This is a genomic window from Bilifractor sp. LCP19S3_H10, assembly GCF_052119185.1.
In the GTDB taxonomy this organism is placed as follows: domain Bacteria; phylum Bacillota; class Clostridia; order Lachnospirales; family Lachnospiraceae; genus Bilifractor.
This window is the reverse complement of sequence record NZ_JBQKFT010000003.1, coordinates 1-115,343: the sequence shown is the minus strand read 5'-3', so window position 1 is coordinate 115,343 and position 115,343 is coordinate 1. Positions and strand designations below refer to the sequence as shown.

The following is a 115,343-nucleotide window of genomic DNA, read 5'->3' as shown; positions in this document are numbered from 1 at the left end:
TTTGAGGAGGCGAGGATTACCGACGAAAAACCGGAATTTCACACGCTTCCGGGCTCATTGTTCGGAAGCCGGGAGGGGCAGGAGCAGAAGTGTACGGAGAATTTCTGCGGGGAGCGCTATTCCCATCTGATTCTGACGCTGAAGGATGCATCATACGATCTGCGTCTTGAGCTTCACTACTATGTATTTGAAGACTGCGATGTCATTACGAGGTCGAGCCGGCTCGTTAACGACAGCGATGAGGCAGTGGTCCTGAATCGTCTGATGAGCATGCAGCTTGATTTTGAAGACAGCGGATATATCATGAGCACCTTCCACGGCGCCTGGGCGAGGGAGATGTACCGGTCGGACGTTCCGATTGTCTCCGGAAAAATTGTAAATTCTTCCAATGCCGGTTCTTCTTCCAACCGCAGCAATCCGTTCGTGATGCTCCACAGAGAAGACACAACAGAATCCTCAGGGCTGTGCTACGGGCTGAATCTGATATACAGCGGCAATCATTATGAAGCTGCGGAAGTAAACTCCTTTGGAAAGACCCGGTTTGTGTCGGGAATCAATCCGCAGAATTTTTCGTTCATCCTCTCACCGGGAGATGAGTTCGAGGCGCCTGAGGCGGTGATGACCTGTTCGGACGAGGGATATACAGGCATGAGTCTTTCCATGCATCATTTTGTCCGCGAACATATCAGCCGCGGAGTTTGGAAGCATAAGGCGAGACCGGTTCTCCTGAACAGCTGGGAGGCTTCCTACTTCAAGATCAATGAGAACCGTCTGCTTCGTCTGGCAAAGGCTGGCAAGGACGTCGGGATCGAGCTTTTTGTCATGGATGACGGCTGGTTTGGAGAAAGGAACGGAGATGACTGCTCTCTTGGAGACTGGGACGTGAACAGATCCAAGCTTCCGGGAGGCCTGAAGCAGATATCGGAAAAAATGGAGGAGCTCGGGCTTCGGTTCGGAATCTGGGTGGAGCCGGAGATGATCAGCCGCAGAAGCCGGCTCTACGAGGCACATCCGGACTGGGCGATGCAGATACCGGGAAAGCCGCATTCGGAGGGGAGAAATCAGATGATTCTTGATCTGGCGAATCCTGAGGTGGTCGATTATCTGATTGCAAAGATGAGCGAGGTATTCTCTTCCGGCAAGATATCCTATGTGAAGTGGGACATGAACCGCATCATGTCTGACGTCTATTCACCCGCTCTTCCGCCGGAGCGTCAGGGAGAGACCGCTCACCGGTATATCTGCGGATTTTACCGTCTGGCAAAGGCTCTCACGGAGAAATTTCCGGAGATTCTCTTCGAGGGCTGCGCCGCGGGAGGATGCCGGTTTGATCTCGGCGCACTCTGTTACTTCCCGCAGATCTGGGCGAGCGACGACACGGATCCAGTCATGCGGACGAGGATTCAGCAGGGCTACAGCTATGGCTATCCGGCTTCCGTGATGACTGCACATGTTTCCGCAAGTCCGAATCATCAGACACTGCGCGAGACTCCGCTTGACACCAGGTTCAACGTCGCCGCCTTCGGTACACTCGGATATGAGCTCAACCTGAATGACCTGGGGAAGAAGGAACTGGATGAAATCCGGAAACAGATCGCGCTTTATAAGGAATGGCGCGAAGTCTTTCAGTTCGGCGATTTTTACCGCGGACGGTTTGACAATATCGTTGAGTGGACGGTCGTCTCTGCAGACCGGAAACGGGGCGTCGGCATGATGCTTCAGAAACTGACAGAGGCTAATCATCCGTTTGAGATGTACCGGGCGAGAGGGCTGAACGAAGGAAGCCGGTATCATTTCTACAATATCGCGAAACGTCATGATATCCGGGATTTCGGAGATCTGATCAATACTGCGGCACCGGTGCATGTTCGTCAGGGATCTATTCTTCAGAACATGATCGCCCGATTTGTCACTATGCCCGGCGAGCAGGAGGAGATCGAGACGAACGGCGCCGTGCTGATGAAGGCCGGTGTGAAGCTTCAGGGCGCCTACTGTGGAACCGGATACAACGAGAATACAAGATATTTTGCCGACTTTAACTCCAGAATGTATTTCATGGAAGAGGAAAAAACTTCCAGGTAATAGAAAAGACCGGAAGGAATATGCAGAACGAGATAAAACACGCTGTGCGAGTTTTATCTCGCTATCGCGACGCTCGCCGCACACGAATACTTCGCATTCGGCTGCGGCTCACTGTTCGCGTAAATCAAAGTTTCAGGCAGCAGATGCCTGTACACGCAAAAGATGATCGGAACAGCAGGAAATGCCTGCAGAACGGAGGAAGATATGAGTGATGTTGACAATGCAATAACGCGGTTGGCAGGATATGGATTATACACCGGCCTGATTGAAGAGGATGATATCATTTATACGGTGAATCAGATTCTGATGAACCTCGAAAGGGACAGCTATGAGGGCAGCCGGGAAGAGGTGATCGCCTACGCGTCGACTCTGAACGAAGAACGGATCGCAGCGGGAACAGAGCTCGAGGAGACGCTGAAGGAGCTGACCGACGACGCGGTGTCGAGGGGACTTACCGGAGGGGACAGCACCGTCTACCGTGATCTTTTTGATACCCGTCTGATGGGATGCCTGACGCCGAGACCTTCTGAGGTGATCCGCAGATTCCGGAAGCTGTATGAGGATTCCCCGGTCAAGGCAACAGACTGGTACTATGATTTTTCCAGAAACACGGATTACATTCGCAGATATCGTATCGCGAAGGATATGAAGTGGAAGGTTCCAACGGAGTACGGAGATCTGGATATTACGATCAACCTCTCCAAACCGGAAAAAGATCCGAAGGCGATTGCGGCGGCGAAAAACGCTAAGCAGTCAGGCTATCCGAAATGCCAGCTCTGCAGGGAGAACGAGGGATACGCCGGAAGACCGGATCATCCCGCAAGAGAAAATCACAGGGTCATTCCGGTAACCATACAGAATTCGGACTGGTGCTTCCAGTATTCCCCGTATGTGTATTATAATGAACACTGTATTGTGTTTAACTCCCGGCATATTCCGATGAAGATCGAGCATGCGACCTTCTGCAAGCTCTTCGATTTTGTGAAGATGTTCCCGCACTACTTTGTCGGCTCGAATGCAGATCTCCCGATCGTAGGAGGATCCATTCTGAGTCATGATCATTTTCAGGGCGGCCATTATGAATTCGCGATGGCGAAGGCACCCGTAGAACGAAGCTTTTCCGTGGCCGGATTTGAGGATGTGAAGTCGGGAATTGTAAAATGGCCGATGTCCTGTATCCGGCTCTCCGGTCCGGACACCGAACGCATCATTGCGCTCGCGGACAGAATCCTGACCGCATGGAGAGGATATACGGATGAAAAAGTCTTTATCTATGCAGAGACAGACGGGACGCCTCACAACACGATCACGCCGATTGCGAGGAAACGGGGAGAGGATTACGAACTGGATCTGGTTCTCCGGAACAACATCACCACAAAGGAGCACCCGCTCGGCGTCTTCCACCCGCATGCGGAGCTTCATCATATCAAGAAGGAAAATATCGGCCTGATCGAGGTTATGGGTCTTGCTGTGCTTCCCGCAAGATTGAAGAAGGAGATGGCAGATCTCAGGAAAGCAATACTTGAAGGAAGAAATATCCGCGCAGATGAGGAGCTGTCAAAGCATGCAGACTGGGCGGAACAGATCATGAAGCGTCACAGCACGGTCAATGAGACGAATATTGACGATATTCTGAAGGAAGAAATCGGAAAGGTGTTCATGCTTGTTCTGGAAGATGCCGGCGTATTCAAGCGCACAGCGGAAGGACAGGAGGCATTTGACCGGTTTATTCAGGCACTGTAAGAGGCCGGGACGCAGACGGTTCCAAGACGATCCGAGAAGCTGTTTCCGCGACGTTTGTGCTTGGTGCGCGGCGGAAACGGTTATAATTTACGCGAGCGTCGCGATAGCGAGATAAAACTCGCGCAGCGTGTTTTATCCCGTTTCCGCGTTCGCATCCAGGAGGGTTTGGCTGGGGTGCGTCCCTTCGAGAATCCGGTAGAGGATAAGAGGCATCTGTACAGGATAGAAGCATCTGTAAAGGTTAAGAGGTATCTGTCATGAGTGAAAAAATTGTATTTGAAAAGCCCGGCAATTTTCTATATCCGGTGCCTGCAGTCATGATCAGCGTTGCTGGTGAGGTGCCGGGAGAGACAGACCGGCAATACCGGGAGAAATCAGACACAGCCTCTTATAATGCGGCGGGAATTCCAAATATCATAACCGTAGCCTGGGCAGGAACCGTGTGCTCCGACCCGCCGATGCTGTCGATCTCGGTACGGCGCAGCCGGTACTCCTGGCATCTTCTGAAGGAACACGGCGAGTTTGTCGTAAATCTGACCACAGACCGGCTGGTAAGGGCGGCTGATTTCTGCGGCGTCAGATCCGGGAGAGATCTGAATAAGTTCGAAGCCTGCAACCTTACTGCGGGCAGAGGAATCCGGGTACAGGCACCAGTCATTGAGGAATCTCCGGTCAATATCGAGTGCCGGGTAAAACAGGTTCTGGAGCTTGGAACCCATGATATGTTCCTCGCTGAAGTTGTCTGTATCCAGGCAGACAGCCGGTATATGGATGAAAAAGGCAGTTTCCATCTGGAGAAAACCGGACTCACCGCATACTCCCACGGGAAATACTACGAGCTTGGGAGAGAGCTGGGAAGTTTCGGGTACTCGGTCAGGAAGAAGACCGGGAAAAAGCGCAAAAGCGGAAAAACAGAAAAACGGAAAAAATTTTAAAATATAGTTGACAATCACAAAAAGGTCTGATAAGATAAACATCGTTGTGAGCGACAGAAAACGCACACGACATTGAATATCAGCAGATGCAGGAATGGCGGAATTGGCAGACGCGCAGGCTTCAGGTGCCTGTGGTAGCAATACTGTGCGGGTTCAAGTCCCGCTTCCTGCACTTTCTTTTTGCCCGAAAACAGGAAATGAAAGATGAGGCCGGTCATAAATTGATGCCAGTTACTTTGATCACAGAAGAATGAACAGAAGAGCCACAGGAGCACATATTCGTGTTCCCGTGGCTTTTCTTTTGCAGAAATCCCTGCGGTTTGTTTTTTTGAGATTGGAGGAATGTCATGTGTCCGGGACCATGCGTCCGGTACGACCGATCAAGATGAATGTCAGACGTCCATGAATTTCTCAATTTCGTAATTTTAAGAGGAAAGATATGGAAACCTGTGCTATAATCGGGCAGAAGAACTATGCAGCGAGACAACAGGCGTTATGCCGGTGATCTCTCGTATCGCTGCGCTCGCCGCAAAAGGCCGCAGTGCGGCCATCGGCGGCAGGCTGTCCGCGTAAGGAAAAGGCTTATGCCCCGCAGGCGGAGCGTTACATACTGTAGAGGCTACGGATTGAACAAGGAGCACGCAAATGAAAGCTTATTTGATTCTAGAAGATGGGCATGTATTTACAGGGAAAAGTATAGGATCCAGAAAGACTGTCATAAGCGAGATCGTCTTCAATACATCTATGACCGGTTATGAAGAGGTTCTGACTGACCCGTCTTACTCGGGACAGGCTGTCTGCATGACATATCCGCTGATCGGAAATTACGGGATCTGCTACCGGGATCAGGAGTCTCTGAGACCCTATATGGACGGATTTATCGTTCATGAATTATCAAGGGTTCCCAGCAATTTCCGGGAGGAAGACACCATTCAGGCATTTCTGAAGCGCTACAACGTCCCCGGGATCGAAGGCATTGATACCCGTGCTCTGACGAAGATCCTTCGTGAGTCCGGTACGATGAATGGAATGATCACCACAGATCCCGATGTTGTTCCGGAGGAGGTTCTTCCGCAGATCCGGGCATACAGAACCGGAAATGAGGTGGAAGAGGTTACCTGTACAGAAAAGGAGTTCTGGCCGGCGACGGATACCGTTGTTGGAGGAATTACCGGCCCTGCCTATAAGGACGCGGATCCAGAAGCTCCGGTAAGCGGAAAACGCACCGGACACACCTATAAGGTTGCGCTGATGGATTTCGGTGTGAAGTACAATATCATTCGTTCTCTGAATCAGAGAGGCTGTGATGTCACGGTGTATCCTGCCTGGACTAAGGCGGAAGAGGTTCTGGCCGGTCATCCGGACGGAATTATGCTGACAAACGGTCCCGGAGATCCCAAGGACTGTCCGGATGAGATCCGTGAGGTCCGGAAGCTTTACGAGTCGGATGTGCCGATCTACGCGATCTGCATGGGCCATCAGCTGATGGCGCTTGCTGCCGGCTTCAACACAAAGAAGATGAAATACGGACACAGGGGAGGAAATCACCCCGTGAAGGATCTGGAAACCGGGCGGGTCTATATTACCTCGCAGAACCACGGCTATGTCGTCGATACGGACACGGTGGATCCGGAGATCGCGGAGCCGGCTTATGTGAATGTAAATGACAGGACGAATGAGGGCCTTCGCTACAAGGGCAAGAACATTTTCACAACGCAGTTCCATCCTGAGGCGTGTCCAGGCCCGCAGGATTCCGCGTATCTGTTTGACAAGTTTATCAGAATGATGGGAGGTGACCAGTAATGTCCAGGGATATGAGTATAAAGAAGGTACTGGTAATTGGTTCCGGTCCTATCGTTATCGGACAGGCTGCGGAGTTCGACTATGCGGGTACACAGTGCTGCCGTTCTCTGAAGGAGGAGGGTGTCGAGGTTGTGCTTCTGAACTCCAACCCGGCAACCATCATGACGGACGGAGATATCGCGGACAAGGTGTACATTGAGCCGCTGACCGTTGAGGTAGTGGAACAGCTGATCCTGAAGGAAAAACCGGACAGTGTTCTTCCGACCATGGGAGGCCAGGCAGGACTGAACCTTGCCATGGAGCTGGAAGATCGTGGCTTTCTGAAGGAAAACCATGTCCGTCTGATCGGTACCACCTCTCTGACGATCAAGAAGGCGGAAGACCGTCAGATGTTTAAGGACACCATGGAAAAAATCGGCGAGCCGGTAGCGGCCTCAGAGGTCGTTCACAGCCTGGAGCATGGCATCCGGTTTGCGGAGAAAATCGGTTATCCTGTAGTGCTGCGTCCCGCGTATACGCTCGGAGGATCGGGCGGCGGAATTGCTCATGATGAGAATGAGCTGCGTGAGATTCTGGCTAACGGACTCCGGCTGTCCCGCGTGCACGAGGTACTTGTTGAGCGCTACATCGGCGGATGGAAGGAAATCGAATATGAGGTGATGCGCGATTCCGCGGGAAACGTCATCACGGTCTGCAACATGGAGAACATTGATCCTGTCGGCGTTCACACCGGCGATTCCATTGTCGTTGCTCCGTCGCAGACGCTTGGCGACAAGGAGTATCAGATGCTCCGGACCTCTGCACTGAACATCATTACCGAGCTCGGAATCACCGGAGGCTGCAACGTGCAGTATGCCCTGAACCCGGACAGCTTTGAGTATTGCGTCATCGAGGTAAATCCGCGTGTGAGCCGTTCCTCCGCGCTGGCCTCCAAGGCGACCGGGTATCCGATCGCGAAGGTAGCAGCGAAGATCGCCCTCGGCTATACTCTGGATGAGATTCCGAACGCAATCACGAAGAAAACTTTCGCAAGCTTCGAACCGATGCTGGACTACTGTGTTGTCAAGATCCCGCGGCTTCCGTTTGACAAGTTCATCACGGCAAAGCGTACACTTACGACACAGATGAAGGCAACCGGCGAGGTCATGAGTATCTGCACGAATTTCGAGGGAGCACTGATGAAGGCAATCCGTTCCCTTGAACAGCATGTGGATTCTCTCATGAGTTACGATTTCACCGGCCTTTCGGAGGATCAGCTGATCCACGATCTGTCGATCATCGATGATATGCGGATCTGGAGAATCGCGGAGGCAGTAAGGCGGGGCGTGCCGTATGACCGCATTCACTCCATTACGAAGATCGATATCTGGTTTATTGACAAGATTGCCAGACTCGTAGAAATGGAAAATATTTTGAAGAGCGGCAGGCTGGACGTGGAGACCCTGCGTGAGGCAAAGCGGATGGAGTTCCCGGATTACCTGATCGCGAAGCTGAACGGATCTGTTTCCGAAGCAGAGGTTAAGGAGATGCGCAAAAAGGCGGGAATTACCGCCGCATACAAAATGGTTGATACCTGCGCCGCGGAATTCTCCGCGGAGACTCCTTACTTCTACTCCGTCTACGGCGGTGAGAATGAGGCGGTTTCCACCGGAGACAGAAAGAAGGTTCTCGTACTCGGTTCCGGACCGATCCGAATCGGCCAGGGAATTGAGTTCGATTTCTGTTCTGTCCACGCCACCTGGGCGTTTGAAAAGGAAGGATACGAAACCATCATCATCAACAACAACCCGGAGACCGTTTCCACTGACTTCGACATCGCGGACAAGCTCTATTTTGAGCCGCTTACGCCTGAGGATGTGGAAAACGTTGTAAATGTCGAGCATCCGGACGGAGCCGTCGTGCAGTTCGGCGGTCAGACGGCGATCAAGCTGACGGAGGCACTGATGAAGATGGGAGTTCCGATTCTCGGCACCTCCGCCTCTGATGTAGATGCGGCGGAAGACAGGGAGCGGTTTGATCAGATCCTTCGTCAGACCGGCATTCCGAGAGCTTCGGGAGGCACAGTATTTACTGCGGAAGAAGGAGTCAAGGTCGCCAACGAGCTCGGCTATCCGGTTCTGGTGCGCCCGTCCTATGTACTGGGAGGACAGGGCATGCAGATCGCGATAAGCGATGACGACATCCGGGAGTACATTGGCGTTATCAACCGTTATACACAGGAGCATCCGATTCTGGTCGATAAATATCTGGCGGGAACTGAAATTGAGGTCGACGCGGTCTGTGACGGCGAAGACATCCTGATTCCGGGCATCATGCAGCATATCGAGCGGGCAGGCATACACTCCGGAGACAGTATCTCTGTGTATCCGGCAAAGGATCTCTCGGCAGAAATCAAGAAGAAAATTGAAACCGACACCCGGAAGCTCGCGAATGCCCTTCACGTTCTCGGAATGATCAACATCCAGTTTATTGTTTACAAGAACGAGGTATATGTGATTGAGGTAAATCCGAGATCCTCCCGCACGGTTCCTTATATCAGCAAGGTCACAGGTATTCCGATCGTACCGCTCGCGGCGCAGGTGATTCTCGGCCACAAGATCCGGGAGCTCGGATATGAGCCTGGTCTTCAGCCGGAGGCGGATTATATGGCAATCAAGATGCCTGTCTTCTCCTTCGAAAAGATCCGGGACGCGGATATCAGCCTCGGACCGGAGATGAAATCCACAGGAGAATGTCTGGGCATCGCGAAGTCCTTCAACGAAGCGCTTTACAAGGCCTTCATCGGAGCAGGCGTCCGTCTGCCGAAATACAAGAACATGATCGTCACTGTCCGTGACAGCGAGAAGGAGGAGATCACTCCGATCATCAAGAGATTTGAAAATCTCGGATATAAGATTTTCTCAACCCGGGGAACTGCGAAATACCTGACAGAACATGGAGTTCATGCAGTTCCGGTTAATAAAATCGAACAGCCGAGTCCGAACCTCATGGATCTGATTCTCGGACATAAGATTGATCTGGTCATCGATATACCGGAACAGGGCGCGGAGCACTCCAGAGACGGATTTGTCATCCGCAGAAATGCCATCGAAACCGGCGTAAATGTCATCACCGCAGTAGATACGGCAAGAGCGCTGGCGACATCTCTGGAAAATACGGATATCAAGACGCTCGATCTGATCGATATCGCAAAGATTTTGAAACGAGGAAACAGAAACAAATAAGAGTCAGAGGACAATCCGGTTTTTACTGAAGATGTAAAGACCGGATTCCTTTGTTTACGCGAACAGTGAGCCGCAGCCGAATGCGAAGTATTCGTGTGCGGCGAGCGTCGCGATAGCGAGATAAAACTCGCGCAGCGTGTTTTATCTCGTTCACAGCAGCGTCTGCGTTTTCGAAGAGTTTAAACGATAAGAGTAAGGAAAAAGAAAAAATGTTTATTACACTGTTAAAAACGATTATACTGGGTATTGTGGAGGGAATTACCGAGTGGCTCCCGATCAGCAGTACCGGTCATCTGATTATCTTCCAGAAGATTCTGAATCTCGGAATGAGCAAGTCCTTTGTCAGCATGTTCGATGTCGTCATTCAGCTTGGCGCGATCATGGCTGTCGTCGTGATCTATTTCAGAAAGCTGTGGCCCTTCCACACATCGAAGAATGCTCCGTCGAAGACGCAGTTCTCCAATCCGCAGACAGAAGGCGCTGCCGGAAGCTTCCAGAAATTTGCGGACCGGTATATCTACATGGACAGGATCGTGCTCTGGCTGAAGATTATTGTCTCGGTAATACCCGCGATTATCATCGGGTTCCCTCTGAATGACTGGATGGATGAGCATCTGTACAACCCGCAGGTGGTGTCCGCGATGCTGATTATCTATGGTATTCTGTTCATCCTCATCGAAAACCGGAACAAAAACAAGGATCCAAGAGTATCGAAAATCAGCCGGATTTCTTTCAAGGATGCCCTGTTTATCGGGATCTTTCAGTGCCTGGCTATGGTACCCGGGACTTCCCGCTCCGGTGCCACGATCATCGGCGGCATTCTGATCGGACTGTCCAGAACGACAGCGGCGGAATACACCTTCTATCTGGCCATTCCGACGATGCTTGGCGCTTCCGTGCTGAAGCTCGCGAAGTTCGGACTCGCCTTTACGGCATTGGAAGCTGCAGTGCTTCTGCTAGGCTCTGTCGTTTCCTTTGTGGTATCGATTTTTGTCATCAAATTCCTGATGAATTATATCCGCAGACATGACTTCAAGGTATTTGGCTGGTACCGGATTGTACTGGGTGTCATAGTGATTCTTCTTGGAATCGCTGGTGCCATCTGATGTCCGGAAGGATTTGATGAGACATGGATAGTTATGCGGGTCCGTGGGAAAAACCGCAGATTTCATACGTATCCGTGAAAAAGAGACAAAGAAGATCATACAGAAAGATTATGCGTTCAGGAGAAAGCAATGTTTCGAAAATATCTCGTTACTTTTATCATCTCAATGGTTCCGATCGTTGAACTCAGAGGAGCAATCCCTGTCGCCGCAAAGATGGGCGTTCCGCTCCTTCACGCGTATATCATCGCGGTTATCGGAAATATGGTTCCGGTTCCATTCATTTATTTCTTTGCAAGGAAGATTCTGGAATGGGGCGCGGATAAGAAATACATCGGTAAATTTTTTACCTTTTGCCTGGAGAAAGGGAAAAAAGGCGGTGAAAAGCTGAAGGAAAAAGCAGGAAAGGGTCTGTTCGCCGCGCTTTTTATCTTCGTTGGCATTCCGCTTCCGGGAACCGGTGCGTGGACCGGCACACTGGCTGCGAGCCTTCTGGACATGGGATTCAAGGAGAGCGTTGTGGCCGTAATGCTCGGTGTTCTGCTTGCCGGAATCATCATGGGGCTGGCGTCGGCAGGTGTTCTCGGAGCGGCAGGACTTATTGCGGGATGAATTGAGCCCGGAATAACTCTTGCGGAGTGGCCGGACGTGCTCGGAGCAGCAGGCCTGATCACGGGATGAATGAGCCGGAAGGCAGGACAAGGTTATCTCTGACGTGTCAGATGTGAAGGAATGGGAACGATGTGTAATTGTCTGTCGTTCTTCCGGATTGGCATCATTCCTGCAGCGGACGAACGGGAACAGTGAAACAACCAGGGTTAAATTGCGTCACAAATTGGATATGCTTCGGATTGCCTGTGCTGTGCACTTTCGCAATCCCGGATTTTTGAGGGAATACAGATGAAATGTCCATATTGTAATCAGGATAACACAAGAGTCATTGATTCCAGACCGGTGGAGGAGGATAATTCCATCCGGCGCAGAAGGGTCTGCGATCATTGCGGCAAGCGGTTTACCACCTATGAAAAAATCGAAAACATACCGGTCATGGTGATCAAGAAGGACATGACGCGGGAACGTTACGACCGGAACAAGCTGTACAACGGTATCATGCTCGCCTGCAGAAAACGGATGGTCTCTGTCAAGCAGATGAATGACATTGTAGATCAGGTAGAAAATGAGATTTACAGCCGCGAGGACAAGGAAATCTCAAGCCACGAGATCGGAACCATGGTCATGGAAAGACTGAAGAATCTGGATCCTGTGGCATATGTAAGGTTTGCGTCCGTATATCGTGAATTCAAGGATGTGAACACCTTTATGGAAGAGCTCAAGAAACTGCTGAAGTAAAACGCAGGAACAGTTCTGGACCTGTTTCTCTGCGATCGAAAACGAAAGGCCCGAAGACATGGCATTTGTACAAAATACATATCAGCAGCTCTCGTTTGTCGATTCCCTGAATCATCTGAGTGAGCGGGAGAGGAAGCTGCTGGATCGTTCCTGGGCAAAACCGTTCGGGGATGATATTTTTCCGAAAATTGATGAACGAAAATTCGCGGATTTCTACAGTGACAGGAGTCCGAGACCGAATACACCGGTCAATATTGTGCTGGGAGGCATGCTGCTGGAAGAACTGCTGGACATGACAGACGATGAGATGATCGAGACGCTGAATTTTGATGTGAGATTTCAGTACGCCCTTCACACGACGGTTTATGACAGCCAGCCGTTCAGCACCAATACATTCCGGCGGTTCCGGGCCAGAAATGAGGCAAACACGGAAAAAACAGGAGAGGATCTTCTCGGCACATATATGAAGGAACTGATCTCGCTTGTGATGAACAGTGCGGACCCGAGGCTTAATCCACTTTTGAGACGGATCCGGGAAAAGAAACGGGCAGCAGGCGGAGCACCACAACGTGTATAAGGTGCGCGTTGCAAGAATTGAGTGTAAATGTTACAATATATTCTGATTGAAATTGAAAATGACGGGAATTAGCGCCACAATATATAGAATGACATGAGATATATAAAGACAGTTGCTCCGTTGCTTCACAACCCGTGCAGCTGCTGCATGTGACCGGCTTTGCCGGTCTGTCGCGGCGTTTGCCCCACCGTTTCATACTATGTATGAGCGGATGTGGCTGACTGCCCGTACATATTCATCTGGGGAGGTACAGTTATGAGACAGTTCAATAAATCATCAAAGCTGGATAATGTGTTATATGATGTCCGCGGCCCGGTTGTTGCAGAGGCGGCTCGCATGGAGGAGGACGGAAAGAAGATCCTGAAGCTGAATATCGGCAACCCGGCGACCTTCGGCTTTACAGCTCCGGATGAGGTGATCCACGATATGATGAGCAACCTCGCAGACTGTGAGGGATATTCTGACTCAAGAGGCCTTTTTTCCGCGAGAAAAGCGATCATGCAGTACTGTCAGCTGAAGAAAATTCCGAACGTTGAAATCAAGAACATTTACACCGGCAACGGTGTCAGCGAACTGATCAATCTGGCTCTTCAGGCACTTCTGGAGGATGGAGATGAGATTCTGATTCCGGCTCCGGATTATCCGCTGTGGACAGCCTGCGCGACGCTTGCGGGAGGCAAAGTCGTCCATTACATCTGTGACGAGCAGTCAGAATGGTATCCGGACATTGAGGATATCGAGAAAAAAGTTACCGACAAGACCAAGGCGATTGTCATCATTAACCCGAATAACCCAACGGGAGCCGTTTATCCGAAGGAGGTCCTGGAGGAGATTGTCAGAGTCGCGCGTGAGCATCAGCTCATCATTTTCTGTGATGAAATCTATGACCGACTCGTCATGGACGGCATCGGCCACACTTCCATCGCTTCACTGGCGCCGGATCTTTTTTGTGTGACCTTCTCTGGCCTTTCGAAATCCCATATGATTGCGGGTTTCCGCGTCGGCTGGATGGTTTTCTCGGGGAATCTTGAGATGGGAAAAGATTATCTGGAAGGCATTAATATGCTGTCCAATATGCGGCTCTGTTCTAATGTCCCGGCGCAGTCGATCGTCCAGACCGCCCTTGGAGGATATCAGAGCGTCGAGGAATATCTGGTTCCCGGAGGACGAATTTACGAACAGAGAGAGTGTGTGTACAATCTGCTGAAGGAAATTCCCGGTATCAGCGTTGTAAAGCCAAAGGCTGCGTTCTACATCTTTCCGAAGATTGACACAGAGAAATTCAACATCACCGATGACATGAAGTTTGCCTATGATTTCCTCTATCAGAAGCAGGTGCTGATCGTTCAGGGAACCGGATTCAACTGGATCGCGCCGGATCACTTCCGGATTGTATATCTGCCGCACAGAAGGACGCTGCGGTCTGCGTGTGCGAAGCTTGAGGAATTCCTTCAGTATTATCATCAGTAACAAACCCGGACAGCAGTGTAGTTCTGCGGGGACCGGAATTGCAGAAAGCGGGTAAACGGTTTGCGGGAAAGTTTTCCATGAATCGATGACAACAGAGAACAGGAGTAAAAAGGATGAGTTTTCAGACGAAGGTTACGCCGGAGATTGTGGAACTTGCAGAGGAATGCAAGGAGAATACAGGAATCGCAAAAGGACTTTACGCAGAGTATGATGTTAAGAAAGGACTGCGTGATGTAAACGGTCAGGGCGTACGCGCGGGACTGACCAATATTTCAAATATTGTATCCTTTAAAAATATTGACGGTAACCGGGTTCCCTGTCCCGGAGAATTATATTACCGGGGAATCAACATCCATGATCTTACGGAGGGCTTCCTCCGTGAAAACCGCTTCGGGTTCGAGGAGGCGGCGTATCTCCTGCTTTTCGGAAGACTTCCGAAAAAAGAGGAGCTGGATGATTTCTGCGTTCTCCTTGCCAATCAGCGCTCACTTCCGAAGAATTTTGTCCGGGATGTCATCATGAAGGCGCCTGCAAAGGACATGATGAACACACTCTCGAGAAGTGTCCTGACGCTTTATTATTACGACAAGAACGCGGACGATATTTCACTCCCGAACGTTCTGCGTCAGTGCCTGAATCTGATTGCTGTCTTCCCAATGCTTTCGGTATATGGCTATCATGCATATAATCACTATATCAAGGGGAAAAGCTTCTATATTCACAATCCGTCGCCGAAGCTGTCGACGGCGGAGAATATCCTTCTGATGCTTCGTCCGGACACAAAATATTCTGAGCTGGAGGCAAAGGTTCTGGATCTTGCCCTGGTTCTTCATATGGAGCATGGCGGCGGAAATAACTCCACCTTTACGACTCATGTAGTGACTTCTTCTGGTACAGACACGTATTCGACCATCGCGGCGGCTCTGGGGTCATTGAAGGGACCAAAGCACGGAGGCGCCAATATCAAGGTCGTGAAGATGTTTGCGGATCTGAAGAAGAATGTCAGAGATGTGACCGATGAGGATCAGATCAGGGAATACCTGAAGAAACTCCTTCATAAGGAAGCGTTTGACAAAAAGGGTCTGATTTACGGAATGGGACATGCGGTGTATTCGGTCTCCGATCCCCGTGCGCAGATTCTGAAATCTTTTGTAGAGAAGCTTGCGGATCAGAAGGGCAGACACAAGGATTATTTGATGTATTCCATGGTTGAGAAACTTGCTCCGGAGGTCATCGCGGAGGAACGCCATATCTACAAGGGCGTCAGCGCAAATGTCGATTTCTACAGTGGTTTCGTCTACAGCATGCTGGACCTGCCGCTTGAGCTGTATACACCGATTTTCGCCTGCGCGAGAATTGTCGGATGGAGTGCGCACCGCCTGGAGGAGCTGATCAATGTAGATAAGATCATCCGTCCGGCTTATATGAACATCTGTCCGAACGGCGAATACATTCCTCTCGATGAGAGAAAATAAGAAAATGCAGGGAAAGAGAGAAGGGTACGCACGCAGAATGAAAAACCATGGATTTTTGAAGAAATTTTATCCGGATGAATGGCTGGATTCCGCGTATCATATCAATTTTGCCTCCTGGTATGAAAAAGGATACCGGGGAGTGACCTTCGATATTGACAATACCCTTGTCCCGCACGGCGCGCCTGCTGACAGAAGGGCAATCGATCTGTTTCGCAGGCTTCATGAGATGGGATTCCGGACCTGCCTGATCTCAAACAACCGCAAATCAAGAGTTGCTCCCTTTGCGGCTGACGTGGAGTCGGATTATCTCTGCATGGCGAACAAGCCTTCCGTGAAGGGATACTGCAGGGCCTGCGAAATCATTCAGGTTCCGACCGACAAGACGATCTTCATCGGAGACCAGCTCTTTACAGATGTCTGGGGAGCCAGACGAGCGGGGATGTACTGCATTCTTGTCAATCCGATCGATCCGAAGGAGGAGATCCAGATCGTGCTGAAGCGGTTTTTGGAAAAGCCTGTCCTGAAGGCATACGTGCGTGACAGGGGAACAGACGGCGGCCAAAAAAATTGTTGAAAATCAGGTAAAAATTATATATAATAAATCACGGTCTATTGCAAAAAATGACACGCAGGTAAATAAGGAGGTAACATCACATGGCAGATGTAGCAGCTGGTGAGTTTAGAAATGGTATGACCCTTGAAATCGAAGGAAAAGTTTGCCAGGTAATTGAGTTTCAGCATGTAAAACCGGGCAAGGGAGCAGCCTTCGTCAGAACAAAACTGAAAGATGTGATCAATGGCGGCGTTGTGGAGAAGACATTCCGTCCGACCGAGAAATTCCCGGCAGCGAGAATTGACCGTCATGACATGCAGTATCTTTACAATGATGGAGATCTGTATTACTTCATGGATCCCGAGACCTTTGATCAGATTGCAGTAAACAGCGAGACGGTTGGTGATTCTCTGAAGTTTGTAAAAGAGAATGAGGTTGTAAAGCTGAATTCCTACAATGGAAATGTATTTGCAGTGGAGGCACCGCTCTTTGTCGAGCTTGAGATCACAGAGACAGAGCCCGGATTTGCCGGTAACACTGCTCAGGGCGCTACAAAGCCCGCCACTGTTGAGACCGGAGCACAGATCAATGTACCGCTGTTTGTAAATCAGGGCGATAAAGTCCAGATCGATACCAGAACCGGCGAATACCTCAAACGTGTCTGAATCAGATAAATAGATTCCGCAGCTGCCCCGACGACAGCCGGAGTCGTGTCCGTGCAGGCAGAGACACTGTCTGCGCGGAACTTATCTATGTTCCTGATTTTATTTCTTCTTTTTGATCTGATTCTCGATTTTCAGATTCCCTGTATTCTTATTTCCATTCTTTTTTCCGCCTCTTACCCGGTTTCTTTGCCTTTTTCATCTTATTGTTTTTTTGTTTTTGTCATCTGACTTCAGGTTTCACACTTCCCATTCGGAACATTTCAGATATTTCTTCCGAGCATCATCAACATTTGATCTTTTATTTCCCTTATCTTGAATTTCCTTTTATTTTTCCGAATTTCTTTTCCTTTTTATTCCTTTATCATTCCTTTCACAGCTGCCTGCCTCAGACGCATAGATCATTTTCGGCAAATCGCCATTTATCTCTTCTCTGTATACATTCGTTTTACAACCAGACAGTTGAATGTATCGTATCAGGATTTTATTAGAAATCTATCCGTTCTATTTCATAAATTCAAATAATAATGAAATATTCCATACACAATTTTTTTTAAGGAGGAATTCTTATGAGCTACAATGAGTTTGAACAGCTTCTGTTGCACGAGATGAAGGAGGACGCTGCTGACAGTATGGATGTCAGAGTCTGTGAAATTCGCAAAAACAATGGCGTCAGGCGCAGGGCGATTGTTCTGCGGGACAATACGGACTGCCCTCAGCCAATGCAGTACCTGGAAGATTATTACGACATGTGGGAAACCGGAGTTTCCATCCATCATATCGTGAATCTCATTCTTCAGGAACGTGAAAAAATGAGCGGTGTATACCGAAAGCTGCCCTCGGGTTTCTTTCAAAATTATGAGATGGTGCGGAAGAATCTCCGGTGTCATCTGATCAGTGAAAAGAAAAACCGGGAGCTTCTGCGCGAGGTGCCACATCTTAGATGGATGGATCTCGCAATAACCTGTGTATATGATCTGAGCGAGCCTGACTACCCGGATTGCATGATTCAGATCCGGAATGACCATCTGCAGATCTGGGGAGTCAGCGCGGATCAGATCATGAAGGATGCTATGGCTGCGACGGCAGAACACAGTGAGATACTTTTTCAGCCACTGGTAAGAATCCTGGAAGAGGATCTGAGATGCAGCGAAAGTGAGATTCCGGATACACCGCTGTATCTTTTGACCAATCAGTCCAGGATGTACGGAGCGGTGTGTATCGCACTCCCGGATGTGAAGGAGCATATCGCTCAAAGACTGGACAGCGACTATTTCATCATTCCGAGCAGCATTCATGAATGTCTGATCCTGCCGGATGACGGGATTTATCGGACATCAGAGCTTAACCGGATGGTCTGCGACATCAATCAGACGAATGTCGAAGATCAGGATGTATTGTCTGATCATGTGTATCTGTATAAGCAACCTGAAGCGAGAATGTATCGGGCGTGACGGAAATGTGCTCTCCGTAAGAGTCAAAAATACCTGTTGTCGTCTCTAATGTTCTTGTCCACTGGTGAGCAAGCTCCCCGTGGGACAAGAACATTGCGACTGGACTTATACAGTAGTTTGACATTTGCAGTGCTATGTGCTAAAATTCTTTTGTTGCGGGAATTTGAAATGCGTTTGTAGCTCAGGGGATAGAGCAACGGTTTCCGGTACCGTGTGGCGGGGGTTCGAATCCCTCCAGACGCGCGAAGGAACTGCCGGATAGATGTCTTGACATTTACCCGGCTTTTCTTATACCTGTAACTGAGATAACTGATATGCAGTCTGCTGCGCGGTTTTAAAGAGCTTATGGAACTAGCGGGGTTATAAAACGGCACCATAGTTCTGTAAATGTTTTACAGGCTGTACAGGCTTTGGATCGCTCTGTACTGCGCACTCCCGCAATTCACAGAAGGAGTACTGTTTTATGTCAGAAAATAACAGAAACAGAAAACCAAAACGTAAATATAATCCTGTTCTGGAATGGATTTCCGACCGTCTGAGATATATCGAACTGATTGCAGCGATCGTCGTAGTCATCCTCGTGCTTGTTTTTCTCGTACGAGGGATTCTTAAGAGAAACGAGCAGCCGCAGAATGCCACAGGCCAGGCAGTTCAGTCTGTCTCATCGACCGCGTCCGGCGTGGATTCATCCTCTGAGAACAACAGCGTAACACCGGCCGTCAGCTCGGGATCAGCTTCTGTAAGTTCTTCTTCTTCCGGTACGGACACACTTAAGAAGGATTCCGGAGATGTAAACGCCGCAGTTCAGACATATTTCGGTGATCTGATCTCCAGCGGAAACAGCGGAGCAATTGAGTCGTATTCGAACATTACGACGTATTCGTATCCGGGTCCTTCTGAGGGCACTTACATTGCTTTTGTGGAATACACGTACAAGTACAAGGACTACGCGGACACGATTCCTGGCCTTTCCGAATTCTATGTGGCACCTGATGACAGCGGCAAGCTTGTGATCTCGGATGATTCCTCAGAGGAGATTCAGAAGGCAATGAGTGACGCTGCATCCACAGAATCCGCAAAGGCGCTGATCGCCGATGTGCAGAGCAAGTATGATGCAGTTGTCAACGCGAATGAAGACCTCAAGAACTATATCTCAACGCTCGGCTCCAGTGCGTCTGACAGCAGTTCAGATGCGGGTACTGCCTCTGCGGATGACAGCTCCGGGAATAATGACAATGGCACGGATTCCACAGGAGACAGCGGCACGACAGATGAGACTGCGGGTGGCACAGCGGATACAGCCGCTGACACTGCGGCAGATGCGCAGTAAACGGCCATGCCCCGCAAGCGGGGTGCCACATACTGTATAAACCAACTGCTCCGTTGCGCCGCAATTTTTCGCAGCTGTCGCATACGGTATCTGTTATAGCTTTGCGGCATATTTCAGGCAGATTGTATAAGGCGGGAGCTGCTCTGCGCTGTGACTGTGGAGCATAAGTATATGTATTCATACAGCCGGTTCCGGATTTTTTGCTAGTTTTCTCCGGACCGGCTGTATTTGGAGAAATTCATGAGAATCAATAAATATCTGAGTGAGTGCGGAATATGTTCGCGCCGTGAAGCAGACCGGCTTGTGGAAGCCGGTCATGTTTCTATCAATGGGAAAAAAGCTGCACCGGGGTCACAGGTGGAAGAGGGAGATAAAGTTCTGGTCGATGGAAAAAGAGCTGTTCCGCCGATGGACAAGATCTATCTGAAGCTCTACAAACCCACCGGGATTGTATGTACCTTCGAATCCAGAGAAAAGAACAACCTGGGGGATTATCTGAAGTATCCGCGGCGTGTTACCTATGCCGGAAGGCTGGACAAGAATTCCGAGGGACTTCTGATTCTGACGGATGACGGCGACCTGATTCAGCAAATGATGACGGCGCGGAATTTTCATGAAAAGGAATACGAAGTAACAGTCAGCCGTGATCTTACGGAAGATTTTCTGGACAGAATGCGCGGGGGCATCTATCTCTCGGAACTTGGCGTAACGACAAGACCGTGTCGGGTAGAACAGACAGGGAGGCGCAGTTTTCGGATCATTCTGACACAGGGGCTGAACCGGCAGATCCGGCGCATGTGCAGGTACTGCGGATACGGTGTTCAAAGCCTGAAGCGTATCCGGGTCGTCAATGTGCAGATCGGTGATATGAAGCCGGGCGATCTGGCGGAGATGACGCCGGAGGAGATTTGCGGGCTGAAAGCGAGACTGAAAGGAACTCTGCCGGAGAGACAGGCAGGAGCGGCAGACAAGGGCTGTAATTTTACCGAAGAAGCAGGAAGATTCGACAGGTATGGACAGGGATTATCCCGGAGGAACAGGTGAGAAATGAATTTTGATGCGTATAATGAACTGAAGAAGACGATCCTGCATCACATGGATCTGTATTACAACCGCAATGAACCGGAGATCACGGATTATGAATATGATCAGCTGATGCAGAGATTAAAGGCGGCCGAAGAAGAACATCCGGAATGGATTACCCCCGATTCTCCGTCTCAGATTATCGGCGGAGTCGCAAAAAGGGAAGCCGGTGTAAAGATCGTCCACAATGTTCCTATGCTCTCGATCGAAGATGTCTTTCACTACGAGGATGTCACAGAGTGGGTGAAGAAGGTCCTTTCTATGCATCCGGATGCTCAGTTTTCCGTTGAACAGAAAATTGACGGCCTGTCAATGACGCTTCGTTACCGGGGCAGCGGCTCGGGAACCATGCTTCTGGAGACGGCGGAGACCCGTGGCGACGGATTCACCGGAGAGGATGTGACGGCAAATGCCATGGTGATCCCGAGCGTACAGAGAACCATCCGTGCGCCGTATGACTATCTTGAGCTGCGCGGAGAGGTCTATATGACCCATGAGGATTTTGAACGCTATAATGATGAGCAGGAGAAGAACGGCAGAAAGACGGCGGCGAATCCACGAAATCTGGCAGCGGGAACCCTTCGGCAGCTCGATCCTTCCATTACGAAGAAGCGTGGTCTTCGCATGTTTATTTTTAATGTGCAGGATGGCCCGGCAGAACTGATGGAGCGTCACGACAGAGCGCTGGACTGGCTCTCGGAGAGAAAGATAGAAACCGTCAGTCACACGCTATGCAGCAGCCCGGAAGAAGTGCTTCAGGCGATCACCCGCATCGGTGAGATGCGGGACGAGCTTCCCTATGATATTGACGGCGCGGTTGTTAAAATTGATCAGATCGCATACCGGTCGGATTTTCCGGCTGGGAGCAAGTACTCTGCCGGACACATCGCCTACAAATATCCGCCGGAAGAGCGGCCCGTTGTGATGGAATCCATCGAGGAAACGGTTGGAAGAACCGGAAAGATCGGATTCATCGGCCATGTATATGATAAGGAAACAGGAAAGCCGGCAAGGCTGTGCGGTACCAGCGTCTCACGTGTGACGCTGCACAATCAGGATTATATCCGTGATATGAAAATCGGAATCGGAGGCGTCTACAGGATACGTAAGAGCGGAGACATTATTCCGAAACTGACGGGATGCATCACAGAACCGGAACAGGTCTATCAGGCCTCCCGCTTCTGTCCGATCTGCGGACAGCCGCTGATCCGTGAAGAGGACACGGCTGATATCCGATGCGTGAATCCCTCCTGCCCCGCGCAGCTGACGCGCACGATTTCATATTTTACCTCGAGAAACTGCATGGATATTACAGGTCTCGGGGAGACACTGGTCGATGAGCTGGTGAAGGAGAGCTATCTCAGAAATTACGCGGACATCTATTGCCTGAAGGAGCATCGGGACGAGCTGATCGAAAAAGGAATTATCGGCAAGGAAAAAAATACGGATAAAGTTCTGGCAGCCATCGAGAAATCCAAATCCAACAGTCCCGTCAGGCTTCTGACCGCACTCGGAATCCGCAATGTAGGCGGGTCAACAGCGCGCGAACTGATGAAGCATTACCGGAGCATCCGGGAACTGGAGGCAGCAGGAGAAGATGATCTTGTACAGATTCCGGATATCGGCGAAACGACAGCGCGAGATATCGTGAGCTTCTTCTCAAACGAAGAGAATCAGAAGATCCTGAACAGACTCTCGGACTATGGCGTAAAAATGGAAATGGAGAAAGAAGATACCACGGATAAGCTTGCAGGACTCACCATTGTAGTGACCGGAACACTTCCAACCCTCGGAAGGGCAGAGGCAAAGGCCCTGATTGAGAAAAACGGCGGAAAATGCACAGGTTCCGTATCCAGGAAGACGAGCTATCTGGTAGCCGGCGAAGCCGCGGGAAGCAAATTGGAGAAGGCACAGGCGCTCGGCGTTCCTGTCATCGATGAGGCGGGACTGCTCGCGATGCTGTCTTGAACGTCAGTTGGGGAAAGCGTATAATATACGCATATGACTGCCAGAAAATGTAATCGCTATAGCCCTGCGGACGCAGGATGCAGCACTTTTATATACGAAAAGAGGATTCCATATGCCTATTAAGATTCAGAATGATATTCCCGTCAAGGAGGTTCTTGAAAAAGAGAATATATTTGTCATGGATGAGGACCGCGCAATACACCAGGACATCCGTCCGCTGCAGATCCTGATTCTGAATCTGATGCCGCTGAAGGAAGATACGGAGCTTCAGCTTCTCCGCTGTCTGTCAAATTCACCGCTTCAGATTGATATTACCTTCATGGTTCCTGCCTCTCATCACGTGAAGAATACTTCGATCAGTCATATTCAGAAGTTTTATGTGACGTTTGAAGATATCTGCAGAGAATATTATGACGGGATGATTGTGACCGGCGCGCCGGTTGAACTGATGGAGTTTGAAGAGGTGGATTACTGGGATGAACTCTGTGAGATCATGGACTGGTCGGAAAAGCATGTGACTTCAACCATGTATCAGTGCTGGGGCGCACAGGCGGCGATGTATCATTTCTACGGGATTCAGAAAAGGCTTCTCGACCACAAGATGTTCGGCCTCTTCGAGCATCAGATTCATAAGCGCAAGATTCCGCTGGTCAGAGGCTTTGACGACGTATTCCTCTGTCCGCATTCCCGTCACACCGAAATTCCGATGGATGAGCTTCTGCATCACCCGGAGATTACGGTTCTCACGGATTCGGATGAGGCCGGTTTTTTCCTTGGAATGGCAGACGACGGAAGGAAGGTCTTCGTACAGGGCCATCCGGAGTATGACCGCATGACCCTTGACCGGGAGTATAAACGGGATCTGGCAAAAGGGATGGATATCGCTATGCCGGAGAACTATTATCCGGACGATGACCCGGAGAAGAAGCCGCTGCTGACCTGGAGGGCGACGTCTGCGGCTCTTTACGCGAACTGGATCAATTATTATGTATATCAGGTAACACCGTACGATATGTACGGCACCCCGGATTTCAGATGACGGAGGAGCACGGGAATGCAGTGATTGCTATTGCTGCATCATTTCCCGTGCTTTTCTGTGTATAGAAGAACGAGTCGCTGTTTTTCATGACAAAGTACATGAGACAGGATCAGATGTACACAGCATCACGCAGACAGGAGGAAGGGAATGAACATCTTTGATATTATAGGGCCCGTGATGGTCGGACCTTCCAGCTCTCATACCGCAGGCGCCGTGAAGATCGGAAATGTCTGCCGGAAGCTGACCGGAGAGAAAATCACCGATGCGGAGATTCTGCTGCACGGATCATTTCTGGCGACAGGCAGGGGGCATGGAACCGATAAGGCGCTGGTCGCCGGCCTGATGGGCTTCGCGGTGGATGACAGCCGGATTCCGGACAGCTTCCGTATTGCAGAAGAGGAAGGACTGAGATACCGTTTCGGCGCGATCGATCTGGGAGAAGACGCACATCCGAATTCGGTCCGTATGAATCTGACTTCGGAGTCCGGACGAAAGCTGGAGGTTCAGGCTTCTTCGATCGGCGGGGGAAGGATCATGATTAACCGGATCGACGGACTGGAGGCAAACTTCAGCGGAGATCTTCCGACGCTGATCGTTCACAATCTGGATCAGCCCGGTCATGTGGCAGAGGTGACCAGTATGCTGGAGCATAAATCTGTGAATATCGCGACGATGCAGCTCTATCGCTCGGGAAGAGGCGGCCATGCGGTGATGGTCATTGAATGTGACCAGGAAATTCCGCGTGAGTCGCTGAAATGGCTGGAACATCTGGAGGGGATCGAGAAGGTGACTTATTACAGCCTGCAGGAGGAAACTTAAAAGCAGTGTTCCATCTCCGGATGGAGAACAGAAAATGTTCAGGCGCGGCGCTCCGGACAGTCAGAAAATTTCGCAGACATATGTACAGACAGGGAACAGAAAATGTTCAGGCGCGGCGCTCCGGACAGTCAGAAAATTTCATAGACATATCTACAGACAGGGAACAGAAAAATTCAGGCAAAGGGCAGTAGATTCGTGCATAAGCGTGGGAGGAGAAGCTTGTATCATTCACTAGAAGAAATTGTGAAGGTTTGCAGTGAACAGCAGATTCCATTCTGGAAGGCAGTCATTCTGGACGATTGCAGAGAGGAAGGAATTTCAGAAGAGGAATCCATGAGCAAAATGGAGGAAATCTACACCGCTATGCGGGATTCGGATATCAACTATGATCCGGATCTGTATTCCGCGAGCGGCCTGGTCGGAACTGATGCACAGAAGCTGCGCCGGTATCATGAGGGTGTGAAAGGCATTGTCGGAGATTTCTGCGGAAAGGTCATGGAGCGGGCGCTGAGAGTGGCAGAGTCAAATGCCTGTATGAAGCGGATTGTAGCGGCACCGACGGCGGGATCATGCGGTGTTGTTCCGGCAGTCCTGATATCCATGCAGGAAAAATACCACTTTCCGGATCGGAAAATGGCAGAATCTCTGTATGTAGCCTCAGGAATCGGAGGTGTCATCGCGCTGAGAGCCTGCCTTGCCGGTGCGGAAGGAGGCTGTCAGGCGGAGATAGGCTCTGCTTCGGCGATGGCCTCCGGCGCGGCTGTCTATCTGCTCGAAGGCTCGTCAGAGGCAATTATTCATGGAAGCGCAATTGCTCTGAGCTCACTTCTCGGGCTTGTCTGTGATCCGGTCGCCGGGCTGGTAGAGGTGCCGTGCGTGAAGCGGAATGTCATCGGAGCGTTGAATGCTGTTTCATCTGCCGAGCTCGCTATGGCGGGGATCCGAAGCCGTATACCGCCGGACGAGGTGATCGACGCGATGAAGAGTATCGGCAGAAGCCTTCCATCCGAGCTCAAGGAGACCGGAAGAGGCGGTCTTGCCGCAACTCCGGAGGGGCAGAAGATCAGAGAACGTCTTCATGGTATCTGAGGTATGCGCGCATGTGACGGGAGGCCTTCACGGGAACAGATGAAACAACATCCGGCGAGGACTGCTGCTTACCGCCATGGCTGGGCGTCAGGCCTTTACGGGAACAGATTGAGCATCATCGCTGCCCGGTCTGCGGTGACCGCCTCAGTATTGTTGAGGAAGATGACATCCTGTATCTGATGATCCGATACAAACTGCGTCAGATTGCCGTTATAGTAGCGGTAATCGATCACATACAGATTCTGATAATGATCAACCAGCCATGGCACGAAGCAGTTTCCAAAGGATTCCTTCAGAATGAGACAGGAGGAACCGTCTGTAATTGCCGGATTATGAATCTCTTCATAGGGCTGATCACCCGCAATAAAGGCGAGATATTTATTTTCTGATGAAAAGGTGCTCGCATCCGCCACAATCGGATACGAATATGAGTTTCCGTTTTGATCAGTGTAGGTCATCTCGTTTGTTCCGTTCGGAATCCAAGCCTGTACAGTGTCAGGGTTATTTCCAAGAGCGGAGGACTGGTTGCTCAGAGAATAGTAAGTGCCGATGAAGCCGGGGAAATCCTTCTCCTGAAGATCACTGGTGGTGTGAGCAGTGATGCCCTTCGCCTTGCAGAATTCCTGATACGCATAGTATGCGCCGAGGGAGGTCCAGTGGTGGTCAGTCCGGAAATACAGATACTCGGAGTTGTGGCTGACAAGGGTATCAAATACGGAGACCTTTTTTACGGAAGGATCCATCCTGTCGTAGGCATAACGGATGGCCTCCTTCTGACTGGATCCTCCGAGGGATTTCTGAACGTCTTCACTGAGATCCACGCCGAATCCGGTCGGAATGATCATATCGTAAAGGTTCATCTGCTGACCGACGCGGGATTTTACCGTATTGATCATCGAGGCGTACGCATCTGCATTTTCCTGATTAAAATAGTAAATATCAAATCCGCGGTCTCCGGTGATGTAGACCTGACCGACCGCGTCCGGAACCTCGTGAATGGTTCCGTCCTTCTCCGTGGATTGTGCCGCCGTGGAAGAGGCGTCAGATGCACTGGATGATCCGGCGTCTGCGGAAGATGCGGAAGAGGAGCGGTTTTCCGTTGACGACAGGGAGTCGGAGGAAGAAACGGCTTGTCCGTCGGTGATGCTCTCCGCAGTCGAGCTTTGATCCACGACCGGTGCGAGACTGACTGAGGAGGTATCCGGGATCGCATCTGCGGCTGACTCTGATGCGGTTCCGTACAGAGCAGTGCCGCGGATTCCGTACCAGTTCTCAATCTCCGAGTCCACGGTCAGCATGGCGTCACGTGTCGGATAGGTGTCGGAATACCAGGTCACGAGTTCATCGAAAAAATCTCCGTTCCAGATGCCGGAGATAGAAACCTGCGGAAGCTTTGCAAGGGTTCTTTTTTCCAGAAGAGAGATTTTCGGGCGAAGATCCATATTGAGACCGAGAATGCCGAAGACGCCGAAGCCGACGCAGAACGCGGCGCAGTACAGCTTCTGCCAGCGCCTGAGACAGCGGACGTTCTTTTTGAGATAGTTATGTATATCTTTTTCTTTTCCTTTTTTCTTTTGATTTTTCATGAATGCAAGCCTCTCAGATGATAGGTCATGAATGCGGGCCTTTCAGATGATATAAGTCATAAATGCAGGCTTCTCGGATGATATAAGTCATGAATGCAGGCTTCTCAGATGATAAGCCGTGAATGCGAGCCGCTCAGAACTGGTTATACAGGAACGGATGATAAGTTGCTCCCGCAAGTGCGCAGATCGCCAGCACAAAACAGATACCGGCGAAGGCGAGCCGCAGAGCATAGAAACCGTTTTTGGACACACGTTTTTCCTGCATGTTAATCTCTGCACGGTGGGAGAGAGCGGGAAACAGCGGGGTTGATACCAGAACACAAAGTATCAGGATGAACAGGTTGTTCTTCACCGTTAGAAGGATGGAGACATCCTGCCAGCCGGAGGACCAGTTCAGGAAATAAGAGAGTGCTGTTTTCAACTGCCTGAAATCCGTGAACCGGAAAATCACCCATCCGAAATTGAACACCAGAATCGTATACAGATGTCCGAGGATTCTGGCGGGAACCGACGACGCGTCATGCCCGGTGCTGCCGCTGCCTGCTTTTCTCCCCTTTCGGATACGGCCGACGAGGTTTTCGAGAAAAATAAACACAAAATAATACAGTCCCCACAGGATGAAGTTCCAGTCCGCGCCGTGCCACAGGCCGGTGAGAAGCCAGACGGCCAGAAGGTTTAACGTCTGTCTTGCAAAGCCCCTGCGGTTTCCTCCCAGCGGGATATAGATGTAGTCCCGGAAAAAGGAAGACAGGGATATATGCCAGCGACGCCAGAAATCCTTTACAGACGTAGCAATATAGGGATAGTTAAAGTTTTCCTTATAGTGGAATCCGACAGCCCTGCCGAGGCCGATCGCCATGTCCGAGTAGGCGGAGAAGTCCAGATACATCTGAAGCGTGAAGCATATTGAGCCGAGGATGGCAGAAGCGGGGGAGACTGCTGCGATTCCACGGGAAGCCGGAAAAAGCTGATCGGCGAGTGTCCCCATATGATCTGCCAGGATGGTTTTTTTGGCAAGGCCAAGAGAAAACCGGTACATACCCTCAGAAAAGGTGCGTCGGTCCATGATGCGGTGATCAAGCTCCCTGCGCATATCCGTGTAACGGACAATCGGTCCCTGCAATATGGTATGAAAACAGATCACGTAAGTGAGAAATACCGGAAAGCTTTTCTGAGCGGATACCTTTTCGTGATACACATCCGCAGTGTAGGAAATCAGCTTGAACGTATAAAAGGAAATGCCAAGCGGAAGCACGGCAGAGGGCACGGTCAGTTTGGTCCCGAGCGCCTGGTTGAGATTTGAGAATACAAAACCCGTGTATTTGAAACCTCCGAGGATCACTAGAAAAATCAGAACCGATATCGCCAGAAGACTTTTTTGCAGTCTCTTCTTTCCCGCGGATTTCTCGATCCTGAGACCGAAAAACCATCCGAGAAAAGCCTCCGCAGTCAGAAGAATCAGGAAACGAAGGCCGCCGAACAGATAGAAGAGCATAGAAAAAAGAAGCAGTATGACGTTTCTACTTGACTGCTTCGGGAATATCTTATAAATTAGAAAAAATGCCGGCAGAAAGCCGAGGATAAAAAACATACTGGAAAATGTCATAAATCACCTGATCATATATGTTTTTATGTTTTGTGTTAAATAGGTTTATGTGTTTTCATCGGCGGTTTTTCCGCATTGCTAGTTTATGATGGAAACAGATATGTGTCAAGTAGACAACGGAGGAGATCATGCTGCTGGATGTACTGAAAGATACACTGACGGATACACTGAAACTGATTCCATTCCTGTATATTACATATCTCCTGATGGAATGGTTGGAGGAGAAGGCACAGGAGAAAACGATTTCGATGCTTCAGCGCGCGCGTCGTCTCGGACCGATCGTCGGAGCGGCAACCGGAGTGATCCCGCAGTGCGGATTTTCCGCGGCCGCGGCAAGCATGTACTCCGGCGGGGTGATCACGGTTGGAACGCTGCTCGCCGTTTTTCTCTCAACCTCTGATGAAATGCTTCCCATCTTCATCTCGGAGCAGGTAAATATCAAGACAATTGTATCTGTGATCGGGACAAAGATTATTCTGGGCGCGATTTCCGGCCTGATTGTCGATGCATTTCTTCGGGTCTACCGGAAAAAACACCCACGGAAGGATCGTCACATTCACGACCTCTGTGAGCAGGACAACTGTCACTGCGAGGAGGGAAATATTTTTCTCTCCGCCTTTCGCCATACGATAGAAATTACGATCTTCATCCTGATCATCACCTTTCTTGCAGGACTTGCGATTGAGGGGATTGGAGAGGAAAGGGTCGGTGCCTTTCTGTCCGGGGAGCCATTGCTGGGTGTAGCGCTTTCCGGGCTGATCGGCCTGATTCCGAACTGCGGGGCTTCCGTCACAATTACCGAGCTCTATCTGAAGGGAATCCTGACCTCGGGTCAGATGATGACCGGCCTGTTGATCGGTGCCGGCGTCGGGCTGCTGATTCTGTTCCGCTCGGATCGCAGGTATTTGAAGGATAATATCAAAATTACAATTGCGCTCTATCTCATCGGCGTATTCTGGGGGCTTGTGATCGACCGGCTCGGGATCGTCTTCTGAGACGCGAACAGGCTGCCGTTTGAGAAGCGTCAGTAGTACTAAGAAAGAAGTTGCCATGAAGAATCAGAAAACAAACAAGAAAGACCGGAATCCAGAACATCAGAAGTCATATCTGAGAGATCAGAAGGCGGCTGCAAAGATGAATCAAAAAGATGCAGAACCGCAAACAGATGAAGCGGATTTTCTGAAATGTCCGGTTTTCAGGAAATGCGGAGGCTGCGAATTCCGGAATATTACGTATGAAGAGCAGCTGAAGGTAAAGGAGAACCGGGTGAGAAAAGAACTGGAGGGACTCGCGCGGACAGAGAAGATTGCCGGCATGTCCTATCCTTATTTTTACAGAAATAAGGTTAATGCCGCATTTCAGAGAAAGAAGGACGGGAGCATCGTATCCGGAGTTTATGAGGCGGGAACACATCGTGTCGTTCCGGTCGAGAGATGCCTGATCGAAGACCAGAGAGCCGACCGCATCATCGGGACGATCCGGAGACTGGTTCCTTCTTTCCGGATCACCATCTACAATGAGAATTCCGGATATGGACTGCTCCGCCATGTAATGGTGCGGGTCGGACATAAGACCGGTCAGATCCTCGTGACTCTGGTAGTGACATCTCCGATTTTTCCCTCGAAGAATAATTTTGTAAAGGCTCTCCGGAAGGAGCACCCGGAGATTACATCAATCGTGCTGAATCTCAATGAAAAAAATACGAGCATGGTTCTCGGGGAGAGGAATATTGTCCTCTATGGAAAGGGATATATCGAGGACATCCTCTGCGGGAAGAAATTCCGGATCTCTCCGTCTTCCTTCTATCAGATCAATTCGATTCAGACAGAGGTGCTCTACAGGAAGGCAATTGAGCTGGCTGCTTTGACTGGAAGGGAGAAGGTTTTTGACGCCTACTCCGGGATCGGGACGATCGGAATCGCGGCGTCGGGCAGCGCGAGCGAAGTTACGTGCGTGGAGCTGAATGAGGATGCTGTGCGAGACGCCAGGTATAACGCCCGGATAAACGGAGTGCGGAATATTCGTTTCTATCAGGATGATGCCGGAAGATTTCTGGAGAGGATGGCAGCGGCAGGGGAGAAGGTGGATGTGCTGTTCATGGATCCTCCCAGATCGGGCAGTACCGAGACCTTCATAGATTCCGTGTCCTCCATGAAGCCGGAACGGATCGTGTATATCTCGTGCAACCCGGAGACGCTTGCCAGAGATCTGCGGTATTTCAGAAAACGCGGTTACCGTGCAGGTAAGGCATATCCGGTGGATATGTTTGCGTGGAGCGGATCAATAGAGACAGTGGTGGCACTGCAGCAGTAAAACACCATGCTGAAAACGACGCCGTATCCTGTAAGGGCTGAGGGCAGCTCTGTGCTTCGCATTCCCGCAGTTCTAAGGTATTGGCAACTCTCGCAGATGCCACAGGTGACCGACATTTAAAATAATGATGTCTGCCCGACATTTAAAATAATCATGTCTGCCCTTGAATTTATAAATTAATATGTTACAATTATGTTACATATAATATTTTTGGTTATTTGTTCAGGGTGATGGGCATGAATCTGTACGAAGCAATATTTGTAAGAAAATCCGTTCATAAATATATATTTGAGCCGCTGCAGGAGAGTTTGCTCAATGAAATCCGTTCTCACTATGCGGAATTGCCCAATCTGCTTGGAGATTTTGAGACAGATATCCTGATCTGTGAAAACATCAGAAAATCCTTTCATATCCGTCAGCTTCACCGGGTAAAGGCGCCTTACTATATGCTCTTTTATTCGAGGGATACGGCGCGCTGCCAGATGAATATGGGATACCTCATGGAACAGATGAATCTGTATCTGTGCTGTAAAGGACTGGGTGCATGCTTCGTCGGAAGTACAGCGGTTCCGGGCAGTCTGCAGCAAAAAGGCAGCATGAAACTGATCGGAATTCTTGCCTTCGGAAAAAGCAAGGAATCTCCGGTAAGAAGCAGGGGAGAGGCAAAAAGGCTGCCTCTGGACGAGCTGTGCGTGTTCAAGGAAGTTCCCCGCTCGTGGATGAAGCAGCTGCTTGAAGCGGCGAGATATGCTCCCTCCTCGATGAATATTCAGCCCTGGAGATTTGTGGTTTTCGACGACAGGATCCACGTTTTTACGAAGAAACACAAGGCGGACAATCTGGAGAAGTACCGGTGGGAGGAGGTAAACTTCGGAATCATGTTTGCCAACATCATGATTACCGCAGAAGAACTCTGGCTGGATGTAGATCTGATCCGACTGGAGAACATCACACAGAAGAGCTTCCCGAACAATCAATATGTTCTGAGTGCCATCATGAGATCCTGAAGAAAAAATAAATTATCTATTGACAAATGGATACAGTTATTGTATCCTCAATATCGTCAGTTTTGAAGAAACGAGCTGATATGTAAATAAGTAAGTGCGCGAGTGGCTCAGGGGTGGAGTACAACCTTGCCAAGGTTGGGGTCGCGGGTTCGAATCCCGTCTCGCGCTGCTCAAAAGCTCCGGATGCCTTTCATACAGGTCTTCGGAGCTCTTTTACTGTATAAGTCCAGTCGCAATGTTCTTAGCCCACGGGGAGCTTGCTCACCAGTGGGCAAGAACATTAGCGACGACAACAGGTATGAGCACGAAGTGACGCGTAAGCGGCACGGAAGTGCGAATATGCGCGGGCAGTGAGCCTCATCCGCTCACACAAAGTGTGAAGCGGTGGGGCGAACGCCGCGACAGACCGACGAAGTCGGTCACCTGTTAGCGGCACGGAAGCTGCGAAGCAGCGAAGTGACGCGGGGACTTATACAGTATGTGGCCCAATAAATTTCGGAAACGCAGACAGGCCGCCTGTCGCGAAGCGTGTGTAAGAGACTGTATGCGATTTCAAGTCCAGTCGCAATTTCCTTGCCCACGGGGAGCTTACTCACCAGTGGGCGAAGAACATCAGCGACGACAGCAGGTATGAGCATGGAGCGGTGAGAAGCAACGCAGGAATGCGGATAACGAAATCGTCTATGCGCGCCTTCTTTTTTATGCTATTATTAAAAAGAATAGCGACAGAGTACCCGCTGATCATGAGCGTTGCGCATCTGCCAGTTTTACATCGATTCTATTCAATAAAGTTCATCGTGGTGCGGGGACTTATACAGATTGTGTCGCACCGCTTGCGGGGCATGGACGTTTACTTTACAATCCAGAGATTGAGAGGAGAATATTATGTATGACGTTACAGCGATGGGTGAATTACTGATTGATTTTACGCCTTGCGGCACCAGTGAGGCAGGCAGGACACTGTTTGAGCAGAATCCGGGAGGAGCTCCGGCTAACGTTCTGGTTGCGGCTTCCAGGCTTGGCATGAAAACCGCCTTTATCGGAAAAGTCGGAGATGATATGCACGGACGTCTCCTCAAAAAGACGCTGGACGAGAATCATGTCAATACGGAGGGACTGAGAATTGATCCTGATTATTTCACAACGCTTGCCTTCGTGACGCTTCATGACGGCGACCGTGAATTTTCGTTTGCCAGAAAGCCCGGAGCTGACACCATGATCCGCTCGGACGAGGTCAATATGGACATTATCAACCAGACACGGATCTTCCATTTCGGGTCCCTGTCACTCACCGATGAACCGGCAAGGAGCGCTACAATTTTTGCCGTAGAACAGGCAAAGAAGGCAGGAGCGATCATTTCCTACGATCCGAATTACCGCGCGCCGCTGTGGAAAAGTGAGGAAGAGGCCAAGACGCAGATGCGCTCCGTTGTCAAGTATGTGGATATTATGAAGCTGTCTGATGAGGAGACAAAGCTTCTGACGGATATCGAGGATCCGTATGATGCTGCCGGAGCACTTCTGGATGAAGGAGTGAAGTGCGTCGTGGTAACTCTCGGTAAGGACGGAGCGATGCTCCGCACGAAGAATTTTGTGGTAAAGGCACCTTCTCAGACCAGAAAGGTTGTCGATACGACAGGCGCGGGAGATTCCTTCTGGGGAGGCCTTCTCTCAAGATTTGCCGAGTTCAAGATCAGACCGGAGGATCTCGATCAGGAGCAGGCGGCAGAGTTCATAAGATTTGCGAACATTGTAGCCGGTCTCTGCGTGGAAAAGCGCGGCGCGATTCCCGCAATGCCCGAAAAGAAAGATGTTTTGCAGATCTTTAACCTGAAGCTGGATAAATTCTGATGCGGCTGCCTTTTCATCTGATGCAGACAATTACATTTCATTTTCAGAAGACTGCGTGTGCGAATGAGTAGAAAAACCGAACATAAGAAAACAGACAGAAGGGAAAGGATGGAGCGGAAACGCCGGCTGATTGCCGGCGTGATCGCCATCATTCTGGCACTTCTGATGATTGTCACACTTGTTCTCCCGGCGATGGCTGCGGAGAATACAGACAATACAGGGGAGACGGGAGCGGACACCTTAAATGCGGTGGCCGTTTCTTCGTCTTCGGCTGAAAATCTGCAGGGAACAGAGGCGGTGACAGCTTCCTCCCCGGGAACAGCAATCCGGTCCGTTTCTTCCGGAAATGACAATTCCGGAAATGGCAATCAGAAGAAATACGGAATCTATATCGACAACATCAATGTGACAAATATGACGCGAAGTCAGATGGAAAAGGCTGTCGAGACAAGGCTCAAAGAGCTCTCGGATGATGTCATTGTTCTGCACGCAGGAGACAATCAGGTGCGGACAACGGCCGGAGCGCTCGGGCTTACATATACGAATAAAGATGTCGTCGATGAGGCATTGTCGATCGGTAAAAAGGGCAACATCTTCAAACGTTTTCTGGCGGAGAGGCAGCTTGAAAAGGACGGACCGATTGTTCTCGACCTGGATTTTGCGGTGTCCCGGTCTGATGTCAGCACGGTGCTCGCGAAAAATGCCAATGCACTGAACTGCAGCCCGCAGTCAAACGGCGTTGTCTTAAACGATGACAACACCTTTACGCTCACACCCGGGAAGGCCGGAGTAGCACTGAACAATAAGGCATCGGTTCAGAAAATCATGGACTATTTTGCCAGCGACTGGCACGGCGGTGAGGGAGGCATTACACTGGAGTACAGCACAACCGAATATGCGGACAAGTCCACAGAGCTTTCGAAGATTACAGATCTTCTGGGAAGCGCTACGACCGGTTATCAGACCGGGGATACGAACCATGATACCAATGTGAGGCTTGCTGCGGAGCATATCAACGGAACGGTATTGTATCCGGGCGAAGAGTTTTCCGCGGAGAAGGTCATCGGTCCTACCACAAAGGAATATGGATTCCTGCCGGGTGACACCTATGAAAACGGCAAAGTTGTAGAGTCTTATGGAGGAGGAGTGTGTCAGACAACGACGACGCTCTACGACGCGGTTCTGGCAGCTGAGCTCAAAGTGACGGAACGGCACAACCACTCCTATCTGGTATCATATGTCGAACCAGGATTGGATGCGTCGATTTCCGAGGGACTGATGGACTTCCGCTTTGAGAATAATACATCCGCGCCGATCTATATACAGGCGGTGACAAAAAACGGCTATCTGACCTTCAATATTTACGGTCAGGAGACAAGAGATGCTGACCGGACGATATCTTTCGAGAGCAGGACGATCAGCACGACGGATGTGGAGTCGGAATACGAGACCGACAGCTCCGAACCGTACGGAAGCATTACGGTATCCGGAGGTATACAGGGCGTCGAGGCCGAGCTCTACAAGGAAATCTACATCAACGGGCAGCTTGATTCGGAAGAACTGGTAAATCGCAGCAGCTATTCGATGATGCCGCTCACCTATACAATCGGTACAGAAAACGCTGACAGTGAGACGCTGCAGGCTATTCAGGCAGCCATCGCGACAGGTGATCTGGCAACGATACAGTCAGCGGTCGGCAATGGTTCGATTGTTGAGAGTGATGTGATCGAGAATTGAACAATGTACCTTCATTCCTACAGTATCCGGTGCAGTGCCAGAGGCCGGACTGTGGAAGTGTCAGAAATGGCCGGTCAGACTCGTTACAGGAATCGAAAGCATCGGGTACAGAAATTTTGAGGCGATAATATGAGAGTTGGAAAAATTTCAGAAGCGGTACTCAACCGGTCTGTTCTCAAGGAGATCCGCCACAGCGGATCTGATCTGACAGCCGGACCGTATGAGGGAGGAGACGCCGCCATCCTGAGAACGGGTGAGAGTACAGTGATCTCGTCATCGGTTTCTCTTGATCTTGATGCGGATCCGGTGATCCGGACAATCCTTGCGATCCATGCGGCGATAAACAATCTCGCCGCTGCGGGAGCGGCGGGCCGTGCGGTGATTCTGGACCTCATTCTCACAGAAGATACCGGGGAAGCTGTCCTGAAGAAAATCCTGCGGGCGGCGGAACAGACGGCTGAAAATCTTGGCGTAAGTATCGCCGGCGGTCATACAACGGTCAGTCGGTCCGTGAGAAGCGAGATCATTGCCGTGACGGGAATCGGTGTGCCTTCGGACAGGGAGAGCTGCTCTGTGGCTCAGTGCGCATCGTCCGCCAGGAGAGACAGCGTTGCTGCACATACAAAAGCGGATTGGTCTGCTGCGAAGGAGAGATGTTCGGAGAAATCCTGTAATGAGAAGCGCAGCTTCGACATCGTTATGACAAAATCAGCAGGAATCGCGGCATCCATGCTGCTTGCCTCAGAACAAGAGAAGATACTTTCCGGAAGATTTACCGGAGATATCATCGAGACCGCGAAAAAATTCAGAGAGGATCTCTCTGTCGTCCCGGAGGCTGAAATTGCAGGGGCAGACTGCGAGACGGTACGGATGCATGATATATCGGAGGGAGGAGTGTTCGGCGCACTCTGGGAGCTTGCGGAAGCAGAGGGCGCAGGACTGGAGATCAATCTGCGGGAGATACCGATCCGGCAGGAAAGTGTGGAAATCTGTGAGTTTTTTAATCTGAATCCATACCAGATTTATTCGGAAGGTTCTCTTCTGGTTCTTACCGGGAGGGGAGACGCATTGACGGAAGAACTTGTAAATGCCGGAATTCCAGCAAAAGTCATCGGAAGAACCACATCGGGAAGAGACAGAATCCTGCACAACCAGGGAGAAATCCGTTATCTGGACAAGCCGCAGCAGGATGAGATATACAAATTGTGGCGGGGGAAAGACTGCTGATCAAAGAAAGCTACAGCAGGATGAGATATACAAATTGTGGCGAGGGAAAGACTGCTGATCAAAGATAATCAGAGATAATCAGAAAAAACGGAGAAACCTATGGCACATTTCAATATTGTACTTCATGAACCGGAGATTCCATCGAACACCGGAAACATCGGCCGCACCTGTGCCGCCACGGGGGCAAGCCTTCACCTGATAGAGCCGCTGGGGTTCCACTTGTCGGAGAAATCTGTGAAAAGGGCGGGAATGGATTACTGGAGCAGTCTGGATGTCACCAGATACCTTGATTATGAGGACTTCATCGGACAGCATCCCGGTGCAAAAATCTACTACGCTTCCACGAAGGGACCGCGCTGCTATACAGATGTATCCTTTGAAGACGAGTGCTACATAATGTTCGGGAAGGAAAGCGCCGGCATCCCGGAGGAGATCCTGTACGATAATCAGGCAACGACAATCCGTATTCCGATGCTGGACACGATCCGTTCTCTGAATCTCGCGAACTCTGTGTCAATCGTTCTCTACGAGGCTCTCCGTCAGCACAACTTTGAGGGAATGCTGGAAGAGGGACAGCTGCGGAACTATACCTGGAGAGTCTGATGTGGCAGATCCGCCCGACTATCTGCGGACCGAAGAGGCCGGTTGCATGCAGCAGATGCGAGCGTGGTGAAGCGGAGAGGCAGCGGGCTTTAATTTCAGATGCTTTGCTGACTATATTTACAGACACTTATGCCCGCAAACGGGGCACCACAAACGCAGGCAGGGCACCACAAACCGTATAATGGCGGTTTGCTGAGTGAACCGAAGACTGTCGCGGAATCCCGGGCAATTTTTCGGAAACCGGATCAGAATTCATCGTGCTGCTGTGACGCCTGCGTGATGGTCGATGGCTCCGTCAGATCTTCAGGAGCCGGCTTCAGTGAGAAAATAAATTCTGTCCCGACTCCCTCTGTGCTGATCACGGTAATCGTCTGTTTGTGTTGATTGATAATTTCCTTTACGATCGACAGACCGAGTCCGTTTCCCTTTCTCTCGCGTCCTCTTGACGCGTCACTCTTGTAAAAACGATCCCATATCTTGTTCAGGGATGCTCTTGGTATGCCGGCGCCGTGGTCACGGACCGTGCAGAACACCTTGTCGTGCCGGATATCACTTTCCAGTTCGATGACAGAGCCGTCCCGGCTGAATTTTATCGCATTGTCAATCAGGTTGTAGAGAACCTGCTGGATTTTCTCCTGATCCGCCAGAACGGGAAGCCTTTCTCCGGTCAGTGTGATCTGGAAGGAAATCTGCCTTGGCGTGCAGATTCCCTCAAAAGAAGCAGCTGTATTTCGTATCACTTCATTGAGATCAAAAACGCTGATGTGAAGCAGATTTTTTTTCTGGTCCATGCTGTTCAGTGTCAGGATGCCGTTTGTAAGCTTTGTCAGGCGTTCGGTCTCATTCAGAACGATGCGCAGATAGCGCTCCTGCATCTCTGCGGGAATGGTGCCATCCAGGATCGCCTCGACGAATCCCTTGATCGAAGTAAGAGGAGAACGAAAATCGTGGGATACATTCGCAATGAACTGCTTCTCATATTCATCGCTTTTGCTGATTTCATCGGACATCACATTCAGAGATGCTGCGAGATGGCCCATTTCATCCTGCGCTTTCACCCGGATATTGTACTTCATATCACCTTCCGCAAATTTTTCCGTGCCGATGGTGATCTTCTTGAGCGGAAGAAGTACGGAAAAATAGAGGAGCACAAGTACAGACAGAAAGGCACAGTAGATGACTCCTGTCATAACATGCACTCTTGCGAGAATACCTTCCTTCAAGGCAACAATTTTCTTCATATCCATATGAACAGCGACATATCCGCGGATATTCAGATCAGAGGTGATCGGAATCATCACACTGAGATGGTCGGTGTCAAAATAGTGGAAGAAGGTTCCGATGCTGTAGTAGTTTGAGCCGAGCGCAACCGGATCAAATCCGTCCAGTGTCACGGGAACATAGGTATTCAGAGGTTCACTTGTATTCATGTAGACCTTGCCCTTCGGGCTGATCAGCCAGATCTGACAGCCCTGATAGAGCGAGAGTCTGGAAAGGCTGTCATAGAGAGTCTGCGTCTCGGTATTGGACGAGGGTTCGGAGATTTCATCTGTTGCAGAACGGGAGTAAGTGAGAATCGAACGGTCCTCAGCAATATTGGACGCTTCTTCATACAGATTCAGGCTTTCTTCATTCAGCACCTTTTTCTGAATCATCTCCGAGCCCGCCGTGGAGAGGAAGATAAAGATCGCAAGGCCGATGACAAGATAGAGGAAGATGAATTTGTGGATGATTTTGTGACTGCGCATGATTCCTTTTCGATTTTTTTCAATCGTTACTTTTTCAGCACTTCAAACTTGTATCCGATTCCCCAGACGGTAGAGATCGTCCAGTTCGGGTTCCCGTTGATTTTCTCCCGAAGCCTCTTGATATGGACGTCGACCGTTCTCGTATCACCGATGTATTCATAGCCCCAGATATTGTCGAGAAGCTGTTCTCTGGTGAATACCTGATTCGGTGAGGAGGCAAGAAAATACAGAAGCTCCAGTTCCTTCGGCGGCATCTCAATGTTTTCTCCGCGATACGTCACGGAGTAGTTGGTCAGGTTGATAATGAGATCCGGATATTCCACCGCCTTTGCCGGCTGCGCGACGGTTTCCGGTTCTTCCTTCGGGAGGACGGCAGTATTCTGAAAACGACGGAGAACGGCCTTTACCCGCGCGACAAGCTCCTTGGAATCAAACGGCTTGATGATATAATCATCCGCCCCGAGCTCAAGACCGAGAACCTTATCGAAAACCTCACCCTTGGCGGAGAGCATGATGATCGGTACCTTCGATTTGTGGCGGATCTCCCGGCAGACCTCATATCCGTCCATCCCGGGGAGCATCAGATCCAGAAGAATCAGGTCGGGACGGAATCTCGGAAAAGCCTTCAGGGCTGCTTCTCCATCATTTACAATTTTGCACTCAAAACATTCCTTTGTCAGATACAGGGAAATCAGTTCCGCTATATTATTATCATCATCAACGATGAGAATTTTCTGCTTTGCCGCCATGACCGGCCTCCTTCCGGATTCTTTATTTCTTGAAATTTACAATGGTAACACCGGCATCACCTTCTCCGTACTCGGCAAGGTGATAGCTTTCCACATGCTTTTGTCTGCGGAGGTAATCGTGAATGCCCTTTCTGAGCTTTCCGGTACCCTTCCCGTGGATAATCCTTACGCTGTTCAGATGCGCGATGTAAGCGTCATCCAGATACTTATCGAGCTCCGCGACCGCTTCATCAACAGTTTTTCCAAGAACATTGATTTCCGGCGAAACTGTCATGGCCTTCGACATTCTTACTTTTCCGGTGCTGGTGCGTGAAAGCTGCTTCGAAGTGATGACCGGCTCATCCACGAGCTCAAGATCGCTGATATGAACCTTTGTGCGGATGATGCCGCAGCGGACGAAGAGGTATCCCTTGCTGTCCGGATGAGAACTGACCGTTCCGTTCAGGTTCAGACTGAGAACGTGAACAGAATCTCCCAGCTGCAGATCCGATGGCTTCAGCTCTTTCTTCGGACGTTCCGCGGGTTTCAACGCAAGCTTGCTTTCCGTCTTGTTCATCTGTTTTCGGAGAGCATTTCGTTTCCGTTCCATCTCTCCGGAATTGATAGCGTTCTTGCCGAATCTGCGGAAATCCTTCATTGTCTGGTCGGCGTAGTCCTTCGCTTCCTGAAGAATACTGTGCGCGTCCTCGTTCGCCTTCCGGATGATTTTTTCCTTCTGCTGCTCAAGGTTCCGGACTCTGTTCTCGAGCTCTTTTTCCCTTTTGGCCAGCTGTTCCTTTTCGTACTGAATGGCACGCCGGTCATTCTCCATCTGGATACGATTCTGTTCCAAAGAAGTGAGAACATCCTCAAAGGATTCATCCTGTTCACTGATCTGCTGCTTTGCACTGTCAATGATGTAGTCAGGAAGACCGAGCTTCCGGGAAATCGCAAAGGCGTTTGATTTACCCGGAACACCGATCAGGAGGCGATAGGTCGGCCGGAGTGTTTCCACATTGAATTCGCAGGAAGCATTCTCAACACCCGGTGTGCTGAGCGCAAAGATCTTCAGCTCGCTGTAATGCGTCGTCGCCATGGTTCGGATCCCCTTGCCGTGAAGATAGGAGAGGATCGCGATCGCAAGCGCCGCTCCCTCGGTCGGATCTGTACCTGCACCGAGCTCGTCGAACAGCACGAGTGAATTCCGGTCCGCCTTGTCCAGAAAGCTCACGATATTTGTCATGTGAGAACTGAAGGTTGACAGAGACTGCTCAATGCTCTGCTCATCACCGATATCCGCATAGACCTCGGAAAAAACAGCAAGCTCGGAGCGGTCCAGGGCTGGTATGTGCAGACCGGACTGTCCCATCAGGGTAAGCAGCCCCACTGTTTTCAGCGATACAGTCTTTCCTCCTGTGTTTGGACCAGTCACGATCAGAAGATCAAAGTCAGTGCCGAGACGAATATCGATCGGAACGACGCGGTGCTTCTCGATCAAAGGATGTCTCGCCTTGCGCAGGGAAATCCTTCCCTCCGTGTTCAGAAGAGGCTGAGAGGCGTTCATTTCCAGAGAAAGTGCGCCTCTTGCGAAAATAAAGTCAAGCTCGGTCATGTTCTGCATGTCATACTCGAGATCCTCGATATGCCCGGCGGCCTCATTGCTCAGATTTGCCAGAATAACCTCGATTTCCTTCTTCTCTTTGATCTCAAGTTCACGAATATCATTGTTGAGCTTGACGACAGCCATCGGCTCTATGAAGAGCGTCGCGCCGGTGGAAGACTGATCATGGACCATTCCCGGGACATTTCCGCGGTTCTCGGCTTTAACCGGGAGACAGTATCTCCCGTCACGCATCGTGATCACGGCGTCCTGGAGTGAGGTCCTGAGAGGTCCGTTCATCATCTGATTCAGGGTGGAGTGGATTCTGTCACCGCAGACCTGAATCTGGCGGCGGATGTTTTTCAAGGCGGGGCTTGCGTCATCCGCAACCTCATCCTCGGAGAGAATGCATCTGCGGATCTCAGTGGAGAGCGGAGTCAGGGGTTCAAGAAGATCGAAAATCGCATCCAGAGAATCTCCTTCTGTCTCATTATTCTCATGCCGCCCGTAGGCCTTTACCCTGGCGGCATTTTCCAGAAGACCCGCTATATTTAAAAGCTCCGTCATCGAGAGCGCACTCCCGACCTCGAGACGCTTCAGAGAAGGACCGATATTTTTGGTATTTCCGAAGGAAATGCTCCCCTTGCGGAACAGACGGCTCACTGCATCCGTGGTTTCCTGCTGCATCCGTTTGATTTCATTGATGTCCGGGGACGGCTCCAGCTCCATGCATTTCCTGCGTCCGGGTCCGCTTGTGGCGTGAGAAGCCAGCTTCGTTCGTATTTTATCGTATTCCAGTACTCGTAGTGCTCGTTCGTTCATCGATCTTGTATCCTTGTATCTTAATAAATCCTTATATATTTTGTCTGATGTATGCCATTATCTGAGACAGGCAAAGCCATACCATTACTTATCATACTCTAAAAATCAGATTTTCGAAACCGTCTGAGTCAAAAATACCGTCAGAAACCGCAGGACATTCATAAAATGTTCATATGTCTTTGCTATAGTTACATCGTTATATCGAGATTCCAATGGCCGCTGACCGCAGAGGAAGCTGACACCCGGGCAGCGGATAACCGTTTTTCTTATGAGCGCACGGCGGAAGAATGCCCGCGCCCTATGGAGAAATCTTATGAAGGACAATACATTCAAGACAAATCCGGAATCGGCCGAAGAAAGGGAAAAATCCGATTCCGCTGAAATGCGCGGCCCGTCTTCTGCTGAGACTTCCGCAGAGAAAACCGATGCAGAAACGAAGAATACCTACCAGTTCATCAATCAGGTGATCCGCGAAAAACCCAGAAGCCATAAAGCACAGGTCATGCGTGTTCTCTCCGTGATCGGAATCGGAGTGGCAATCGGCGCAATTTCTGCTTTTGTACACGCTGGCATATACCCCGCGGCAAGACGAGCCTTCGGGGCAGACAAGGAGAAAATAACCATACCGGAGGATTCCGCCCCGGAAGCTCTGGCGTCTGTTTCATCGTCATCGGAGAATACTGCGCTCTCATCCTCTTCCGAAACCACCACATCTGGACCAGAAGGAACGTCGCAGTATCTCTCCCCGACAGATTCTGTCTCCACCTCGGCCGCGACAGTTTCTGTATCCGAAAATGAGTCTGCTTCAGAATCCGGTTCCGGACAGGCGGCTGTGGAGGATTCGTACGCAAACGGGACAGAGAGTGCGGCCGGATCAAATGGGATCACGCTGGAAGAATATCAGCAGCTCTATCAGGACATGCTGAAGACTGCAGATGAGGCAAAAAGATCTCTTGTAGAAGTCATCAGTGTCAACAGTCAGCTCGATTATTTCAATGAAGACTATCAGACACAGCAGCAGGTAGCCGGCATACTGATCGCCGAGACAGAGGACAACGATTACATCCTGACAGAGAGCAGTGCGGTAGAAGGCTCTGAGAATATCATGGTCAAATTCAGCGACAACTCAATGGTTCAGGCTGCACTCAGAAAGTCGGATTCCGATACGGGTCTGGCCGTACTGACAGTCGCTCCGTCTGACATAAGCGAGACCGCGAAAAGCGAGCTCGCGGCTGCTCCTCTCGGAAATTCCTATTCCGTTCACCAGGGCGATCCGGTACTTGCGCTTGGAAACCTGATGGGCTATAGTGATATCGTTGCAAACGGGATAGTAACCTCAGTCTCAAACAAGATATCTGCCGTGGATTCCGAATACAGCATCCTGACGACAGATATGGAAGGAAGCAGCTCCACGAGCGGAATCCTTGTGAATATGAAAGGTGAAATCATCGGATTGATCCCACAGAACATCGGTGACGAAGGCACTACGATCACCGCCTATGCCATCTCCGGGATCAAGGCTCTGATTCAGAGACTGTCGAACAATGAGACGACCGCGTATCTGGGCATCAAAGGAAGAGAGGTAACCGAAAGTCTGTCGCAGACCACGGGGATCCCGGTCGGTCTTCTGGTTACTGAGGTAACACAGGATTCACCGGCGATGCTTGCGGGCTTCAAGGAATATGATGTCATCACAGATATATCCGGGAAAAAGATCCGGACAGTTCAGGATCTGGAGAACGTTCTGCTAAAGCTGAAGGCAGATAACGTCATTACAGTCACTGCCATGAGACAAGGGGCTGAAGGATACGCGCAAGTTACGTTCAGCGTCACACTGGGAGAGAAATAACGGGAAGGACAGGCTTTTATGCTATATATTCAGGAACTGAATGAAGGAATGAAAATCAGCGGAATCTATCTGGTAAAATCCAGGACCTCCGCGACAACGAAAAACGGCAAAAACTATGACAACGTGATACTGATGGACAAGACCGGAACGGTTGACTGTAAGATCTGGGACCCGGATTCACCGGGCATCGATGATTTTAACGCGCTTGATTATGTGGACATCATCGGCGATGTATCGAGATACAACGGATCCCTTCAGGTTTCCCTGAAAAGAGTGCGCGTCGCGAAGGAAGGGGAGTACAAGCCGTCCGATTATCTTCCAACGAGCGACAAGAATATCGATGAGATGTTCGGCGCGCTCCTGAACTTCATCAACAAGGTAAAGAATCCCTATCTGCATCAGCTTCTGAATCATTACTTTGTCGACGATCCGGAATTCATCAGACGCTTCAAGAGCGCGTCTGCGGCGAAGACAATTCATCACGCCTTTGTCGGCGGACTTTTGCAGCACACGCTGTACGTCACAAACATGTGCTACTTCTTCACCAAATATTATCCGATCCTGAACTCCGATCTGCTGCTCACGGCCGCAATCTGTCACGATATCGGAAAAACGGTGGAGATTTCCTCGTTCCCGCAGAATGACTACACCGATGACGGTCAGCTTCTCGGACATATCATGATCGGAGCGGAGATGATTCACGACACGGCCAGAACAATTCCGGGATTCCCCGCGAAGCTGGAGTCGGATCTGAAGCACTGCATCCTGGCTCATCACGGAGAGTATGAGTATGGCTCTCCGAAAAAACCTGCACTTGCTGAGGCGCTTGCGCTGAACCTGGCAGATAACGCGGATGCAAGACTGGAGACCATGACCGAGCTCTTCAAGTCCAATGCCCAGAAGCCGATGGATGAGTGGTTCGGGTACAACCGTGTATTCGAATCCAATATCCGCAGGACAGGAGATCTGGACGAGCTGAAATAAGAGGCAGAACAGGAGCTGCAGACGGGCTGACATCCGGGAAGAGTCAGTGACCCGGGCAGGTTGACATCTGGGAAGAATCATTGACCCGGGCAGGTTGACATCCGGGAAGAGTCATTGACCCGGGCAGGCTGACATCCGGACAGGGTCGAAGACCCTGGTGAGCTGAAAGAAGAACGGGTCGGGAGATACATGTGGGATTACATCAGAAATCGGAAGGAAGTATGGGATACAGGAAAAATGAAACCGTAACGGCGGATATCATCGACATCGGGCAGGACGGTGCAGGAATCGGGCGGACAGAGGACGGGTATACCCTGTTTGTCAAGGACACTGTACCGGGAGACAGGGCGGAAGTCAGAATCATCAAGGCAAAAAAGTCTTACGGTTACGGCAGGCTTGAACATGTGCTGAAGGCCTCTCCCGACAGAGTTGAGCCTCCGTGCCCTGCAGCGCTTCGATGCGGGGGATGTCAGCTGCAGATGATGTCATATCCGGCACAGCTGGCAATGAAAGAGAATAAGGTACGGAATGATCTGAAAAGAATCGGTGGCTTTGAAAACCTCGAAATCCAGAAAATCATAGCAATGGAATCTCCGTTCCGCTATCGGAACAAGGCACAGTTTCCGGTCGGCACAGACCGCGACGGCAAACCGATAGCGGGTTTTTTTGCCGGAAGAACCCATACCATCATTCCAAATCCGGACTGTCTGCTGGGCTGTTCAGAGAACCGGGAGATTCTGAACGCGATCCTCAGCTGGATGAAGGATAACCGCATTCCGGCATATGACGAAGAAACCGGAAAGGGACTGATTCGGCATATCCTGATCCGGAAGGGATTCGCGACCGGCGAAATCATTGTGTGCCTGATGATCAATGGTGAAAAGATAACAGCCAGTCAAGATCTTGTAGAACGTCTGGAAAGAATCCCCGGAATGACCGGACTGACCTTCAGCAGCAACACGAAAAGGACAAATGTCATCATGAACGGTCCGGTGAAGCCGGTCTGGGGCCAGGAATATATCACAGATATTCTGAAATCGGGGAAATTCGGAATAAGCGTACGGTATCAGATCTCTCCCGCGTCTTTCTACCAGGTGAATCCGGTTCAGACACAGCGCATCTATGAGAAGGTGCTGGAGCTGGCAGACCTTCATGGAAATGAAACAGTCATGGATCTGTACTGCGGAATCGGAACCATATCTCTCTTTCTAGCCCGGAATGCCAGACAGGTTATCGGAGTGGAAATCGTGCCGAGAGCGATTGAGGACGCAAAAAGAAATGCTCTGCTCAACGGGATAGAGAACGCCGAATTCTATGTCGGTAAGGCGGAAGAGGTTGTGCCCAGGCTCGAAAACCAGGGAATCCGTGCGGATGTCGCAGTAGTAGATCCGCCGAGGAAGGGCTGCGATGAAAAACTCCTGGAGACGCTTGTGCGCATGAAACCGGATCGGGTTGTATATGTAAGCTGTGATCCGGCAACACTTGCAAGGGATTTGAAATTTCTGTCGGAGAACGGATTTCGGATAGAATACGTGCAGCCGTATGATCAGTTCAGCGAGACTGTTCATGTTGAGACCGTGGCTCTGCTAACAAGAACAAAATAAGAGAGGGCCGAAAAAGCCCGTGTTTAAGCCATTTCTGCGGCATCCGTCTTTCTGAGAAGAGAGGCTGGTGCCGCTTTTTCTTATAGAAAAAATGTGAAAGTTGGTCTGGCGTGACTGTGGGAAGGCTATTTTGATGAATTTTTAACTGGCGAGACTGTGGCTTTGCTATTTTCAGGGGTTGTGACTGTGGAAAGGCTATTTGAGCAGAAATAGAAAAAAGGCGATGCAGAATCATCATCTGCACCGCCTCCCATCGTGTTAATCCTCTTTGAAGAATTCACTTTCAAGCTTCTTTATCCGCTTCCGATCGGAATAGATTGTGTTGCTGGGAAGATCCAGTATTTCATGAATTTCATTCACACTATAACCTTCATCCTCGAGAAGCTTGATTTGAGCCAGTTTTTTCTGATGCTTCGCAAGAAAGTCGATAAACTCGTTGTGTAAAATATGTTCCATAGCTTCAGTGCTCGTGATGTCCTCTGTGGCAGGTTCCCAGTTACTGTTCTTCTTCAGGTCTTCGATATAGGATGTCTGATTTGTCTCCATATCCTTCCCGGCATTTGGACAGCCGGTGCAGGATGCCCTGCGGCAGATGATCGGTGTTCCATGAGCACCTTCAACACGGCACTTATGGGAACGAAGGTTACGCTTATCCTCAGACCAGTCAGGCCGCATCATCGCATTGAACAGTTCCTCAAGGACGGGTACCATGTAGCATTTGTACCGACGACTGCCTTTCCACCACATGCGGATAAGTTCTGGTACAAAACTGTGTGCTGAGGTGTCAGCAGTCTCAATATCCATCGGATACATCCGGTATCCGTCAGGAGGTACGATTTCAATGCGTCCATCCTCATAGGTCTTAACTTCTACTGTTGCATAAATTCTGTCGTTGTCATAAAAATCTACTCGTTTGACTTCGATAGCCATCTTGGCGTCCTCGTTTCTTTCCGAAACGGGGAGCCGGTGATGACAGATTCAATTTTTTCTTCATTTAGGCCACCTAAGCGGGTTACCCCGTTTCTAATTGGCGGCCAGCCGTGCATGAAGCTGAACCAAATTTGTCTTGCTGCCTGCTCCATCCGGAGATGCACTCGTCTATCCGCGGTAGGGCGCACCGAGTGGAGCAGGGAATTCCCTTGCCTTGGCCTGATCGTTAGCTGGACGATAGGACCGAAGGACTTTCGTAATCAGTTGTCGTTCTCGATATACGCATAAAGCTCTGAGAACACCTCTTCGTAGTCACCCGGATTCAGGTCGTAGATGCTTCTTGCACCATGTTCCCTGAGAATGAAGAGAACAACTTCTCTTCCGCAGATACCGGCAACCTCGTCTGCTGTGTTTTCCAGATTGATAATCCAGTCTTCGTTTGACATGCTTTTGTCTCCTTTTGTCATGGAGGCTTGCTTACCCTATGAACAATGTCCTCGTTTGCAGGTGCATCACCAAACGTTCGGGTCAGCCTTGATCAGGGGCTGTTGCTTGGCGGTATCTTTATCAGTCAAGGAAGCCTGGTTTATATTGCGTTGCTTCCTTACAATTTGAAGTTTAACGGATTGCTTACGCATAAAAAAACGAGCGTTTTTAATGCGACTATTTGGCAATAAAAACTGCTATATTTTGGGAAAATACAACATGTGTAAAGTGAAAATGCTCATTAGTGATATAATGTATTTATTCGTAACACGCATAGTTCATTCGGTATGTGCATAATAAGTAGGCATTGAAATTAAAAATGAGGATAATTGAGATGACAGCGATGGGAGCCTTCGGCAAGCACGCTGAAAAAGTGAATACTTGCTGTGCTCTAATCTATGATTGGAATCAACTCACGGGGGTTTCTGGGCTCAAGGAGAAGACCACAAAATTATCCACAGGAAGCGGTATTTATGGATTAATAAAACGGAAGAATGCTGGGTTTTATTCCTACAGATTTATAAAGCGAGGTGGCAAGTGATGACTTTATCAGAGATTGTCAGCTCGCGTTTAAAGGACCTATTTAAGGATGAAACGCAGACTGATGTTGCTGAAAAATTGAATATGACACAGGGAAATATTAGCCGGTTGGTTAATGGAGAACAGGATCCTAAATTAGATACTCTTATAAAAATTAGTCGAATTTACCATGTGTCTATTGATTGGATCCTTGGTCTTAAAAATGATAGAAATATTGATTCTATTAATACAGAGAGCATGGATTATAGCCAAGTATTCCTGATATTGGCCAAATTACAAGAAACTAAGACGATCACACCTGCACAGCCTACAGATACTGTAGTTGAAGATTTTGGGGATGAAGATGCCGATGAAGCAAGTGATTCAATAACCACTGAAGGCGCAAATTACGATTTATTAAGAATAAACGATCCTACTATTTCATTTCTTCTTCGTCGACGGATGAAATTAATCGATGTTGACCAAAGCATTTATGAGGATTGGAAAGAAAAGCATTTACCAGAGTATCAGGGCATAGGACTTCTTCACTGCGATGAAGCTTTGAAAAAATACATGATTGAAGAACGGACTGGAAATGCCGATGGTGATTGGAGTAGCAGCTTAGCTGAATATAGTAAAAAGATTAAAAATGAAGGTGGAGAACAATGAGCAATACTAATACAGCGGATGTAGGATTTGAAAAGCAATTATGGGATGCAGCGTGCATTCTTCGAGGAAACATTAATCCTTCAGAATATGAAAATGTTATCCTTGGCCTTATTTTTCTAAAATATATTTCGGATAGTTTTGAAGAGAAGTATAAAGCCTTAGTAAATGAAGGCGAAGGTTTTGAAGAAGACAGGGATGAATATACGGCGGACAATATTTTCTTTGTTCCAAAAGGCGCAAGATGGGAGGATATTGCTACTGCAGCGCATACGCCAGAGATTGGAAAAGTTATTGATGATGCGATGGTGGCAATTGAAAAAGAGAATAAATCTTTGAAGGGTATACTGCCTAAGAACTTTGCTAGACCAGAATTGGATAAACGTCGTCTTGGCGATGTAGTTGATCTCTTCACCAATATTAAGATGAGCGATCAAAGCAATGAAAAAGACTTATTAGGAAGAACGTATGAGTATTGTCTACGTAATTTTGCAGAGCAGGAAGGTAAGAATGCTGGACAATTTTATACACCATCATGCGTTGTTAGAACGATTGTTGAAATCCTTCAGCCCTTCAATGGACGTGTATATGATCCTTGCTGCGGTGCGGGCGGAATGTTTGTGCAGTCTGCAAAGTTTGTGGAAAACCATCAGGGCAATATCAATAACATCTCGGTGTTTGGACAGGAGAGTAATCCAACTACATGGAAGATGGCAAAGATGAATCTTGCTATCAGAGGAATTGATGCGAATCTCGGTGAAATTCCAGAAGATACATTTCTCAGCGACCAGCATCCAACATTAAAAGCAGATTTTATCATGGCAAATCCTCCATTTAATCTTTCGCCATGGGGAGCTGATAAGCTGACGGATGACCAGCGATGGAAGTATGGTATGCCTCCTGCGGGTAATGCAAACTATGCTTGGATGGAGCATATGATCTGGCACTTGGCACCAGGAGGCCGAATTGGTCTTGTACTGGCAAATGGAGCTCTTTCAACCACCACCTCGGGAGAAGGAGAAATCAGGAAGAAGATCATCGAGGCAGATCTAGTGGATTGTATTATTGCAATGCCAAGCCAATTGTTTTATACAACGCAGATACCTGTTTCTCTTTGGTTCTTATGTGCACCAGGCGCAAAGAAACAGAAAGGAAAAACACTGTTCATCGATGCAAGGAACATGGGAACCATGGTATCTCGTAAATTAAGAGAACTTACCGATGATGATAATTCGGACAGTCCAGAGCATGATGGCATAGGTGATATTCAGAAACTTGCAAATACTTATAAAGATTATGTTGCAGGAAAATTAGAGGATGAAAAAGGTTATTGCGCCGTTGTAACCACTGAAGATATTGCCAAACAGGATTATATCCTGACACCGGGACGCTATGTTGGTATTGAGGAACAGAAAGAAGATGAGGAACCATTCGAGGAGAAGATGGATCGCCTGACATCGGAGCTTTCCGAAATGTTCAAGAAATCTCATGAACTTGAAGATGAGATCAGGAAGAAGCTGGGGGCAATAGGATATGAAATATAAGCATTACTATATGGAAGATGCTCTTGAAGATATTATTGATTATCGCGGAAAAACGCCCCATAAAGCTACTTCAGGTATCCAGACATTAAGCGCTAAATCTGTGAAGGATGGATACATTGATTATTCAAATTGTTATTTCATCTCTTTAGAGGAATATAACCGCTTTATGGTAAGAGGGATACCAAAGACAGGAGATGTATTATTAACAACAGAGGCCCCCTTAGGAAATGTCGCAAGACTTGATAGAGAAGATGTAGCTTTAGCTCAAAGATTGTTAACTTTGAGGGGAAAGCAAGGTGTTCTTGACACTGGATTCTTATATTACTATCTACGATCTCCAATAGGACAAGCTAAGTTGAGAGAGAAGGAAACGGGAACTACAGTTACTGGAATTAAACAGTCTGAATTCAGAAGAATAGAAATTGACATTCCTAGCTATTCAGTTCAGAAAAAGATAGTCGACATACTTTGTCACTTAGATCAAAAAATGGAGTTGAATAGAAAAATAAACAAGAATTTAGAGGCCCAAGCACAAGCCTATTTCATTGATCAGTTTGTTGTAAATGCCGATCCTACTTGGCCGCAGGGGACGCTTTCTGATCTCGGAACTGTAGTCGGCGGGGGAACTCCCTCAAAGAAACATCCGGAATACTATTGTGAACATGGAATTCCGTGGATTACGCCAAAGGATTTATCTGTTGATAAGTCAAAGTTTATCTCACATGGAGAGAATGATATTTCTGACCTTGGCTTTTCAAACAGCAGTGCAACCAAAATGCCAGAAGGAACTATCCTGTTCAGTTCCAGGGCGCCAATTGGATATATAGCCATCGCATCAAACACCGTAACGACCAATCAGGGCTTCAAATCAGTCATTCCCAACACCAATATTGGCACCGCTTTTGTATATTACTTCCTTAAACAAGCGTTGCCGACCATTGAGGGTATGGCTTCAGGATCAACATTCAAGGAGATTTCTGGCTCAGGTATGAAATCTGTCCATGCCGTTATCCCTGATAATGAAACTCTGCATAAGTTTAGTGAATTCTGTAAGCCACTTTTCAAACAGCAGGCTGTTATGGAAGCTGAAAACAGAAGACTTTCTGGCATTCGAGATGCTTTACTTCCTAAGCTTATGTCCGGCGAGATCGACGTCTCCGACATCGATCTCTAAGCCACATATAAAAAATTCTTGTTTATATCTCCCACCAACGGCGGGAGAAACAAACCAACGGAACTGCCGTTGCTGTCGTTCTCTGGAAAATCAATGGAAGGAGAAACGACAACATGAAAGAAGCTATTAAAAAGGAAGTACTGCAGCGGATGCTGCCGCTTCTGGACAACGCGCAGGCAAAGACGCTGGAACAGGTGCTTGAAGCTGTGATTGGCAAGTATATAGAGGATAAACCGGATAAGGACGAAATTAGCAGTCAGGAACTGTTGCAGAAGTTTCTGGAGGCAAAACGGATCGAGGGATGTTCTGAGAAAACACTTACCTACTACCAGAACACGATCAACCGCATGCTGACACAGATTGGAAAAGAGGTGATGCACATTATGACGGAAGACTTGCGATCATATTTGACGGAGTATCAGAAACAAAATGATCTCAGCCGGGTTACGATCGACAATGTGCGTCGGATCCTGTCAAGTTTCTTCTCGTGGCTTGAAGACGAGGAGTATCTCATCAAGAGTCCGATCCGTCGAATTCACAAGGTGAAGACGACAAACAGCATCAAAGGCACATATTCCGATGAGGACTTGGAGAAGATGCGCGACAGTTGCGAAGAGAAGAGGGATCTCGCGCTTATTGATATGCTGGCTTCAACGGGAATGCGTGTCGGTGAGCTGGTACTGCTGAACCAGTCAGACATTGATTTCAATGAACGGGAATGCAAGGTCCTCGGCAAAGGCAATAAGGAGCGGATCGTGTATTTCGACGCTCGGACGAAAATACACTTGCAGGAGTACCTGAACAGTCGGAATGATGATTGCGAGGCGTTGTTCGTCACACTGAGGGCGCCACACTCTCGGCTGACTATCGGAGGTGTGGAGTCCCGGGTGCGAGAAATCGGAAATCGTTTAAATATAGATAAGGCGCATCCGCATAAATTTCGTCGGACACTTGCCACAAAGGCAATTGATAAGGGAATGCCGATTGAGCAGCTTCAGCATCTTCTCGGACATAAACGAATAGACACGACGCTTCAGTATGCGATGGTAAAGCAGAGTAACGTGAAGCAGGCGCATAAGAAATATATAGGATAACGATAGTCATGAAGATTAAAGAATTACTTTTAAAGATAATTGATAATAGGGGAAAAACACCGCCAACAACCGAAGAGGGCTATGATCTTATTGAAATTAACAGTATTGCAGGGGTATCGAAATATCCTGATTACTCACTTATAAAAAAACATGTTTCAAAAGAAACCTATTTGAATTGGTTTCGAGCTGGGCATCCACAAATCGGAGATATTCTTATACCTACTGTAGGAACATTAAATGCAATTGGGTATATGGATCGCAACGATTGTTGCATTGCGCAAAATCTCATAGCATTGCGTGTTGACCCTGAGATATGTGATTCCCAGTATTTGTATTATCTTTTATGCTGGAATAATGTACGACAAAGATTGTTGAATTTGGACATTGGGGCTGTTCAACCGAGTATAAAAGTTCCTCACTTGAAAAATCTGGAAGTTAAAGTGCCGGATTTGCGTACTCAGAAAAAGATCGGTACCTTATTGAATGTATTTGATGAGAAAATAAAGAAAAATGACGAGATAAACAAGAATTTATACGCGGCTTAGAGATCGATGTCGGAGACGTCGATCTCGCCGGACATAAGCCTTGGCAGTAGAGTGTCTCGAAGGGTTGCTAACCTATTGTTTTCGGCCCTCAGATTTCTAATTTGAGCAAAAAATGGCTGGATCACTGAATCGAAAGATTTGAGCTCAATTATATCCGGTATCAGTACCGGAACCTTGTTTAGGTTAGCTTGACTGATCTTAGGCTGTACTGCTCCTGTGACAATGAATTTTACATTGGTCAAACTGAAGAGAAGATACAGAAGCTCTACCGTAAAGCCACACTTACCGGTGATGATATGTGCGTGATTATTAACCCAGAATTTGCCTTCAACATATTGGAGGATAGGGAACCCTTTATCGTCTATGACTGTTCCGTCTTCGCCAAGAAGAAGGTAGATGCCGTCAAAAAGGTAACGATCAACATAGTCCATCACTGAGGTGGCCCCATAATAAGGATAGATCTTGTCGAGTTTTTCACGCTCACGGCTTGATAGCGGGATGCGTTTTGAATCATGAAGCTCAATTATTTCCGAAACGGTGCCAATATGCCAACCGTCAGGAATCTTTCCATAAAAAGGCGAAAGATCAATATATCTATCTTTGTAAAGAGCTTGCGCTTGCTCAAGTAAATTCTTGTTTATAATTATAGTGAACGTAACAGAGAGGTGTGTGAAATCACATGGATGAATCATTTAAAGAAGCCAATTATGAAAACTCAATAATCGAGCTTTTTGAGGGGATGGGTTATACCCATGTTTATGGCCCTGATGTGGAGCGTGATTTTCATGAGCCTCTCATGCTTGATCAATTGAGATCTGCATTGCAGACGATTAACAGTTCATTGCCCGATGTAGCACTCGAGGAAGCTCTCTACAAGCTCAGAAACTATGAAGCTGGTTCACTTGTTTCCAAGAATGAAACGTTCATGGACTATCTGCAAAATGGTATAGAAGTATCCTATCAGCAGGATGGAGAAACAAAATCTACTATTGTATATCTTGTTGACTATGCTCGTCCTTCTGTGAACAGTTTTATTGTTGCAAATCAGTGGTCTATTGAAGAATTTGAGTTGAAGCGGCCGGATATTATAATTTTTCTTAATGGTATCCCAGTTGTCGTAATGGAATTGAAATCTCCGAAAGCAGACGAGGTTACGATTCAAAACGCGTACAATCAGCTTCAAAATTATCAGAAATCTATTGAGAGCCTTTTCATTTATAACGCTTTCTGTGTTATAAGCGATCAAACCGAGACAAGGGCAGGAACCATCACTGCTGATTTTGAACGGTTCATGGAGTGGAAGACAGTAGATGGAAATTATGAGAACACCAGATACGCTGATTTCACAACGCTCTTCAATGGCATGTTTGAGAAACGACGCTTCCTAGATATCCTGCAGAACTTTATTTGCTTTTCAAAAGACAATGGAAAAGACGCAAAGATTCTTGCTGCTTACCACCAGTACTTTGCTGTAAGAAAGGCAGTCGAGTCCACGCTTAAAGCAAGTGAAAAGGGCGGAGATGGACGTGGTGGTGTCTTCTGGCATACCCAGGGAAGCGGAAAATCTTTGTCTATGGTTTTCTATGCACATTTACTGCAACAAGTGATGAATAGTCCGACGCTGGTTGTAATTACAGACCGAAACGATCTGGATGACCAGCTCTATTCTCAATTTGCTAAGTGCAAAGATTTCTTACGCCAGACACCGGTACATGCCGATAAGAGAAAGCTGTCTCAGGATGAACTCAATCGTGGAACGAGGTTGATCGGTTTAATGAATTGGCTGGATGGTCGGGAGGCCAATGGAATTATTTTCTCAACGATGCAAAAGTTTGAGGAATCTGATGAACCGCTTTCCAAGCGTCATAACATTGTCGTAATGGCTGATGAAGCACATCGCAGTCAGTATGGACTTGGTGATAAGTTAACGAAAGAAGGAAAGCTTACAATTGGAAATGCTCGTCGTGTAAGAGATGCTCTTCCGAATGCGACGTACATTGGTTTTACTGGGACACCTATTGCTTTGGACGACCGGAATACAGTAGAGGTGTTCGGAAACTATATTGATATTTATGATATGACACAGGCAGTCGAGGATGGCGCTACGGTTCCGATCTATTATGAGAGTCGCGTCATCAAATTGAATCTTGATCAGAATGTGTTGGATTTGATCGATAAAAAGTATGGAGAACTTGCGGAAGAAGCTGAACCGGGGGCAATTGAAAAGAGTAAGCATGAACTTAGTAAACTTGAGGTACTACTAGATAGACCTGAGGTCATTCATTCACTTGTATCTGATATCATCGACCATTATGAAAATAATCGTCAATATATCCAGACAGGCAAGGCGATGATTGTTGGTCTTTCTCGGAAGATTGCTATCGATATTTATTATGAGATTCTGAAAGAAAGACCATCATGGGATAAGAAAATTGCTGTCATCATGACTGGAAGTAATCAGGATCCTCCAGAGTGGAAGGATCTAATCGGCAACAAACAGCATAAAGAGGATCTGGCCAGAGAGTTTAAAGATAATAATAGTGAACTGAAAATAGCCATTGTCGTGGATATGTGGTTGACCGGTTTTGATGTGCCTTCTATGTCAACGATGTACGTGTTCAAACCGATGAAGGGACATAATTTGATGCAGGCAATTGCCCGGGTCAATCGAGTTTATAAGGACAAGGCAGGCGGTCTGATCGTTGATTATATTGGAATTGCATCTGCACTGAAAAAAGCGATGCATGATTATACAAAGCGGGACCAGAAGAATTATGGCGACATGGATGTAGCCACGACCGCATATAAGAAGTTTCAGGAGAAACTGATTGTTTGCAAGGAGCAGCTGTATGGATTCGATTTCAATGAGTTCCTAACAACGGAAAGCGACCTGACAAGAGCAAAGCTTATCAGAGATGGCGTTAACTTCCTCCTGGATCCTTCACGAGAAGAGAAGAAGAAAAATTTTCTGACTGAATCTTATTTGATGCGACAGGCGTTCTCCCTTTCTAAGAGCCTTGCAACAGTAGACGAGCGTAAAGAAGAAGCATTTTTTGATACGATTCGTTCAGTGATCAATAAGATCGGTGGTAAAGGTAAACTCAGAGTTTCAGATATTAATAAACAGATCAGCGAGCTTTTACAGCAGACTGTACACAGTGATGGAGTCATCAATCTGTTCTCTGATGTTGATAAAGAATTCAATATTTTTGATACAGCATTCATGTCTGAAATATCGAAAATGCCAGAGAAAAATACAGCGGTTGAATTGCTGAAGAAATTGATCGCAGAACAGGTTCACATTTATCAGCGTACCAATCTCGTGAAATCTCAACAGTATTCTGATCTCTTGAGCAGAACTATGAATTCTTATCTGAACGGCATGCTCACAAATGAGGAAGTGATTGATGAGCTGTTAAAGATGGCCAAAGATATGGCCAATGCAAATAGCGAAAAGAATGATCTCGGACTTAGCGATGAGGAGATGGCATTCTATGATGCGCTCACTAAACCTGAGGCAGTAAAGGATTTCTATACGAACGATCAGTTGGTTGGCATTACAAAAGAGTTGACTGAACAGTTGAGAAAGTCGAGAACCATTGATTGGGAAAAGAAAGAATCAGCAAGAGCCGGAATGCGGAGAATGATTAAACGTCTGCTTAAAAAGTATAAATATCCGCCAGATGGATATGATGAAGCGCTCCAGACAGTTCTGAAGCAGTGTGAGATGTGGACAGACAATTATGAGGAAAGTGAAGGATATTAATTTTTATGGACGCCGGTAAGGGAAACATATACACAATTATGAATGGGTCAAAGCAGTTCATTATTCCGGTTTATCAACGGCTGTATAGCTGGGATATTGATCAGTGCTCTACACTTTGGAACGATATCGTTTCTTTGGAAAAAGAAGGGAAGAAAGCACACTTTGTAGGATCCATTGTCAATATTGCCGAGACAGCAATGCCTACCGGTGTCCAGCGTTTTATGATCATCGATGGTCAGCAGAGATTAACTACTCTGACTCTGATGATGATTGCTCTCCGGAATTATGTGGAAAAACATCCGGACGAGACGAATTTAAAAGCAAGTAAGATTGTTCATGTATTTCTGAAGAACGAAGATGAGTCTGGTGAGGATCAGTATAAGTTACTTCTTACTCAAGCCGATAAAGAAACGCTTATCTCACTTATTGAAAATAAGCCGATGCCAGAAAAGCATTCGATCCGTATTAAGGAGAACTACGATTATTTCGTTCATCAGATAGAATCATTGTTGATCAAACCAGATCAGGTCTATGATTCCATTGGCAGGCTTCAGATCGTCAACATTACACTCGATCGAGATGCCGATGATCCGCAGGCTATTTTTGAAAGTTTAAATTCAACTGGGAAGGAACTTTCGCAATCAGATCTGATACGAAATAATGTCTTAATGGGACTGGATGCTAAGACGCAGAATGCTGTGTATTCAAACATCTGGAGACCTATGGAGCTGCTTTTTACATCTGATAGCCAAGCGACCATGGATGGTTTCTTCAGAGATTACCTTACCATGAAAGAACTGCGTATTCCGCGCATGCGGAATGTGTATGACGAGTTCAAGATCTATCGTCGTGATAATGCAGATGGCTTCAATTCTACACAGGAGCTTTGTAGGGATCTATATAAATATGCTCGTTACTATACTGACTTAGTTTACGGGAAGTCAGATGACAGCGAAATTCAGGCGCTTTATTGTGATGCAAAAGAAATGAGAATGGATGTTGCATATCCATTTTTGCTTCGTGCTCATAATTACTGGGATAGCGGAATTATTACTCGTGATGACTATGTTGAAATTCTGAGAATATGTATTACCTATGTTCTAAGAAGAAATATTTGCAACATACCAACAAATTCATTAAATAAAACGTTTGCTACCACGCTGCCAAATTCACTGAAATCGGATGATCTTATGAATTCCATCCGAGCGTTCTTTGTTCTCTCGGATTCTTACAAGAGAATGCCGACGGATGAAGAATTCAGGCGGGAATTCAAAACGCGTGATATTTACCACATGCATGTTCGCAATTATATATTCCGGAGCCTTGAGGATTACAACAATAAGGCTCCGATTTCGATGAAGAATTATTCGATTGAGCACATAATGCCGCAGAACGAGAATCTTTCACCAGAGTGGCGAGCTGATCTAGGCACAAACTGGAAAGAAGTACATGAGAAATATCTGCATACAATCGGAAACCTTACACTTACAGCCTACAATCCGGAAATGAGTGACAACTCCTTCATGTATAAGATGAATCTTGAAGGCGGATTTAAGCAAAGTGCTCTGCGACTTAATTCTTATGTTGTGCAGCAAACAACATGGAATGAAGACAAGATCCGGGAGCGGGCAGAAAAGCTGGCAAATTTGGCGGTTGAAATCTGGAAGTATCCCCAGATATCTGGTGATGCCCTTGCGCCTTATAAAGCTCCTCAGAAAAAAGCGGCGATATATACGATTTCCAATTATGATCTGAATGCTTTTAACCAGATGTTGTATGAGCAGCTTAACAGGCAGATTCTAAATATTTCCGCTGATGTTTCTCGAGAATTTAAAAAGATGTACATTGCATATAAGCTCGATACTAATTTCGTCGACGTAGTTGTCGGAAAGAGCTATTTGCAGTTGTATATTAACCTCAACTTTGATGAAGTGAATGATCCAAAAGAACAATGTGAAAACGTGACTCAGACCGGCCATCATGGAAATGGTAATGTAGCGCTTCGTATAGATCATGTCGATGAGATCGACTATGCCATGAATATTATTCAGCAGGCTTATGATAAACAGGCAAATTCATAGTACATCGGAGTAATTAGTGAATGGATATATTAGAAATTGCCAAGAACGTTTTTAAAATTGCGCAGGCTTCGGATAATATTGAACTACAGAGGCAGATACTGGAAATTCAGGAGCAGGCAATGTTGTTGCAACAGAAAAACTATGAACTGCAAAATGAGCTGAATATTCTCAAACATCAGCAGGAAATTGAGGAAAAAATCGAACGCCACCCTGATCCATATATTACGCTCAAAGATGATCCACAGCATATTGCATACTGTGCAACATGCTGGGCGACAAAGCATCAGTTGATCCAGATGTGGCACAATGGAAAAGGAATTTTAAATTGTCCTTCATGCAAAAGTGGATTTTCCACAGATTATCGAGAAAAGGTTGATCATCTGTCACCGAGGGGGAAAATAGGGTAATACAAAAAGCTCCAACAGAGATTTAGCATCTCTGATGGAGCTTTTTTCAGTCTTTCTGATAAAACATGCATTCATACCCGTCTGCCCGCAGTAGCAGGCCCGGCATCCAATCCGGCGTCTGCCCCATGATATCGCAGATCTCCTGCATGTTTGTTTCCTTTGGAACTTCGATGATGAGCTCATCATGGACATGACCGACGATGAAGCGATCCCGGAGGTTCTTCATGGCAAAGCACAGAATGTCCCGGGCTACACCCTGAACGATGTTCTCGACGAACTTCGGACCGTAGCTTTCAATCCTGGACCAATGCTGCTGATTGATTCCCATGTAGGTGACACAGTCATTCCCGAACTGATTCTGGCCGATCCGGGGCTGCACGTAAGAGAGCCGCCTTCCAGACGGCAGCTTGATAAACAGCATCCCGGATTGGTAGTAGATATAGACAGATCCGACCTGAGATGGAAGATGAAGTCTCACTGCCTTCATGACTGCTGCATCGACATTCCACCAGTATTTCACGATGTGTGGATTTGCTTCCCGCCATGCTGTGACGATCGGTTGCAACTCTTCTTCTTTCAGGCCCATGTCAAGAGCGCCCATCGCTTTGAGAGCACCGACGCTGCCGCCATATCCACAGGCCAGCGTCGCGATCTTACCCTTTTGTCGGAGCTCGCCATTGATGCCGTGTTTTACGACCGGCTTATGAAACATGGCGGATGCCGTTGCACAGTACAGGTCTTCGCCCCTGGCAAAGGACTCGATCGTATGCTTCTCCCCGGCAAGGTAGGCAAGGACCCGGGCCTCGATGGAAGAGTAGTCGGAAACGACAAACTTCATCCCCGGCTTTGGAATGAAAGCAGTGCGGATCAGCTCGGAGAGAACCTGCGGCACATTGTCATAGAGCGTTTCAAGTGCAGCATAGTTATTCTGCCTAACAAGGTTTCTGGCCTGTTCCAGATCCGGCAGATGGTTCTGGGGGAGGTTTTGCAATTGCACGATCCGCCCGGCAAACCGGCCAGAGCGATTTGCACCATAGAACTGGAACATTCCGCGGCAGCGGTGATCAAGGCACATGGCATTTTGCATCGCCTGATACTTTTTCACGGAGCTCTTTGCCAGCATCTGGCGGAACCGAAGAACCCGCTTCACATAATCTGGGATATCCTTTTGTAGCAATGCGGACACTTCCTTTTTACCAAGAGAGTCTATATGGACACCATTCTTTGCAAGCCAATCTTTCATCTGGGCGACAGAGTTCGGGTTCTCAAGACCGGTCAGCCGCTGGAGCTTTTTCATCAGATCGGTTTTTGTCAGCGCATCGATCTTGATGGCGTTCTCGACGACCGCAATATCACAAAGGATGCCTCGGTCATTGATCGTCTGATCAATGTGGTATTCATCCCATACAGAGTCTGGAACCGGATAGTTCCGGAGGCGGTGCTGGATCTGCATTTCCACTTCAACATCACGCTGGTTGTATTTCTTGAAAAGAGCCCATTTGTCAGGTGCATCAGAAGGCAGGTTTCTGGTCCTGCCTCCATTTACTTTTGTCGGCTTACAAGGAGAGCAGAAGTAGCGAATGAGATCTTTGCCTTCCTTCATCTTCTGCTGTTCAAATCCAAGGACTGTGCCGATCATCTCAAGAGAGAGGGGCAGGCCATTGTAGGCCCCCCAGATCCGGGAGCACTTCCAGCCGGTTGGATCCAGGTATCCCTTGACGGAATCGTCTGGCGCTCCGTAGCCTTTGAAGAATCCCGGGTGATGCCTGCGCAACCAGACCGATAAACAGACGCGCTCAAAGGAAGCATTGTACGCCCACTTTTCCACGCTGTTATCCGTCAATGCTTCGAGGATCTCATCCGGCGGTTCCTCGTCAGAGGCGATGTCGTAGACCGTTACCGGACCGTCATTTACAGAAACGCCAAACAGCAGGATCGCAAATTCCGGGCTTTCCGAGTAACGATATACACCACATTTCTTCAGATCCTCGGGACTATATGTTTCAAGATCAATTGAGAGCTTCCTAATATTGTCCATGTTTGATCTCCTTATTCTGAAAGGAGCCCCGGTGGGGTACCGAGGCTCAAACTTGTTGTCAATCATTTACTCTTTGTTTGATTTGTCATTAGGACAGGAAGTCATCATCTCCATCATCGTCCAGTCCGGCGAATTCGGTCTCTGCATTGACATGTCCACCAAGCGGATCACCGTCGCGAAGCTTCTGCAAAGCGTTCAGACCGCAGGCAATTCCCTTGTTGCCATTCGAGTTGAAGGCGTAGAAATTGATGGATGCTCTTCCATAGATCCCAGAGTAGAGTTCTGAAGTATCAAGGATGATATTGTTGTTCGAATCCACAACGCCAGGTTTATTGGAGCTGTTGGCGTTCACAAAGTAGGCATTCGCATAGGCTTCATCATCCGGACGTTCCTTGTCACCGTCACGCAGCGGAATCTTCAGGGTATCAAGAGCTGGTACGGACTTGCCGTTGCCACGGAGCTTTGCCTGACCATCCTCATAGGCTGCCTTGATTGCTGCTTTAATCTTCTGGATGGTGATGGTATCGGACTTCGGGATGATGAGAGATACCGAGTATTTCGCAGCACCTCCGTTGATTGACTTCGGCTCGTTTACATTGAGATAGCTGAAACGAGTGTTCTTGCCAGTAATGACTTTCATGGGATTCTTCATAGACATAATATTTTTTCCTCCATTTATTCGTTGTCTTTGAAATCATTAATCGCAGTATGGTATTCGGGACGCTTATCACTGTCACAGACCAATACCGGTTTTCCGGGCGGCTTGTAGATCAGACTGCTCAGAAGTTCGTTGAACTTTTTCTTCCCAAGCTCAGAGGTCATCGCTGTGATGCCTTTGAGCTTCTTTTCATAAGGATCGAAGCCAGCAGCCTCCACGACTTCGGCAACCTTGCCTTCATCGCTGTACTTTCTCGTGCTTCGACCCTCCACGACCTTGTATCCGTCGTAGTGTTTTCCTGCCAGCGCCTGCTCCAGTGCGTAGTCCTTCACGTCGCCTGCCCATGAGACGAGATGGTCAGCTTTTGCCAGGATCTCGGCGATCTCTTCATCTGAGAGAAGATCCGGATCGCTGAACTCGAACTTTGCAAGCTCCATGTTGTAGGAAGCACGCTCCCGGCAGGTTGCCTTTACCTTGCAGAACTGACAATGCGGCCCTGCGTGGAAGTCTCCTTCGCCGGTGTAGGCAAGTTTGGCTGCCGGAACCAGCACGGTGTCGGCCCAGGTCAAGAGATCCGAGAGAGACATCTCATAGGTTTCAACGTGCTCGCGTCTTGGCTGATAGATGGAGAGTTTCACGGTCTGGATGTCATACAGATCACCGAAGGCATCGTAGGCACCAAGCGCATAGCACATGAGCTGTGTGTTTTTCTCTGCGCTCACAACCACGCCGACGCCATACTTGAAATCACAGATATGAATCAGTCCATCTGCGACGATGACACAGTCACCGGTACCGAAGCCCTCCGGCACCCAGCGGGAGAAGTTGAGCCGCTGCTCGACCGCCACAAAGGGATCCGGGCAGAGCTTTTTGGCTTCTTCGACCTGTTCCATGATGAAGTCCCGGTAGCCTTCTGCTGCGGACTGCATCTCGGCATCGTAGAAGGTGAGATCTTCTGTGGGATCCCGCGTCTTTCTGCCGAGTGCTTTTAATAAGAGGTGCTCACAGAGACTGTGTGCATCGGTTCCCTGCTCTGCATAGGGACTGGACTCATTCGGCATCCTTGCACAAAGCTCAGCGGAAGGAGTGCAGGCAATCCAGCGTGCACTTGAGGAAGCAGAGAGGTATGCGTGCTTAGCCATCCAGTGCCTCCGCTTCCTTTACGACAGCGGCATACTCGCTCTCCGGAAGGGCACTGAGCTTTTTAACTCCATGTGCCTCGAGGATTGCTTTTACCTTGTCGGTGTATCCCTTGCGGGACTTGTCAGCGAGGATCTTACGGACGTCCGACATCTCATATACTGGTGCAGCCGGTTCTGCAGGAGCTTCTTTCGTAGTAGGAACATCCTGAACCGGTTCCTGCTTCGGAGCTTCCTCAGAAATGGATTCTTTGGTCGTTTCTGCTGAAATAGCAGGTTTCACTTCATCATTAACAGAAGGTTTATCTTCCAGTTCATCCGCGAGAGCAGTGAAGTCGCTGCCGATTCTGCGGAGCCCTTCAATCAGAAGAGCCATGTCTTTCTTCTTTGCCATATGCTTTGTTCCTTTCTTGTCATTTGGTTCAATTCTTACCCGGTGAGCCCGGGCCTCGCTCTTGCTCTGTGCATGCCCACCCTCCTTGTCAGCTTTTGGCTATTTCCTTCAGTCCGATACGGACACGAGCCAGGGCTTTTTGTGTTCCGTTCAGAAAATTTTTTTTGAAGTTCTAACCACGCTTGCCCTTGCAATCTGTAACGGACACAAGGAAGGCGATTTTGTGTTCAGAAAAGAAAAAAAGTTCCGGGTTGCTTTCCACACATGAATAAGGAAGCAATCCGGATTTTTTTAATTTTTTCTGTTGAGTCACACAAAAAAAGCCTCGTCGTGTCCGTAGAGGGGTAGAGGGCAGAAAGCCTGATTTTGAATGAAGGTGAGGTGGTGACGTATGAATGAGATGAGAAATGCGGAAGGCTATAAAGACCCGACAGCCGGGGAAGCAATCCGCAGGGCATCAAAAAGCAGATACAGACCGATGGTCTATGTCTGCTCACCATATTCCGGGGACATCGAGGGCAACACAGAGAGGGCAAGGAGATACAGCCGCTACGCTGTGGACCAAGGGATGATTCCCATTGCTCCGCATCTTTTGCTTCCGCAGTATATGACGGAGGACGAGAGAGATCTTGCGCTGTTCATGGACATTGCGATCCTCTCCAAGTGCGCAGAGCTCTGGGTCTTTGGAGACAGAATCACAGAAGGGATGGAAAAAGAAATCAGCTACGCCCGGTCAAAGGGCATGAAGACGCGTTATATCGCAGAGGAGAAATTGATATGTACGAAGTAAAGGAAGATATTCTGACAGCAACCAGCAAGAAGACGGATCGCACGCATCTGATTCCGCTCTACAGCAGAGAGGTGATGGACGGTGACTCGCTCTATACGGTGTCTGCCGGAACCAGTGGAACGATAGTTGGCGAGGACGACGATACGAGAACCATCATTGAACTCTGCAATCCGGTAGGCTACGGACTCTTCCGTCTCCACAAAGACGAGGATGGAGATGGCTGCGGCGTCTCGATCACAGCCATTGGTGATGATGATCTGCGCTGCCTCATTAAGGCCCTGAAGTTTGCCACCAAGGTTCTGGAAGAGGAGGCCCTTGAGATCAATGACTAAGATGCATCTTTACACCGCAGCCTGCACGGGCAATGCGAAAAATTGCAGGTATCCCAATGAAGTGGCTGTAAGCTCGGAGGAATCCCTCCGGGCGGCGGTCTCCAAGGACCATGTCTGCGCCAAGTACAAGAACAGCTATCGCAGCAATGACAACTTCCTCTTAGCGGACTGCATCGTGATGGACTGTGATAATGACCACTCTGATGATTCGAAGGATTGGATCACACCGGGGGCTTTGGCAGAGGAACTCTCAGATGTGGATTTTGGTATCACCGAGAGCCGTCACAATAACCTGCCGAAGGATGGAAAGAGTGCGCGGCCCAGGTTTCACATTTATATGCGGACCCGGGAGTACAAAGACCCACAGGTCTATACCGCTCTAAAACATGCGGTGCAGGAACGCTACCCGTTCTTTGACGACAATGCGCTCGATGCTGGGAGATTTGTTTTTGGATCCAATTCTCCCAAGGTCATCTGGCATGAAGGTGGTAAGACAATCGAGGAATTTATGGAAGCAGAGGACTCTATGGCAAGAGCCGCTGACGAGATTCCTGCTGGCAAGCGAAATGCGACCATGAGCCGGTTTGCCGGGAAGGTGGTAAAGCGGTACGGGCACAGTGACGCAGCGCACGCGATCTTTTTGGAAGAGGCAGCCAAGTGCAATCCTCCGCTTTCGGATGAGGAGCTTGGCAAGATCTGGAATTCTGCAAAGAAGTGGGAGAAGAAGGTGGCAAGTCAGCCGGGATATATCCCTCCGGAGAAGTACAACTCTGCGTTACCCAAAGGACCTGCAGGAAGTCTTAAGCCGGAGGACTACTCAGACATCGGGCAGGCGAAGGTGCTCTCCAATGAGTACGGTGATGTTCTCCGGTTCTGCGAGCAGACAGGATTTCTCTGCTACGACGGAACGGTCTGGGAAACATCGGTTTCTGCGGCGGTTGGAGCCACGGAAGAATTCCTGGACCTTCAGCTTGCCGATGCAGAGCTTTTAATGTTCCAGACAAAGCAGGCTCTTTTGAATGCTGGTGTTTCGGGAGATTTGATCGGTAATACCAAGAAGGCGGCTAAGGACCTGAGTGGAAATCTGCTGGAACTTTTGAATGCCCATATACGTGCACAGAACTACCACACTTTTGTGATGCAGCGGAGAAACATGCGGTACGTCAACTCTGCCATGCAGGCGGCTCAGCCCATGGTGCATGTGAAATATGAGGACTTGGATCATGATCCCTATCTTCTGAACACACCGGGAGCCACCTATGATCTGCGTCATGGCCTTGCCGGACGTCGTGAACACAAAGCTGGCGATTACCTGACAAAGGTGACGCTTTGCGATCCGGGAGAGAAAGGAAAAGATCTCTGGGAGGATACCCTGCAGAAGACCTTTCTCGGTGATCAGGAACTGATCGACTATGTGCAGATGGTCATGGGGCTTGCTGCAATTGGACACGTATATATCGAAGCACTCTACATTGCCGTTGGTGGTGGAAAGAATGGAAAAAGTACGTTCTTCAACAGCATCGCGCATGTCCTTGGAAGTTATGCCGGGTCCATCTCTGCGGACACTCTGACCGTTGGCGTACGTCGGAACACGAAGTGGGAGATTACAGAACTGAAAGGCAAGCGGCTGGCAATTGCGGCAGAGCTGGAAGAAGGACAGAGACTTTCTACTTCTATTCTGAAGCAGATCACATCGACCGATCCGATTCAGGGCGAGAAGAAGTTCAAGGACCCGGGAGAGTTTATTCCCTCTCATACAGTGGTTCTTTATACCAATCACCTGCCAAGAGTCGGGGCAACCGATGATGGAACCTGGCGGAGACTCATTGTGCTGCCTTTCCATGCCAAGTTTACGGGCAAGAGTGATGTAAAGAATTATGCCGATGTGCTTGTTAAAAACGCCGGGCCCGCGATTCTTTCCTGGGTAATTGAAGGTGCCGAGAAGGTGATCGCTGCCGGTTTCCACCTGAAGCGACCAGGTGTTGTTCAGAAGGCTATTGATGACTACAAGGCAGAGAACGACTGGATGTCTCATTTCATGGATGAATGCTGTGAACTTGGTGATGCCTTCACAGAAAAATCCGGAGAATTGTATGACACGTATCGGACGTACTGTGACCGCGTCGGAGAGTTCATCCGGAACAAAGCTGAGTTTTATGCAGAGCTGAAGAACCGTGGCATCACGAGTAAGCGTACCAAGAAGGGCGTGCTGATTCGTGGAATTCGTCTGAAAACGGACTTCATGGACTGAAAAAGGTGTAGGTCGGTGCAGTGCGGTGTAGATTGGCAAATTGACCAGAGGGTCTGGAAATGCTGATAAACACTGGGCTTCTGGCAAAGGGTGTAGATGGTGCAGATACCTAACCCACTATGACGTAATAGCAAAAAAAATAATTGATATTAGAAAAGGGTATATAGGGTATCTTCACAATCTACACCCTCTGATTTTTTTTGCCAGACATCATTCGTGATGGATAAGCAGGAGAAGAAATGGAAGGAGAAACAGTATGACATTTTACACATACATGGTTCGGAAGCACATCAAAGAGGATTCACCAATGGGTGATCTCGCCAAGGACATGAGGGAAGACAGGGATCGGTTTCCAAGAAACAGCACAGTCAAACTTAGCGGTTGGCATGATTCGATTCTGAATTATCTTTACGACTGCGGTGCCTGCAGCGGATGCATTGATGCCTTTGAAGAGGCGTGGAAGGAGTATGCCAAATGGCTGAAAAGCAAATCGAGCAAAGTCTTGTCACAGCCGTAAGAGAAGCAGGCGGATGGTGTCCGAAGTTTATCTCACCGGGACTCAATGGGATGCCAGATCGGATCGTTCTGATGCCCGGAGGACGCATCGCTTTTGTTGAGGTGAAGGCACCCGGAAAGAAACCGAGAAAGCTGCAGATCCGAAGACACATACGCCTTCGGAATCTTGGCTTTCAGGTTTTCGTTCTAGATGATCCAAAGGAGATACCGGACATCATGACTGCGATACAGGAAGGAGACAGATGATGGAAGAGGCAACGATGGAATTAAAAAGATCCGACTTACATGACTATCAAGATTACTGTGTGGAGTTTGTTGAGAACCATCCGGAGGCGATGCTGATCCTTCAGATGGGCCTCGGAAAAACGATCATCAGTCTTACTGCCATTTGGGATTTGATGTTTGATTCCTTCGATGTTCATAAAACGCTGGTGATTGCACCTCTTCGCGTTGCCCGGGATGTCTGGCCGGAAGAAAAAGACCTCTGGACTCACACAAAGGATATACAGATGTCGGTCATTATTGGCAGCTGCAAAGAGCGAGTAAGGGCACTTCGAGCAGATGCTGACGTTTATGTGGTCAACCGGGAAAATGTGAAATGGCTATCTGACTGGTTGGAACAGCACAAGATCCCATGGCCCTTTGACTGTGTCGTGGTGGATGAACTTAGCTCTTTCAAGAATTATAAGAGCCAGCGCTATAAGGCACTCCGGAAAGCACGTCCCCACATCAAGCGGATCTGGGGCTTAACCGGAACGCCTGCAAGTAATGGCCTTCTGGACCTTTGGGGAGAGGTTGCCATTATTGATCAGGGCAAGCGCCTCGGAAGGTTCATCGGAAGATACCGGGAATCGTTCTTCCGGCCCGGCGGTATGAATCCTTACACCGGAGTGGTTTATAACTATGTGCCGCTGCCCGGCGCAGAGGAAGCCATTTACAAGAAGATCGGAGATATCTCTGTTTCCATGAAAGCAAAAGACTTTCTGCCGGATCTGCCAAAATGCCTGACAGTCAACCATACGGTTGAGATGAGCCCGGAAGAAAAGAAACTCTACGATGAATTGAAGAAAGAGCTGGTTCTTACAATTGATGGGAATGAAGTGGACGCTGCCAATGCGGCGGTTCTTTCCGGAAGACTTCTGGAGATGGCAAACGGAGCTGTCTACAACGAGAATCATGAGGTGATCCGGATCCATGACCGAAAGCTCGAGATGCTGTCGGATCTGATCGAAGAAGCAGTCGGGCAGAACGTTTTGATTGCCTATTGGTATCAGCATGATCGTAGTCGGATCATCGAATACCTGAAGGAGAAGGAGATCACGGTACGAGATCTGAAAACCTCGGAGGATGTCTCCGATTGGAATGCCGGAAAGATTCCGGTCGCTCTGATTTCTCCAGCATCTGCCGGACACGGACTCAACCTCCAGCATGGCGGTCATATCCTGATCTGGTTCTCCCTTTGCTGGTCTTTGGAGATGCGGCAGCAAACAGACGCGAGACTCAACCGTCAAGGCCAGACCGAGGTTGTAACCATTCATAACATCGTGACGAAGGACACGATTGATGAAGACGTGCTAAAAGCGCTGGAAGATAAGAACTCCACACAGGAGAACCTGATCCGGGCGGTACAGGCTCGTCTGAAATAAGCCAATCAGAGTCAACAACAGAAAATCAATGACAAACATATGCCAATCCGAGGAACAGAAATGAAGCATTTCAAGGAGACTGCATATGAACAAAAATTTTGGTTCCGATCCGTATCAGAATCTTGCCAATGCCATCGTGGCACAGGCGGCACAGGACTATTTGTCGGCACTTAAGAGACTGAAGAAGAATTCAAGAAACAGGACGGCTATGGATGAAGCCATGCAGCTGGAGAAGTTCTTCCATTCTGGCTGGTATGAAATTCTGACTGACGTTGATCCAGATTATCTGATCCGTAAGCTGAGAGAGAAGGTGGCAGCATGACACCAAAGGCATATCTCAATCAGGCATACCGGTTGGAGCAGCGGATCCGGTTGCATCAGGAAGAACTGGAGAATTTAAGGATGCTGGCTTCTTCTGTTGGCAGTCCCGGATTTGAGGAGCATTACAATCCCAACCGTCCAAACGATGCACCATTCGTAAAAACGCTGGATCGAATCTGGGAAAAGGAGAAGAAAGTGAATGAAGAGCTTTGTCTTCTCCTGCAGCTGAAAGACGAGATCCAGTCTGTGATCGATCAGGTCGACAACATGGATGAGCGGCTGATTCTTACCTATCGGTATTTGAAGAACTATACCTGGATGCGGATTGGTGATGAGCTTTCTGCCGATGAACGCACGATCCGCAGATGGCACAGCAGAGCATTGTCCCATGTGAAGGTGCCAAAAAATCCTACGATGATTTAAATGCGCCGAAAATGTCCGCAAATGTCCGGGTGCCATATGTGATATGGTATAGTCAGCGAAGAAAGATAAAATGAAGCCTCGAAGGATAAAACCTCCGGGGCTTTTTACGTGGGAGAAATCAGGAGCGGAGGTGACGGACATGCCATACAAACCGAAGGTTCCCTGCAGGCATCCCGGCTGTCCGAATCTCGTGCCCGCCGGACAAAAGTACTGCGAGGAACACAAGAGGATGCACCCGGAAGAGAATCGGACTGCTGCAGCGCGAGGATACAACAGCCGCTGGAGACGGGAGAGCAAGAAGTTCTTAGCGCTCCACCCTCTTTGTGAGGAGTGTTTTCGACATGGCATCGCAACGCCTGCGACGGTTGTGGACCATATCGTTCCACACCGAGGAGACCCGAAGCTCTTCTGGGACAGATCGAACTGGCAGGCACTGTGTAAGAAGTGCCACGATAAAAAGACCGGAAGAGAGGACAGCAATCCGACGTATCGGTACTGAAAGCGTGGAGGCGGGGGAGGTCATAATCCTGAAAACGAGAGGCACAGAAGACCGGCGCCCCCTCTTGCGTTGATTTCCGCGAAATTGATACCCCGGGGTCGGAGGCTTTGGGCGACATCCCCAGAAACGTACATATCGTGTGAAAAAGCCGCATAGAATGCGGATTTGTTTGAAAAACTGATAACTTTTACAGGCAGTGTTGGAGCTAGATCCACCACTGCTTTTTTCATGCCCGGAAGTCCTTTGTTTTTAAGGCCTCGGGCATTTTTGCGGACAGGAGAACAGTATGGAAGACATCGAAAGCAAGCAGGATCTTTCCTTGTTCGTCGTGTCCTGCGCGAAGCGGTTCTGTCCGGAGTGTGGGAAGCCGATCGAAGGAAATCGGCGAGGCAGGCCCAGGTGCTTCTGCAGCAACCGCTGCCGCTGGGCATTCAACAAGAGGATGGAACGGGAAAGGAGAAGAGAACGTGAAGACAGCAACGCTAAAAACAATACCGGTGACGGAACTGAAACCGGCGGCTTACAACCCGAGAAAGAAACTGAAGCCGGGCGATAAGGAATATGAGAAGATCAAGAACTCCATTCAGGAATTTGGCTTTGCGGATCCTTTGGTTGTGAATGCCGATATGACAATCATCGGAGGACATCAGCGTTTGACGGTAGCAAAGGATCTCGGTTACACAGAGGTCCCCTGCGCAGTCGTTGACATCGATAAGACCAGAGAGAAGGCACTGAATATTGCGCTCAACAAGATCACGGGCGCATGGGATGACAACATGCTCGCAGAACTCCTGAAAGATCTTGAAGCAGCGGACTTCAACACGGCGCTCACCGGATTTGAGCCTCCGGAGATGGAGCAGCTTTTCAATAAGGTCTGTGATAAAGAGGTGGAAGAAGATAGCTTTGATGTGGATGAGGAACTTAAGAAGCCGACCATGAGTAAGCCCGGTGATATGTGGTTTCTTGGAAAGCACAAAGTCTTCTGTGGGGATTCCACCAATGAAGAGAACTATGTTGCTTTGATGGATGGTCAGAAGGCAAATCTGGTGCTGACCGATCCTCCGTATAACGTAGACGTTGAAGAAACAGCAGGCAAGATCCTGAATGACAACATGGCCGACGAGGATTTCTACAAGTTTCTGCTTTCTGCTTATACTTGCATGCATGATAACCTCGCCGATGACGGCTCCATCTACGTATTCCATGCAGATACGGAGGGGCTGAACTTCCGCAGGGCATTTGTGGATGCAGGCTTCTACCTTTCCGGCTGCTGCATCTGGAAAAAGAATGCACTGGTTCTGGGACGCTCTCCCTACCAGTGGCAGCATGAACCGTGCCTATTTGGCTGGAAGAAGGGTGGAAGGCATGAGTGGTACTCGGACCGGAAGCAGACCACCATCTGGGAGTACGACCGTCCGAAAGCTTCCAAGGATCATCCGACGATGAAGCCGGTGCAGCTGATGGCGTATCCGATCCGGAACTCTTCGATGACAAACGGAATCGTTCTGGATCCCTTCCTCGGATCCGGATCCACTCTGATCGCCTGCTGCGAAACAGATCGGATTTGCAGAGGCATCGAGCTGGACCCGAAGTATGTCGACGTTATCGTGAAAAGATATATCGAACACGAAGATGGAAAAACGCAAGATGTATATGTGGTGCGTGATGGTCAGAAGCTCACATTTGAAGAGGCTGCTGCGGATGTCGGACAGGACGAATCCTGATGAAGACCAAAGATTGCCTGCTGGACTCGTCTGTTTCCTTCAATGTTGAGACCTGATTTTTGTTCAGATTTATCTGTCAAATTGAGTTGCTATTCCAGCCCGTCAGAGTGATGTATGTGTTACCGGAATGAACCGGAGCATCGAAAAGGAGGCAAGAAAATGCTGAGATTTGAAAAAAGTACATCGGAACGAAAAGAGCTGGTGACGCGTTTAGGGGAGCTGACCGGGGAGAAACCGCATTATACGGCAGCACCGCGGATGGCATACGAAATCGGTGACTGGACGGTCGAGCGGGATGGAACCCTCACGGTAGAGGATGACAAAGCCGATGAAGCGACTCTTCAGACGCTTGATGCAGAAGGCCTGATCCAGTTGCCGAATACGGAAGACGAACCGGAGCAACTGAAAGTGGAGATCGCCTTGCCGCTGAAAGGACACAACGGATGTACCCTTCGAAATTTGATTAATCTCATCTATCAGAGAGCAAGCCTGATCAACAAAGCGACTGGCGGGCACTTCTATGTAGACATCGATCTTGTGAATGCACTGAAAGGAGCGGACGACCTAACGCTGGAGAAGGCGCTCGAGATTCTCTCGGATCATCGGGATGAGATGATTGGTATTAAGGTAGAAGATGAGAAGATTTCCTTTACCGGGTTCCCAGAGCTTGCGGATTCTGAAACGATCCATGCATACATAGAACTTTCTTCCTTCATGAATAAACAGGCCTTGGAACAGAAGAGAATTTATCCGAAGTATGTCGATGAAGAGAGTGAAAAATATGCTTTCCGCATTTGGCTGACACGCCTTGGGATGAATGGAGCAGAGTTCAAGACGACACGAAAAATATTGATGAAGAACCTTTCCGGATACGCTGCCTTTCCGAATGAGGAGGCGGCCAGAAAGTTTTACCAGAGGCAGAAAGCTAAACGTGAAGTAGAAAAGGAAGCACAGGCCGGATCTTCCGTCGAATCCGAAACGAGCAATCCAGAAGGAAAGGAAGCAGAACATGAGATTTCCAAATGATGAGGTACTAAAAAGACTGCGTGAATGTTATCCTGCAGGATCTCGGGTGGAACTTTTGGAGATGGACGACATCCAGGCACCGCCAATCGGCACAAAAGGAACTGTCTATGGTGTCGATGACACGGGATCCTTGCTCGTCCACTGGGATAACGGTTCAGGACTAAGCGTGATCTATGGCGAGGACATCGTGCGGAAGGTGGTGGACTGATATGGATGAGAAGATCAAGAAACAGATTATTGCGATTCGAGACAGCGGCCTTACGAACATGTTCGACCTGCCCTACGTGCAGCGCCTCGCCTTCGACCGGAATTACTACGATCTGGTGCTCTTTATTGAGGAGCACCGGGACGAATACGTCCGCTTTATTCTCCATGGAGATGTCAGATAAGCACAGGATTTTCGGTACATTTTTGTGCAGGTTATGAGGCTCATTTCCTTGCTATATATCGCCTGCAGAGTGATATATGTACATGCCAAAGGAAAAGGCAAACAAGCACAAAGCAAGGAGGACAAAGCCATGACGAACATTTTTGAAGAAACCTACAACACCATCGCAGAAGCAAAGAAAGCCTACAAGGCAGCCACCACAGCAGAGGAGAGGGACGCCGCAAGGGATACGGCGAAGGCAGCCGAGGACAGGATCGACGAGCTAGGCGACATTGCATGGAAGATCTGGAGAGCCTACGAGAAATCAAGGGACAACGAGAACAAGATCCTCGACTTCGACGACATCATCTGGGACAGGGATGTGGAAGCCCTCACCGCCTGCATGAAGGAGAACGGCATCAAGGCCTTCACCTACTCCTGCAGGGCAACGGATGCAATCGAAACCTTATGGCTTTTTAAAGAGGCAGGCTGCACGATCGGCGAGATGGTTGAGGTCAACCTCCGGAAGGACTTTTTCGGCAAAGGCTACGAAAAGGGCCACGCCTTCAAGATGATCCTGAATTAAGGGAATTGGGAGGGCCCTGAAGAGGGGCCTTCCACTTCTGGAACACGAAAAGGAGACGAAGGCCATGACAAGACAGAAAAAGGAAATCCTGAAGAAGATTGACGAAATCGAAACATTTATTGCCGTCGATGATGAGCTTGGATGCGGAATGGCGCCTCCCGGTGCTTACGATTCTTTGTACGAGGAAGAGAACCGGCTCTGGGAAGAACTAGCGCACTTAAGCCATTACCCGGATGCCATATCGATGCAGATGGATCCGAGAGGCATCGCCGGAGCGGAGGTGCCATTCAAGTAAAAAGAATCGGGAACGGAGCCCTTATGAAAGGCCCTGTTCCTCGTACAAATACACACAATTTCTTCCGCTGATCTTTGTCACATATATGCGTTGGTTCTCCTTGCTTTATATCCGGCGCAGAGTGATATATGTACATGCCAAAGGAAAAGGGCACACAAAAGAAACGGAGGAAAAAGACCATGTGGAAAAAAGGAAGCATTAAGATCGAGAACCAGATATTCACCTACTGCGCAAAGGTATACGGAGAGCCTAGCGAGGACTACGGCATCGAAGGCGGCAAGATCAGCAAGCTTGAGATTCGCCTCGGAGACTTCCCGGTTGCAAGATACGACAGAGGCTGGGACATCGAGCCGGAGACAGAAAACGCGCAGCTTGCGCTTCTTATCATCCTGTACGATCTAAACTGACAAGAAGGCGCTGAACAGAAAGCAAATAAGTTAAATCCGGGAGGAGAGCCACACGGCTCTTTCTCTCGTTCGCATATACCGCATTACACATACACCACATGGGACAGGATCGCTTCGGCGGTCCTTTTTTGATGGACAGAAAGGAGGTGTTTCCTATGGCAACCAGAGGAAGAAAGCCAACTCCGACGGCAATCAAGGAGCTGGAAGGAAATCCCGGGAAAAGAAAACTGAATGAGAATGAGCCAAAGCCAGAGCGGAAAGCACCTGCCTGTCCGAAGTGGCTCGATAAGGATGCCAGAAAGGAATGGCACAGGCTGGCAAAGAAGATGGAAGCCATTGGTGTTCTTACGGAGGTTGATATGGCTGCCTTTGCTGCATACTGCCAGTCCTATGCGAGATGGAAGGAAGCCGAGGAGTTTATCACCGAGCACGGCACTCTTGTCCGGACACCTTCTGGCTACTGGCAACAGGTCCCGCAGGTCTCCATCGCGCAGACCTACATGAAGCAGATGGGAAAGTTCGCGACCGAGTTCGGTCTGACTCCGGCATCAAGGTCAAGGTTGATCGCGGATGCCGGGAAGGCAACGCCGGAAGATGAGATGGAGGAACTCTTGGGAGGTGATCCTTGATGGAGGAGAGACCCAAGGAAATGCCAAAGCTGACCGATTATCAGCCGACAAAGTTTATGCTTCCAACATCTCACTATGATGCGGCGAAAGCGGACCGGGCGGTGAAGTTCATCGAGATGCTTCGTCACACCAAAGGCAAGTGGGCCGGAAAACGTTTCTGGCTTCTGCCTTGGCAGGAGAAAATTATCCGGGATCTCTTTGGAATCGTAAAGCCCGACGGAAACCGGCAGTTCCGGACAGCCTATATCGAGATTGGCAAGAAGAATGGAAAGTCAGAGCTTGCCGCCGCAGTTGCCCTGTACCTGCTGTATGCGGACAACGAACCATCCGCAGAAGTCTATGGCGCTGCCGCGGATCGTCAGCAGGCATCGATCGTTTTTGATGTCGCCCACCAGATGGTGAACATGACACCAGCGCTTTTAAAGCGCTCCAAGATCATGGCGGCCAGCAAGCGAATTGTAAATTACAGTAACGCCGGATTCTACCAGGTGCTTTCTGCAGAGGTGGGAACAAAACATGGACTGAATGTTTCTGGTCTTGTGCTAGACGAGGTTCATGCGCAACCGACACGAAAGCTGTATGACGTTCTAACCCAAGGCTCCGGTGATGCGAGAGAGCAGCCGCTATATTTCCTGATTACTACCGCCGGAACCGATAAGAATTCGATCTGCTACGAGCTGCACCAGAAGGCAAAAGACATCCTCTCTGGGCAGCGTGTGGATCATACGTTTTATCCAGTCGTCTACGGATTGGAAGAAGATGAGGATTGGCACGATGAGAAGAACTGGTACAAAGCAAATCCAAGTCTCGGGCAGACGATTGACATTGAACGTGTCCGGGAGCATTACCACGAGGCAATGGAAAATCCGGCGGAGGAGGCGGTGTTTAAGCAGCTACGACTGAACATGTGGGTATCTTCAACGACCGCCTTCATTCCGGAGCAGGTTTTTGATCAGGGCAATGAGCCGATTGATCTGGACAGTCTCCGGGGAAGGGAATGTTACGGTGGACTCGATCTTTCGAGCACCGGCGACATCACAGCTCTGGTTCTGATGTTCCCGCCGAGAGATGAAACGGAGAAGTACATCTGCCTGCCATTCTTCTGGGTTCCGGAGGACACCATCCCGATCCGGGTACGAAGGGCCTCTGTTCCCTACGATATCTGGGTAAAGCAGGGATATATGAAGGCGACGGAAGGAAATGTGATCGACTACAACTTCATCGAGAAGTTCATCCTGGATCTCTACAAGATCTACAACATCAAGGAAATCGCGGTTGACCGATGGAATGCGACTCAGCTCATCATCAATCTTCAGGATGACGGCTTGACGATGGTGCCCTTTGGACAGGGCTTCAAAGATATGTCCGCCCCGACCAAGGAGTTCTACAAGCTGATGATGGAAGGAAAGATCATCCACGGTGGTAATCCGGTCCTTCGGTGGATGGCCCTGAACGTGGTAGTAGATCGGGACGCTGCCGATAACATCAAACCGACGAAGGCGAAATCACCCGAAAAGATCGACGGTATCGTTGCATCGATTATGGCGCTGGATCGCTGTATCCGGCAGGAACAAGCAGAGAGTGTTTACGACAGCCGAGGGCTGATCACATTTTGATGGAGGAAGGATCGATGGGATTTAAGGATTTATTTCACAGAAGGAAGGCAAGAGCGGATCCGAAGGATGCAACATCCGGCAGTGCCTACCGGGCCTACTACGGGCACACCTCATCCGGCAAAACCGTGACAGAGCGAAGCTCCATGCAGGTGACTGCCGTGTATGCCTGTGTCCGGGTTCTGGCGGAGGCCGTGGCAAGCCTGCCCTTACACCTCTACAAAGAGGAGGACGGCAGCAAGGTAAAGGCTGTCGATCATCCCTTGTACTTTCTTCTTCACAGTGAGCCGAATGAGGAGATGACGGCCTACACCTTTTGGGAGACGCTTCTCACACACCTTCTCCTGTGGGGGAATGCCTATGTGCAGATTATCCGGAATGGAAAGGGCGAGATCACCGCGCTGTATCCTCTGATGCCAAACCGCATGACGGTGGACCGGGATGAGAACGGACACATCTATTATCAGTATCTCTGGTCCAAGGGATCCGATGCGCCAACCATGAAAGAAACGATCGTCAAGCTCTCTCCTCACGAGGTGATGCAGATTCCGGGGCTTGGATTTGACGGCCTTGTGGGATACAGCCCGATTGCGATGGCAAAGAACAGCATCGGTCTTTCGATGGCCTGTGAGGAATATGGCTCTAAGTTCTTTGAGAATGGAGCCGCGCCATCCGGTGTTCTCGAGCATCCCGGTATCCTGAAGGATCCGGAGAAAGTGAGAGATAGCTGGCAGGCTGCCTTTGGCGGGAGCCAGAACGCCGGGAAGGTTGCGGTGTTGGAAGAGGGCATGAAGTATTCGCCGATCTCCATCAATCCGCAGGAGGCGCAGTTTCTGGATACTCGAAAGTTCCAGATCGATGAGATCGCAAGGATCTTCCGGGTGCCGCCGCATATGATTGGAGATCTTGAGCACGCGACTTTTTCTAACATTGAAGAACAGTCGCTGGAATTTGTGACCTACAGTCTGCAGCCGTGGCTTGCCAGAATCGAGTCTGCGATCTCTCGGTCGCTCCTTACCCCGGAGGAGAAGAAGATCTATTATGCGCGTTTCAACGTGGACGGTCTTCTTCGCGGCAACTATGAGAGCCGCATGCAGGGATACGCGACTGGCATCAGTAACGGATTTTTGTGTGTGAACGATGTCCGGCGCTTAGAGAACATGGACCTCGTGCCCGACGAAGAGGGCGGGAACCTGTTTCTTGTAAACGGAACCATGACGCCTCTTCGGAGTGCTGGCGCAGCCTACCAGAGCGGTTCTGGAGGTAGTGATCCTCCGGAGCAGGATGAGCCCGATGAAGAACCTAAGGAAGATACCGAAAACAAAAAGCCCCACAGAAGGGGAAGGAGGAACACATGAACAAGTTTTGGAAGTGGGTGCGGAACAAGGCACCGGATGGAGAAGATCCTGACCTTTCAGCACGCACGCTGTTTTTAAACGGAACCATTGCTTCGGAGAGTTGGTTTGACGATGACGTCACGCCAGCTCTTTTTAAGTCTGACCTTGATTCCGGGAAAGGACCGATCACGGTCTGGATCAACTCTCCAGGTGGCGATGTCTGGGCGGCGGCACAGATCTACAACATGCTCTTATCTTATTCCGGGAAGGTCACTGTGAAGATCGACGGCCTTGCAGCATCGGCAGCATCGGTCATTGCGATGGCAGGAGACGAGGTTCTTGTCTCTCCGGTGTCGATGCTGATGATCCACAACCCATCCACGATGGCAATGGGGGATAAGGATGATCTTGCGCAGGCCATCTCGATGCTCGATTCCGTCAAGGATTCGATCCTGAATGCCTACGTCAAGAAGACCGGGCTCTCCAAGAACAAGCTCAGTAAGCTTATGGACGATGAGACCTGGATGGATGCGAGCAAGGCCGTGGAGCTTGGCTTTGCAGACCGTGTGATGGAGCGACCGGATCTCTATCACAGTGAGCAGGAAGAGGACAATTCGGCCAAGGAAAATCCGGAGGAATCTGAAGACAAGCCCGGGCAAGCACCAAATGATCCTGAGAAGAACGAGGATCTGCTTGCTGCGGGCTTTCTTTATTCCAGTCGTCAAATGGCGGCTGCATTTACCAACAAGGTGAAGGAACACTACAAAGTTAGAAACAAGGCATCGGAAGCACCGATCGCTAAGGATACTGCAGACAAGGGCCGGAGCGTGGATGCTCTGATGGATCGCCTGAATCTGCTGCACAAAGTGATGTGAGGAGGAGAACACAATGAACGTACAGGATTTGATTGCAAAGAGAGCAAGAGCGTGGGAGGCAGCAAAGGCCTTCCTCGAAGCACACAGAGGAGAGAACGGCGTCCTTTCTGCCGCCGATGGAGAAACCTATGACCGCATGGAAAAGGAGATCACAGATCTCACCAAGGAGATCGACCGTCTGAATCGTCAGGCTGCTATTGAGGCACAGCTGAGTCAGCCGACTTCTTCTCCTCTTTCCAACATGCCTTCCGCAGGCAGTGAGAAGCCGAAGAAGCAGGGACGCGCTTCCGATCAGTATGCAAAAGATATGCTGACCGCCATGCGCACGAACTTCCATCAGGTTTCCGACATCCTGCAGGAGGGTGTGGATGCCGATGGCGGATACCTCGTTCCGGAGGAGTGGGACAACCGCCTCATCGATGTCCTGAATGAAGAGAACATCATGCGGGGCCTTGCAACCCACATCACGACTTCCGGCGAGCACAAGATCAACATCGCGGGAGCCAAGCCGACCGCGGCATGGATCGAAGAGGGTGGCGCGCTTCAGTTCACAGACGCGAAGTTTGGACAGAAGATTATGGACGCCCATAAGCTCCATGTGGCGGTGAAGGTTACCGAGGAGCTTCTGTATGACTCCATGTTTGACCTTGCAAGCTACATCACCACTCAGTTTGGAATCGCCATTGCCAATGCCGAGGAGGATGCTTTCCTGAACGGCGATGGGAAGGGGAAGCCCACCGGTCTCTTTGATGAGACCAATGGCGGCACGGTCGCAAAGACCCTCACCGGCACCAAGCTTGGCACCGATGATGTGCTGGATCTGGTCTACGCCCTGAAGCGTCCGTACCGGAAGAAGGCATCGTTCATCATGAACGACCAGACCCTTGCAACTCTCCGGAAGCTTAAGGACAACAACGGCGCCTACATCTGGCAGCCGTCCTATCAGGCAGGGGAGCCGGACAGACTTCTTGGCTATGCGGTTCACACCAGCGCCTTTGCACCGGAGCTTGCGGCAGGAAAGCCTGTGATGGCCTTTGGTGACTACAGCTACTACAACATCGGCGATCGCGGCAGTCGTTCCATGCAGGAGCTTCGTGAGCTCTTTGCGGGAAACGGCATGATCGGGTATGTTGCCAAGGAGCGTGTCGATGGCCTTCTGGTTCTTCCGGAGGCCGTGCAGATCATGAAGGCTGGCGGTACGGATGCGAAGCCTTGATAAAAGGAGGTTGTAAGTCATGCTGACACTGGACGAGGTGAAACAGTATTTAAGGGTGGATAGCTCCGAAGAGGACGCGCTGATTGAGGGTCTCATAAAGACCGCTGACTCCCTCGTCCGGGATGTCGGCAGGATGAGTCAGCCTGACATTCCGGATGCTTCAAAACCTGTGATGATGGCTGCGGAGCTTTATACGGTTGCTTATCTTTACGAGCACAGGGAGGAGGCAGACCATCACGGTCTGATCCTTACCCTCCGTGCTCTTTTGTTTGGAATCAGGGAGGAGAGGTTCTGATGCGGATTGCAGACTTAAATCTCCGGATTACTTTCCAGAAAATGTCTGTTGTAACGGATAAATACGGCAACCACACAAATGCCTACAAGGATTACTTTTCCTGCTATGCGACAGCGTCCGGATCCGGAAACGAGGCCAGCGAAGCAGGCGTTACCACGCCGAAGGAGACGATCGACTTTACCGTCCGCTGGTGCAAGGTACTGGATCCGGTCACATCGGACGGATGGAGGATCACGGCAGGAAACAAGACCTACAACATCCTCTACGTAAACCCGATGGGAAACCACAGGAAGTGCATGAAATTCCACTGCGAAAGGATGCGCAAATGAATGACAAGATCAAACCGGAACAGCTCTCTGACGCCATCATGGAAGGACTCGAGGAATATAAAAGCCTCTCCACAGATGCCATGAAGGAGGCTGTGAAGAAGACGGCAAAAGATGTAAAGAAAGAGATCCAGAGCAAAGCCCCTGTGAGAACCGGAAAGTATAAGAAATCATGGAAGGTGACCAAGACCGAGGAGAATGCCGAGAAGCTCGTGATGACTGTTCATGCCGGGCGCTATCAGCTGACCCATCTTCTGGAGCATGGTCATGCCAAACGTGGTGGAGGCAGGGTTGCGGCGATCCCGCATATCGCTGTCGCGGAAGCGGACGGGGTAAAAGAACTCGAGGATGAGATCACGGACTCTTTAGAGAAGGGAGGAGGTTCATGACCTACGATGAGATTGTAACAATGCTTGAGGAAGCAAATCTCCCTCTCGCTTATGACCACTTCGCTGAGGGCGAGTCACCGGATCCGCCCTTTCTTATTTTCTTAAGTCCATCGGAGGAGATCTTCGGCGCGGACAACATTTCCTACGCTGCGTTCCCGGAAATCAACGTAGAACTCTATACAGACAGGAAAGATCCAAAACTGGAACAGCGGCTTGAGGATATCTTCACCCGGCATGATGTCTTTTATCTAAAGTCCGAGACTTGGATCGAATCCGAGAGATTCTTTGAAACACTTTATCAAATCACACCTTAAGGAGGCATATCTATGGGTAACAGAAACAAGGTGAGGTACGGCCTGAAAAACGTCCACTACGCCCTGCTTTCTTCTGCGGAGGACGGGACGGTTAGTTACGGCAAGCCGGTTGTCTGGCCCGGTGCCGTGTCGATCAAGTTTTCGGCACAGGGAAGCCAGGAACCGTTCTACGCAGATGACATCAAGTATTACGTGACAAGTTCCAACACCGGCTATAACGGCGATCTGGAAACAGCCCTTGTCCCGGAGGATTTCAAGACAGATGTCCTCGGCGAGATCAAGGACGCAAACGGCGTGTTCGTGGAGAATGCGGACGCACAGCCTGTTCCCTTCGCCCTGCTATTTGAGTTTGTCGGCGATGCCAGAGCCATCCGCCATGTGCTTTATAACTGCACGGCAAGCCGTCCGGATATCGAAGCGCAGACCAAGGAGGATAAGGTATCCGTCAAGACCGAGAGCCTTACGATCGACGCATCCTCGATCTACAACAAGGACCTCGACGCAAACATCGTAAAGGCTGACACATCCTCCGAGACGGACGAAGCCACCTACAAGAGCTGGTATGATTCCGTCCACCTTCCGGCGAAGAAGGCCGCAAGCGGATCTACTGCTTCAGGAGGGACGAGTAGCACTTCCAGCACTTCAACGTCAGGAAAGTAAGGGGGTAAACCATGAGAAAAGAAATCGAAATGACTCTGGAGAACGGCAGCATAAAGCCGTTCTCCTTTGAAGCAAACGGTGCGACCGCTATTCTCTACCGGATGGTTTTCCATGAGGATCTGATGGTTACGATGAACAATCTCTCTAGCGCAAACCTTGATACCTTAGTCGGCGCGAAGCTCGCCTACATCATGCATGCGCAGGCAGAAAGCACGCCCACCTCTCAGCTTTCTCTCGATGACTTCATTCACTGGGCGGCAGGCTTTGACGGCATGAGCTTAATCGAGGGGCTGGATTCCTTCGTGGCAGTCTACCTCGGAAACCGCACCGCTACCACAGAGCCAAAAAAAGAGGACGCCCAACTGACAGAGAAATAAACACAGCGGTCTACTTACTCCGCTGTAAGCAGTTGGGCTTTACCCTTCCGGAGCTTTCTTTGATCGAGGAAGGCATGGTATTTGATGTACTCTCTGAATCTGATAACGATGAGAACGGTGACTACTGCGAGGTGGCGACACAGGAGGATATGGATAACTGGTGAATAGTATCATGAACTGCAGTTCAGATTGTAAGCATATAGTATGTCTGTTAAAATCAAACATATGATATTGGGTTTTATATATGATGGAGGCAGACAATTGAAACAAGATAAAAAAGGGGATAATGATACAAAGATTGTATGCGATATAAAAGACGGCAAAATAAAGGTTGGGAAAAAATATTATTCTGCTGGTCAACTAAAGGTATTCTCAGTTATTTTTTATATTCTTGGAGTTCTTTGGATTCTGATGGGCTTACCTGTTATGCCCTTAGGAGTGATTTTTCTTCTGTTTGGAATTTTTTGCCTATGGATGGGAAGATCTTATTCCCGCCTCCGAAAAATACTGATGAATTCACAATCAAAAAGTGCTATAGAACAATCGCGGAGTGATGTATCAGAAACGGCTGCTAATTCAACTGATCATTCTACGCCAGCAGAGATGCTAGAGTCGAGCGTTAAACAATCTCACTCCACTTATCCATTTAAAGACGATGATGGTCGGATTTTACGTTACAGTTATTATGATGTTGAGGTAAAAGGATTCGATCATCAAAATTTTGACATTAAAAAGCTTGAGTTGGAAAAATTTGTTACCTTTGATTTTGAACCAGATAATCAGTATGATCCAAACGCAATTGCTATTTTTTATGATGATCAAAAAATAGGTTATGTTCCACAGAACTCTTTACAGAGTATGGTGAAAAAATACTCTGATGGAAAAGAGCATCAAATCTGTGGTTTTATTTCTTGTATCAATGAAGATCTTAATGAAGTTCAGATTGCATTAGGCTTCTACTCCAAAGTAAATAATGACCTAGACGTATTTAAATGCAGGTTGTGTAAAACCCGTGCAAAAGATTCTATGGGTGATTCCAGGCAAGAAAATCTTGAACTAGTAGAAACTGGGTGCCCTGTTGATCTGGAGTACAATGATGAAAGTGAAACGTATCTGGTATGTGATGATACAGGAGAAGAATTGGGAGAAATATCCAAAAAACAGTCTGCTCAAATATATGATATCATAGGTGATACAGAACCGTTTCATGCTGAAGTCAGTGAACTTGATACTGATGATGACGATAAAATCATTTGTACTATCGAGGTATGGATTAAGTAAATTAATAGGATTAACAACAAGTGTCACTCATATAGTTTAGTGATGATCGACCGGAACACCCCATCGTGGTGCTCCGGTTTTTTGATGCCATTTTTCAGGAAGGAGGACAGCTATGGCTGACCGTATCAAAGGAATCACAGTAGAAATCGGCGGTGATACGACTAAGCTGTCCGATGCCTTAAAGGGCGTAAATAAGTCGATCCGTGAGACGCAGGATCAGCTTCGGGATGTAAATAAGCTCTTGAAGCTTGATCCCGGTAACGCTGACCTTCTCGTCCAGAAACAAAAATATCTCTCTGAGGCGATCTCCGACACAAAGGAGAAACTTGCGCAGGAACAGGATGCCTTAAAACAGCTGCAGCAAGGGCCGCAGACTGAGGAGACCATCAAGCAGCAAGAAGCCCTGACCCGTGAGATCGAGAACACCAAGCAGTCTCTTGAGAAGCTGAAATCTGAGTTCAAGGATGTCGGATCTGTGGCAGGTGTCCAGCTCCAGCAGGCCGGGCAAAAGATGAAGGACGTCGGTGACAAGATCACAGGTGTCGGCACTTCACTTTCCACCCATGTGACCGCTCCGATTGCCGCTGTCGGCGCGGCCTCTCTTGCCGCTTTTAAGGAAGTGGATGAGGGAGCTGATATCGTAACGCAAAAGACCGGAGCAAGCGGCAAGGCATTAAAGGAAATGCAGGATGCGGCAAACGATATTGCGACATCCATTCCTACCGACTTTGCTACGGCAGGTTCCGCGATCGGCGAAGTAAATACCAGATTCGGCCTTACCGGGGAGAAACTTAAGAATCTCTCCCAGCAGTTTGTAGAGTTTGCTTCTTTAAATGACACGGACGTATCGACCTCCATCGATAACGTCTCCTCGGTACTTAACGCCTTCGGAATGGATGCCTCCGAGGCGGGCGGTATGCTTGATGTCTTAAACTCTGTCGGTCAGGCTACCGGTCTTTCGATGGATACTCTCTCGCAGGATCTCTCGCAGAACGCCGCACAACTCCAGTCAATGGGGCTTAACGCCACTCAGTCTGCCCAGTTTCTCGGGAATGTCGAGATGTCCGGACTGGATGTAGGAGTCGCGATGGCAGGTATGAAGAAAGCCATGAAGGAAGCCGCCGGGAACGGGCAGACCCTTGACCAGGCCTTAAAAGACTTCTCGAATACCATGCACTCGAACAAGAGCGATACAGAGAAGCTTCAGGCCGCCTACGATCTGTTCGGATCCAAGGCCGGCGCTTCCATCTACAACGCCATGCAAACCGGAAAGCTCTCCCTTGACGGTTTCTCCTCCGATATGAGTTCCTTCTCCGGAAACGTATCAAAGACATTCGATGATACCCTAGACCCGATTGATAAGTTCCAGACCACGCTTAATCAGCTTAAAATTACGGGAGCTGAGATCGGAAACTCCCTCTCCGCTGTCCTTGCTCCGATGCTTCAGCAGGCGGCAGCCGCCTTAAAGCAGTTCGCAGGCTTCTGGGAAAAGCTGCCTGCGCCAATGCAGCAGTTTATCATAAAGGCAGCCCTTGTTGCTGCAGCCGTAGGGCCTGTCCTGGTAGGCATTGGCAAAGTGACAAGCTCGATCGGCACGATTACCTCAGGCATTGGTAAGGTCATGACGCATCTCGGAGGACTCTCCGGCGCAATGACAGCATTCAGCTCTGTGGGCTTACTTCCGATGATCGGCATCATCGCCGCCGTAGTTGCTGCCGTGGTGGCTGTCATTGCGATCATAAAGAACTGGGGAGCAATATCCAACTGGTTTAAGGGAGTCTGGGAAGGCGTCTGTAACGGCGTAAAGGCGGTAGGAACAGACCTCGGAAACTTCTTCACCGGGCTCTGGAATGGAATAAAGACTGTGACAACCACAGCGTGGAACGGAATAAAGACCGGCGTATCGACTGTCTGGAACGGCATGAAAACAGGCGCATCCAGCGTATTCAACGGGATAAAGACAAATATCTCGAATGCATGGAATACTGTAAAGACCAATACTACTACGGCATGGAGCGCGATAAAGTCAAGCGTTGCCCAGCACGGAGGCGGCATCAAGGGTGTGATCAGCACGGCGATGGAAGGCTACAAGTCCATCTGGAAAGCGGGCTTTGATGTAATGAATCAGGTAACCGGAGGAAGGCTGGGCATTATTCTCTCCGCTATTCAGGGCAAGATGTCAGGAGTAAAATCTGCTTTTTCAGGGGCTATGGATCACGCAAAGTCCGTGGTAAGCGGAGGACTTGATCGGATCAAGAACTTCTTTGCCGGATGCCATCTGAGTTTTCCGAAGATCAAGCTCCCGCATTTTTCCATCAGCGGACAGCTCTCACTTAAGCCGCCTTCCGTTCCCCATCTCTCTGTCTGCTGGTATAAAAAAGCTATGGACGAGCCTTATATCCTCCAAAGTCCTACAATCTTCGGAGCAGCCGGAGGAAGTCTCTTAGGCGGCGGTGAAGCCGGTGAGGAAGCAATCGTGGGAACGGACCGTCTCTCGTCCCTTGTGACGAACGCTGTCCTCGCTGCTGGCGGAGGCAGTGCTCAGACCATCGTAATCCCCGTCTATATCGGGCAGGAACGCATTGACGAGCTGGTGGTGAAGGCCACCCAAAGGACAAACTACAGGTCGGGAGGCAGATGATGTTAAAGAAGGATTTTCCAATCTACTTTGATGATACGAAGCTCTTCTGGCCAGTGAAATGGGACGAGAGCTACGAGGTCGTGGAAAGCAAGAATACCACAGAGGCGGGAACGGATCAGATCATCGTGACAAGATACGATAAGCTGACTGTCTCTGCCTCTTTTCAGTGTTCTGACAAGTGGGCGGCTGCCTTTGCCGCCTTTCGTGATAAAGACAGCATCGCGGTAAGGCTCTATGACTTAAAGACACAGGACTACAAAACAAGGACGATGCGGATTAGAAACTTTAAGACCGGACCGGAAAAAAACAGTGAAAAGCTGTCCGTGACGAACGGACTCTATACCGTGAGTTTTGACCTGCTGGAATTTTAAGGAAGGAGGCGCTTCATGTACGCCGTAAGCGATAAATACAAGGCTGCCATGAAGCAGCCGGTACAGAGATTTCGGATGACTGGAAAAGTCGGGAGGGCATCCTTTACGGATGACAACATTCTTTCCGGATCCTTCTCCATCACGAACCAGTGCTCGGATGACTCTTCACTCCAGATCGGACAGGTCTACATCGGGGAACTGGATGTGACGCTCATGAACCTGAAGATCCCTAGGTACAGTTGGAAGGACCAGGAGATCGCACCGGTTTTCGGAATGCGGCTTGCAGACGGAAGCTTCGAGGATGTGCCGCTTGGCGTGTTCACCATAGACTCTGCAAAGCATACCGCTTCCGGTGTGGTGATCAAGGCATATGATCACATGGCAAAGTTCGATAAGAACTGCTCCGTCACGTCCATCAACGGTACCGCCTACAACCTGATGCTGACAGCTTGTACAGCCTGCGGGCTTTCTCTTGGAACTACCAGTGAAGCGTTCGCAGCAATGGCAAACGGCTCTGATGAGCTTTCCCTTTACAGGGAATCCGATATCGAAACCTGGCGGGACTTTGTTTCGTGGGTTGCTGCCTCGATTGCCGCGAATGTCTATGCCGGACGGGATGGAAAGATCTATGTCAAATCTTATGGTCAAACTGTGGTTGATGAGATCGACACCGAACATCGGTTTACCGGATGTGAGTTCTCCGATTTCTCAACCAGATACACCGGTCTCTCCGTTGTGAATATCGATGCAAAGAGCACATCCTACTATGCCCTCGATACGGATGACGGCCTTACCTACAACATCGGATCGGATCCCTTCCTCCAGTATGGTGTGGAGGAGAAGAAGGACGCACAGAGAAGGGCAATCCTCACCGCACTTTCGAAGGTTGACTACGTGCCGTTTAAGGCGGAGCTGATCGGGAATCCCGCCTATGATCTCATGGACGTGTTTCGCTTTACCGATGGGCTTGCCGACAAGGACAAGCTCTTCTGCATGACGAAGTACGCGTTCAACTACAACAAGTCCTTCACGATGCAGGGCGTGGGGCAGGACCCGGCGCTGGCATCGGCAAAGTCCAAGACGGACAAGAACCTGCAGGGCATCTTGTCCTCCAATGAGAATCAGGACTATATCCGCTACTTCGATTACCAGAACGCTGCTGATTTCGACATCGCGGATACAGCAAAAGCCAAGATCATTGATATCCGCTATGTCACGGTGAAGGATACCCACATCGACTTCCACGCGGAGATCAAGCTGACGCTCGACACGACAGAGACAGAAGCGGAAGAAATAATATCGGATACCGACGCGGTGATGGTCGTTACGTACTACCTGAACGGGGAGGAGGTCAAGGATTATGTTCCGGTGGAAATGCTGCCGGATGGGACGCACCTTCTGCATCTTCTCTTCACCTGGAACAGCACGGCAAACCTTACGGGGAACTTTGAAGTTTGGCTCTCAATGGCCGGTGGCAGCTGCCACATCGCACGTGGAGATGCAAGAGCTTACATGGCAGGACAGGGACTGGCAGGAAACGGTGCTTGGGATGGAACGGTCACAGTTTACGATACGCTTCCGGGCATGAACCTGTTTCCGGTGTGCCGGGGCGTTGATACTTCGGTGGACTTCAGCCTCTTTTCCCCGGGGACATATGGCTATTCCGACATCGTTCCTTCAATGTCTCTTACGAGTGTGCTGCAGCCGATCGCTGGCACCATCGGTCCGGTGAAGTTCCTGCACCGGTTTGATACGGAGCACCTTGACGCGGTCACCTACAACACGGATGAGATTGAAGTGAAGGATGGCGTATGGAAGCTGAAGGATGGAGTGACGATCGCGGAACTTGTGACAAAGGATTGTGAAGTGGAACAGGTTCTCAATGCCGCATCGAACTGTGACAGCAACAACGTGAACTTCCTTGCCTCCTTCGATCATGGCGGCACCTGGTGGGAATACGCCAACGGATGGATCACACCGGATACCAAGAAGGAGTCTTATGGCATGTTCGCCCCGGCAATGAAGGAGATAACAAAGGAACAGTGGGCCGTAAAGCTCACCGGTTCCATTCAATTGAAGACGATCATCCATGAGAAGGGGACACTTACGGATATCCAGATCTTTACGAAAGAGGTGGAAGAATGATCAAAGGACATACCAAAATCGAGCTCTTTAATGCCAAGACAGGAGAGCGTGAGTTCGAATATGAAAAGGACAACCTCGTTACGAACGCAGTGCAGGAGCTGATTGCTTTCCAAACCATGATCGGAAGACCGATGAACAATAATGTCTTTCCCATTGCGAAGAATGCTCTCGGCGGTATCCTGCTTTTTGACGGGAAGCTCACTGAGGATGTGAACAATACAAACTTCCCAACAGAGGCGAAGCTGGTCGGCTATGCTTCCCGGGATACCAACACCGATGACGCCATGCGAGGATCCTTAAATGCGATCGAGACACATAAAACAGATACCGGCTATGTCTCCGTCTGGGACTTCGGTACGGCGCAGGCAAACGGAACCATTCAGTCGGTTGCCCTGACGAGTGCCTATGCCGGAGTGAATCCCTTCCAGAGACAGGTTTGCGGGGACTTCTTCTGTGATATGGATACCATCGAAAATAAGGAACATAACGGGAGGCCATTCCTCGTAAAGGATGGGTTTGTTTATTGGCTGAATGCGGATGGTGTCACAGTTCAGCGCGGAAGGTTTGATCCCTATGCGGTGAAGGTGGCCGATCTGACTTATGGTTCTTTTACCCTTCCGTATGAGAACGTAACGACGCTGGAGCTTCCAGATTATAAGAATTTTAGCAATATTGGTCCGGCAAAATACTGGATGCCCGGTACGGATGGCTACCTCTATCTCATCACGCAAAACAACCGGGTCAGCAGTTATACCTCTTACGGCAACACCTACTACAACTATTATTACGATGAGGGAAATGAAAAGGACGACGCAAAGCTCTACATCACGAAGTACAAGATGTCAGATCTATCTTTTGAGAAGCAGCCGGAGGAGGTGGTCACGCTTGCCGGGGTGTACCTGGCTTCGAGAAATGAGTATTCGATCGTCATCAACAAGGGGTACCTCTACGCCAAATCTTATGATGCACATAGTATCTACGTTGTGAACCTGTCCAACACGGTGGACATTAAGACCTTTACCTTTGATAACAACGGAACATTCGACGGGATGACGCCGATGTTCTATAACGGCGGCGTTCAGTACCAGTATCAGTATCAGAAGGACGGGAACAATTATTACAGGACAGGCTTCCTGTATCCGGACGCTTCTCATTCCGAGGAGGCGGTTGACGGAGCTGCGATTGCAATTTTGCCGATCCTATATTCCGATGGGAAGATCCTCGCAACCTACCATTATGATGGCTATTACGATAATGACCGGATCCGGACAGCGCTCAGGTGTGCCTACCTCGGAACGATCAATAACCTGTCGTCCCCGGTAACAAAGAACGCTTCGCAGACCATGAAGATTACATATACACTGACGGACAAGGAGGATGCATGAATAAGCAGTATGAAGTTCCCTACAACTTTTCCTATGACTTTGTGCCGAAGCTCTCCCGTAGACGAGAGCTTTTTCCATATATCCGCTGCATTTACCTTCCAGCATGGAGGGAGGATGCCACCAGTACGAGAAAGGACATCGAGAAAAGGGAGGAATACCCAAAATCCTATGACGAATATGTTCTGCGACTGAAATGTCTGCAGCAGCTCGGGCTTCCGCTCTGTGTGCTGATGCAGAGGAATGCGACATTAGATGCGCTGGAGAGATATTACGACCTTGGTATCCGGATGTTTACAATCAGCGACGACTCACTTGCGATAGCGTCAAAGAGCAGACACCCGGATATCTCGGTCACGCTCTCTATTACCAGTGCTTTGACAGAATCGGATATCAAGAGCCGGGACCTCTCCATGTATGATCATATCGTGCTGTTTTTCTGGTTCTCCCGTCACCTCGATACAGTGAAGACTCTGCCAAAGAAGTATCGCTACATCCTGATTCCAAACACGGACTGCTATTGGAACTGCAGGTGGCACGATGCGCATTGGTTTGCCACAAACTGGGAAGCGGAGAGAGTAGCTACGAGCCAGTGCCGGAAATGCATTCATGATATGCAGGATACCTCGTATGTCGAGCCAGAGAACCTTTCGCACTTTGATCCGTACATCGACTCTTATAAGCTGGTAGACCGTCTCAATACAACCGACCAGATCCTCTCAGACCTTGCGAGGTACACATCCCGAAACGAGGGAGCTCAGAAGCGGGAGGAGGCGTACTTCAATGTCGATTAAGAAGATCCAGTACGGAGGCGCTCACAAAGTGATCCGGCGGCTCTGTGAGGCAGTGAATCAGCTGATCACAGCAGAAGATGTGCTCTCGAAATTTGATGCGGATGGTGACGGGGTTGTCGACAATGCCGCCAAGGTGAATGGCCATACTGTGGGAAGTGATGTCCCGGCGGATGCAGTCTTTACCGATACGGCCTATGACGACTCTGAAATGAAAGCGGCGGTCAAGGCGAACACAGACGCTCTTGGAGGACATACGGTGAAAACTGATGTTCCAGAAGGTGCTGCCTTCACCGATACCACCTACACGTTTGAGCTGAAGGATGGAAAGCTTACCATCCGGTCCTCATCGGGAACCAAGCAGGTGCTGACTCTGCCAACATCCAGCTCTGGCGGATCCAGCGGAGATGTCACAGAAGTGACAAAGCCCTCGTTTGACCACATCAAAAACGTCGCTGCCGTGACGAAGCTGGCTCTGGATGTCGATGATGGGAATGGATTCGTCACGTATAAGGCAAACAGCGCTGTTCACCTGAAGCGGTCTTCACTCACCAAGAGTGACCCGGATCTTCGTCTGAAAGTTGTCGAAGTGCAGCTTTCGGACGGAACCCTGTCGACCGACATGGACACCTATAACGGGTTCCGGTTTTATGCGACAACAGGAAAGTGCATCGTGGATAACGGAGACAATGGTACGACGTCTTACCCGGATGCAGACCAAATCGGGCATTTCAAGTTTGCCGCTGGTGTTGCCAACGATGAGACGACTCTGATGGCGTACAATCAGGCAACGCTCAAGTATAAGTACCTCATGGTGTATGTCGAAGATTAAGGGAGGTGATACCATTGATAGACTTTATCCTACGATACTGGATTCAGGAGCTGTTTGTCCTGATCATTGCTATCATCACATGGCTTTGGCGGGCGCTGCTCCGGCGAAAACGGGAGAATGACGAAATCAAAGAAGGAATGATGGCATTGCTGCACGACCGTATTTATCAGGCCTGCAGCTTTTTTATTGCCCGGGGATGGTGCTCTCCGGAAGACCGGAGCAACCTCGAGTACCTGTACAAGCCGTACAAGGCGCTTGGCGGTAATGGCACCGGAGAGTCCTTGTATAAGAAGTGTCTGGAACTGCCGCTTACGGCAGACAGAAATAACGAGAAGGAGGATTGAAGCTATGGATTTTGGAATTGCAAGTGTGGCGGCAATCACGGTGATTGCGTATCTGGTCGGCATCGGCTGTAAGGCAGCTGGATCCGTGAAGGATGAGCTGATCCCGGTGATCTGTGGATGCGTTGGTGCGGTGCTCGGCATTGCGGGGCTGTACCTGATGCCGGATTTCCCGGCAAAGGATGTCATCAACGCTCTAGCTGTTGGTATCGTATCTGGTCTAGCGGCAACTGGCGTGAACCAGATCTATAAGCAGCTGACCAAAACGAATCAGTGAGAGGAGGTGATCCTCGTATCCCGGTAGTCCCATCCGTTAATGGGATGCTGTTTCATGGCTCTTCGGGCTTCAAAACCCGGAGGGATTTTCTTGTTGGAATGAAGGAGGAGAAACACATGAGTGAATTCAGAGGAATTGACGTCAGCCATTGGCAGGGAGCTATTGACTGGGCGAAGGTCAGAGCGGCAGGCATCCAGTTCGCCATCATCAAGGCAGGCGGATCGGATGCGGGATTCTATACCGATCCAAGATGGGAAGAAAACTACAGAGGAGCAAAGGCAAATGGGATTGCTGTTGGAGCGTATTATTTTGTCGGTCCTGCCTGCACATCGGCAGAGGATGGAAAGGCCGATGCTGAGCGCTTCCTTGTACAGTTGAAGGGTAAGCAGTTCGAATACCCGGTATATATCGATGTCGAGGCAACAGCTCCGGCAACAAAGGCCGGGGCTACGGCGGCAGCAATTGCCTTTTGCAGAGCGCTAGAATCTGCCGGATACTTTGCCGGAATCTACAGCTCTACATATTCTGGGTTCCGTGAGCGACTGGACGATTCGAAGCTTACGCCATTTACCCATTGGGTAGCACAGTACGCTCCGAGATGTACTTATAGCGGAGCATACGGAATCTGGCAGTATTCATCTTCCGGACGGGTAAATGGCATCAATGGTAACGTGGATTTGGATATCTCGTATCAGGATTATCCGTCCATCATCAAGGCGGGCAGATTCAATGGCTATTCTAAGGTCGGCGCAGCGCAGCCGTTAACACCGGTACAGCCACACAAGTCGGTTGATGAACTTGCCCGGGAGGTGCTTGCCGGTAGGTGGGGCAACGGTGATGATCGGAAGAATCGCATCACAACTGCTGGCTATGATTACGCAGCCGTTCAGGCGAAGGTGAATGAGATGCTTGGTGCAAATCAGGCTGTCTACTACACGGTAAAAAGCGGAGATACGCTCTCTGCAATTGCCGTGAAATATGGAACGAGCGTATCTGCGATCCAGAGACTCAATCCTTCCGTGATCAGGAACGTCAACCTTATCCAGGTGGGATGGAAAATCAGGGTAAAATGAAAGAATGCCTGTGGGCTACTCATGATGATGGGTGGCTCACAGGTTTTTTTTGACTTTTTATTAGGTCAGTTTACAAGGAACTACACGCAGACCGTGAAACGGGCTGCTGACAACAAACGGCGCTATGCTCCCGGCTGGGTGCATAGCACCTGTTTGTTGCGGGGGTTTCCAAAGGGGGCAGCGCCCCATTTGGCACACGACTTTGCGGAGCAAAGTGTAGTGTGTTATACGCTCTGTCGGCGTTGCCCTGAAAATACCGTTGCCGCCGGGGAGGGCAAGGGCATTTGACGCGGCAGGAAAGCAGGGCTTTGTTTGGGGCTGGTAAGCCGGAAACAAAGGGCTGATTTCAGCAGCAGACAGGGCGTATTATGAAAGCTCCCGTCCCTCGTCCTCCGCCCCCGGCCTATGGGACAAAAAGTCCCAAAGCTCTGGACACCGTGACCAGATGTGTGGCCACACTCCGGGAAAAGTAGCAGGACGGCAGGAAACCGTCAAGGCTGAAATGAATGGGCTGACGCCCGGCCTTGACCGTTCCCCGCCGCCCCGCTGGATGGGTGGACAAGGTGGCCAATCCCTAAAAGTGTTTGGCCGCACTCGTTCATTTTGGGGCCTTTCTTCTCCCAAAATTGAAATGGGCGGGAAAGCCCTAAAATGGCTTTGCTACTGCCCGTAAGAGATGGAAAAACAAGATGGAAAACAAGGTTAAAAATGGTTGACAAGTCTATCGGATGTGTGTTATACTGTGCGACAGTTTGAGATTGGAAGGAGGCTTACGTGTGTTAATTTGTGTACGCTAATAAGCAATAAAAAGTAGAAGTACCTTTCCACATGATGGTGGGCTTTTTTTGCGTGCGTATGCAAAGGAACACGTAGGTTTGACACGAGCAGTCTTTGAACTGTATCGTGGTGTTTTTTCGTGCTTTGTTGTTATGCAGGCGTCTGCTCTCTCTGTGGGACAACGCCTGCTTTTTATTGCAGAAACAAAGGAACAATGCAATAAAAAAGGAGGTTCGCATTATGACCCAAAACAACAATTCATGGAGAAAAACTTATTTTACACTTCTTGCCGGACAAGCAATATCCTTTATTAGCAGCGCTATTTTGCAAATGGCCATTATCTTTTATTTGGTTGCGAAAACTAATTCTGCAATCATATTGACGGCGGCAACACTGATTGGATTTTTGCCGCAAGCCTGTTTAGGCCCGTTTGCAGGTGCTTTTGTTGACCGGCACAGCCGTAAAAGCGTAATGATTGGTGCGGATTTGATAATTGCCGCCGCTGGCGGTATTCTGGCGCTGGTGGCGTTTTACATGGAATTGCCCGTATGGTCTATTATGGTTGTCCTGTTAATCCGAAGTGCGGGAACTGCTTTTCATTCTCCAGCATTCAGCGCAGCAACACCTATGATTGTGCCAAAAGAGGAACTTACAAAATGCGCTGGTTACACGCAGACCATGCAAGCAGTAAGTGCGATTATCAGTCCAGCTGCCGCAGCGTTTTTATATGCTGTTTGGCCTCTTAATGCAATTATATTGTTAGATATTGTGGGTGCAATCCTTGCCTGTGTGACTGTTGCGATTTCGTCCATACCAACGCCTGAACTATGTCCAGAAACGAAAAGACAACAGTTTTTACAGGATATGAAAGAGGGGTATGTGGTATTAAAGCAAAACAGGGGCCTCTTTGCTCTGCTCTGGATTGGTGTAATTTATATGTTCTTTTATATGCCAATCGATACGCTTTTTCCTCTCATCTGTATGTCATACTTCAAAGGAACACCGGCCCATGCCTCTGCCGCTGAAATTGCTTTTGCGGTTGGTATGCTGCTTGGCGGAGTCATTCTGAGCATTTGGGGCGGTTTTAAGAAACGGCGGTACACCATCGGTCTTTCCGTTCTCCTGATGGGCGTTAGCAATATGCTCTCCGGGCTTTTGCCGCCAGACGCATTTCTTGTCTTTGTTGTGTGCTGTACTGTTATGGGAATTTCCGCTCCATTTTACGGTGTGCAAAATGCGATTTTTCAAGAAACGGTCAAACCAGAATATCTGGGGAGAGTTTTTTCTCTACTGACAAGCGCCGCTTCCCTCGCCATGCCGTTTGGCCTTGTCATTTCCGGGCCTCTGGCGGAGCGGCTGGGAGTTGAGAAATGGTTTTTCATTTGCGGAATTGGCATTATCATCGTTGCGCTTGCCGTATTTTTACTACCCGGTTTGAGAGAGATTGACAATACGCAATAATCAACTGCACCTTTTTCTATTACTAAACAAAATGCCTGGATGGTGGTTCTGAAAAACCAGAACCGCCGTTCAGGCATTTTTTATCTTCGTCCTCTCTGCGGTTTTGGATTCTTCAGCAAGTCGGATTTTTCCGCAATCTTTTTCAGCCACTTCCGTTCTTCTACTGACAGCTTCCTAAAATTCAGCTTGAGCCGTTTGCAGATAAACGCCAAGTACGCTTGTTCCGTGTCGCTGTCCTGGCTGACGATTTCACCAGCAGTTTAATGAATGTTAAACCACATGTTTTTCCATAATGTGGCTTCGACTTCACGGATTAGATCGATACTCTTCTGGTCTCCCAAATCAGCAAGTCTCTCAACGTTGTCCCAGTACATGTCATCCAGCATGTCGATGAGGAAGAGGATAGTCGCGTTCTGGTGATAAAGTTCTTCGATTGTGTAACTAGTCATATTCTTATGACCTCCTTCTACTTCTATATATGCGGAAAGACATGAGTTCCCCTAAAAATTTATAAAAAATATTTAATCTGATTGAAAGGTGATTGGGCTAATGGCAGCAATGCCGCTAGCCTTTATTTTTTTGCCCATTTTTGATTCTTCTTGAAAATTGCTATGCCTCCAAACACAAAAACACTGCCTTTGTGTCCGTATCTGACTGCAGGGGCAGTCCTGCCACAGCTACGAGGAGGACCGAGGCAGTATGGAAAACAATAAGAATGAAAAGAATCAGGTTGTCGAGCTTGAATGCGGGCGCCTCCCGATTGATATGACTCCGCCGGACAGAACGCTCGATGATTATCGGGCTGATTATAGCTATCACTTAGCGGTGAAGCTTCTCGATGAGCTCCGTGAAAACGGGGATATTACTGACAAGGAATACGCAAAATGTGAGCTCCATTTTCGTGAAAAATATGCTCCGTTTCTGGCGGAGATAATGCCTGAAATTCGTTGATAACATCGGGTTCCAGAGCGAATATGTCACGTACAGAAAGGAGGCCGAGACGGTGGCAACGATAACTACGATCGATCCTTCGAAGAAGGATGACAAGAAGAAACTGAAGGTAGCTGCTTACTGCAGAGTTTCAACGGGATCCGCTGAGCAGGAAGAAAGCCTGACGGCACAGAGAGAGCACTACGAGGATTACATAAAAAGTAATCCCGACTGGGAGTTTGCAGGGCTTTACTACGACGAGGCAGTCAGCGGTACCTCGACGGAGAGAAGAGAGGCGCTGGCAAAGATGCTCGAAGATGCGAAGCAGGGCAAGATCGATTTTATTCTGACAAAAAGCATTTCAAGATTCAGTCGGAACAAGATCGACTGTCTGAATATGACTCGGGAGCTTTCTGCCTGCGGTGTAGGGATCTACTTTGAGAAGGAGAACATCAACACACTGACGATGGGAAGCGAGTTCCTGCTGGCAGTCATGAGCAGCCTTGCAGAAAGTGAATCGAGAAGCATTTCTACCAATGAAAAGTGGGGCATCAAGGTCCGAATGAAGAGTGGAACCTATAAGCAGGGGACACCTCCTTATGGGTACGACATCGATGACGGGAAGCTGGTCGTCAATAAGGAGCAGGCAGAGATAGTAAGGATGGTCTTTTCCATGGCTCTTGATGGAATGGGGTCCTATAAAATTGCCAATAAGCTGAATGAACTCGGAATCAAGACCCCTAGAAACGGGAAAATGTGGAGTGCATCAAACATACGAGGCATGCTTCACAATGAGCGGTATATCGGAGACACGCTCTACATGAAGACTTTCACTGATGAAGAATACAATCATCATTACAATCACGGTGAAGTAGACCAGTATTATCTGAAGAATACGCACGAGCCTATCATTACCCAGGAGGATTTTGAAAAAGTACAGCACCTGATTGGACAAAGGAAGAAGGAAAGAAAAATTCGGGATGGAGATGGCACCTATCAAACCAATCACCTCTTCACTGGGAAAATGGTTTGTCAGCAGTGCGGGGCTCACTTGAAGCATGTTGTACGCAGCGGCAGAAAGAGTGGGTTTTATGATGCATGGGCATGTCCTACCCACATTCGTGATAAAGACAAGTGTCCACTTAAGGTGCTTGAGGATAGCAAGATTCGAGCAGCGTTTACGACCATGATGAACAAGCTCATCTTTGCACGGCGTCAGGTGCTGGAGCCATATATTAGAAACCTTGAAAGCCTAGATACAGAGACAGCGGATAAGGAAATCGGCGAGATTGACGAGAAGTATTCGGCCCTTCTGAAACAGCAGGCCGCGATCATGCAGCTTGCAGCTGATGGGGTGCTCGACCCTTCAACATGCCAGAAAGAGCTTGCCGACCTGAACGATAAGAAGAACGACCTCGGATCGAAAAAGGCATCGCTGACGATGGCCATTTCAAATAACTACAAATTCACTACCGAGGCGGGACGACTTCTCAGATACCTGAGAGACCACAACATCACGAGAGAGATGGACGAGAATGCATTTCTGGAGTTCGTTGATGAGATCGCCGTGTATTCGAGAAATATGATCGGGTTCCGGTTGAGCTGCGGACTCGAGCTGAAGGAGGAATTGAAATGAGATCAGTGCTTTATGGCTATCGGATCGAAAATGGAGAGCCGGTCATTGAGCCCAGAGAGGCCGATCGGGTGAGGGCTGCTTTTGCTTCATTCGCAAAGAATGGCAATTTAGCACAGGCACTTAGGGATTCGGGAATTCAAAAGAATCATCCATTCATGTCTCTTATGCTCAAGAATCCCAGATACAAAGGCGATGACTTCTATCCGGAAATCATTGATGGAAAGACCTTTGATGAGGTTCAGGCAAAACGGAAGAAGAAAAAGAGACCTGCAATCAGGACCACGGAGATTATGCCCGGGACCAAGTTTCGCTTTCTGGATTACAAGGACGATGAACTTCCGAAGGATCCAGTTGCGAGAGCAGCTTATGTATATGAAAGAATTGAGGTGAAGGAATAATGGCAAACGCACCAGAGGTTATCATCATTCCGGCCAGAAAGAAAATCGGGAACCGGGTGGTAAAGGAAAATGAGAAGAAGATTCACGTAGCAGCATACTGCCGGGTTTCCACGGATTCTGACGAACAGGAAGAAAGCTACGATGCCCAGGTTAAGCACTTTAAAGAGGAATTACAGAAGAATCCGGCATGGGTGTCGGCTGGGATTTATGCCGACGATGGGATCAGCGCCACAAACACCAAGAAGCGTGATCAGTTCAATCAGATGATTGATGACGCGATGGCTGGGAAGATTGATATGATCCGCACGAAATCGATCAGCCGATTCGCCAGAAATACGGTTGATTGCCTGCAGACGGTGCGGAAGCTCAGAACAAAGAACATCGGTATTTATTTCGAGAAGGAAGGTATCAATACTCTCGACGCAAATGGAGAGGTCCTTCTGACGATCCTTTCATCGCTGGCGCAGCAGGAGAGTGAATCCTTATCGCAGAACGTAAAGCTGGGATACCAGTACAGATTTCAACGGGGCAAAGTAAATGTGAACTACAATAGATTTCTAGGATATACAAAAGGTGAGGATGGAAAGCTGGAGATCGTACCTGAAGAGGCGGAAGTAGTGAAAAGAATTTATCGTGAGTATCTTGAGGGCGGAAGCACCATCAGCATTGCAAAAGGGCTCGAGCATGATGGTATTAAAACCGGGGACGGGAAAACAAAATGGTACGGAACAACTGTACAGAAAATCCTTTCCAACGAGAAGTACATAGGAGATGCGCTGCTCCAGAAAACCGTCACAATTGATACGCTGCAGAAGAAAAGAGTAAAGAACGTCGACCACTTGCCACAGTACTATGTCAAAGACGATCATCCCGCGATAATACCGAAGGAGCTGTTCTTCGAAGTCCAGGCTGAAATGACACGACGTTCTGAACTCCGCCGAGAAGGAAAGCTGAATGAGAAATATTGTAGCCATATTGCTATGAGTGGCAAGGTGATCTGCGGTGAATGCGGTGCGTCATTTCAGCGAACACACTGGATCCTGAAAGGGGAGAAAGTACTTGTGTGGAGATGCAGATCACGCCTGCAAAAGGGCAAAAAAAGCGGCTGTCATTCCAGAACGATAAGAGAAGCCGATCTTCAGAAAGCTGTCGTCAAAGCGGTACAGGATCTGATCCTTGATGAGGACAGAATATACAACGACATATGCTTGGATGTGCAGGAATTGACCACAGGAAACACGGATATTGTACTTGCCGACATCAATTCCAAACTGGCCGAGCTTCAGCAGCAGGTTCTTTCCCGGGTCAAGGCCGGAAAGAATACAACGGAGCTTGCTGAACAGATCCAGCAGCTCAGAGAAAGAAAAAACGAGATTGAGACCACAAAGTCGGAACGGAAGCGCGACGAAGAACGGGTTGCTGCTTTGCGGGAATCCGTCGAGAAAGCAAAGGATAAGGTGCTCGCCTATGATGAGCAGCTGGTGCGAAACTTCATAGAGGAGATCAGGGTCTTCCCTGCCAAGCTCACCATCATGGTGAAGGGTGGAGCAAAAGAGGACATCATAATTTAAGGATGAAAATATTTCATGCCGTCTCGGGATTCCGGGGCGGCTTTTCCTGTTGGCAAGATAATGCTACCATATTAAACTAACATTGGGCCTAAATGAGTCTATAGAAAATATCAGATGGTTATATTTGATAAACTTCCATGCAAAGAAGTGGGTCGGTAGTGAAAATCGGAATTGACCGAGCCCTTTAGAGCGAGGGATGCTTCTTGTCTGAAGGATAAGAAGATGGAGTCGCTAAAGAGTTTAACAAATCAGAATTTTACGGTCAGTAAGGAATGCGTAAAGTTATATGATTGTATTATAAGCGATTTGTTAAATTTTTATAACCACTTGTATTTGCCTGCGATTTATGGTATAATATTTTGAAATTTAGAAAGAGGTGGGAAGATGATTAACTTTTCTTGCAAATAAAATCAAAATATGCGGTAGTGCTATACTTTGGCATTATTGTGTCTATTGCAAGAAAGTTATATGTCTATCTTACTCAATATAGTGCTGTTGCCACTTTTGCTTAGTGGTGTTATTTTATGCTATGACGAGCTGCAAGGATAAACTTTCTTGTGGCTCTTATTTTGTTTTGGAGGTGCTTTATGAATAGTGCAGAACAGATAGTTACACATGATTCACTCCGTATAGTGTCGGTTCCTTTTGGTGAAATCTATACGTAGTAAACATTCACCGAACCGACTTTGTATCGTATGACATGCAAAGGAGGATAATATTTATGTCAATGATTAAAATTGAAAACCTTACGTTTTCATATCCGACAAGTTATGATAATGTTTTTGAAAATGTCAGTTTCCAGGTTGATACCGATTGGAAGCTTGGTTTTGTGGGCAGAAACGGACGAGGTAAAACAACCTTTCTGAATCTTCTGCTTGGGAAATATGAGTATAGTGGAAAAATCCTATCATCCGTACAGTTTGATTATTTTCCTTATCCCGTTTCAGATAAGAATCGTATTACAGAGGATATATTGCAGGAGATTTGCCCACTTGCGGAAGAATGGGAACTTATGCGAGAACTTTCTTATCTTGATGTTGATGTCGATGTGCTTTGGCGACCTTTTGAAACACTTTCCAACGGAGAGCAGACAAAGGTTTTGATTGCCGCTCTTTTTCTTAATGAAGGGCATTTCCTACTGATTGATGAACCTACCAACCATTTGGATGCCAAAGCGAGAAAAAGTGTGGCGGCATATCTGAAAAAGAAAAAGGGATTCATCTTAGTTTCTCACGATCGTCGCTTTCTTGACGATTGTGTTGACTATATTCTATCGATTAACCGAGCGAATATCGAAGTGCAAAGAGGAAACTTTTCATCATGGATGTCAAATTTTGAGCGACAGCAAGAATTTGAACTGGCTCAGAACGAACGTTTGCAAAAGGACATCAGACGATTACAGCAGTCGGCAAAACGCGCTGCAGTATGGTCTGAACGTGTAGAAGCTTCCAAAATTGGGGCAGCAGATAAAGGTTATGTCGGTCATAAAGCCGCCAAAATGATGAAGCGTTCAAAATCTATAGAAGCGAGACAACAACAGACAATCGAACAAAAATCAGCATTGCTGAAAAATATGGAAACCGCAGAAGCCCTCAAGATACAACCGCTTAATTACCATACAGATTTGCTTGCATCATTATCGAATGTAGTAGTTTATTATGATGGCATTTCAGTTTGTGAACCCGTTTCGTTTGAAATAAGACAGGGAGAACGCATTGTGCTTGATGGAAAGAACGGCAGTGGCAAAAGTAGCCTGTTAAAGTTGGTAGTCGGGCAGTCCATAGATTATACGGGTACAGTAACACTTGGCTCTGGGCTTGTAATTTCTTATGTGCCACAGGATACATCGTATTTATGTGGAACCCTTTCCGAGTTTGCAGAAGAAAACAACCTTGATGAAAGTTTGTTCAAGGCAATTCTTAGGAAAATGGACTTTGAGCGTGTACAGTTTGAAAAGGATATTAAAGACTTTTCTGGCGGGCAAAAGAAGAAAGTCCTAATTGCGAAAAGCCTTTGTGAAAAGGCACACTTGTATGTATGGGATGAACCGCTCAACTTTATTGATGTGTACTCACGTATGCAGATTGAACAACTCATAACGGAGTTTGCCCCGACCATGCTCCTGGTAGAACATGACAGTGTTTTTCGAGATACTGTGGCAAGTAAAATTGTGAATATCTAAATTGGTTCTTCCGCAATTTTACGTTTTTCGCTTTAATAAAAATGGAGAATGCTGATTTACACTGGCATTCCAGTATTGAAAAATTACAAAATACGGATAATTGCGTAAGAACCTCTAAATTAAAATAATTGTATGGGTTAATTCCAGCTTTACAGAGACTCAAATTCCAGTTTGTCGCCTTGATTCCTTTAGATATGTTTCCTCATTTGATGCCTGAGTTTTAGATATGTTTCCGCAAACAGAGGCGAATTATTGACATGTTCCCGCAAACAGTCAGGCAGCGTGATTATATTTTCAACTGTCTCGGGGCATGTTGAGACAGTGGCTCTGCTAACAAGAACAAATTGAAAGAGGGCTGGAAAAGCCCGTGTTTAAGCCATTTTTGCGGCATCCGTCTTTCTGAGAAGAGAGGCGGGTGCCACTTTTTCTTTTAGAAAAAATGTGAAAGTTGGTCTGGCGTGACTGTGGGAAGGCTTTTCTGTTTTTCACGAATTCCAAACATGATATACTAAGTAACGAAATTGTGCTGATGAGAAATGGATATAATTGCCACTGATTTCAAAGCCACTTGGAAGAAGACAAGATATATATTCCAAGATATAAATCGGAAGTTGGAGGGATAGATTTCTATGATTATCAGATATGCAGAAGAGAAAAATTTTATAGAATTGCGACAGTTTTATGACGGTATGTGTAAAGTTTTGAGCGGAAAAGATTTTCTGCCGGAGGGAGATAAAGGTGGTTTCCCTCCAGATGAAATGATCAAAGATGCAATCAAAGAGAGAAATCAGTTTATCGGTATTGAAGATGGTCGAATTGTTGCAGCGTATATTATGAATCATGATCGTGATGAGGCGTATCACGCAGTTAAATGGCTTATTGATGCAAATGATAACGAGACAGTAGTTCTTCATGCCTTGCGTGTCCTTCCGGAATATGGAGGTCATGGATACTCGAAGCAGTTAGTTCAACACGCAATTGACACAGCAAGGGAAAGAAACCTTAAATCAATTCGTCTTGATTGCATAGAGGGAAATGATATTCCACAGAAAATGTATATGTCGTTTGGATTTAAGTATGTGGATAAGGTTGAAATCACATATGTTGATATTGGAGTACCGAGGAAGTTCCTCTTATATGAGTTTGTACTCTAATCAAGACATAATAACAGTTATATCTTGAACATTGTACAAACAAATTCCCGTTTGTCGGGATGACGCAAAATCGGGATTTTTTTTGGGGCAGACTGTCCGAAAACTAGCGGATTGAGTACCTGATGAATTGGTTGTTACGGATTCCACCATGAACCCGTTTCACATATACATTTGCACCTTGAAAACTGAATAAAGTACGCATTATTCCTGGGTCTGAAATACGAAATATAGTATAATTGTTATAGAACATATACGATATTTTACGATTTCAGGAGTCAAGAATGCCATACGTTAAAACCTGTGACAGAAATCAAATGATGTTTTGCTCGATGGATTCGTTTGTTGATCCCGAGAGTACAGCACGTCTCATAGATGCTTTTGTTAACAGTCTTGATCTTCAGAAATACGGAGTCAAGGAAGCTGCCACAGAAGGGCGGCCCACTTATGATCCGAAAGGGCTGTTGAAACTGTATATATATGGATGCCGGAACGAGATCCGTTCTTCCAGAAAGCTTCAACGGCCTGCGAAGTTAACATTGAAGTGATCTGGCTGATGGGCGGAGCAAAACCAGATTTTCGGACGATATCTGATTTCCGCAAGGACAACATTGATGTTCTGAAGAAACTGTTTCATGAGTTCAATCGAAGACTTGCCGGAGCGGTCGAGTGGGGGTTTTCTTCAATAGATGGCAGTAAGTTTCAGGCAAACAATTCCAAGAATAACAACTTTACTAAGAACAAGCTTGATGACAGGATCAAATGGCTTGATGGACATACGGACGAATACCTTCGTATTCTGAAAGAAATGGATGAAGAGAAAGATTTGGATGAGGATGTTGAACTTACACGTGGACTGGTTGAACAGAAGCTGAAAGAAGCACAGGAACGTCTGGAGAGATACAGAGGATACCAGAAGATAATGGAAGAAACTGGTGCTTCGCAGCTTTCTCTGACTGACGCTGATGCCCGGTTGATGAAGAATAAGAACGGTTTTGCTGTATCTTATAATCCCCAGACAGCGGTGGATTCAGAGACGCATCTGATCCGGAACTTTGAGATGACAAACCAGGTTACTGACCATGGATTGATTGGCCCAACGATGGATCAGATCAGAAAGGATTCTCCAAATCAGGTTTTGGAAGCTGTGGCAGATAAGGGATATGAAGACACAAATGATATGGCAGAATGTCTTGACAACGGAATTATCCCCCACGTGATCACAGATGATGGAAAAGATGGATATGAAATCGAGATTCCGTATGAAGAAGCCGAGGCAGATATTACCAGCACGAAGCCTAACGAGCTGAAGAAAGCACTTCATTCCGGACAGATACCTGAAGCTTACAAAGATGTGATCAGCGATATTAAGGTTGAAAATGTCCGCAGGAAGGTAAGCAATGATACATCCGAAGAAATAAAATCACCATATGGGACACCGGAAGCTATGAAAGAGCGGGCGATGCAAGGCTACTTCGTCAGAGATCCGGAACGCAATCTTGTGTATTGTCCGGCGGGTGAAATCCTTCGGCAGAAATGTATCAAGAAGGGCGGACAGATCCGGTATGCAAATAAGAATGCCTGCCGTCATTGTCCGAACCGTAATAAGTGTTACCACGGGAAGAACGAGTGGAAGGAAGTTGATTTCTCGAAGGACAAGCTTGAAAAACCGTGTATCGATTGGCTGAAGAGCGAAGGTAGGGTGCCGGATTCATGTGGCGTGGATAAAAAAGGAAAATCTCATTATGAGATGGTTAAAATTGTGAGATTTTTCCTGAAGCCAGATATCGCGAAGACATCCAAAAGGATGTGCCTTTCGGAGCATCCCTTTGGAACAATAAAAAGGTCACTCGGATTCACTTACTTTCTCCTGAATGGGATAAAGAAGGTGACAGGAGAGTTTGCGCTCTTTTGTCTTGGATATAACATCGAACGGGCAAAAAAGTTGCTTGGGTTCGACAAAATGATGGAGCTGATGACTGCAACATAAACCTTTTGTCTTCTGAAACTGTGTACTTTATTCAGCTTTCAATGTGCATGAAAAATGGGCATATTTTATGCCAGAATTGGTTGTCAGGCCACAGAAAATCAAGGTTTTCGGACGGCCTGGGGGGTACAAATGGGAATCGTTTATAAAAAGCTAACTACCTCTGATCTGGAAGTATATATTCAAATGCGGATAGAGCAGTTGAGAGAAGAAGGGGCTAAAGAGGATATCGATTTGGCGCCGGCTCTGATGGATTATTACAGCAGACATATGGCAGACGGAACTTTTGTCTCATGGTTAGCATTTGATGGAGATACAATCATTGGAACCAGCGGTATGTCGTTTGTGGAAAAGCCTCCGTATTTTGGATGTCCTTCTGGCAGAATAGGGTTATTGTCAAGTATGTTTACGAATCCGGCATACAGACGGCGGGGTATTGCGAAAGAACTCCTTGATAGAGTTGTAAATGAGGCAAAATCATATGGCTGCGGCACAGTTCAGATTACAGCTTCTGAAATGGGTGTGAAGTTGTATACCGCATATGGCTTTGTGCATAATGATAACTTTATGCAGTATAAGCTGTAAACGGGAAGCTATATGCAAATTCCAGTTTGGAGAATTGAGAAAAATGGAATTTACCTAGTAAGACATAGAAACTGTTGATAATAAAGCTCCTATATAGTATATTTTTAATAAACTACTATATAGGAGCTTTTGCATGGACATGAATGGAGGATTTCTTGTCACCAAAATAAAACAACTTGGAGACCGGATTTTCGAGAAGATTCTCAGTGAAAAGAACATTGATGCGTTTAATGGAGCCCAGGGACGTATTCTTTATGTGCTGTGGCAGGAGGATGGTATCTCTATCAGGGCACTCTCGACTAAATGCGGATTAGCGATAACATCTCTTACTACGATGCTGGAAAGAATGGAAAATCAAGGGCTGATAAGCCGTGTTCAGTCTGAAACGGACAAAAGAAAAACACTCCTGTTTCTGACTGAGAAAGCACATGCCTTAAAGGGCGAGTACGATTCTGTATCTGATGAGATGGGCAGTATTTACTACAAAGGTTTTTCAGAGGAAGAAATTACCCAGTTTGAGGAATACCTCGACCGCATCAGAAAGAATCTTGAGGAGTGGCAGAAGTCATGAGTATTTGTATCAAAGATCAGATTCAGAACATGAATATCGTCATTGGCTGCAAAGTGGGATGTACATATTGCTATGCCCGCAACAATGTGAAACGCTGGCATATGATTGATGACTTCTCTGATCCTGAGTTCTTTCCAGGCAAGCTCAGGATGATGGAAAAGAAACGTCCGCAGAACTTTCTTCTCACCGGCATGAGCGATCTCTCTGGATGGAAGCCGGAATGGAGAGACGATGTGTTTGCAAAGATCCGTGAAAATCCACAACATCAGTTCCTGTTCCTTACCAAGAGACCTGATTTGCTGGATTTTGATACCGATCTGGAAAACGCATGGTTTGGCGTTACGGTGACGAGGAAAGCAGAACTGTGGCGTATCGACGCCATTCGGAAAAATGTCAGAGCAAAACATTACCATGTTACCTTTGAGCCGTTATTCGACGATCCCGGCACAGTTGACCTTTCCAGAATCAATTGGATCGTTGTGGGCACCATGACCGGAGCTCAGAGCAGGAAGATTCATACGGAGCCGGAATGGGCATGGTCTCTGGCGGACCAGGCACATAAGCTCGGCATTCCGGTGTTTATGAAGGAAGACCTTGTCCCTATCATAGGGGATGAAAATATGATTCAGGAGATGCCGGAAGAATTTAATAAAGTGTTAGAGGTACAGAAATCATGGAAGAAGTAATAAATGGAATCCTCATTCGTGAGGTGGAAACAAAAAACATCATGACTAAGTCCAGTCTGCCGGTAGGCGGTTACTCGGTCAATCCCTATGTGGGCTGTACACATGCCTGCAATTATTGCTATGCTTCTTTTATGAAGCGCTTTACCGGGCACAAGGAGGAATGGGGCGCTTTCCTTGATGTGAAGCATTGGCCGGAAATTAAAAATCCGAAGAAATATGCCGGACAGCGGGTAGTCATCGGTTCTGTGACAGATGGCTACAATCCACAGGAGGAGCAATTCGGGAATACCAGAAAACTTCTGAAGCAGCTGATCGGCAGTGACGCAGATATTCTGATCTGCACAAAGTCGGATCTTGTGGTACGGGATATTGATCTGCTGAAGAAGCTTGGACGTGTAACCGTTTCATGGTCGATCAACACACTGGATGAAAATTTCAAGAACGATATGGACTCTGCTTCGAGCATTGAGCGCCGTATCTCTGCTATGAAGCAGGTATATGAAGCAGGTATCCGTACAGTCTGTTTCGTATCCCCGGTATTCCCCGGTATCACGGATTTTGAAGCAATCTTTGATCGGGTAAAGGATCAGTGCGATCTGTTCTGGCTCGAAAATCTCAATCTTCGAGGCGGTTTCAAAAAAACAATTATGGATTATATCGCCGGAAAATATCCTGATCTTGTACCACTTTACGACGAGATCTATAACAAGCATAACCGCAGCTACTTTGAAGCACTTGAAGTAAAAGCTGAGGAAATGGCCAAGAAATATGATTGTGCCTTTGTGGATAATGAAATGCCTTATGGCAGAGTCCCGCAGGGGCATCCGGTGATCGTAGATTATTTCTATCATGAGGAAATCCGTGGGACAGAGAATACCGGAAAAAGAAATCGCTAACTTCCAGTTCAATGTGTTTTGCAATGTCGCTGATATATTGAAGGTAATGGAGCAACATCATATTTCTGACAAATTCCCGAACAGCATGTCCCTACCTTGACCAATTTCCAGACAGCATGAACCAGAATGATTATTTTTTTTACGGTCTCGGGGCACGTCGAGACCGTTGTCCTCTTGAGCAACAAAAATGCGAAGCCGAAGGACTGTGTTGAGATTAGCGTTGATGCTGAGGATTATTACAGGATCAAGAGTTCAGAGAAAGACATTTGACAGACTACTAAAGTTTGAAGAGTATGTGAAAAAACCTGTGGAATGAACCGTGATATGGGATTTCCACAGGTTTTCCTTTTGCTGAAATTGCATTGCTCTGATATAATAAACATGACATACTGATGTCGTGTTATATGCGTTAGTATATAAATGGAGCGTAAGAGAACATGAAGATAGACAGGCTGATAGGAATATTGTCAATCTTATTGCAGGAAGACAAGACAACAGCTCCGGAACTGGCAGAAAGGTTTGAAGTGTCTCGCAGAACGATTAACCGAGATATTGAGGACCTTTGCAAGGCCGGTATTCCTGTTCGTACAGTTCAGGGCACTGGCGGCGGGATCAGTATTATGGACGGATACCGGATGGACAGGACGATCCTGACATCAAGGGACATGCAGATGATCCTTGCAGGACTGAGAAGCCTGGACAGCGTGAGCGGGAGCAGTTATTACGGTCAGCTGATGGAAAAAATACAGGCGGGATCTTCTGAGTTCATCAGCGGACGGGATTCCATTTTGATCGATCTGTCATCGTGGTATCGGGATTCGCTGGCGCCGAAGATAGAAACGATACAGGATGCGATCGGAGACAGGCACATGGTCCGGTTTCGGTATTATGCTCCGTCCGGTGACAGCGAGCGGACGGTTGAACCTTATTATCTGGTATTTCGATGGTCAAGCTGGTACCTTTGGGGCTGGTGTATGGATCGTAAGGATTACAGATTGTTTAAGCTGAATCGCATGGATCGCGTTACAGAAACGGATAAAGAATTTGTCTGTCGAGATGCACCTATGCCGGATCTTTCAGCTGAAAAAATATTTCCGGGTGAGATTAAGGTTAAGGCGTTATTTTCACCGGATATGAAATGGCGCCTGATCGAAGACTTCGGACCTGATTGCTTTACAGAAGCGGATGATGGAAGACTGCTCTTTACAGCGGACTACACGGATATGGAAAACCTTGTGACCTGGCTCATGACTTTCGGAGCGAAGGCTGAAGTGCTGGAGCCGGCAGAAGCGCGGGATATTATCTGCAGGAATGCAGAGGAGACATTACAGCTTTATGAGGAGGATTAACATTTATGGCATTTGATTTCAAAAAAGAATACCAAGAATTCTATATGCCGAAAGGAACACCTTCAATAGTAACTGTGCCGGAAATGAATTTTATCGCGGTACGCGGCAGCGGGGATCCCAATGATGAGGAAGGCGAGTACAAACAGGCGATAGGTCTTCTGTACGGTATTGCTTTTACGATCAAGATGAGTAAGAAAGGCAGCTATCAGATCGATGGATATTTTGATTATGTGGTGCCGCCTTTGGAAGGATTCTGGTGGCAGGATGGAGTGATCGGTGTCGATTATACCCATAAGGATTCTTTCCGGTGGATCTCCGTCATCCGTCTGCCGGATTTTGTGACGAAAGATGATTTTGACTGGGCTGTCAAAGAAGCTGCGGCAAAAAAGAAACAGGATTTTTCGAAAGTTGAGTTTTTTACCTATGATGAAGGGCTGTGTGTTCAGTGTATGCATATCGGGGCTTATGATGATGAGCCTGCCACGGTAGCGGCGATGCACAGATTTATGGAAGAGCAGGGATATGCTCTTGATATTACGGACGAACGCATGCACCATGAGATTTATCTGAGCGATGCGCGGAAAGCAGCACCGGAGAAGCTGAGGACCGTGATCCGTCATCCGATAAAAGTGAAGGAGAATTGATCCGATGGAGTACATCAGAGTTACAAAGGAAAATCTGGAAAAGGAGCATATCTGCTGTGCCATTTCCAATAATAAGGATGTTCAGGTGTCATCGAAGAAGGCGTGGCTGGCCGACAGGTTTGAAGAGGGGCTTGTCTTTCTGAAGAGTGTGGAGCGGGGAAAGTGCTTTATAGAATATATCCCGGCTGAGAACGCGTGGGTTCCAATCCAGGCTGACGGCTATATGTATATCGATTGCCTGTGGGTGTCCGGTTCCTTCAAAGGTCATGGCTATTCTGCAGAATTGCTGAACGCCTGTATTGAGGACAGTAAAGAAAAGGGGAAGAAAGGGCTGTGTATATTAGCAGCAGCTAAGAAGAAGCCGTTCCTTGTCGACCCTAAGTTTCTGAAATATAAGGGCTTTACCGTATGCGACGAGGCGGACAATGGCATTCAGTTGTGGTACTTGCCATTTGTGACGGATGCAGACAAGCCTCATTTCAGGGAATGTGCAAAGCATCCGCGCATAGAAGAAAAAGGTTATGTACTGTATTACACCAGCCAGTGTCCGTTCAATGCGAAGTATGTTCCAGTGCTGGAGCAGACTGCCAGAGAAAATGATATACCATTCCATGCGATCCATATCGAAAGCAGAGAGAAAGCACAGAATACTCCTACTCCGATTACAAACTATGCGTTGTTTCATGACGGAGAATATATTACGAATGAGCAGATGAACGATAAAAAGTTTCTGAAACTTGTGAATGCTTGATCAGGAGCAATACCGCCATGGAGTTTTTGTTGCTCATGTGGAACAACGTCGAGACAGTGGCTCTGCTAACAAGAACAAATTGAAAGAGGGCCGAAAAAGCCCGTGTTTAAGCCATTTCTGCGGCATCCGTCTTTCTGAGAAGAGAGGCGGGTGCCGCGTTTTCTTTTTAGAAAAAATGTAAAAGTTGGTCTGGCGTGGCTGTGGGACGGCTTTTCTGTTTTTCACGAATTCCAAACATGATATACTAAGTAACGAAATTGTGCTGATGAGAAATGAATATAATTGCTACTGATTTCAAAGCCACTTGGAAGAAGGAAAGATAGGTATTCCAAGATATAAATCAGGGCTTTGTGCAAAACATGCTTATACTATTATAGACAGAACTTGTGATGACAAATTGGTATTTAAAGATGCATGAGGAACGTTATGGATAATGAAATCAAAACAGTTGAATCGGCAGAAATACAGACTGATACAAGGCCGATAAGGGATATCATTTATTTTGTCCGTGGGCATCAGGTCCTGCTTGATAGTGATTTGGCTGCTTTATATAAAGTGGATACGAAAGTTTTTAATCAAGCGGTCAAGAGAAATATAGAAAGATTTCCTGCGGAATTCCGGTTCCAATTAACGCAGGAAGAATATGATTCTTTGAGGTCACAAATTGTGACCTCAAAGAAGGGGAGAGGCGGAAGGCGATATATGCCATATGTCTTTACGGAGCAGGGAGTAGCTATGCTGTCTGCGGTTCTAAGGAGCGATACGGCCATTCAAGTCAGTATTCAGATCATCAATGCATTTGTTGAAATGCGCCGCTTTATTGCCAGTAATGCCGCTCTGTTCGAAAGAATCTGTGCTGTTGAATTAAAACAACTTGAGTTTCAGAAACAGACGGATAAGAAGTTCGACAAGGTTTTTGCGTATATTGATGATCATGCTGAATCAGAGCAGAAAATATTCTTTGATGGGCAGATTTATGATGCATTTGAGCTTCTGATCTCACTGGTGCAGAAGGCAATTAAGAAAATTGTTCTGATAGATGGATATGTGGATATTGGAACGCTTAATATTCTGGCAAAGAAGAATCCCGGTGTTGATGTGATTATTTATACTTTCAATAATACGCGGCTAAGCAATAGAGACATCAACACGTTTAATTCGCAATATCCAAATCTTACGGTAAAGCACATGACTGCTTTCCATGATCGCTTTCTGATTCTGGATGATACAGTCGGTTACCATGTCGGCGCCTCACTAAAAGATGCTGGGAAAAAGTGTTTCGGAATCTCACAGATTCAGGATGAACAAACAATACAGGACATACTGAACCGGTTGTAAATCAGAATTTATCAGAGAATGAGGAATAGTTGAAATGGAGGCGCTATAATAACATGAAGATTGAAGGGAACCAGAAAGAACTGGATGCAATGGTAGAATTTCATAAGGGAAACCGTGTCGAGGGACTGAGACTGCAAGAAGAATTTGCAGCGGAATTTCGTAAGGAGTATAAAGACAAAGATCACTGTCCTTGCCTGAAAGCCTGTCGTTATCACGGAAACTGTAAGGAATGTGTAGCGATCCACAGAGCGCATCAGGAACATGTTCCTAATTGTATGCGACCATTGATTAATAAAAAATTGAAATTGATGTCAGAATTAACAGAGCATACCTTGGCAAATGAAATAGAAGCTCCACATGAGATTTTAAGAAAATAGGAAAGTCAAATTCCAGTTCAATGTGTTTTGCAATGTCGCTGATATCATTGAAGGTAATGGAGCATCATATTTCTGACAAATTCCCGAACAGCATGTCCCTACCTTGACCAATTCCCAGACAGCATGAAGCAGTATGATTATTTTTTCTACTGTCTCGGGGCATGTTGAGACGGTTGTCTTGCTTTCCAAGGGTGAGGTCGACTCGAAAAAGATTCGGGTTGAGTTCTCTTTGGAAGATATGGATATGTCCGAATTTCAGGATGGGGCAACTTACACCCAGATCAAGGACTATGTACTGGAGCATAGCGGGTTAAAGGTATCCAACCCGTATATCTCACAAATTAAGCGAAAATGTGGGATTGGGGTTGGTAAGAACGTAAGCGGTAAACCGCCAGTACCTTATAAAAAAATACAGCTGCCATTTCTGGCAGCTGCAAGTTGCTAGTTAAGTTGTTTCCTGCATTCCGCCGGTAGATCCTGAGACCAAGGTTCGAGCTTTTTCAGAAAGGTTCTATCTGTGTCTTCCATATGCTTTGGAATCTCTGTCAGGACTAATTCGAAGTATCGGAACGGATTCAGATGGTTTGCTTTCGCCGTTTCAGCAATGCTGTAAATGATAGCGCTCGCTTTTGCCCCGGCAATCGTGTCAATCATCAGCCAGTTCTTTTTTCCTACGCAGAATGGACGGATAACCTGTTCGGCGGCATTGTTGTCGATCGGCACTTCACCGTCATTCAGGAAATATCTGAGATATGGCTCCTGTTTCAGGCAGTAGTCAAAACCATTGCCTGTCTTGGTTCTTGAAGGAATCCGGGAATGAAATTCTTTCAGCCATGCGAAAAAGTCCTCGACAAGCGGTTTGACGAGGGTCTGGCGTTTTTTCACTCGTTCTTCTGCAGAAAGATCGGACAGGCCATTATCGGCCTGATAGATCTGCGCAATTCGTTGAAGTGCTTGATACGCAACCGTCCGTTTACCGGCCTCCGGGCCAGCAGCTTTCACTACTTCTGAAAACCGTCGCCGGGCATGTGACCAGCATCCGGAAATCTTCAGATCCTGCCGCTCTCGGGCCAGTTTGTGGTAGACCTCGTATCCGTCGGTCACCACTACACCGTTGAATGTCTTCAGGAACTCACGCGGATGATCCGCTTTTCGTTCTTTCTGATATTCGTAGAGGATGATCGGTTTGTCACGATACATCTTCCCTGTACGGTAGACCCACATATAGCTTTTGGCTCCC

108 protein-coding genes, 3 tRNA genes and 1 pseudogene (1 of these 112 running past the window's edge) are annotated in these 115,343 nt (G+C 48.3%); 97 read left to right on the top strand and 15 right to left on the bottom strand.

The genetic code is table 11. The features are described from left to right. The 22 genes from ACTQZS_RS03735 to sdaAA form a co-directional block, all read left to right on the top strand. A protein-coding gene (locus ACTQZS_RS03735) for an alpha-galactosidase (protein ID WP_441474650.1) crosses the window boundary here: on the top strand, positions 1 to 2,082 show its 3' portion. Its footprint begins 336 nt before the window's first position; the window shows 2,082 of its 2,418 coding nt (coding positions 337–2,418); its start codon lies off the left edge, out of view; the stop codon is at positions 2,080 to 2,082. 204 nt (positions 2,083 to 2,286) lie between these two features. Then, positions 2,287 to 3,825, top strand: a complete 1,539-nt coding sequence (gene galT, locus ACTQZS_RS03730) for a UDP-glucose--hexose-1-phosphate uridylyltransferase (protein WP_441474649.1) — start codon at positions 2,287 to 2,289, stop codon at positions 3,823 to 3,825. A gap of 257 nt (positions 3,826 to 4,082) precedes the next feature. Continuing rightward, positions 4,083 to 4,760 (top strand): flavin reductase family protein, encoded by a 678-nt coding sequence (locus ACTQZS_RS03725; protein ID WP_441474648.1) that lies wholly within the window; start codon positions 4,083 to 4,085, stop codon positions 4,758 to 4,760. Positions 4,761 to 4,848: 88 nt separating this feature from the next. Further along, positions 4,849 to 4,932, top strand: a tRNA-Leu gene (locus ACTQZS_RS03720). 473 nt (positions 4,933 to 5,405) lie between these two features. Next, complete coding sequence (locus ACTQZS_RS03715; protein ID WP_441474647.1) at positions 5,406 to 6,563, top strand: carbamoyl phosphate synthase small subunit; 1,158 nt, start codon at positions 5,406 to 5,408, stop codon at positions 6,561 to 6,563. After that, the gene (gene carB, locus ACTQZS_RS03710; protein WP_441474646.1) at positions 6,563 to 9,787 is read left to right on the top strand and encodes a carbamoyl-phosphate synthase large subunit; all 3,225 of its coding nucleotides are present in this window, start codon (positions 6,563 to 6,565) and stop codon (positions 9,785 to 9,787) included. Before ACTQZS_RS03715 ends, carB begins: the two co-directional genes overlap by 1 nt. A 209-nt stretch (positions 9,788 to 9,996) precedes the next feature. Continuing rightward, a complete protein-coding gene (locus ACTQZS_RS03705; RefSeq protein ID WP_441474645.1) occupies positions 9,997 to 10,893 on the top strand; it encodes an undecaprenyl-diphosphate phosphatase in 897 nt (298 codons plus the stop codon). Between the two features lie 129 nt (positions 10,894 to 11,022). Continuing rightward, positions 11,023 to 11,502 carry a COG2426 family protein gene (locus tag ACTQZS_RS03700; RefSeq protein WP_441474644.1) on the top strand — a complete coding sequence of 160 codons (480 nt, stop codon included), beginning with the start codon at positions 11,023 to 11,025 and terminating at the stop codon, positions 11,500 to 11,502. A gap of 288 nt (positions 11,503 to 11,790) precedes the next feature. Then, on the top strand, positions 11,791 to 12,240 hold the full coding sequence (gene nrdR, locus ACTQZS_RS03695) for a transcriptional regulator NrdR (protein WP_441099543.1): 450 nt from the start codon (positions 11,791 to 11,793) through the stop codon (positions 12,238 to 12,240). Between the two features lie 58 nt (positions 12,241 to 12,298). Next, positions 12,299 to 12,817 (top strand): transposase, encoded by a 519-nt coding sequence (locus ACTQZS_RS03690; protein ID WP_441474643.1) that lies wholly within the window; start codon positions 12,299 to 12,301, stop codon positions 12,815 to 12,817. A 255-nt stretch (positions 12,818 to 13,072) separates the two neighbouring features. Further along, positions 13,073 to 14,287 (top strand): aminotransferase class I/II-fold pyridoxal phosphate-dependent enzyme, encoded by a 1,215-nt coding sequence (locus ACTQZS_RS03685; protein ID WP_441474642.1) that lies wholly within the window; start codon positions 13,073 to 13,075, stop codon positions 14,285 to 14,287. 113 nt (positions 14,288 to 14,400) lie between these two features. Further along, a complete protein-coding gene (locus tag ACTQZS_RS03680; RefSeq protein WP_441474641.1) occupies positions 14,401 to 15,762 on the top strand; it encodes a citrate/2-methylcitrate synthase in 1,362 nt (453 codons plus the stop codon). A gap of 4 nt (positions 15,763 to 15,766) precedes the next feature. Continuing rightward, positions 15,767 to 16,336, top strand: a complete 570-nt coding sequence (locus ACTQZS_RS03675; protein ID WP_441474640.1) for a YqeG family HAD IIIA-type phosphatase — start codon at positions 15,767 to 15,769, stop codon at positions 16,334 to 16,336. An 80-nt stretch (positions 16,337 to 16,416) separates the two neighbouring features. Continuing rightward, the gene (gene efp, locus ACTQZS_RS03670; protein ID WP_441099548.1) at positions 16,417 to 16,980 is read left to right on the top strand and encodes an elongation factor P; all 564 of its coding nucleotides are present in this window, start codon (positions 16,417 to 16,419) and stop codon (positions 16,978 to 16,980) included. A 566-nt stretch (positions 16,981 to 17,546) separates the two neighbouring features. Beyond that, positions 17,547 to 18,431, top strand: a complete 885-nt coding sequence (locus ACTQZS_RS03665; RefSeq protein WP_441474639.1) for a DUF5688 family protein — start codon at positions 17,547 to 17,549, stop codon at positions 18,429 to 18,431. A 170-nt stretch (positions 18,432 to 18,601) separates the two neighbouring features. Then, positions 18,602 to 18,674 (top strand) — tRNA-Arg (locus tag ACTQZS_RS03660). A 220-nt stretch (positions 18,675 to 18,894) separates the two neighbouring features. Continuing rightward, positions 18,895 to 19,761 carry a hypothetical protein gene (locus ACTQZS_RS03655; protein WP_441474638.1) on the top strand — a complete coding sequence of 289 codons (867 nt, stop codon included), beginning with the start codon at positions 18,895 to 18,897 and terminating at the stop codon, positions 19,759 to 19,761. Positions 19,762 to 20,001: 240 nt separating this feature from the next. Next, entirely contained in the window at positions 20,002 to 20,805 is an 804-nt protein-coding gene (locus tag ACTQZS_RS03650) for a pseudouridine synthase (protein WP_441474637.1), read from the top strand. 3 nt (positions 20,806 to 20,808) lie between these two features. Next, positions 20,809 to 22,812 carry an NAD-dependent DNA ligase LigA gene (ligA, locus tag ACTQZS_RS03645; protein ID WP_441474636.1) on the top strand — a complete coding sequence of 668 codons (2,004 nt, stop codon included), beginning with the start codon at positions 20,809 to 20,811 and terminating at the stop codon, positions 22,810 to 22,812. A gap of 112 nt (positions 22,813 to 22,924) precedes the next feature. Beyond that, positions 22,925 to 23,851, top strand: a complete 927-nt coding sequence (gene metA / locus ACTQZS_RS03640) for a homoserine O-acetyltransferase MetA (protein ID WP_441474635.1) — start codon at positions 22,925 to 22,927, stop codon at positions 23,849 to 23,851. 147 nt (positions 23,852 to 23,998) lie between these two features. Further along, positions 23,999 to 24,670, top strand: a complete 672-nt coding sequence (gene sdaAB, locus ACTQZS_RS03635; protein WP_441474634.1) for an L-serine ammonia-lyase, iron-sulfur-dependent subunit beta — start codon at positions 23,999 to 24,001, stop codon at positions 24,668 to 24,670. Positions 24,671 to 24,889: 219 nt separating this feature from the next. Further along, positions 24,890 to 25,759, top strand: coding sequence for an L-serine ammonia-lyase, iron-sulfur-dependent, subunit alpha (gene sdaAA / locus ACTQZS_RS03630; RefSeq protein WP_441474633.1), 870 nt, complete (start codon positions 24,890 to 24,892; stop codon positions 25,757 to 25,759). 95 nt (positions 25,760 to 25,854) lie between these two features. On the opposite strand, the gene ACTQZS_RS03625 is transcribed toward sdaAA, so the two are convergent. Together ACTQZS_RS03625 and ACTQZS_RS03620 are read right to left on the bottom strand one after the other, a co-directional pair. Further along, positions 25,855 to 27,345 carry a DHHW family protein gene (locus ACTQZS_RS03625; protein ID WP_441474632.1) on the bottom strand — a complete coding sequence of 497 codons (1,491 nt, stop codon included), beginning with the start codon at positions 27,343 to 27,345 and terminating at the stop codon, positions 25,855 to 25,857. Between the two features lie 133 nt (positions 27,346 to 27,478). Next, positions 27,479 to 28,951 (bottom strand): MBOAT family O-acyltransferase, encoded by a 1,473-nt coding sequence (locus ACTQZS_RS03620; RefSeq protein ID WP_441474631.1) that lies wholly within the window; start codon positions 28,949 to 28,951, stop codon positions 27,479 to 27,481. A gap of 128 nt (positions 28,952 to 29,079) precedes the next feature. Between ACTQZS_RS03620 and ACTQZS_RS03615 the strand changes: the two genes are divergently transcribed. The 8 genes from ACTQZS_RS03615 to ACTQZS_RS03580 all read left to right on the top strand — a co-directional run bounded on the left by ACTQZS_RS03615 (position 29,080) and on the right by ACTQZS_RS03580 (position 37,689). After that, entirely contained in the window at positions 29,080 to 29,946 is an 867-nt protein-coding gene (locus tag ACTQZS_RS03615) for a putative manganese transporter (RefSeq protein ID WP_441474630.1), read from the top strand. A 55-nt stretch (positions 29,947 to 30,001) separates the two neighbouring features. Beyond that, a complete protein-coding gene (gene rlmD, locus ACTQZS_RS03610) occupies positions 30,002 to 31,264 on the top strand; it encodes a 23S rRNA (uracil(1939)-C(5))-methyltransferase RlmD (protein WP_441474629.1) in 1,263 nt (420 codons plus the stop codon). Between the two features lie 230 nt (positions 31,265 to 31,494). Beyond that, the gene (locus ACTQZS_RS03605; RefSeq protein ID WP_441474628.1) at positions 31,495 to 32,271 is read left to right on the top strand and encodes a nitroreductase family protein; all 777 of its coding nucleotides are present in this window, start codon (positions 31,495 to 31,497) and stop codon (positions 32,269 to 32,271) included. A 96-nt stretch (positions 32,272 to 32,367) separates the two neighbouring features. Continuing rightward, positions 32,368 to 32,439 (top strand) — tRNA-Gly (locus tag ACTQZS_RS03600). 717 nt (positions 32,440 to 33,156) lie between these two features. Next, entirely contained in the window at positions 33,157 to 34,122 is a 966-nt protein-coding gene (locus ACTQZS_RS03595; protein WP_441474627.1) for a PfkB family carbohydrate kinase, read from the top strand. A gap of 63 nt (positions 34,123 to 34,185) precedes the next feature. After that, entirely contained in the window at positions 34,186 to 35,859 is a 1,674-nt protein-coding gene (locus tag ACTQZS_RS03590) for a VanW family protein (RefSeq protein WP_441474626.1), read from the top strand. A 129-nt stretch (positions 35,860 to 35,988) separates the two neighbouring features. Next, a complete protein-coding gene (locus tag ACTQZS_RS03585) occupies positions 35,989 to 37,086 on the top strand; it encodes an AIR synthase-related protein (protein ID WP_441474625.1) in 1,098 nt (365 codons plus the stop codon). Between the two features lie 99 nt (positions 37,087 to 37,185). Further along, a complete protein-coding gene (locus tag ACTQZS_RS03580) occupies positions 37,186 to 37,689 on the top strand; it encodes a tRNA (cytidine(34)-2'-O)-methyltransferase (protein WP_441474624.1) in 504 nt (167 codons plus the stop codon). Between the two features lie 245 nt (positions 37,690 to 37,934). Here ACTQZS_RS03580 and ACTQZS_RS03575 read toward each other — a convergent pair whose 3' ends face one another. From ACTQZS_RS03575 to ACTQZS_RS03565, 3 genes are read right to left on the bottom strand one after another with little or no spacing between them, the layout of a single operon-like run. Beyond that, entirely contained in the window at positions 37,935 to 39,437 is a 1,503-nt protein-coding gene (locus tag ACTQZS_RS03575; protein ID WP_441474623.1) for a sensor histidine kinase, read from the bottom strand. 26 nt (positions 39,438 to 39,463) lie between these two features. Further along, on the bottom strand, positions 39,464 to 40,186 hold the full coding sequence (locus tag ACTQZS_RS03570) for a response regulator (RefSeq protein ID WP_441099566.1): 723 nt from the start codon (positions 40,184 to 40,186) through the stop codon (positions 39,464 to 39,466). 22 nt (positions 40,187 to 40,208) lie between these two features. Next, positions 40,209 to 42,587, bottom strand: coding sequence for an endonuclease MutS2 (locus ACTQZS_RS03565; protein ID WP_441474622.1), 2,379 nt, complete (start codon positions 42,585 to 42,587; stop codon positions 40,209 to 40,211). Positions 42,588 to 42,900: 313 nt separating this feature from the next. On the opposite strand from ACTQZS_RS03565, the gene ACTQZS_RS03560 reads away from it, so the two are divergent. From ACTQZS_RS03560 to rlmD (ACTQZS_RS03550), 3 genes are all read left to right on the top strand, one after another. Then, positions 42,901 to 44,436 (top strand): S1C family serine protease, encoded by a 1,536-nt coding sequence (locus ACTQZS_RS03560; RefSeq protein ID WP_441474621.1) that lies wholly within the window; start codon positions 42,901 to 42,903, stop codon positions 44,434 to 44,436. A gap of 18 nt (positions 44,437 to 44,454) precedes the next feature. Next, a complete protein-coding gene (locus tag ACTQZS_RS03555; RefSeq protein WP_441474620.1) occupies positions 44,455 to 45,420 on the top strand; it encodes a 3'-5' exoribonuclease YhaM family protein in 966 nt (321 codons plus the stop codon). A gap of 221 nt (positions 45,421 to 45,641) precedes the next feature. Then, on the top strand, positions 45,642 to 47,024 hold the full coding sequence (gene rlmD / locus ACTQZS_RS03550) for a 23S rRNA (uracil(1939)-C(5))-methyltransferase RlmD (RefSeq protein WP_441474619.1): 1,383 nt from the start codon (positions 45,642 to 45,644) through the stop codon (positions 47,022 to 47,024). A 258-nt stretch (positions 47,025 to 47,282) separates the two neighbouring features. Here the strand turns inward: rlmD (ACTQZS_RS03550) and ACTQZS_RS03545 are convergent, their stop codons facing one another. After that, on the bottom strand, positions 47,283 to 47,954 hold the full coding sequence (locus ACTQZS_RS03545; RefSeq protein WP_441474618.1) for a hypothetical protein: 672 nt from the start codon (positions 47,952 to 47,954) through the stop codon (positions 47,283 to 47,285). 260 nt (positions 47,955 to 48,214) lie between these two features. Next, positions 48,215 to 48,400, bottom strand: a complete 186-nt coding sequence (locus tag ACTQZS_RS03540; RefSeq protein ID WP_441474617.1) for a hypothetical protein — start codon at positions 48,398 to 48,400, stop codon at positions 48,215 to 48,217. 374 nt (positions 48,401 to 48,774) lie between these two features. Here ACTQZS_RS03540 and ACTQZS_RS03535 point away from each other — a divergent pair, with 374 nt between their 5' ends. The 6 genes from ACTQZS_RS03535 (at position 48,775) to ACTQZS_RS03510 (ending at position 53,982) form a co-directional block, all read left to right on the top strand. Beyond that, a complete protein-coding gene (locus ACTQZS_RS03535) occupies positions 48,775 to 48,981 on the top strand; it encodes a hypothetical protein (protein ID WP_441474616.1) in 207 nt (68 codons plus the stop codon). Next, positions 48,981 to 49,628, top strand: a complete 648-nt coding sequence (locus ACTQZS_RS03530) for a helix-turn-helix domain-containing protein (protein WP_441474615.1) — start codon at positions 48,981 to 48,983, stop codon at positions 49,626 to 49,628. Before ACTQZS_RS03535 ends, ACTQZS_RS03530 begins: the two co-directional genes overlap by 1 nt. Further along, positions 49,625 to 51,169 carry an N-6 DNA methylase gene (locus ACTQZS_RS03525; protein WP_441474614.1) on the top strand — a complete coding sequence of 515 codons (1,545 nt, stop codon included), beginning with the start codon at positions 49,625 to 49,627 and terminating at the stop codon, positions 51,167 to 51,169. The genes ACTQZS_RS03530 and ACTQZS_RS03525 overlap by 4 nt, the downstream gene beginning before the upstream one ends. Beyond that, positions 51,159 to 52,343 carry a restriction endonuclease subunit S gene (locus ACTQZS_RS03520; protein ID WP_441474613.1) on the top strand — a complete coding sequence of 395 codons (1,185 nt, stop codon included), beginning with the start codon at positions 51,159 to 51,161 and terminating at the stop codon, positions 52,341 to 52,343. The genes ACTQZS_RS03525 and ACTQZS_RS03520 overlap by 11 nt, the downstream gene beginning before the upstream one ends. 113 nt (positions 52,344 to 52,456) lie before the next feature. After that, on the top strand, positions 52,457 to 53,437 hold the full coding sequence (gene xerA, locus ACTQZS_RS03515) for a site-specific tyrosine recombinase/integron integrase (RefSeq protein WP_441474612.1): 981 nt from the start codon (positions 52,457 to 52,459) through the stop codon (positions 53,435 to 53,437). Positions 53,438 to 53,445: 8 nt separating this feature from the next. Continuing rightward, on the top strand, positions 53,446 to 53,982 hold the full coding sequence (locus tag ACTQZS_RS03510; protein ID WP_441474611.1) for a restriction endonuclease subunit S: 537 nt from the start codon (positions 53,446 to 53,448) through the stop codon (positions 53,980 to 53,982). Here the strand turns inward: ACTQZS_RS03510 and ACTQZS_RS03505 are convergent. Next, complete coding sequence (locus ACTQZS_RS03505) at positions 53,979 to 54,674, bottom strand: restriction endonuclease subunit S (RefSeq protein ID WP_441474610.1); 696 nt, start codon at positions 54,672 to 54,674, stop codon at positions 53,979 to 53,981. The two genes, ACTQZS_RS03510 and ACTQZS_RS03505, sit on opposite strands and share 4 nt — an antisense overlap. Here ACTQZS_RS03505 and ACTQZS_RS03500 point away from each other — a divergent pair. The 3 genes from ACTQZS_RS03500 to ACTQZS_RS03490 are packed head-to-tail and all read left to right on the top strand — an operon-like array spanning position 54,662 to position 60,236. Continuing rightward, a complete protein-coding gene (locus ACTQZS_RS03500) occupies positions 54,662 to 57,748 on the top strand; it encodes a type I restriction endonuclease subunit R (protein WP_441474609.1) in 3,087 nt (1,028 codons plus the stop codon). The two genes, ACTQZS_RS03505 and ACTQZS_RS03500, sit on opposite strands and share 13 nt — an antisense overlap. A gap of 5 nt (positions 57,749 to 57,753) precedes the next feature. After that, the gene (locus tag ACTQZS_RS03495) at positions 57,754 to 59,829 is read left to right on the top strand and encodes a GmrSD restriction endonuclease domain-containing protein (RefSeq protein ID WP_441474608.1); all 2,076 of its coding nucleotides are present in this window, start codon (positions 57,754 to 57,756) and stop codon (positions 59,827 to 59,829) included. Positions 59,830 to 59,849: 20 nt separating this feature from the next. Then, positions 59,850 to 60,236 carry a hypothetical protein gene (locus ACTQZS_RS03490; protein WP_441474607.1) on the top strand — a complete coding sequence of 129 codons (387 nt, stop codon included), beginning with the start codon at positions 59,850 to 59,852 and terminating at the stop codon, positions 60,234 to 60,236. A 46-nt stretch (positions 60,237 to 60,282) separates the two neighbouring features. Here the strand turns inward: ACTQZS_RS03490 and ACTQZS_RS03485 are convergent, their stop codons facing one another. The 4 genes from ACTQZS_RS03485 to ACTQZS_RS03470 form a co-directional block, all read right to left on the bottom strand. Then, the gene (locus ACTQZS_RS03485; protein WP_441474606.1) at positions 60,283 to 62,274 is read right to left on the bottom strand and encodes a DNA polymerase; all 1,992 of its coding nucleotides are present in this window, start codon (positions 62,272 to 62,274) and stop codon (positions 60,283 to 60,285) included. A gap of 88 nt (positions 62,275 to 62,362) precedes the next feature. Further along, positions 62,363 to 62,932, bottom strand: a complete 570-nt coding sequence (locus ACTQZS_RS03480) for a DUF2815 family protein (protein ID WP_277674698.1) — start codon at positions 62,930 to 62,932, stop codon at positions 62,363 to 62,365. Positions 62,933 to 62,949: 17 nt separating this feature from the next. After that, entirely contained in the window at positions 62,950 to 64,074 is a 1,125-nt protein-coding gene (locus ACTQZS_RS03475; RefSeq protein ID WP_441474605.1) for a DUF2800 domain-containing protein, read from the bottom strand. Beyond that, positions 64,067 to 64,465, bottom strand: a complete 399-nt coding sequence (locus ACTQZS_RS03470) for a hypothetical protein (RefSeq protein ID WP_441474604.1) — start codon at positions 64,463 to 64,465, stop codon at positions 64,067 to 64,069. The genes ACTQZS_RS03475 and ACTQZS_RS03470 overlap by 8 nt, the downstream gene beginning before the upstream one ends. Positions 64,466 to 64,856: 391 nt before the next feature. Here ACTQZS_RS03470 and ACTQZS_RS03465 point away from each other — a divergent pair, with 391 nt between their 5' ends. The 38 genes from ACTQZS_RS03465 to ACTQZS_RS03280 all read left to right on the top strand — a co-directional run bounded on the left by ACTQZS_RS03465 (position 64,857) and on the right by ACTQZS_RS03280 (position 97,051). Next, entirely contained in the window at positions 64,857 to 65,255 is a 399-nt protein-coding gene (locus ACTQZS_RS03465; protein ID WP_441099583.1) for a DUF7768 domain-containing protein, read from the top strand. Next, positions 65,243 to 65,587 (top strand): hypothetical protein, encoded by a 345-nt coding sequence (locus ACTQZS_RS03460; RefSeq protein WP_441474603.1) that lies wholly within the window; start codon positions 65,243 to 65,245, stop codon positions 65,585 to 65,587. Before ACTQZS_RS03465 ends, ACTQZS_RS03460 begins: the two co-directional genes overlap by 13 nt. Continuing rightward, positions 65,580 to 67,838, top strand: coding sequence for a phage/plasmid primase, P4 family (locus ACTQZS_RS03455; RefSeq protein WP_441474602.1), 2,259 nt, complete (start codon positions 65,580 to 65,582; stop codon positions 67,836 to 67,838). Before ACTQZS_RS03460 ends, ACTQZS_RS03455 begins: the two co-directional genes overlap by 8 nt. Positions 67,839 to 68,094: 256 nt before the next feature. After that, on the top strand, positions 68,095 to 68,355 hold the full coding sequence (locus ACTQZS_RS03450; RefSeq protein ID WP_441474601.1) for a sterile alpha motif-like domain-containing protein: 261 nt from the start codon (positions 68,095 to 68,097) through the stop codon (positions 68,353 to 68,355). Beyond that, the gene (locus ACTQZS_RS03445; protein WP_441474600.1) at positions 68,313 to 68,600 is read left to right on the top strand and encodes a VRR-NUC domain-containing protein; all 288 of its coding nucleotides are present in this window, start codon (positions 68,313 to 68,315) and stop codon (positions 68,598 to 68,600) included. The genes ACTQZS_RS03450 and ACTQZS_RS03445 overlap by 43 nt, the downstream gene beginning before the upstream one ends. A gap of 14 nt (positions 68,601 to 68,614) precedes the next feature. Beyond that, complete coding sequence (locus tag ACTQZS_RS03440; RefSeq protein ID WP_441474599.1) at positions 68,615 to 70,000, top strand: SNF2-related protein; 1,386 nt, start codon at positions 68,615 to 68,617, stop codon at positions 69,998 to 70,000. An 85-nt stretch (positions 70,001 to 70,085) separates the two neighbouring features. Beyond that, a complete protein-coding gene (locus ACTQZS_RS03435) occupies positions 70,086 to 70,322 on the top strand; it encodes a hypothetical protein (protein ID WP_441474598.1) in 237 nt (78 codons plus the stop codon). Then, positions 70,319 to 70,744, top strand: coding sequence for a sigma factor-like helix-turn-helix DNA-binding protein (locus tag ACTQZS_RS03430; RefSeq protein ID WP_441474597.1), 426 nt, complete (start codon positions 70,319 to 70,321; stop codon positions 70,742 to 70,744). The genes ACTQZS_RS03435 and ACTQZS_RS03430 overlap by 4 nt, the downstream gene beginning before the upstream one ends. Before the next feature lie 139 nt (positions 70,745 to 70,883). Further along, positions 70,884 to 71,243, top strand: coding sequence for an HNH endonuclease (locus ACTQZS_RS03425; RefSeq protein WP_441474596.1), 360 nt, complete (start codon positions 70,884 to 70,886; stop codon positions 71,241 to 71,243). Between the two features lie 467 nt (positions 71,244 to 71,710). Continuing rightward, a complete protein-coding gene (locus ACTQZS_RS03420; protein WP_441474595.1) occupies positions 71,711 to 72,967 on the top strand; it encodes a site-specific DNA-methyltransferase in 1,257 nt (418 codons plus the stop codon). A gap of 159 nt (positions 72,968 to 73,126) precedes the next feature. Further along, positions 73,127 to 73,993, top strand: coding sequence for a hypothetical protein (locus ACTQZS_RS03415; protein WP_441474594.1), 867 nt, complete (start codon positions 73,127 to 73,129; stop codon positions 73,991 to 73,993). Next, positions 73,977 to 74,201, top strand: a complete 225-nt coding sequence (locus ACTQZS_RS03410) for a DUF4314 domain-containing protein (protein WP_441474593.1) — start codon at positions 73,977 to 73,979, stop codon at positions 74,199 to 74,201. The genes ACTQZS_RS03415 and ACTQZS_RS03410 overlap by 17 nt, the downstream gene beginning before the upstream one ends. Before the next feature lies 1 nt (position 74,202). Further along, entirely contained in the window at positions 74,203 to 74,382 is a 180-nt protein-coding gene (locus ACTQZS_RS03405; protein WP_441474592.1) for a DUF5049 domain-containing protein, read from the top strand. 129 nt (positions 74,383 to 74,511) lie between these two features. Continuing rightward, on the top strand, positions 74,512 to 74,946 hold the full coding sequence (locus ACTQZS_RS03400) for a DUF7698 family protein (protein WP_441474591.1): 435 nt from the start codon (positions 74,512 to 74,514) through the stop codon (positions 74,944 to 74,946). Between the two features lie 64 nt (positions 74,947 to 75,010). Then, entirely contained in the window at positions 75,011 to 75,241 is a 231-nt protein-coding gene (locus ACTQZS_RS03395) for a hypothetical protein (RefSeq protein ID WP_441100587.1), read from the top strand. 179 nt (positions 75,242 to 75,420) lie between these two features. Next, a complete protein-coding gene (locus ACTQZS_RS03390) occupies positions 75,421 to 75,648 on the top strand; it encodes a DUF7678 domain-containing protein (protein ID WP_441474590.1) in 228 nt (75 codons plus the stop codon). 155 nt (positions 75,649 to 75,803) lie between these two features. Continuing rightward, entirely contained in the window at positions 75,804 to 76,277 is a 474-nt protein-coding gene (locus ACTQZS_RS03385) for a phage terminase small subunit P27 family (RefSeq protein ID WP_441474589.1), read from the top strand. A gap of 20 nt (positions 76,278 to 76,297) precedes the next feature. Then, a complete protein-coding gene (locus tag ACTQZS_RS03380) occupies positions 76,298 to 77,893 on the top strand; it encodes a terminase large subunit (RefSeq protein ID WP_441474745.1) in 1,596 nt (531 codons plus the stop codon). Between the two features lie 14 nt (positions 77,894 to 77,907). Further along, a complete protein-coding gene (locus ACTQZS_RS03375) occupies positions 77,908 to 79,248 on the top strand; it encodes a phage portal protein (protein WP_441474588.1) in 1,341 nt (446 codons plus the stop codon). Continuing rightward, on the top strand, positions 79,245 to 80,102 hold the full coding sequence (locus ACTQZS_RS03370) for a head maturation protease, ClpP-related (RefSeq protein WP_441474587.1): 858 nt from the start codon (positions 79,245 to 79,247) through the stop codon (positions 80,100 to 80,102). Before ACTQZS_RS03375 ends, ACTQZS_RS03370 begins: the two co-directional genes overlap by 4 nt. 13 nt (positions 80,103 to 80,115) lie before the next feature. Beyond that, positions 80,116 to 81,318 (top strand): phage major capsid protein, encoded by a 1,203-nt coding sequence (locus ACTQZS_RS03365; RefSeq protein ID WP_441474586.1) that lies wholly within the window; start codon positions 80,116 to 80,118, stop codon positions 81,316 to 81,318. 19 nt (positions 81,319 to 81,337) lie between these two features. Further along, positions 81,338 to 81,613, top strand: a complete 276-nt coding sequence (locus tag ACTQZS_RS03360; protein ID WP_441474585.1) for a head-tail connector protein — start codon at positions 81,338 to 81,340, stop codon at positions 81,611 to 81,613. Continuing rightward, positions 81,613 to 81,942 carry a phage head closure protein gene (locus ACTQZS_RS03355; RefSeq protein WP_441474584.1) on the top strand — a complete coding sequence of 110 codons (330 nt, stop codon included), beginning with the start codon at positions 81,613 to 81,615 and terminating at the stop codon, positions 81,940 to 81,942. The genes ACTQZS_RS03360 and ACTQZS_RS03355 overlap by 1 nt, the downstream gene beginning before the upstream one ends. Beyond that, the gene (locus ACTQZS_RS03350) at positions 81,939 to 82,328 is read left to right on the top strand and encodes an HK97 gp10 family phage protein (protein WP_441474583.1); all 390 of its coding nucleotides are present in this window, start codon (positions 81,939 to 81,941) and stop codon (positions 82,326 to 82,328) included. Before ACTQZS_RS03355 ends, ACTQZS_RS03350 begins: the two co-directional genes overlap by 4 nt. After that, entirely contained in the window at positions 82,325 to 82,642 is a 318-nt protein-coding gene (locus ACTQZS_RS03345) for a hypothetical protein (RefSeq protein ID WP_441474582.1), read from the top strand. The genes ACTQZS_RS03350 and ACTQZS_RS03345 overlap by 4 nt, the downstream gene beginning before the upstream one ends. A 12-nt stretch (positions 82,643 to 82,654) precedes the next feature. Beyond that, positions 82,655 to 83,302 carry a major tail protein gene (locus tag ACTQZS_RS03340; protein WP_441474581.1) on the top strand — a complete coding sequence of 216 codons (648 nt, stop codon included), beginning with the start codon at positions 82,655 to 82,657 and terminating at the stop codon, positions 83,300 to 83,302. An 11-nt stretch (positions 83,303 to 83,313) separates the two neighbouring features. Further along, the gene (locus ACTQZS_RS03335) at positions 83,314 to 83,679 is read left to right on the top strand and encodes a hypothetical protein (RefSeq protein WP_441474580.1); all 366 of its coding nucleotides are present in this window, start codon (positions 83,314 to 83,316) and stop codon (positions 83,677 to 83,679) included. 261 nt (positions 83,680 to 83,940) lie between these two features. Then, entirely contained in the window at positions 83,941 to 84,960 is a 1,020-nt protein-coding gene (locus tag ACTQZS_RS03330; RefSeq protein ID WP_441474579.1) for an HIRAN domain-containing protein, read from the top strand. Between the two features lie 112 nt (positions 84,961 to 85,072). Then, positions 85,073 to 87,601, top strand: coding sequence for a phage tail tape measure protein (locus ACTQZS_RS03325; protein WP_441474578.1), 2,529 nt, complete (start codon positions 85,073 to 85,075; stop codon positions 87,599 to 87,601). Continuing rightward, a complete protein-coding gene (locus ACTQZS_RS03320; RefSeq protein WP_441474577.1) occupies positions 87,598 to 87,972 on the top strand; it encodes a hypothetical protein in 375 nt (124 codons plus the stop codon). Before ACTQZS_RS03325 ends, ACTQZS_RS03320 begins: the two co-directional genes overlap by 4 nt. Positions 87,973 to 87,987: 15 nt before the next feature. Beyond that, on the top strand, positions 87,988 to 90,117 hold the full coding sequence (locus tag ACTQZS_RS03315) for a hypothetical protein (protein ID WP_441474576.1): 2,130 nt from the start codon (positions 87,988 to 87,990) through the stop codon (positions 90,115 to 90,117). Then, positions 90,114 to 91,502, top strand: coding sequence for a hypothetical protein (locus tag ACTQZS_RS03310; protein ID WP_441099613.1), 1,389 nt, complete (start codon positions 90,114 to 90,116; stop codon positions 91,500 to 91,502). Before ACTQZS_RS03315 ends, ACTQZS_RS03310 begins: the two co-directional genes overlap by 4 nt. Continuing rightward, positions 91,499 to 92,293 (top strand): hypothetical protein, encoded by a 795-nt coding sequence (locus ACTQZS_RS03305; RefSeq protein ID WP_441099614.1) that lies wholly within the window; start codon positions 91,499 to 91,501, stop codon positions 92,291 to 92,293. Before ACTQZS_RS03310 ends, ACTQZS_RS03305 begins: the two co-directional genes overlap by 4 nt. Then, positions 92,283 to 93,122: a hypothetical protein gene (locus ACTQZS_RS03300; RefSeq protein WP_441099615.1), complete on the top strand. Its 840-nt coding sequence runs from the start codon at positions 92,283 to 92,285 to the stop codon at positions 93,120 to 93,122. The genes ACTQZS_RS03305 and ACTQZS_RS03300 overlap by 11 nt, the downstream gene beginning before the upstream one ends. A 14-nt stretch (positions 93,123 to 93,136) precedes the next feature. After that, positions 93,137 to 93,466, top strand: coding sequence for a hypothetical protein (locus ACTQZS_RS03295; RefSeq protein WP_441099616.1), 330 nt, complete (start codon positions 93,137 to 93,139; stop codon positions 93,464 to 93,466). A 4-nt stretch (positions 93,467 to 93,470) separates the two neighbouring features. After that, a complete protein-coding gene (locus ACTQZS_RS03290) occupies positions 93,471 to 93,740 on the top strand; it encodes a phage holin family protein (protein WP_441099617.1) in 270 nt (89 codons plus the stop codon). 116 nt (positions 93,741 to 93,856) lie between these two features. Beyond that, positions 93,857 to 94,813 carry a GH25 family lysozyme gene (locus tag ACTQZS_RS03285; protein ID WP_441474575.1) on the top strand — a complete coding sequence of 319 codons (957 nt, stop codon included), beginning with the start codon at positions 93,857 to 93,859 and terminating at the stop codon, positions 94,811 to 94,813. A gap of 1,017 nt (positions 94,814 to 95,830) precedes the next feature. Next, positions 95,831 to 97,051 (top strand): MFS transporter, encoded by a 1,221-nt coding sequence (locus tag ACTQZS_RS03280; RefSeq protein ID WP_441474574.1) that lies wholly within the window; start codon positions 95,831 to 95,833, stop codon positions 97,049 to 97,051. Between the two features lie 80 nt (positions 97,052 to 97,131). Here ACTQZS_RS03280 and ACTQZS_RS03275 read toward each other — a convergent pair. Further along, positions 97,132 to 97,311, bottom strand: a pseudogene (locus ACTQZS_RS03275) (helix-turn-helix domain-containing protein); the annotation flags it as partial. After that, the gene (locus tag ACTQZS_RS03270) at positions 97,312 to 97,500 is read right to left on the bottom strand and encodes a hypothetical protein (RefSeq protein ID WP_441099619.1); all 189 of its coding nucleotides are present in this window, start codon (positions 97,498 to 97,500) and stop codon (positions 97,312 to 97,314) included. Between the two features lie 250 nt (positions 97,501 to 97,750). Between ACTQZS_RS03270 and ACTQZS_RS03265 the strand changes: the two genes are divergently transcribed. From ACTQZS_RS03265 to ACTQZS_RS03185, 17 genes are all read left to right on the top strand, one after another. Then, positions 97,751 to 98,002, top strand: a complete 252-nt coding sequence (locus ACTQZS_RS03265; protein ID WP_441474573.1) for an SHOCT domain-containing protein — start codon at positions 97,751 to 97,753, stop codon at positions 98,000 to 98,002. A gap of 52 nt (positions 98,003 to 98,054) precedes the next feature. After that, positions 98,055 to 99,617, top strand: coding sequence for a recombinase family protein (locus tag ACTQZS_RS03260; protein ID WP_441474572.1), 1,563 nt, complete (start codon positions 98,055 to 98,057; stop codon positions 99,615 to 99,617). After that, positions 99,614 to 100,015: a hypothetical protein gene (locus ACTQZS_RS03255; RefSeq protein WP_441474571.1), complete on the top strand. Its 402-nt coding sequence runs from the start codon at positions 99,614 to 99,616 to the stop codon at positions 100,013 to 100,015. Before ACTQZS_RS03260 ends, ACTQZS_RS03255 begins: the two co-directional genes overlap by 4 nt. Beyond that, entirely contained in the window at positions 100,015 to 101,586 is a 1,572-nt protein-coding gene (locus ACTQZS_RS03250) for a recombinase family protein (RefSeq protein ID WP_441474570.1), read from the top strand. Before ACTQZS_RS03255 ends, ACTQZS_RS03250 begins: the two co-directional genes overlap by 1 nt. A 721-nt stretch (positions 101,587 to 102,307) precedes the next feature. Continuing rightward, a complete protein-coding gene (locus ACTQZS_RS03245; RefSeq protein WP_002584327.1) occupies positions 102,308 to 103,768 on the top strand; it encodes an Lsa family ABC-F type ribosomal protection protein in 1,461 nt (486 codons plus the stop codon). A 629-nt stretch (positions 103,769 to 104,397) separates the two neighbouring features. Next, positions 104,398 to 104,922 (top strand): GNAT family N-acetyltransferase, encoded by a 525-nt coding sequence (locus ACTQZS_RS03240; protein ID WP_090162423.1) that lies wholly within the window; start codon positions 104,398 to 104,400, stop codon positions 104,920 to 104,922. Positions 104,923 to 105,203: 281 nt separating this feature from the next. Further along, entirely contained in the window at positions 105,204 to 105,467 is a 264-nt protein-coding gene (locus tag ACTQZS_RS03235) for a transposase (protein WP_441474569.1), read from the top strand. Positions 105,468 to 105,475: 8 nt separating this feature from the next. Beyond that, complete coding sequence (locus tag ACTQZS_RS03230; RefSeq protein ID WP_441474568.1) at positions 105,476 to 106,909, top strand: transposase; 1,434 nt, start codon at positions 105,476 to 105,478, stop codon at positions 106,907 to 106,909. 129 nt (positions 106,910 to 107,038) lie between these two features. Continuing rightward, positions 107,039 to 107,491, top strand: coding sequence for a GNAT family N-acetyltransferase (locus ACTQZS_RS03225; RefSeq protein WP_270441643.1), 453 nt, complete (start codon positions 107,039 to 107,041; stop codon positions 107,489 to 107,491). A 133-nt stretch (positions 107,492 to 107,624) separates the two neighbouring features. After that, the gene (locus ACTQZS_RS03220; RefSeq protein ID WP_194611713.1) at positions 107,625 to 108,062 is read left to right on the top strand and encodes a radical SAM mobile pair system MarR family transcriptional regulator; all 438 of its coding nucleotides are present in this window, start codon (positions 107,625 to 107,627) and stop codon (positions 108,060 to 108,062) included. Next, positions 108,059 to 108,748 (top strand): radical SAM mobile pair protein A, encoded by a 690-nt coding sequence (locus ACTQZS_RS03215; protein WP_441474567.1) that lies wholly within the window; start codon positions 108,059 to 108,061, stop codon positions 108,746 to 108,748. Before ACTQZS_RS03220 ends, ACTQZS_RS03215 begins: the two co-directional genes overlap by 4 nt. Continuing rightward, positions 108,736 to 109,644 carry a radical SAM mobile pair protein B gene (locus tag ACTQZS_RS03210; RefSeq protein WP_441474566.1) on the top strand — a complete coding sequence of 303 codons (909 nt, stop codon included), beginning with the start codon at positions 108,736 to 108,738 and terminating at the stop codon, positions 109,642 to 109,644. The genes ACTQZS_RS03215 and ACTQZS_RS03210 overlap by 13 nt, the downstream gene beginning before the upstream one ends. A gap of 437 nt (positions 109,645 to 110,081) precedes the next feature. Beyond that, positions 110,082 to 110,993 (top strand): helix-turn-helix transcriptional regulator, encoded by a 912-nt coding sequence (locus ACTQZS_RS03205; protein WP_441474565.1) that lies wholly within the window; start codon positions 110,082 to 110,084, stop codon positions 110,991 to 110,993. Between the two features lie 5 nt (positions 110,994 to 110,998). Then, entirely contained in the window at positions 110,999 to 111,637 is a 639-nt protein-coding gene (locus tag ACTQZS_RS03200) for a GyrI-like domain-containing protein (RefSeq protein ID WP_105303942.1), read from the top strand. A gap of 4 nt (positions 111,638 to 111,641) precedes the next feature. Continuing rightward, positions 111,642 to 112,388, top strand: a complete 747-nt coding sequence (locus tag ACTQZS_RS03195; RefSeq protein WP_441474564.1) for a GNAT family N-acetyltransferase — start codon at positions 111,642 to 111,644, stop codon at positions 112,386 to 112,388. Between the two features lie 426 nt (positions 112,389 to 112,814). After that, positions 112,815 to 113,726 carry an ORF6N domain-containing protein gene (locus ACTQZS_RS03190; RefSeq protein ID WP_441474563.1) on the top strand — a complete coding sequence of 304 codons (912 nt, stop codon included), beginning with the start codon at positions 112,815 to 112,817 and terminating at the stop codon, positions 113,724 to 113,726. A 53-nt stretch (positions 113,727 to 113,779) separates the two neighbouring features. Beyond that, positions 113,780 to 114,103, top strand: coding sequence for a hypothetical protein (locus ACTQZS_RS03185; protein WP_004613237.1), 324 nt, complete (start codon positions 113,780 to 113,782; stop codon positions 114,101 to 114,103). A gap of 441 nt (positions 114,104 to 114,544) precedes the next feature. Here the strand turns inward: ACTQZS_RS03185 and tnpC are convergent. Beyond that, positions 114,545 to 115,343: IS66 family transposase (gene tnpC / locus ACTQZS_RS03180; RefSeq protein WP_441474562.1), on the bottom strand; the 799-nt coding region annotated here is incomplete at its 5' end.

Bases quoted from the DNA above. Each gene is read 5' to 3' on its own strand.
- ACTQZS_RS03560 (WP_441474621.1), top strand. From the start codon at position 42,901: ATGAAGGACAATACATTCAAGACAAATCCGGAATCGGCCGAAGAAAGG.
- ACTQZS_RS03470 (WP_441474604.1), bottom strand. From the start codon at position 64,465: ATGGCAAAGAAGAAAGACATGGCTCTTCTGATTGAAGGGCTCCGCAGA.
- ACTQZS_RS03465 (WP_441099583.1), top strand. From the start codon at position 64,857: ATGAATGAGATGAGAAATGCGGAAGGCTATAAAGACCCGACAGCCGGG.
- ACTQZS_RS03195 (WP_441474564.1), top strand. From the start codon at position 111,642: ATGGAGTACATCAGAGTTACAAAGGAAAATCTGGAAAAGGAGCATATC.
- ACTQZS_RS03200 (WP_105303942.1), top strand. From the start codon at position 110,999: ATGGCATTTGATTTCAAAAAAGAATACCAAGAATTCTATATGCCGAAA.
- ACTQZS_RS03450 (WP_441474601.1), top strand. From the start codon at position 68,095: ATGACATTTTACACATACATGGTTCGGAAGCACATCAAAGAGGATTCA.
- ACTQZS_RS03605 (WP_441474628.1), top strand. From the start codon at position 31,495: ATGGGCATGAATCTGTACGAAGCAATATTTGTAAGAAAATCCGTTCAT.
- ACTQZS_RS03250 (WP_441474570.1), top strand. From the start codon at position 100,015: ATGGCAAACGCACCAGAGGTTATCATCATTCCGGCCAGAAAGAAAATC.
- sdaAB (WP_441474634.1), top strand. From the start codon at position 23,999: ATGAACATCTTTGATATTATAGGGCCCGTGATGGTCGGACCTTCCAGC.
- ACTQZS_RS03375 (WP_441474588.1), top strand. From the start codon at position 77,908: ATGGGATTTAAGGATTTATTTCACAGAAGGAAGGCAAGAGCGGATCCG.
- ACTQZS_RS03595 (WP_441474627.1), top strand. From the start codon at position 33,157: ATGTATGACGTTACAGCGATGGGTGAATTACTGATTGATTTTACGCCT.
- ACTQZS_RS03415 (WP_441474594.1), top strand. From the start codon at position 73,127: ATGCTGAGATTTGAAAAAAGTACATCGGAACGAAAAGAGCTGGTGACG.
- ACTQZS_RS03535 (WP_441474616.1), top strand. From the start codon at position 48,775: ATGACAGCGATGGGAGCCTTCGGCAAGCACGCTGAAAAAGTGAATACT.
- rlmD (WP_441474619.1), top strand. From the start codon at position 45,642: ATGGGATACAGGAAAAATGAAACCGTAACGGCGGATATCATCGACATC.
- ACTQZS_RS03395 (WP_441100587.1), top strand. From the start codon at position 75,011: ATGACAAGACAGAAAAAGGAAATCCTGAAGAAGATTGACGAAATCGAA.
- ACTQZS_RS03385 (WP_441474589.1), top strand. From the start codon at position 75,804: ATGGCAACCAGAGGAAGAAAGCCAACTCCGACGGCAATCAAGGAGCTG.
- ACTQZS_RS03370 (WP_441474587.1), top strand. From the start codon at position 79,245: ATGAACAAGTTTTGGAAGTGGGTGCGGAACAAGGCACCGGATGGAGAA.
- ACTQZS_RS03440 (WP_441474599.1), top strand. From the start codon at position 68,615: ATGGAATTAAAAAGATCCGACTTACATGACTATCAAGATTACTGTGTG.
- ACTQZS_RS03505 (WP_441474610.1), bottom strand. From the start codon at position 54,674: ATGATTCATCCATGTGATTTCACACACCTCTCTGTTACGTTCACTATA.
- ACTQZS_RS03590 (WP_441474626.1), top strand. From the start codon at position 34,186: ATGAGTAGAAAAACCGAACATAAGAAAACAGACAGAAGGGAAAGGATG.
- ACTQZS_RS03680 (WP_441474641.1), top strand. From the start codon at position 14,401: ATGAGTTTTCAGACGAAGGTTACGCCGGAGATTGTGGAACTTGCAGAG.
- ACTQZS_RS03390 (WP_441474590.1), top strand. From the start codon at position 75,421: ATGTGGAAAAAAGGAAGCATTAAGATCGAGAACCAGATATTCACCTAC.
- ACTQZS_RS03455 (WP_441474602.1), top strand. From the start codon at position 65,580: ATGACTAAGATGCATCTTTACACCGCAGCCTGCACGGGCAATGCGAAA.
- ACTQZS_RS03210 (WP_441474566.1), top strand. From the start codon at position 108,736: ATGGAAGAAGTAATAAATGGAATCCTCATTCGTGAGGTGGAAACAAAA.
- ACTQZS_RS03435 (WP_441474598.1), top strand. From the start codon at position 70,086: ATGAACAAAAATTTTGGTTCCGATCCGTATCAGAATCTTGCCAATGCC.
- ligA (WP_441474636.1), top strand. From the start codon at position 20,809: ATGAATTTTGATGCGTATAATGAACTGAAGAAGACGATCCTGCATCAC.
- carB (WP_441474646.1), top strand. From the start codon at position 6,563: ATGTCCAGGGATATGAGTATAAAGAAGGTACTGGTAATTGGTTCCGGT.
- ACTQZS_RS03475 (WP_441474605.1), bottom strand. From the start codon at position 64,074: ATGGCTAAGCACGCATACCTCTCTGCTTCCTCAAGTGCACGCTGGATT.
- ACTQZS_RS03500 (WP_441474609.1), top strand. From the start codon at position 54,662: ATGGATGAATCATTTAAAGAAGCCAATTATGAAAACTCAATAATCGAG.
- ACTQZS_RS03555 (WP_441474620.1), top strand. From the start codon at position 44,455: ATGCTATATATTCAGGAACTGAATGAAGGAATGAAAATCAGCGGAATC.
- ACTQZS_RS03305 (WP_441099614.1), top strand. From the start codon at position 91,499: ATGAATAAGCAGTATGAAGTTCCCTACAACTTTTCCTATGACTTTGTG.
- ACTQZS_RS03405 (WP_441474592.1), top strand. From the start codon at position 74,203: ATGGATGAGAAGATCAAGAAACAGATTATTGCGATTCGAGACAGCGGC.
- ACTQZS_RS03675 (WP_441474640.1), top strand. From the start codon at position 15,767: ATGCAGGGAAAGAGAGAAGGGTACGCACGCAGAATGAAAAACCATGGA.
- ACTQZS_RS03325 (WP_441474578.1), top strand. From the start codon at position 85,073: ATGGCTGACCGTATCAAAGGAATCACAGTAGAAATCGGCGGTGATACG.
- ACTQZS_RS03320 (WP_441474577.1), top strand. From the start codon at position 87,598: ATGATGTTAAAGAAGGATTTTCCAATCTACTTTGATGATACGAAGCTC.
- ACTQZS_RS03400 (WP_441474591.1), top strand. From the start codon at position 74,512: ATGACGAACATTTTTGAAGAAACCTACAACACCATCGCAGAAGCAAAG.
- ACTQZS_RS03280 (WP_441474574.1), top strand. From the start codon at position 95,831: ATGACCCAAAACAACAATTCATGGAGAAAAACTTATTTTACACTTCTT.
- ACTQZS_RS03360 (WP_441474585.1), top strand. From the start codon at position 81,338: ATGCTGACACTGGACGAGGTGAAACAGTATTTAAGGGTGGATAGCTCC.
- ACTQZS_RS03430 (WP_441474597.1), top strand. From the start codon at position 70,319: ATGACACCAAAGGCATATCTCAATCAGGCATACCGGTTGGAGCAGCGG.
- ACTQZS_RS03245 (WP_002584327.1), top strand. From the start codon at position 102,308: ATGTCAATGATTAAAATTGAAAACCTTACGTTTTCATATCCGACAAGT.
- ACTQZS_RS03495 (WP_441474608.1), top strand. From the start codon at position 57,754: ATGGACGCCGGTAAGGGAAACATATACACAATTATGAATGGGTCAAAG.
- ACTQZS_RS03625 (WP_441474632.1), bottom strand. From the start codon at position 27,345: ATGAAAAATCAAAAGAAAAAAGGAAAAGAAAAAGATATACATAACTAT.
- ACTQZS_RS03705 (WP_441474645.1), top strand. From the start codon at position 9,997: ATGTTTATTACACTGTTAAAAACGATTATACTGGGTATTGTGGAGGGA.
- ACTQZS_RS03530 (WP_441474615.1), top strand. From the start codon at position 48,981: ATGACTTTATCAGAGATTGTCAGCTCGCGTTTAAAGGACCTATTTAAG.
- nrdR (WP_441099543.1), top strand. From the start codon at position 11,791: ATGAAATGTCCATATTGTAATCAGGATAACACAAGAGTCATTGATTCC.
- ACTQZS_RS03715 (WP_441474647.1), top strand. From the start codon at position 5,406: ATGAAAGCTTATTTGATTCTAGAAGATGGGCATGTATTTACAGGGAAA.
- ACTQZS_RS03340 (WP_441474581.1), top strand. From the start codon at position 82,655: ATGGGTAACAGAAACAAGGTGAGGTACGGCCTGAAAAACGTCCACTAC.
- ACTQZS_RS03285 (WP_441474575.1), top strand. From the start codon at position 93,857: ATGAGTGAATTCAGAGGAATTGACGTCAGCCATTGGCAGGGAGCTATT.
- ACTQZS_RS03480 (WP_277674698.1), bottom strand. From the start codon at position 62,932: ATGTCTATGAAGAATCCCATGAAAGTCATTACTGGCAAGAACACTCGT.
- ACTQZS_RS03580 (WP_441474624.1), top strand. From the start codon at position 37,186: ATGGCACATTTCAATATTGTACTTCATGAACCGGAGATTCCATCGAAC.
- ACTQZS_RS03265 (WP_441474573.1), top strand. From the start codon at position 97,751: ATGGAAAACAATAAGAATGAAAAGAATCAGGTTGTCGAGCTTGAATGC.
- ACTQZS_RS03540 (WP_441474617.1), bottom strand. From the start codon at position 48,400: ATGTCAAACGAAGACTGGATTATCAATCTGGAAAACACAGCAGACGAG.
- ACTQZS_RS03525 (WP_441474614.1), top strand. From the start codon at position 49,625: ATGAGCAATACTAATACAGCGGATGTAGGATTTGAAAAGCAATTATGG.
- ACTQZS_RS03575 (WP_441474623.1), bottom strand. From the start codon at position 39,437: ATGCGCAGTCACAAAATCATCCACAAATTCATCTTCCTCTATCTTGTC.
- ACTQZS_RS03485 (WP_441474606.1), bottom strand. From the start codon at position 62,274: ATGGACAATATTAGGAAGCTCTCAATTGATCTTGAAACATATAGTCCC.
- ACTQZS_RS03655 (WP_441474638.1), top strand. From the start codon at position 18,895: ATGTCAGAAAATAACAGAAACAGAAAACCAAAACGTAAATATAATCCT.
- ACTQZS_RS03725 (WP_441474648.1), top strand. From the start codon at position 4,083: ATGAGTGAAAAAATTGTATTTGAAAAGCCCGGCAATTTTCTATATCCG.
- ACTQZS_RS03520 (WP_441474613.1), top strand. From the start codon at position 51,159: ATGAAATATAAGCATTACTATATGGAAGATGCTCTTGAAGATATTATT.
- xerA (WP_441474612.1), top strand. From the start codon at position 52,457: ATGAAAGAAGCTATTAAAAAGGAAGTACTGCAGCGGATGCTGCCGCTT.
- ACTQZS_RS03620 (WP_441474631.1), bottom strand. From the start codon at position 28,951: ATGACATTTTCCAGTATGTTTTTTATCCTCGGCTTTCTGCCGGCATTT.
- ACTQZS_RS03310 (WP_441099613.1), top strand. From the start codon at position 90,114: ATGATCAAAGGACATACCAAAATCGAGCTCTTTAATGCCAAGACAGGA.
- ACTQZS_RS03215 (WP_441474567.1), top strand. From the start codon at position 108,059: ATGAGTATTTGTATCAAAGATCAGATTCAGAACATGAATATCGTCATT.
- ACTQZS_RS03225 (WP_270441643.1), top strand. From the start codon at position 107,039: ATGGGAATCGTTTATAAAAAGCTAACTACCTCTGATCTGGAAGTATAT.
- ACTQZS_RS03230 (WP_441474568.1), top strand. From the start codon at position 105,476: ATGGGCGGAGCAAAACCAGATTTTCGGACGATATCTGATTTCCGCAAG.
- ACTQZS_RS03490 (WP_441474607.1), top strand. From the start codon at position 59,850: ATGGATATATTAGAAATTGCCAAGAACGTTTTTAAAATTGCGCAGGCT.
- ACTQZS_RS03220 (WP_194611713.1), top strand. From the start codon at position 107,625: ATGGACATGAATGGAGGATTTCTTGTCACCAAAATAAAACAACTTGGA.
- ACTQZS_RS03570 (WP_441099566.1), bottom strand. From the start codon at position 40,186: ATGGCGGCAAAGCAGAAAATTCTCATCGTTGATGATGATAATAATATA.
- ACTQZS_RS03585 (WP_441474625.1), top strand. From the start codon at position 35,989: ATGAGAGTTGGAAAAATTTCAGAAGCGGTACTCAACCGGTCTGTTCTC.
- ACTQZS_RS03235 (WP_441474569.1), top strand. From the start codon at position 105,204: ATGCCATACGTTAAAACCTGTGACAGAAATCAAATGATGTTTTGCTCG.
- ACTQZS_RS03690 (WP_441474643.1), top strand. From the start codon at position 12,299: ATGGCATTTGTACAAAATACATATCAGCAGCTCTCGTTTGTCGATTCC.
- rlmD (WP_441474629.1), top strand. From the start codon at position 30,002: ATGAAGAATCAGAAAACAAACAAGAAAGACCGGAATCCAGAACATCAG.
- ACTQZS_RS03335 (WP_441474580.1), top strand. From the start codon at position 83,314: ATGAGAAAAGAAATCGAAATGACTCTGGAGAACGGCAGCATAAAGCCG.
- metA (WP_441474635.1), top strand. From the start codon at position 22,925: ATGCCTATTAAGATTCAGAATGATATTCCCGTCAAGGAGGTTCTTGAA.
- ACTQZS_RS03270 (WP_441099619.1), bottom strand. From the start codon at position 97,500: ATGACTAGTTACACAATCGAAGAACTTTATCACCAGAACGCGACTATC.
- ACTQZS_RS03240 (WP_090162423.1), top strand. From the start codon at position 104,398: ATGATTATCAGATATGCAGAAGAGAAAAATTTTATAGAATTGCGACAG.
- ACTQZS_RS03345 (WP_441474582.1), top strand. From the start codon at position 82,325: ATGACCTACGATGAGATTGTAACAATGCTTGAGGAAGCAAATCTCCCT.
- ACTQZS_RS03185 (WP_004613237.1), top strand. From the start codon at position 113,780: ATGAAGATTGAAGGGAACCAGAAAGAACTGGATGCAATGGTAGAATTT.
- efp (WP_441099548.1), top strand. From the start codon at position 16,417: ATGGCAGATGTAGCAGCTGGTGAGTTTAGAAATGGTATGACCCTTGAA.
- ACTQZS_RS03380 (WP_441474745.1), top strand. From the start codon at position 76,298: ATGCCAAAGCTGACCGATTATCAGCCGACAAAGTTTATGCTTCCAACA.
- ACTQZS_RS03445 (WP_441474600.1), top strand. From the start codon at position 68,313: ATGGCTGAAAAGCAAATCGAGCAAAGTCTTGTCACAGCCGTAAGAGAA.
- ACTQZS_RS03300 (WP_441099615.1), top strand. From the start codon at position 92,283: ATGTCGATTAAGAAGATCCAGTACGGAGGCGCTCACAAAGTGATCCGG.
- ACTQZS_RS03615 (WP_441474630.1), top strand. From the start codon at position 29,080: ATGCTGCTGGATGTACTGAAAGATACACTGACGGATACACTGAAACTG.
- ACTQZS_RS03460 (WP_441474603.1), top strand. From the start codon at position 65,243: ATGTACGAAGTAAAGGAAGATATTCTGACAGCAACCAGCAAGAAGACG.
- ACTQZS_RS03410 (WP_441474593.1), top strand. From the start codon at position 73,977: ATGAGATTTCCAAATGATGAGGTACTAAAAAGACTGCGTGAATGTTAT.
- ACTQZS_RS03650 (WP_441474637.1), top strand. From the start codon at position 20,002: ATGAGAATCAATAAATATCTGAGTGAGTGCGGAATATGTTCGCGCCGT.
- ACTQZS_RS03510 (WP_441474611.1), top strand. From the start codon at position 53,446: ATGAAGATTAAAGAATTACTTTTAAAGATAATTGATAATAGGGGAAAA.
- ACTQZS_RS03205 (WP_441474565.1), top strand. From the start codon at position 110,082: ATGAAGATAGACAGGCTGATAGGAATATTGTCAATCTTATTGCAGGAA.
- ACTQZS_RS03700 (WP_441474644.1), top strand. From the start codon at position 11,023: ATGTTTCGAAAATATCTCGTTACTTTTATCATCTCAATGGTTCCGATC.
- ACTQZS_RS03365 (WP_441474586.1), top strand. From the start codon at position 80,116: ATGAACGTACAGGATTTGATTGCAAAGAGAGCAAGAGCGTGGGAGGCA.
- ACTQZS_RS03685 (WP_441474642.1), top strand. From the start codon at position 13,073: ATGAGACAGTTCAATAAATCATCAAAGCTGGATAATGTGTTATATGAT.
- ACTQZS_RS03545 (WP_441474618.1), bottom strand. From the start codon at position 47,954: ATGGCTATCGAAGTCAAACGAGTAGATTTTTATGACAACGACAGAATT.
- ACTQZS_RS03665 (WP_441474639.1), top strand. From the start codon at position 17,547: ATGAGCTACAATGAGTTTGAACAGCTTCTGTTGCACGAGATGAAGGAG.
- ACTQZS_RS03315 (WP_441474576.1), top strand. From the start codon at position 87,988: ATGTACGCCGTAAGCGATAAATACAAGGCTGCCATGAAGCAGCCGGTA.
- ACTQZS_RS03425 (WP_441474596.1), top strand. From the start codon at position 70,884: ATGCCATACAAACCGAAGGTTCCCTGCAGGCATCCCGGCTGTCCGAAT.
- ACTQZS_RS03355 (WP_441474584.1), top strand. From the start codon at position 81,613: ATGCGGATTGCAGACTTAAATCTCCGGATTACTTTCCAGAAAATGTCT.
- ACTQZS_RS03255 (WP_441474571.1), top strand. From the start codon at position 99,614: ATGAGATCAGTGCTTTATGGCTATCGGATCGAAAATGGAGAGCCGGTC.
- ACTQZS_RS03290 (WP_441099617.1), top strand. From the start codon at position 93,471: ATGGATTTTGGAATTGCAAGTGTGGCGGCAATCACGGTGATTGCGTAT.
- ACTQZS_RS03350 (WP_441474583.1), top strand. From the start codon at position 81,939: ATGAATGACAAGATCAAACCGGAACAGCTCTCTGACGCCATCATGGAA.
- ACTQZS_RS03190 (WP_441474563.1), top strand. From the start codon at position 112,815: ATGGATAATGAAATCAAAACAGTTGAATCGGCAGAAATACAGACTGAT.
- ACTQZS_RS03565 (WP_441474622.1), bottom strand. From the start codon at position 42,587: ATGAACGAACGAGCACTACGAGTACTGGAATACGATAAAATACGAACG.
- galT (WP_441474649.1), top strand. From the start codon at position 2,287: ATGAGTGATGTTGACAATGCAATAACGCGGTTGGCAGGATATGGATTA.